We start from the raw sequence: 111973 nt of genomic DNA on the forward strand, positions 1-111973 counted from the left end.
GGTGAGGGTGAGACGGGGCAGTGAGGGGCTCAAGTTCCTCGCCCCCGCCAAGGGCGGGGGAGAGGTGGCTCGGCGAAGCCGAGACGGAGAGGGGAGCGCCGCACGCGACGGGGCACCACCCGCGAGGCGAACCTTTGGAAACCGCCAATCTCCAATTGCCCGTTGAAGCCCGCGCCCGCTTCCGCTAAGAAGCCGTGACTTGCCGGTTCACCCGGTTCGTTTTCCGGCCCGCCGGGAAGCACCCGTAGCTCAGCTGGATAGAGCGCTGCCCTCCGAAGGCAGAGGTCACAGGTTCGAATCCTGTCGGGTGCGCCAAGGAAATCGGGTCCGTTCCGGACACATAGGTTACGGTTTATACCGGAGACTAGCGCACGAGAGGATCTTGTAGCCGGTCTTGCGCCAGATATCGAACTCCCCGCAAAGCATCGCTATCTTCTCTCGGCAAGGGCATGACTTACAGCTTAAAAGCTGCAGGGTTCAAACGCGCGACGCTCCGACTTCAAAACTTTTCCCTCTGACTACATGGATCAGACGTCTGAAGTTAACGTCTTTGTCGTCGGTTTTCCATCGGTTGGCAAACCGGCATACGACCTGAAGGTTCCCTTCCTCATAGTGTCCATCACTATCAATACGGTCGAGCGAAGGTAGTAACTCTGAGTCCCCGTGTTGGCCATCCATCTGCAACGGCAAATCCGTGAGCGCGCATAGCGAGGTGAAACGCGGAAATGGCGCGCAGCCTCCCGGTGACCATGCCCCTCATCAACATACGCAACAACACGCCGACGCAACTCAAGCGGTAGCGGCTTGCAATGAATCACGAACTCAAATCAAGGGAATCCTGAATCCCTTAAATCGCGACACGCTTTAGTCTGCGGAAGCGCAAAGCCACTCCTTGGCATCCGAGGCATCACCACCAAACGTTGAGCCGGTCGTGTTCGAATCGCCACTACGCATTGGATTCAGGGCCGGCGTGCTGCCCTGTGGTTGAATGACACCCTGCTCGACCCCTCAGGCCTCGTCTGGTTGGCATCGAACATGAATATCTGATCCGTTACGGTCGTTTCGCCACGCATCATGAACGACCGCTATGCGCCCAATTTCGGCCGTTGCGGACAGCCTTGCTGCTCGCTGAAAGCGGACATTGCGCTTCTTTTAAAGCCGGGATAGCGCGCAACTGTTTTTTCCATGTGCGGTAGTTTTTAGGGTTGTATCGAAAAAGCCCAATCCTCATCATCCATTTTGTTGCGGACACGGGCTTGGATGTCCTCATCGATGACGGGATCACCAAAGTCGAATACACCACATTGCCGAAGAGCCGTGCGCAAATTCAGAGAACTCGGCAACCTTTGTAGCAGCACACGGTAACATGCCAGCTCTCGCGTGAAGGTTCCGGTAATGCCGACCGAGAGACCCAACAAAATGTCAGGCTGGTCACGGTCTCCTTGATAATAGATCGTAATCCAGGCCATCTTTCCCACGGAGGCCTCACGCTCATACATGATAATCCGGTCGGCCGAATTGACCAGGAGTCCATCATACTTGCGGATTGTCCTGTCGCGCTGGGGAAGCTTGCGCTCGATGTTTTTGCTGAAGATGACTCCATTGTCGTTGTAGATGTGGACCAGTCCGCGCAAAATCCGTCCCGGATATTCGGCCGCGCAGAAATGGTTGTGGTAGAAGCCGGTTATATTGCGAAACCTCTCATTGTTGCTGGGTCCCAGAAACAGGAGGTTCGATATGCGCTTGCGGGTTTCCCAAGGGCTGTCGATTATCGGCCGCTTGACCGCGACCAGCTCGCTGAACTGTTTGGTGTCGAGCAGGATTTCAGATTCTTCCACACCGAAGTAATCGCCGATTCTGCGCAATGTTCGCAAAGACGGGAACGCCGTTCCGTTGAGATATTTCTGGAACTGGTGTCGGTTGATGCCGAGCCTCCGACAGACCTCCGATACCGATTTGGAGTAGCTGCACAGCAGCCTGAGGTTTTCCGGCAGGTCTTCGCTGGCCAATCGTCGTTCTCCATAAATCGTCTAAAGTTGCGCGAGTTTATGCTGTTATACCAGCAAAGAGCGCAAGGATGGCAAAGCGTTCCCCATTGCGATTCATGTGGTGCTTGCCGATGCTGGCTTTGTCGGCAAAGCGCCGGTCGCCAGCAGCGGCCAAAAGACCACTGTCCAAAATATGGGGAAGAAAAATGCAGAAAGTCGGTGCGAGCGAGCTGATCAAGGTCAGGACCTTTCTTCCCATGTCACGCCGTGGTTTTCTCACGGGCGCGGCCGCGGGCGGTGCTGCTTTCGGGTTGGGATTTGGCTCCCGCTCCGCACATGCCGATGCAAATGTCACATTTCTCGGTTGGCAGGGCTATGAGGCTTACCTCGAGGGCGGAGGCTTTCCGTCCAAGAACGGTCTCACACTCCAGAAGTCCTTTGCGTCGTCCGCCGACGAGATGGTGACGAAGCTGCGTCTTGGATCGAGTGCCTATGACCTGCTTACGCCATACTTCATCAATGATCCGTTCTTGCAGAACCAGGGCCTTATCGAAGCGCTGGATCTGACCAAGATACCAAATTTCGCGAAGATCATGGAACCCGTACGCCGCATGGCAGAGCCTAACATGGCTGTCGCGGGGACTTGGTACGCGGCCCCGTTCGTGTGGGGCTCGGCACCGCTGATGTATAATTCAGATGTCGTGACGAGCGCGCCGGCGTCGTGGAAGGACATGATGAAGCCCGAGTTCAAGGGGAAATGCGCAATTCCAGACGACATTTCGGCATGCTGGTCCGTATGGGGACGAGTTGCCAATCCAGGTATAAAGACTGCTTTGCGCATGACCCGCGAACAATTGGCCCGGACGGTCGATCTCCTTGTCGAATTGAAGAAGAATCACCTGCGGACCATCGCATCAAGCTATGGCGACTTGACCGACCTTGCCGCGCGTAAGGAGATCGTCATCTTCCAGGGCTTCGAACCGGTCGCATCATGGGTTGGCAAAGCGGCGCCCATCAAGTGGACCTTCCCTGTCGAGGGAACAGGAAGCTTCATCGAAGGCTACGCGATCGGACGCGGCTCCGCGAATATCGAAGCGGCACATGTCCTGATCAACAACGCGCTTTCGCCGGAAGGGCAGAAGGCCGGCGCCGATGCCAATGGCCTGCCTGTGGTGGTCAGCGAGGCGATCCCCCTCGTCAGCGATTGGAACCGGGCATCCTATCCCTACGACAATCTCGAGGATTTCCTGACCAAGAAGGTAACTTTCGAGGAGATGTACTATCTCGACGACGACGGCACCCATGCCACCTGGGATGAATATCAAGAGGCTTGGGAGCGCATCCTCAAGGCCTGACCGACCGAATGAGGCGCGGGAGGCGCGAGAGGCCATGACGGCGAAGAGAACCTTACGGGCAGTGCTTATCGCGCCGGCGGCAAGCGTATATCTGGCGCTTTTCGTGCTGCCGCTCGGCTATTTCGCCCTGGTCAGCTTCTGGACGTTTCGGCTCTACAGGATCGAACCGGTCTTTACGCTGGCGAATTACAGCAAAGCGTACTCCAGTTATTTGGGCCCGGCCCTCCAAACGGTGATTATTGCTCTCTTCATCGCGGTGCTTACGACGCTCCTCGCATATGCGTATGCATTTCTCATCCGCTTCAAGGCAGGCCGCTTCGGCGACGCGTTGCTGTTCGTGGCGCTCATCACGTTGTTCGGCGGTTACCTCGTCAAGATCTATGCCTGGAAGACGATGCTCGGTGAAAGCGGGGTCGTCAACCAATTGCTGATGTCAACAGGCGTTGTTGACAAACCCTTGTCCTGGCTACTCTACAATCCGTTCTCGGTGGTGATCACGCTCACCCACTATCTTTTGCCCTTTGCCGTGTTGCCTATCTACGGAGCCTTGCGTGGCATCGCCGACATCGACATCGAGGCGGCGCGGGATCTGGGCGCGGGCCCCTTCCGCCGCCTGGTGGACATCATCTTGCCCCGAACGGCTACCGGGTTGTTTGCAGGCTTCGCCACCGCCTTCCTGATTTCGATAGGTGACTATGTAACGCCCAGTCTTGTCGGCGGGCCGCACACATCGATGATCGGAACCTTCGTTGCGAGTCAATTTATCAATAGGCTCAACGCGCCGGCGGGATCGGCGCTGACCTTCCTCACTCTTTTTCTTTGTTTTGTCGTGCTGGCGTTGATTGCGGCAGGCGGGCGTCGAATTCTGGCAACGCGATGAAGACCTCTTTTTCCCCAGGCTGGCTGCTCTTCGGAACGGCATTGGTGATCTTCATGCTTGCGCCGCTTGTGCTTGTGGTGCTGCTCTCCTTCGGCAATAATGCTCATGCTACCTTTCCCTTGGGCGTGCCGACGCTTGGCTGGTACAAAGCGCTGTTTGCCAAGCCCGATTTCTATGTAGCGGCCACAAACAGCCTCGTGATCACCGGCTGGGTTGGCGGACTATCGCTTGTGATCGGCACGGCGGCGGCGTTTTCGATTGCGGAATTCAAGAGCCGAACAGCCGACACCGGACTGGTGCTTCTGATCCTTCCCCTGATGTTGCCGCCCCTGGTGTTGGCATTGGCTCTTGCCACCACATTCTCCGCCCTCGATATCCGGCTCGGCTTCGTGACGGTGATACTCAGTCAGCTCGTTTTCACGCAACCCTTCGTCATCCTTATCATGCATGCACGGATGCGTGCATTCCCGATCCAACTCCTTGAAAGCGCCCGAGATCTTGGCGCGGGCCCTGTTCGCGCCTTCTTCAACATAACACTGCCCATCATCCGTTCGAGCTTGATCGGCGCCGCGCTCATTGCCATGGCGCTTTCGCTCGACGATTTCATCATCACCTATTTCACCATAGGCGGCGGATTGACGCTTCCTACCTTGACCTGGGGGATGTTGAGGACGTCGTTCAATCCGAGCATAAACGCCCTTGCCTCCATCATTCTCATCGTAACCGTCGGCTTCACGGTCGTAGCCCTGCGACTTTCCAAGTACCGCGGCTGAGTGACATCCGCTTCGACCATGCAAGGCTCACCTGGCGGTGGCTCACAGGAGTATCAAATTGAATCAAAGCGCATACACGGACCTAGTGCCTCCCGTTGACCTGTCGGACCGTGCGCAAATAGGCCTGCTGGTCATAGACATGCAGTATCACGATGCCGCGCCGGATCGCGGCCTGTCGCTTGCCATGGAGCGGATCAGCCCCGGCTCGATGCGCTACTATGCGGACCGACTGACGCGCACGACGATCCCCGCCATCAGCCGGATACTCGACTATTTTCGCCGCAACCATATGCAGGTCTTTCATCTGACGCTCGGTTCCGAGCACCGAGATCTCCGCGATTGCCCAAAGCGGTTCCGCGACTGGACCCGCGCAATAGAAGAGAGATCAGGCGTCCATGACCTGTGGTGGTCGGGAAATCCGGACTTCGCCATTCTGGAAGAACTCATGCCGCTTGCTGGCGAGACGGTGGTGAGGAAAACGACGAATGGAGCGTTCAACGGAAGCGGGCTGGACGATATTTTCCGGTATAATGGCATTTCGCGCCTCATCATAACGGGCGTGGTCACCAGTGCTTGCGTTGCGCTCACCGCGCTGGATGCCGCCGACCGGGGCTACGACTGCGTTCTGGTTTCGGATGCGCTCGCCGATCACGACGAAGAGATGCACATGGCGACGCTCAAATCCTTTGCCATGAATTTCGGGCGGGTGGTCGAGCGCCCCGAAGACGTCATCTCGGTGATGGAGAATTCCGCATGGATATGACCCCGCAGGCCTCGGCCGGCGAAAATGGAGCCTCCGCCATCGCAAAGGAACCACCATTGCTGAGCCTGCGTGGCGTGACGAAGCGGTTCGGGGCGATGACGGCGGTAGGGCCGACCGATGTCGATGTCCGGTCCGGAGATTTCTTTGCACTTCTCGGCCCGTCGGGCTGCGGCAAGACGACGTTGCTGCGCATGATAGCCGGTTTCGAACAGCCCACCGAAGGCAGGATCGAGATCGGCGGAACGGACATTACCCATACCGGCCCGGAACGTCGTCCTACAAACATGGTATTTCAGGGATACGGCCTGTTCCCGCATATGACTGTTCTCCAGAATGTCGGCTATGGATTGCGTGTGGCGGGAGTGGCCAAGGCGGAGGCCGACGCCCGCTGCCGGGAGATAATCGGCCTGGTAAGGCTCAGCGGACTTGCGGAGCGCAACGTGACGGCGCTTTCCGGCGGACAGCAGCAGCGTGTCGCCTTGGCGCGAGCGCTCGTCATGCGGCCGAAGATCCTGCTTCTTGACGAGCCGCTGGCGGCGCTCGACCTGAAATTGCGGCAGACGATGCAGGAAGAACTGCGCCGCATTCATCGCGAGATCGGTGGGACCTTCGTCTTCGTCACACATGATCAAACCGAAGCCATGGCGCTGGCCAACCGCATTGCTGTCATGGAATCCGGTATTATCGTCCAGGAGGGTTCGCCGGACGAGATCTACTCCCTGCCTTGCAATCGCTTCGTGGCTACCTTCATAGGCGATGCCAATTTGCTTACAGGCTATCGGACCGGCGGTCGCGTGACGCTCGACGCGGGACCGGCTTTCCCGGACAAGGGAGAGGACGGAGCGGTTGTGGTGATCATACGCCCCGAAAAACTAAGCCTTGCCGGTGACGGAACGAAAAGCGATCTCGTTCTGGAAGGACAGGTCGAAGATGTGATGTTCCTTGGCACCCATGCACGCATTGTGCTGCGGCTGGCCGGCAATGAAACGATGGCTTTGCATACCGCCGATCTGTCCACCCGACAGAAGGCTGTCGAGGGCGCGATGCTGCGGCTCGGATGGTCAATGAGCGACCATGTCGTCGTGGCAGACACCAAATAATCACTGTTCACGCGTAGGAAGCGCGCGAGTGATGGCGTCATCTCGCTACGCGCTTACCACATCGTCGAGAAGGCTTCAGCGCACGTACCACGAACACTGACGATCCACCGATCCTCCGCTGAACGGACTGCCTATTTGCCAGCTTCGATCGCCAGCCATTCGCCTATCACGCACCCATTGGCAAGTAATCAGCTGAACCGTACTTGCACCGCACTCGCCGTCAACGTGGAGAGCTGGTCGGTGTCGTAGCGGTTCCGCAGTTCGGCGAGCGCCTTCGGATCCGGGGAGCCCTTTGCGGCGAGCCTCGCAAGATCTTCGAAATAGTGCTCATGCCCGGGCGGCGAGACGGTCATCAGCACGCGGGCCGGTTTTTCGCCGACATTGGTGATGTTGTGCTGCACGCCGGGCGGAATGAACAGGAAGGTGCCCGGCGTCGCCCGGATCACCTTTCCGCCCACGTACCAGACACATTCGCCGTCAAGCACATAGAAGGTCTCTTCCTGCACGCGATGGACATGCAGGCCGGTGGCGAAGCCGGCCGGTATGGTCCAGTCGAACATGCTCGTGTGTCTGGTATCCCCGCCGGTGACGAGAAACACCATCGGCTGGCCACGCAGCATGACCCCCTTGGTCTCGTCGGGCATCCGGATGACAGGTGCGGCGCTCATTTGATCCTCCATCGGTTCGCTGCTTTTCCCGCAGCCACCGGCACAGGATGCCTCGATCGAGCCGGCCAGTCGTGAAGCCGTTGCGAAATCATTGCGAAAAGATTGCAAACGGTATCTCCTTCGGGAATGGCAACAAGCCTCGCCTTTGGCCCCTTTCGCATCGACGGCGAAGCCGGGATCCTGTTCCACGGCGACCAGCCGACGCCACTCGGCCAACGGGCCGTCGCGCTGCTGGCGCTGCTTGTCGAACGCACGGGCAAGCCGGTTCCCAAGCAGGCGCTGATCGACGCCGCATGGCCGGGGCAAGCGATCGAGGACAGCAATCTGACGGTGCAGATCGCGGCGGCCAGGCGCATGCTGGAGAGCGCGGCCGGCGGCGGAAGCTGGATCGAGACGCTGCCGCGGCACGGCTATCGCTATGTCGGGCCCGAGGTCGCGATCGGTGGTCTGGGCCCCGAGGCGGCAACGCTGACATGGCCCGGCAAGCCTTCGATCGCGGTCCTGCCGTTCTCGAACCTGAGCGGCGATCCCGAACAGGATTATTTCGCCGACGGCATCGTCGACGACATCATCACCGGCCTGGCGCGCATCAACTGGCTGTTCGTCATCGCCCGCAACTCCTCCTTCACCTACAAGGGGCGCGCGGTGGACGTGAAGCAGGTCGGCCGCGAGCTCGGCGTCCACTATGTGCTCGAAGGCAGCGTGCGCAGGGCCGGCGGCAGCGTGCGCGTCACCGGCCAGATGATCGACACCTCGACCGGCGCCCACATATGGGCCGAGCGCTTCGACCGCGCCTCCGCCGATATTTTCGCGCTGCAGGACGAGATCGCGCTGGCGGCCGTCGGCGCGATCGCGCCCAGCCTGCGGCGTGTCGAAATCGAGAGGGTGAGGCGCAAGCGCCCCAACAGTCTCGATGCCTACGACCTCGTGCTGCGCGCCCAGCCGGACGTGGATTCCGGCATGCCCGAACGGGTGGCGCAGGCGCTCGTGCTGCTCGAACGCGCCATCGAACTCGAGCCGACCTATGCGCTTGCCCATGGCAACGCCGCCATGTGCCACCATTGCCTGTTCCTTCGCGCCGGCTTGCAGGAAGCCGATCGCGAGGCTTCGATACGCCACGCCCGCCGGGCCATCCTGCACGGGCAGGACGACGCCTCGGCGCTCACCCTTGCGGGGTTTTCGATCGGCATGGATGGACATGACCGCAAGGCCGCCTTCACCGCCCTGGAAGCCGCGCTTGCCGTCAGCCCGTCATCCGCCCTGACCTACATTCTGGGCAGCGTCATCCTCGGCTGGAGCGGCGAAGCGGAGCAGGCCATCGCGTGGAGCGAGCGCGGGATGCGGCTCAGCCCCTTCGACCCCTGGGCCTTCGCCGCCTTCGACGCGCAGGCGATGAGCCATCTGCTGCGCGGCCGCTATGACGAGGCCTGCCGCGCCGCATACAGGTCGGTGCAGGCCAATCCCGCCCACAGCATCACCTATGTGCAACTGGCCGCCGCTTTGGCGAAACTCGGCCGGCTGGACGAGGCGATGGCGGCGGCCGCGCGGGTGCGTGAGCTGCATCCGACGTTTCGCTACGGTCGGCAGTTCGCGGCCGTGCACTGTGCCCCGGCGCTCGCGCAATGCCTCGGCGAGGCGCTGCAGGCCGCCGGTCTGCCGCAGTAGCGCCGGCGCGTCTTCATGGAGACCGGCCTGGGCGGCAGATGGCGGATGGGCGGTTCTTCGGCGCCCTTACCGCACCACGCCCCTGCAAGCCCAGGCAACATTCGCGAACGACCGCGGCCCATCCGGCCGGCCGGCCTCATAGGCATCGCGGACGGCGGCCTCGGCGCGCGTCCGCTCGGCTGGACCGAGCGTCATCATGTATTTGCCGAGCGGACCTTCGCCGGCCGCTATCGGCGCCCAATAGTCGTCGAAGTCCCGGTAGTCCATGCGGATCATCAGCTCGGTCTCGGTCACATCGGCCAGGTCCTGCTCGACAAAAGTCCGCTTCATTTCGCCCGGCTGCATCATCGGCTGGAAGCAATAGCGGCTGCGCATCTGGCGTCCGCCTTCGCTGAGCGCGGCCACCGTGTCGATCATCATGCGCATGCCGGGCATACCGCCGAGATGATCCCACACGACGGCCGCCACCACGCCGCCCGGCCGCACCACGCGGCGCATCTCGCCCACCGCCTTGCCGGCCTCCGGCACGAAGTGGAGCACGAGCAGCGCCAGCGCGCGGTCGAAACCATCGTCGGCGAACGGCAAGGCGGTGGCGTCGGCTTGCTGGATCTCGATGCGCGGGTCGGTGTTGCGCCGCTTCGCCGCCTCGACGAAGACGGGCGAAAAGTCGATTGCCGCGATCGCCGCGAGGTCGGCGGATTTGGCCAGCTCGAATGTCAGGCTGCCGGTGCCGCAGCCGACGTCGAGGATCTTTTCGCCGCGGGCAAGCCCGGCGAAGTCGATGAATTTGGGCGCGAGCTTGCGGCTCCAGCGGCCCATGAGCTGCTCATATCCGCTGGCGTCATGAACGGTGAAACTTGAGGTCATCTCGCTCTCCCTGCGCTGAAGAGGCGAGGCTAGGGCAATTCCGGGAAAAGCGTGAGGCGGTTTTCCGTCCGCGATCCCGCAACCTGCCTTCGACGAATGGCTAGTGCATGGGCGTGGGCTCCGCGCGGTTTAGCCCTCACTGGCGGGTCAACATCGCCCGGCTCCGCCTTTCGGTGGGTGCCTGAAGGTCACTTCAACCGTACGATTCCCGGCCCGCCGGATCCGCGCCTCGCCAGCCCGTTCGGCATCCTGGCGCAACGGGCTGGCCGAACGCCCGGCTTCAGGGCCGCACGGCGGTCACTTCGATTTCGACCAGGAAGCCGGGACCGGCGAGGCCCGCGACCTGCACCACCGAACGCGTCGGCAGGTTCGGCTGGTCCTTGGTGCCGAAAAACTTCGTGTATCCTTTCATGAAGCCGGCAAAATCCATCTTGCCGCCCTTGGCGGGATCGCCGACCAGGAAGACCTGCATCTTGAAGACGTCGCCCATCTTCAGGCCGAGATCGGCCAGCGTCTTGTCGATCGACTTCAGCACCGAGCCGGTCTGGGCCTCGGTGTCGCCATAGGCGGCGATCGTCGCCTTGTCGGCCTTCTCGTCGATGACCGACGGCACGGCGCCGCTGAGATAGACCGTGGTCTTGCCGGCCGGCACCTCGACGGCGCGCAGGATCGGAAAATCCGAATTCGGAATCTTGTGGCGAACGACGTCGTCGGCCACGGCCGCGCCGGCCGCCAGCATTCCCGCCGCCAGCACGGCGGCCCCAATCCATGATTTCCCGATCGATGGTTTCATGACCCGTTTCCTTCCATTCGAGAGGGCGGCGAGCGCCGGAATGCCCGCCGCGCGGTTTGCGTTGCCGCATGTGCGGGCGACATCCGCCACTCAGCGGACATCCTTCACGTCCTGCGCCGTCACGGCATCCTTGTAGTCGTTGCCGAAATGCGTCCTGACATAGTTGACCACGGCAGCGACCTGGTCGTCGCTCATCATCTGCCCCACCGGCGGCATGCCGTTTTGCCCGTGCAGGACGAGGCTTACCGGATAGCCGCCGGTCTCTAGGTTCTTGTTCTTGGCCAGCGCCGGATAGTGGCCGGCGCCGACCGCGCCTTGCCCCTTGTCCAGGTGGCAGGCGGCGCAGACATTGGCATAGAGCGCCGCGCCGTCCTTTTCGGTGAAAGTATCGCCCTGGCTGAACGTGACGCCGGCCGAATCGGCGAACGCGCCGGGAGCCGTGAACGCCATGGCGGCGGCCATGGCGGCGATGAGACCGCAGGGTCTTTTGAAGGAGCTGCTCATGATGGGATGCCTCGCGGGATATGGGGTGAACGAAGGGATCGGCATGGCCTCATCCCTGCATGACGCGCTGGTGCAGGCGGGTGATGGCGTTGAGCGAGGACAGGATCGCGCCCTCCTGCCAGGCGGGAATGTAGGAGGCATGCTCGCCGGCCAGCACGATGCGGCCGTCGATCTGGCACAGATTGTCGTAGTGCTCCTTGCGCGCCTCCTCGGTCCAGTCGCCCGCGCAGCCAAGCGTGAAGGGCGAGCGGTGCCATGCCCAGGAAACGCCGGTCTCGAACTCCTGTTTGTATTGCGGGTGAAGCTGCGCGCCGTATTCCACCGCCTTCTGCACGCGCTCCTGCGGGGTCATGGCGGTGAATTCGTAGGAGTTCGGTCCGTTCCATGTGTAGCAGCCGAGCAGCACGCCCTTGCCGCCGGCGTTGAAGCCGGTGCTGGGGTAGGAGATCTGCGAAATGGGCAAGTTGGTGTAGCTGACGCCGCCGAAGATCGATTCGTCCTCCTCCCAGAAACGGCGCTTCATCTGCAGGCCGACCTTGACCGAGGACGCATAGGGCACCGCCCCGATCGCCGCCTGCATGGCGCCGCCGACCTGGATTTCGATCTGGCTGAGGATGGTGAGCGGAATGGTGCACACGCACCAGTCGGCGCTGGCTTCCTGGGCGGTTCCGGGGTTTTTCGCGTCCTCATAGGTCACCGTCACGCCCTTGTCGTTCTGGGCGATCTTGGTGACCTTGGCATTGTAGGTGATGAGGTCGCCGACCTGCTTGGCGAAGGCTTCGCCGATCCTGCCCATGCCGCCGACCGGCTGGAACATGGTGGTCTGGAATTCGTAGAGCGAGAAGTTGGCGAGGCTGCCCCACAGGCGCGAATTCAATACGTCGGACGCGCCGATGACCTGACCCGCCACCGGCTCGGCGCCGATGCCGCCGCCCGGCTCCTTCTCGTAGCCGCGGAATTCGGCGGTCGCGAGGCTGGATTTGTAGCTGTAGTCCTTGTCCAGCGCGCCCCAGGACTGCAGCGCCTCGAGCAGCACCTCCTGGTCCTCCTTGGAGACGAGCCCTTCCAGTTGGCCTTTCTTGGCCACCTTGGCCAGCAGCTCCGACGTGTGGCCCTTGAAGTCGGTCTCGATCTCGCGCACCCGCTTGGGCTTGCCGCCGAAGGCCTCCGTCGAGTGCAGCAGGGCGTTGTGGTTGGTCTGCTGGAACGGCTCCAGCGTCACCCCGAGCCTCCGGCAGTAGGCCAACAGCCCGTTGTGATGGTAAGGGATGCGCCAGGGGCCGGGATTGAGGTAGAGCCCCTCGTCGAACTCGCATTTCTGCGTGTAGCCGCCAAGTTCGGTAACGGTGTCGCCGCCGCGTATCGTCCAGTTGCGGCCGCCGGCGCGGGCATTGTATTCGAGGATCTTCACCTTGTAGCCGGCCTGGCGCAGTTCCAGCGCCACCAGCATGCCGGCCAGGCCGGCGCCCAGGACGAGCACCGAAGCGCCCTTCGGGTCGCCTTCGAGCTTGATCGGTCCCTTGTAATCGGACTCTGCCGCCAGCCCCATGCTGGTCATGGCCTGGTACATTGCGGCGCTGCCCGCCGTAATGCCGATCATTTTGAGAAGGTCGCGCCGGCGCATGCCGGCAAGGGATTGTTCGAGCTGCATGTTCGTCTCCTCGATCAGCGGCACGCCGCGATCCGCCGCCTGTTGCCCCCGCAAGCTCGAGGCGAGCCCCGGTGGACGACCCAAGGCTATGCCTGCAACCCAGTCTGTTCAACCAACACGCCGCGCTTGGAACAAATGTCCTCGAACATTGGCGCAATAGGGCTCTCGCGGCGTCGCTGGCCGGCATTTTCCACGCCCTCGCGGCCTCGGGGCCGGCGGCCAGACCACTTGCTGTGCCAATTGAAAGGGCACGCCTGGCTGGCCCGACAGCGGAAAAGTCCGACGGGAAAGTCCGTGGCCTGCCGCCGCTCGCGGCGCCGGTTTTCATCGCCCAAATGCTTGCCTTGTCGGCCGGGCGGTCAGCCTGCCACGGCCCGTACGCTCTCCCTCTCCACCAGCGGACATTCCAGCTTGGTGATGGGATAGCGCCCCCGTCCCACCGTCGCCGGCGCTTCGAGCTGTTCGATCGCCCATTGGCCCATCGCCATATGCGGCAGGATCGAGGTGGTCAGCGGCGGGAACAGATGCCTGGCGATTTCCTCGTCGTCGTAGCCGACCACGGAGATGTCCTGCGGGATGTGCAGGCCGGCTTCCTTCAGCGCTTCGTAGCAGCCGATCGCGGTGCGGTCGTTCTGGCAGAAGATGGCGGTCGGGCGGTCTTTCAGCGCCAGGAGCTTGACGGTCGCGGCATAGCCGGCACTTGCCGACCAGTCGCCCTCGACCACCAGTTCGGGATCGAAGGGGATGTCGGCGGTGGCAAGCGCGCGGCGGTAGCCCTTTAGGCGGTCCTGTGCCGCCTGCATCCAGGGCTCGCCGGTGATGGTGGCGATGCGGCGGTGGCCATGGCTGATCAGGTGCCGGGTGGAGTTCTGGCCGCCGGCGATCTCGGAGGGCACCACGGCGGGGAAGGCGTAATCCGACGTGTAGCAGTTGAGCAGGATCACCGGGATGTCGAGGCTGTAGAGGAAGTCGGGCGCCATGATCTCGCGGGTGAAGATGGTCATGTAGATCAGCGCCGAAATGCCCCGCCTGGTCAGCGCCTCTATGGCGCGCGGCTCCATCACGGCGTCGCCCATGGTCTGCGCCACCAGAAGCACGTTGCCGGCGTTCCACGAGGCCTGGCGCGCGCCCTCGATGGCGACGACGGCTTCCGGGCTGGTGGCGAGCTGGTCGACGGCGAAGCCGATCACCCCGTCCAGCCCGTCGAAGGCGCTGGCCGGCGCCTTCAGCGCCGAAAAGGCCGGCGCACTATAGCCCAGCGCGCGCGCCGCCTCGATCACCCGCTCGCGCGTCTGCCGCGACAGTTTTATGCCAGGCGAATTGTTGAGCACGAAGGAAACAGTCGCCTGCGAGCAGCCGGCGGCGCGCGCAATGTCGGTCATGGTGACCCGGCCCTTGGGCTTCACCGGCGCCTTGCGGCGCCTTGCCGTCGCGATATCGGTGGTCTCGCTCATGCTGTTCGTGTTCCCCAGCCTGTCCGGCCTGCCCGGCGACCATCAAGGCCGCGCCGGTTTATAGAAATATCGGCTAACTTATACCTATTAGCGGACGACGGGTCTACTGGCTAGCCGGCTCCGGGCAGCTCAAATCACAGCATATGAGCCGATTACCCCGTTTGCCCCAAGCCATTGCGTTTCAGGCAAACCCAACGGCGTCGCCGCCGGCGTGGTCGCCATCGAACGCAACTAATACCGTTTACTAATACGAAAATGCGCTGTAACGTCGGTCCGTCGCGTCCGTTTTCCCTGGGGCGCGGTGCATGCGAATGGCCCGATGGCAAGCGGATAGTACCCCCGCGAAGCCTTGTCGCGGACATGTGATATGTCAGACAAATCGGACTATTTACGAACGGGGGATGAGTCTCTAAAGTCCGTCGCCGTGGCTGGAACGACGCCATCTTCAGTGCCGGGAACCCTTGAGGAGGAGGGCGTCCAAGCCGCGAACGGCAAATCAGACAAGTGCAGGATCGGCCGGTCCGACGACCGGCCAAAACGGGAGGTTGAACATGAAATCCTTGATACGCAATGCATCCGTGGCCACCGCGGCGCTGCTGCTTGGCCTGACGGCGAGCACGATCGCGCGCGCCGACGACAAGCCGACGCTGGCCTTCGTCGTCAACGGCGCTTCCGACTTCTGGAAGGCGGCCGAAGCCGGCGTCAAGAAGGCGCAGGGCGAACTGCCCGACTACAATCTCGAGCTGAAATATCCCGAGCAGTCCTCGGTCGCCATCCAGCAGCGGCTGATGGACGATCTGGTCACCGCCGGCGTCAAGGGCATCATGGTTTCGGCCGTCGATCCCAAGACCTCGACCGACGGGCTGAACAAGATCGCCTCGGAAACGGCGCTGTTCACCACCGACAGCGACGCTCCGCAGACCAAGCGCGTCGCCTATATCGGCTCGTCCAATGTCGATGCCGGCAAGCAGGCGGCCGAAATCGCCAAGAAGGCGATGCCGGACGGCGGCAAGTGCCTCGGCTTCGTCGGCCTGCTCGGCGCCGACAATGCCAAGGAGCGCATCCAGGGCATGAAGGATGGCCTGGCCGGCACCAAGATCGAGCTCGTCGACGTGCGCGGCGACGACATCGACCAGGCCCGCGCCAAGAAGAACGTCGAGGACGCGCTCGTCGCCAGCCCCGACGTCACCTGCATGGTCGGCTTCTACTCCTACAACACGCCGCGCATCTATGAAGCGCTGCGCGATGCCGGCAAGCTCGGCTCGATCACCGTCGTCGGCTTCGATGACGATCCGATCACCCTGGGCGGCGTCAAGGAAGGCACCATTGCCGCCACCGTCGTGCAGCAGCCCTTCGAGTGGGCCTATCAGGGCATGAAGCTGATGGCATCCTATCTCAAGGGCGACAAGTCGGGCATCCCGGCCGACGGCCTCATCATCATCCCGACCAAGATCATCGGCAAGGATGACGTCGACGCCTACGCCGCCAATCTGAAGGCGATGGCTGGAAACTAAGACCGAAGGCAGAGCAGCCGGCTCAACGTCGCTTGAGCCGGCTGCTCTCGCATTGACGAACCCTTCGAGGCCAGTCAGTCTGCCAAGAGGTCGGCCCGCCAACGCTGTCAGGCATGATGAATTATTCCGACACATCCATCGCCGCGACCACCCCGTTCCTCAGTCTCGAGAACGTGCGCAAGACCTATCCGGGCGTCGTCGCGCTCGATGGCTTCTCGATGGAGGTCAGGCCGGGCGAGGTCATCGGCCTCGTCGGCGAGAACGGCGCCGGCAAATCCACCTTGATGAAGATCCTCGGCGGGGTGACGCGGCCCGACAGCGGCACCGTCACCGTCGACGGCACCGCCCATGGCGGCCTGAGCGTCGAGGGCAGCCTGGGCTCCGGCATCGCCTTCGTCCATCAGGAACTCAACCTGTTCGAGAATCTCGACGTCGCTGCCAACATCTTCTTCGGCCGCGAACCGCTGCGCGCCGGGCCGCTCAGGCTCGTCGACCGCGCCAGGCTGCGCGCCATGGTGGCGCCGCTCCTGAAGCGCGTCGGCGCCAATTTCTCCGCCGACACGCCTGTCGCCGAACTGTCGCTCGCGCAGCAGCAGATGGTCGAGATCGCCAAGGCGCTGTCGATCAAGGCAAGGCTGGTCATCCTCGACGAACCGACGTCGAGCCTGCCGATCGCCGAGACCGACAAATTGCTCGACGTCATCAGGGCGCTGAAGGCGGACGGCATCAGCGTCATCTTCATTTCGCATCGCCTGCACGAGGTCGAGCGTGTCGCCGACCGCGTCATCGTGCTGCGCGACGGCATGCTGGCCGGCACCTTGCCCAAGCGCGACATCAACCACGACCAGATGGTCAAGCTGATGATCGGCCGCATGCTGAAGGAGCGCGAGAAGGCTTCCGAGGCGGCCCGCGCCCCCGGCGCCGTCGCCCTATCGGCCAAGGCCATCCGCACCCCGACCTATCCTGGCCGCCCGGTAGATCTCGACGTCAGGCGCGGTGAAATCCTCGGCCTTGCCGGCCTTGTCGGTTCCGGCCGCACCGAGCTGGCGCGGGTGTTCTTCGGCATCGAAAGCAGCCTCGGCGGCACGCTCGAGCTCGCCGGCAAGCCGCTCTCCCTGAGCTCGGCGGCCGATGCCGTCGCGCACGGCATCTTCCTGGTGCCGGAGGACCGCAAGCTGACCGGCATCCTGCTCGACCTTTCGATCGCCCAGAACATTTCGCTGCCCAACCTGCCGGCGCATGCCAAGCGCTCCTTGGTGTCGACCAGCGCCGAAACGGCAACCGCCGAGAAGCAGAAAAAAGATCTCGGCATCAAGGCGCCCTCGGTGCAGACGCGCACCGGCACGCTGTCGGGCGGCAACCAGCAGAAGGTCGTGCTGGCCAAATGGCTGGCGATGAACCCCAAGGTGATGATCCTCGATGAGCCGACGCGCGGCATCGACATCGGCGCCAAGGCGGAGATCTACGGGCTGATGCGTGCGCTGGCCGACGCCGGCGTCGCCGTGCTGATGATCTCCAGCGACATGGAGGAGGTGATCGGCGTGTCCGACCGCATCGCCGTCATGCATGAGGGCCAGATCTCGGGCATTCTGGACAAGGACCAGTTCAGCCAGGAAAACGTGCTGCTGCTGGCGGTAGGCAAGCAGCCGAAATAATTCTGCCGCCGCGCCGCGGAAGCGCTCGGGCCGGCATTGGGGAGAAGATGATGAGCAAGAAAGATCTCGGCCTGCTGATCCTGATCCTGGTGGTCGGCGCCATCGTCGCCATCATCAATCCGCGCTTCCTGCTGCCTATCAATCTCGCCAACACCTCGAACCTGATCGGACTGTTCGGCATCCTGTCGATCGGCCAGGCCTTCGTCATCATCACCGGCGGCATCGAATTGTCGGTCGGCTCGCTGGTGGCGCTGCTGGGAACGCTTTTCATCGACTTCATCGCCGTGCGCGGCATGGAATGGCCGCTGGCCTTCGTGCTCATCCTGGTGCTCGGTGCCATCATCGGCCTGGCGCATGGCTGGCTGATCACGCGGCTCAAATTGCAGCCCTTCGTGGTGACCTTGTGCGGCCTTTTGATCTATCGCGGCGTCGCCCGCTTCTACACCGCCGACGGCACCGCCGGCTTCGCCTTCGGCCAGAATTTCCCGGAGCTCGAATTCTTGACCGCCGGCCGCTCCTGGGGCGTGCCGAACTCCTTCTTCGCCCTGATCGTCATCGCCATCGTCATGTGGGTGGTGCTGCACCGCTCGGTGTTCGGCCGCTATCTCTACGCCATCGGCAAGAACGAGGAGGCGGCGAAATATTCCGGCATCCGCACCGGGCGTGTCGTCATGGCCGCCTACGTCATCTGCGGGGTACTGACGGCGCTGTCGGCGATCTATTTCGCCATGTACACGCGATCCATCTCGCCGGCCAGCCACGGCCAGTTCTACGAGCTTTACGCCATTGCCGCGGCCGTGCTCGGCGGCTTCTCGCTGCGCGGCGGCGAGGGCTCGCTGATCGGCGTCATCCTCGGCACCGTGCTGCTGCAGGAGCTGCAGAACCTCGTCAATCTGCTCGGCATCCCGTCCTCGCTCAACTTCGCGGTGATGGGCGGCGTCATCCTCATCGGCGTGCTGATCGACCAGCAGTGGGGCGTGTTCCGCGCGCGGCGGCGCATGGTCGACGCCAGCCGCAAGAGCATCGCCGGGGCAGCGGCGGAATAGTCAGGGGCAAAAAGCCGCCGTCCGCCGTGGCCGTCGAAAGATAACGCCGCTCTATCTCGCCCGCCCCGCAATTCCGCTCGATCTGTTGTCGGCCGTATCTGTGCGGCCCCAAGTGACTTGAGTGCAAAAGGGGGGCGGCATCGCGAAAACGGTCTTGCGAGCTTCCATCCGGATTGGAACGAAACCCTTATCTGGGCGTTGTTCAAAGCTTTTCTATTCGGAGGCATGGTCATGGCTGCGAATCCGCTAAGCACCGCCAAGGTGGGAGGTCATCCCATCCATCCGATGCTCATTCCCTTTCCTGTCGCGTTCCTTGTCGGCGCGTTTCTCACCGATCTGATGTTCTGGGGCACTGCCGACGTCTTTTGGGCACGCGCGTCGATGTGGCTGATTGGAGCAGCCATCGTCATGGCTCTCCTGGCGGCGATTGCCGGCTTTATCGATTTCCTGAGCGAGCCGCGCATCCGCGCTCTGACGGACGCCTGGTATCACATGGTCGGCAATTTGACCGCCGTCGTTCTGGCGCTGATCAATTTCTATCTTCGCTACAGCCAAGGCGCCGAAGCGGCAGTTCGCCCATGGGGAGTGCTGCTTTCATTGATCGTTGTCTGCATCCTGCTGTTTACCGGCTGGAAAGGCTGGGAAATGGTGTACCGTCATCACGTCGCGGTTCTGGACGCGCCGACACAACCTTCGGCAACGCCGTCGGCCAGCACGCGTCGTGCCGATCACGACCGGCACGCGGCATAAAAGGAAGGTGTTTCGATGTTCAGGTCAGGCGAGCGCCACCTGACCATCAACACCTTTAGTCGATCAGCCCCGACATGTCGGAGAACGCCATCGCCTTGCGCAGCACCTCGGCAAAGCGCTCGCCTGCCGCTTCGCGCGAACCGCTATTGTCGATCGAGGTGACGCCGGGTCCGGAGAGCGTCACAGGGGCGCTGCGCGCCAGGCGTGCCAGAACCTCCCCGCGCGACTCGCGGCCACGCATCGCCAGCCGCCCGGCCAGCACATCGGGCGAAGCGGTGATCTCGACGACGGCCAGATTGGCATAGCGCTCCCGCAAGGCAGGAATGATCGCGCGCGATACGTTGGCGACAGCGACATGGCCGTTGGCCACTGCCCAATCGACCTCGGCCGGCAGGCCGTAGCGCAGGCCGTGCGCTTCCCAGGAAACGGCGAAGGCGCCGTCGGCTTCGGCCTCGATGAAGGCGGCATCGGCCAGCGTGTCGTGATCCTCGCTTGCCGTGTCGCTCGGTCTGGTGATGACGCGGCGCACGAACTCCAGCCGCGGCTCGTCGGCGAAAAGCGCCTTGGCATGGCCGATGATCGTATCCTTGCCGGCGCCGCTCGGGCCCACCACGGCAACGAAGACGCCGTCGCGTATCGGAAACGCCTCGGCCGACAGTTCACGCTCGATCAATGCCGAAGCCATCACGCGACCCGCCGCCCCTGCCGCCAGACCGTGCGCACCACCGGAACGTGGTCGTCGAGGCGCACGCGCACCAGGTCGGCCCGGCGGCCCTCTTCGATGACGCCGCGATCGGAAAGACCGACGGCCTCGGCCGGGTTCTTGGACACCATTGCCACCGCCTGCGGCAGGGAAATGCTATCGACGACGTCGCCGAGAAAGAAGGCGGACTGGATCAGGCTGAAGGGGATGTAGTCGGACGACAATATGTCGAGCAGGCCGTCGCTGGCCAGCGTGCGCGCCGAGACGTTGCCCGAATGCGAGGCGCCCCGCATGACATTGGGCGCGCCCATCAGCACGCCGAGCCCTGCATCCTTCGAAGCCCTGGCGGCTTCCTCGGTGGTTGGGAATTCGGCAACGCGCACGCCTTGCTCGATGGCTTCGTCGACATGGCCCGTCGTCGCATCGTCATGGCTCGCAAGCACGATGCCGCGCTCGTGGCAGGCGGCGGCGATGAAGACGCGGTTCGGGGCCGAATTCCGGGCCGATTCGCCCATCCGCTTCTCGCAGAATTTCTGGAAATCGTGATCGGTCAGCTTCAGCTTGCGCTGATAGTAGTAGGCGTAGGTTTCGAGGTTGACGAACTGGCGCTGGCCTGGCGCATGGTCCATCAGCGAGGCGAGCTTCACCCGTTCGTCCGTCTCGAAATTGGCGAAGGCCCTGAGGCAATCCGGCGCCGAGACCTCGCAGCGTAGATGGATGAAATGATCGGCCCGCAATCGATCCATCCGCACGCTGTCCTCGATCGCATCGGCGAGCTTGCGGATGTCGGCGGCGTTGAGATCGGCATCCTCGTCCATGCCGACACGCAAGGCGTCGAGCACGGTGGTGATGCCTGCCGTCGCCACCTGCGCGTCATGGGCGAGCACGGCGGCGATCGGGTTCCAACGCACCTTGGGCCGCGGCGCATAGTGGCCTTCCAGGTGATCGGTGTGCAGCTCGACCAGTCCCGGAATGATGAAGTCGCCAGCCATGTCCTCGCCGGCTCGCACGACGCCGGCGGATATGTCGGCGATCAGACCGTCACGCATCACGAGCGAACCGTCGATGATCTCGTCGGCAAGAACGATGCGGGCGTTGCTCAGAATGGTGTCGGCGGTCATCTTAGGCAGTCCTTGGTTTTTTCTCGCCTTTGCGGCTTGTTGCTTCAGGCGGTTTTTCTGGCCGGACGGCGCCCGAGCGCGTGCTGGGAAAGCACCATGAACGGGGCGCCGGGTTCGGGCTCGATGAACAACGTCAGCGCGTCCACCGGAACCGGCTGGCGCAGCACCTCGGTGAACAGGCCCTCGATTGCCAGGCGAAGACGATGGCTTTCCTGTGGCCCGGCCCTGCCGGACAGCGTCATGTGAAAGCGGAAGCTCTCGAAGACGTAAGGATAGCCCCATTGGCAGAGATTGCGGAATTCGCCCGGCTTCAGCGAGTCCGGGCTGCGCCGCTCGATCTCGGCCTCCGTCAACGGCGCGCGAAAGCGGTCGAAATCGCGCACCACATCATCGGCGAAGCGATTGAGCGGAGGCAATGGCGCCTCCGGCACCAGTGCGAAGAAACCGTCGATCTGGCTGACGACGAGACGCGGGATCATCACAACGGGCGTCGCCTGGGCAAAGGCGTCGAGCGCTGCGCGCAACGAGGCTTCGGTTTCGTTGGCCGCTAACCGGAAAGGGGCTTTCAGCGTTGCGTGAAAACCATAGCGCCGTGCCGATGCGGTGTGGAAGGCGACTTCCGCCGCCGACAAATCGCCCACCGCCTCCACCGGTCGCGTCGCGGCGCCGAACGGGTCACGGCCCAGCCAGTTGGCGGCGATCCGCGCCAATTTTTCGTCCTGTTGGGGGGTGAAGTAGATGGCGTAGCGCATCGAAAATCCTCGTCAGCCCGTTGCCATAGGTGATTTCCATGACGGATTGACGAAGCTTTGAAGGGTTTTCGAAGGCAAATCGACCCCGCCGGTCCTTAGCCGACGATTTTTCTGATCTGGACCAACAGGTTCAGCCGTGAACGCGCAACGGTCAGGCCTTCATCAGCCATTCGTGCTCGGGCGCATTGTGGAATTTCCACGTCCGCTTCGGGCCGGCCATGACGTTGAGGTAGTAGAGGTCGTAGCCATGGCAAGCCGCGCAGGGGTGATAGCCCTTGGGCACCAGCACGACGTCGCCGTCCTCGATCGCCATCGCCTCGTCCAGCGCGCGGGAGCCGTCCTTGTCGGCGTCGGTATAGACCCGCTGGAAAGCAAAGCCCTGCGGCGGGTTGAGGCGGTGGTAATAGGTTTCCTCGAGATAGGATTCGTTAGGGAGATTGTCCTGGTCGTGCTTGTGCGGCGGATAGCTCGACGTATGGCCGCCGGGCGTGATGACCTCGACCACCAGCAGCGAATCGGCCGGCTTGCCCTCGGGCAGGATGTTGGTGACGTAGCGCGTATTGGTGCCCTTGCCGCGCACCTCCTGGCCGAGGTCGTCAGGCCCGATGACGCGAACCGGCAGGCCGCCGCTCAATCCCGGCGCCGAGCAGACCGCCAGTTCCAGTCCGCTATCAGCCGTCACCGACCAGTCCGATCCCTGCGGCACATAGACCGACCATGGTTTGCCTTCGAAGGGCGACATGCGCTGGCCGAGCAGGCCGAGATCCTTGCCGCCGGCCGCGACCGTGCCCTTGCCGGTGACGAACACCAGGCAGACTTCGCGATCGTCCGTTGTTCCCGAAGCCGTTTCGCCCGGTTTCAGCCGATGCAGGTCGAACCCGACATAGGTCCAGCCGGCGCTTTGCGGCGTGACGTGCGCGACACGGCCATGGCCCTTGTCGGCTTTGACCAGCAGCTTCGACATCCGGTTACTCCTTCGGTTCGACTTCGGCGGGCGCCTTGTTCTCGTCGGCCGGCTTGTAGAGATAAAAAAACTGCCAGACGCCATAGCCGGCGAAGCCCAGCGCGATCACGCCCCAGAACGGCGTGCCGCTCGCGAATTCGATGATCGACCAGATGACGCACACCGCGACGACGGCGACACGCCGCCACAATGGCCGGAAGAAGGGGTGCTCGGAATCTTTCATCGCGGCAACCTACAGCAAGCCCGGCCTGGCGAGAACCCGATCAGACATCGGGGAAGCCCTGCGTCTCGACCGTATAGCCGGCCGCCGTCATCACCCGCATCAACTCCTTGTGGCCCACCTGCGCCATCTTGAGCGGCGGGTTCTTCTTCGGGTCCTGTTCGGCCTCGACCACGAACCAGCCTTCATAGCCGTGGTCGGCGAAACGCTGCACGATGGCGCCGAAATCCAGCGAGCCGTCGCCCGGCACGGTGAAGGCGCCAAGCGCCACCGCGTCGAGGAAGGACTGCTTCGTGCGGTCGAGCTTCTCGATCACGCCCATGCGCACATCCTTCACATGCACATGGCTGATGCGCTTGTGGTGATTGTCGATGGCGCGCAGCACATCGCCGCCGGCAAAGGCCAGATGGCCCGCATCGAGCAGCAGCGGAATGCCCGCTCCGGAATGGCGCATGAAGGCGTCGAGCTCCGGCTCGGTCTCGACCACCGCCGCCATGTGATGATGATAGGAAAGCGGCATGCCTTGCTCGGCGCACCATTCGCCGAATTCGGTCAGGCGCCTGGCATAGGCCTTCATCTCGTCGCTCGAGAGTTTCGGCTTGGTGGCGAGCGGCTTCGAGCGGTCGCCCTGGATCGAACGGCCAACCTCGCCATAGACGATGCAAGGCGCGTTGACCGCCTTGAACAGGTCGATCATCGGCTGGATGCGATCCTTGTTCTTGCTCATCTCCTCGTCGACCAGCGTGCCCGAGAACCAGCCGCCGCACAGCGTGACGTCAGCCGCCTTCAGGATCGGCAGCATCACCTTGGGGTCCTTGGGAAAGCGCCGTCCCATCTCCATGCCGGTGAAGCCGGCCGAACGCGACTGGCGTAGGCACTCCTCCAACGACACGTCGTCGCTGAGTTCCGCAAGATCGTCGTTCCACCACGCGATGGGGGACATGCCCAGTTTGGCTTTCAAGTCGTCACTCCGGTTCTTGTTCACCCTCCCCCTTGTGGGGAGGGTCGCTGCGAAGCAGCGGGGTGGGGGTGCGGCGCCAGACCCTACCCGGACCTTCGGTCCGACCTCCCCACAAGGAGAGGTAGGGGGTGGGCAGCGCCGAGATCAATCGCCGACGCTCTGCATCCGCCGCTTCTCGTCATAGACCTTGCGCGCCGCGTTCACTTGGCTGCGCTCGGAGACTTCCGGCACCGCCACGTCCCACCAGTGGCCGCCGGCATCGGTGGAGACCAGCGGATCGGTGTCGATGACCAGCACCGTGGTGCGGTCGTTGCCTTTCGCCTGAGCCAGCGCCGTCTCCAGCCCTGCGATCGACGAGACCTTCTCGGCGATCGCCCCCATGCTCGCGGCGTGCGCGGCAAAGTCGACGTCGGGCAGCACCTCGTGGCGCGCGTCCTTCAGGAGATTGTTGAAGTTGGCGCCGCCGGTCGCCATCTGCAGCCGGTTGATGCAGCCAAAACCCCTGTTGTCGAGCAGCACGATGGTTAGCTTCAGGCCGAGCATCACCGAGGTGGCGATCTCGGAATTGAGCATCAGATAAGAGCCGTCGCCGATCATGACGACGACCTCTTCCCCGGGCTTGGCCATCTTGGTGCCGAGCCCGCCGGCAATCTCGTAACCCATGGTCGAGAAGCCGTATTCGGCATGATACGAGCCGGGCGCGCCGGCCTGCCAAAGCTTGTGCAATTCGCCCGGCAGCCCGCCGGCGGCGTTGAGCAGCGTCACGCCGGAGCCCATGGCGCGTTGCACGGCGCCGATCACCTGCGCGTCGGAAGGGTAGGCGGCATTGGTCGACGCCGTCACCTTGGCGGCTTCGGCCTGCCATTCCTTCTTGCCGGCTGCCGCATTGTCGGTCCAGGCGGATGGCGCCTTCCAACCCTTCAGCGCGGCACCGAGTTCGGCCAAGCCTTCGGCCGCGTCGGCGACCAGCGGCGATGCCCGATGCTTGCCGGCATCGAAAGGCTGCACATTCAAGCCGATGATGGTCTTGCCCGAATTCTTGAACAGCGCCCAGGAGCCGGTGGTGAAATCCTGCAGGCGCGTGCCGATGGCGAGCACGACATCGGCCTCTTCCGCCAGCCGGTTGGCGGCCGACGTGCCGGTGACGCCGATCGCCGCCATGTTGAGCGGATGATCGTCCGGCAGCGAGGATTTGCCGCCCTGCGTTTCGCAGACCGGAATGCCGGCGCCTTCAACGAATTTCGCCAGTTCGTCCGAGGCCCGAGAATAGAGCACGCCGCCGCCGGCGATCACCAGCGGCTTGCTTGCGCTCTTCAGCGCTGCAACCGCAGCCGCCAATTCAGCCCGATCCGGGCGCGGCCGGCGCTGGCACCAGACCCGTTCGGCAAAGAAGCTCTCGGGATAGTCATAGGCCTCGGCCTGCACGTCCTGGCAGAGCGACAAGGTCACCGGCCCGCATTCGGCCGGGTCGGTCAGCACGGCCATGGCGCGGTTGAGCGCCGGGATGATCTGCTCCGGCCGCGTGATGCGGTCGAAATAGCGCGACACCGGACGAAAACAGTCATTGACCGTCGCCGTGCCGTCGGAAAAATCCTCGGCCTGCTGCAGCACCGGGTCGGGAATGCGGTTGGCGAAGACGTCGCCCGGCAGAAACAGGACAGGCAACCTGTTTACATGCGCAAGTGCCGCCGCCGTCACCATGTTGAGCGCGCCGGGTCCGATCGAGGAGGTGGCGGCCATGAAGCGGCGACGGAAATTGGCCTTGCCATAGGCGATCGCCGCATGCGCCATCGCCTGTTCATTGTGGGCGCGGAAGGTCGGCAGTTCGTCGCGCACTTGGTAGAGCGCCTCGCCGATGCCGGCGACATTGCCGTGGCCGAAGACGGCCCAGACGCCGCCGAAGATCGGTACCTTTGCGCCGTCGATCTCGGTCTTCTGTTTGCTCAGGAAACGGGTCAGCGCCTGCGCCATCGTCAGGCGGATTGTCTTGCTCATTGGTTTCCTCCGCAGTCCCAGTGCCCGTGCCTTCTTATGCTGCTTTACGGCCGCGCGCGGCAAGCCATGCCTCGGTCAGCTGCTCGAAGCGCGATGCCATGTCGGCAACCGCTTCGTCGTCCGACATCCTGCCGGAAAGCCATTGTTCGGCGGCGTTGATGAAGATGGTGCGGCCGACCGCGAAACCCTTCACGATAGGCGCCTTGGCCGTCGCTGCGAAGGCGGCCTCCAACTCGTCCTGCGGCGCCTCCAGGCCGAGCAGCACGACGCCGCGGCACCAGGGGTCGTTCTTCAGGATCACGGCCTCGATCTTCGTCCACGCGCCTGCGGATGCCTGCGGTTCGAGCTTCCACCAATCCGGCTTGATGCCGAGCGCATAGAGTTCCTCAAGCGCACGCGGGATGGTCGTGTCGTCGAGCTTGCCGTGCTTGCCGGCGATGATCTCGATGAGAAGCTCCCTGCCCACTTTCCGCGCGGCCTCGAACAGAGCGCGTAATTTCTGCTGCTGTTCCTCCTTCAAGCCCGGCGGATCGTCGGGATGATAGAAGCAAAGGCATTTGATGCAGTGGTCGACCGGCCATTCGGTGAGCTGCGAACCGATGTCCTGCGAGAATTCGAAGCGCAGCGGCCGCGAGCCCGGCAGCTCCACCGGCCGCCCGAGCCAGGCAAAGGAATGCCTGGCGAATTCGAACATCGCCTCGCGGCCATGCCTCTCGTCGAGCAGCATGCCGTAGCCCTCGCGCCCGGCGGCGACCTTGGCCGCCGCTTTCACCGTCAGCACCTTGAAATCCTCTATGCGCGAGGCATCGGCGCCGGTCTTGGCCGCCACGTCCTCGAGCTGCACCCGGTGGTCGCAGGCGAACGCCATCAGCGAGGGAATGTCGTGCCGGCGCGTCGTTGCCCAGTGGATGTGGTTGATCGCCTCGTCCTTGCGCAAGGCCAGATGCCTGCTGCCGTGTTTGAGGAAGAACTGCAATTCCTCGAAGGTCGGATATTCCGGCGCACACAACAGCCGCGACACGGCGAAGGCGCCGCAGGCATTGGCCCAGGTTGCCGCCGTGGCAAGGCTTTCGCCGCCCAGCCAGCCGCGCAGGAAGCCCGACATGAAGGCATCGCCGGCGCCAAGCACGTTGTAGATCTCGATCGGAAAACCCTTGCCGACCACGCCGTCCTCGAGATCGTCGCTGATCGGCCCGTCATAGACGATGCAGCCCATGGCGCCGCGCTTCAAGACGATGGTGGCCGGGGACAGCGAACGGATCGTCTTCAGGGCGCTCAGGCAGTCGTCGGCGCCCGAGGCGATCATGATCTCTTCCTCGGTGCCCACGACGAGGTCGCAATCGGGCAGCACCGTCTTCAACTGCGCCGAGACGCGGTCGGACTTGACGTAGCGCTCAAAACCCTCGGCGTGGCCGGCCAGGCCCCAGAGGTTCGGCCGGTAGTCTATGTCGAACACGACCTTGCCGCCCTTGGCCTTCATGATGCGGATCGCCTTGCGCTGGGCGGCATCGCTGTTGGGCCGGGAAAAATGCGTGCCGGTGACGACGACCGCGCGAGCCGAGGAAATAAACGTCTCGTCGATGTCCTCCTCGGCCAGCGCCATGTCGGCGCAGTCGGAGCGGTAGAAGATCATCGGCGAAACGCCTTCGCTCTCGACCGAAAGCAGCACCAGCGCGGTCAATCGCTCCTTGTCGGTCTTCAGCCCGTCGGTGTTGACGCCTTCGCGCTTCAATTGTTCACGGATGAAGCGGCCCATCTGCTCGTCACCGACCCGCGTCAGCAGCGCCGAACGCAGGCCGAGCCGCGCCGTGCCGACCGAGATGTTGGCCGGGCAGCCGCCCACCGACTTGGCGAAGGAGGTGATGTCCTCCAGCCGCGAGCCGATCTGCTGGCCATAGAGGTCGACGGAAGCCCGCCCGATGGTGATGACGTCGAGCGCAGCGTATTTCGCGTCCACGGCTTCGCTCATTGGAACCTCCCGTCGGGCCTGTTATGTTGGGGTACACGCGCGAGCGGCAGCGTGGCGCCGAAAAATATGAAATAATAATTCCAATCCATAGTCAATATGGAATGAGCATTCCCCGATCTAAAATCGCCTTTTGCCTTCCACTCAGGCCTTGCGCCCTTTGCCGGGGTTGCGCCGCTTCTCGCCGACGCCAACGGTCAGCGCCATGGCCAGCGCCATCGTCGCCGATAGCGAGCGGAAGCCGGCAAAATCCGCCTCGGCAACCTCGAACCAGACGCTGGCGAACTGAGCAAGCGGTGAAAACGAGCTGTCGGTGATGGCAATGATCGGCACGCCCTGTTCCGAAATCGTGCGCGCCTCCTCGATCGTGGCCGGCGCATAGGGCGAGAAGGAAATGGCGACGACGGCATCCGCGGGCGTCGCAAAGCTGACCATCTCGGCGTTGAGACCGGCGGCTGATTCGATCAGCTGGTTGCGGATCTTCAGCTTGCCAAGCGCATAGGCGATGTAGGACGCCACCGGATAGGAGCGCCGCTTGGCCAGCACATAGATGGTCTGTGCCTTGGCCAGCAGGGAAATCGCTTCTTCCAGATGCGCGTCGTCCAGCGTGCGCGAAATGTCGTTGAGCGAGGTGCTGGCGGCGGCGACGAAGCCGTCGAAGATCGCCCGGTGGCCGGCGCCGCCCTCGGCCTTGGCGCGCAGCGCCTGCAGCCGTTCGTCATAGGAGGAGTTGCGCTCGCGCAGCCGTTCGCGAAACACCTGCTGCAGGCTGGTGAAGCCGTCAAAGCCGAGCTGCTGGGCAAAGCGGATCAGCGTCGAGGGCTGCACGCCGGCCGAGGCGGCAATGCTGGCGGCGGTGCCGAAGGCGATATCGTCGGGATTGTCGAGCGCATAAGCGGCGATCTGGGCGATGCGCTTGGGCAGGCTTTCGCGCCGATCGAGGATCGTGGCGCGCAGCGTCTCGAAGTCGCGAGGTACCCGTTCGTCCATCGTCGGCCCGTCCAAGCTCATCGGTGAAGCGTCCTCTCTGCCCCATCATAGCGAGGCTGCGCAAGAACACCATAAAAAATGAGGCAGACATTCCATTCCGAACAAAAATGGACTAATTCATCCACGTAGCATCTATGACGGTGGAGGAACGGAAAATGGTCGGCGTCGGTCTTATCGGCACGGGATTTATGGGCAAGTGCCACGCCATCGCGTGGAGTGCCGTCGGCGCCGTCTTTCCCGACATGACCAAACCGCGGCTTGTCCATCTCGGCGAGGTCAATGAGGATCTCGCCAGGCGCAAGGCCGGCGAGTTCGGTTTCGCCAGGGCGTCCGGCGACTGGCGCGCCGTCGTCAACGACCCCGAAGTGGACGTCGTCTCGCTCACCACGCCCAACCAGTTCCATCCGGAAATGGCGATCGCCATCCTCGAGGCCGGCAAGCATTTGTGGTGCGAAAAGCCGATGGCGCCGAGCTTCGCCGAAGCCGAGGCAATGGCGGCCGCGGCAAAGAAATCCGGCAAAGTCGCGGCGCTCGGTTACAATTACATCCAGAGCCCGGCCATCCGCCATATCGGCGCGCTGCTGGACGAAAAGATCATCGGCGAGGTCAACCATCTGCGCATCGAGATGGACGAGGATTTCATGGCCGATCCCGAGGCGCTGTTCTTCTGGAAGCACGAGGCATCTTCCGGCTATGGCGCGCTTGATGATTTCGCCGTGCATCCGCTGTCGCTGGTGTCGACCCTGTTCGGCCGCGTCGCCAGCGTCATCTGCGACATGGCCAAGCCCTATGCCGACCGCAAGCTGGCCGCCGGCGGCCGCCGCGCGGTCGAGACCTACGACATTGCCTCCGTGCTGATGCATCTGGAGAACGGCATCGCCGGCACGCTTCTGGTCAACCGTTCGGCCTGGGGCCGCAAGGGCCGCATCGCCGTCCAGATCTTCGGCTCCAAGGGCTCGATCCTGTTCGACCAGGAGCGGATGAATGAGTTCCAGCTCTACCTCACATCGGATCGCCCGACCGAACAGGGCTATCGCACCATCCTGGTGGCGCCGCAGCACAAGCCCTACGATCTGTTCGTGCCCGCGCCCGGGCATAGCCTCGGCTTCAACGATCTCAAGATCATCGAATGCCATGAACTGCTGACCCGGCTCGCCGGCAGACCGGCGCGGCTCATCGAATTCGACGAAGGTCTGGAGATCGAGCGCACCGTGCATGCGATGGCGCGATCGTTCGAGGAGAAGCGCTGGGTGGATGTAAGGTAAGGTTCGCTCCGCTGGTCGGTTTAGCCGACGGCCGCTGCGTTGACTTCCCACCCATTGACCCAGATCTGCCGCAACCGATCGCCTTCGCCCTTGAAGCGCAGTCCCGTCGGCTGGCAATCCTCGATGCGGTCGCTGCGGAAATTGCGGATCGCCTGGCGCAGCTCGCACCAGGCGACGATGTTGGCGGTCTCGGCGTAATAGATCAGCGCGATCGGGCGGATGAGGCGCTCGGAAGCGCGGCCAAGCTCGTCGCGATAGGAGAGGTCGAGCTTCTCCTCGTCGCGTATGGCGCGGCGCACCAGCGCCAGGTCGATCGCACCTGCAGAGGGCGCGGCGAATCCCCACGCATGCAGCGCATTGGCGTCGAGCGTCTGGCGCAAAGGCGGCGGTACGGCGCCGGCGATCTTGGCGCCGACGCGCTTGGCTGCCTGCTTGAGCTCGTCGTCGCCCGTGCGCTCCAGCAGCGCCAGTGACAGCACGATCGCCTCCATCTCCTCGATCGAAAACATCAGAGGCGGCAAGTCGAAGCCGGGGCGCAGGATATAGCCGATGCCCCTCCCGCCCTCGATCGGCACGCGCATGGCCTGAAGCGCTGCGATGTCGCGATAGATCGAGCGTATCGTCACCTCCAGCTGCGCGGCTATCATTGCCGCCGTCACCGGCTGCCGCGCCAGCCGCAGGATCTGGATGATCTCGAACAGGCGCGACGCCTTGCGCATTTTTCTCACCCGTTGCCGATCACAACTGACACATCATCGTCAGTTGGTTCGGCCTATAGGATCGTCTATCGGATTGAAAATCAACAGGTTCCGCTGCGGCTGGGCCGAGCGAGGCGACAGGCTACTGACATGAGCTATGCTGAAAATCTCTGGCTGTTCTTTATCCTGCTGTTCGGCATCATCGCCGTTCCGGGCATGGACATGCTGTTCGTGCTGGCCAATGCGCTGACGGGCGGGCGCGACAGGGGCCTTGCCGCGACCGGCGGCATCATGGTCGGCGGCATGGTGCACACGCTGAACGGCGCGATCGGCGTCGGCCTGCTGATGCATTTTTTGCCGATCCTGTTCAAGCCGCTGTTGATTGCAGGCGCCGCCTACATGGCCTTCATCGGCATCACGCTGATGCGCAGCTCCATCACTGTCGGTCGCGACGGGCCCGCCGGCAGCCGCTCGGCATGGAAGGCGTTTCGCCAAGGCCTTGTGACCTGCCTGATCAACCCGAAGGCCTACCTGTTCGTCCTTGCCGTCTATCCGCAGTTCCTGAAAACGGACTACGGCCCGATCTGGATGCAGGCGACGGTGATGGGCCTGCTGACCGTGCTGACGCAGGCCGCGATCTATGGCGGGCTCGCAATATCGGCCGGCCGCAGCCGCAAGTTGCTGATCGCCAATCCGCGGGCGACCATCCTTGCCGGCCGGGCGGCTGGGCTGCTGCTCTTCGCGGTGTCCGTGTTCACCGCATGGGAAGGGCTGAGGGCGGCGTAGTCTTGGGTTGGACCCGACCCGCCGCCCTTCACCTGGGACTCCGGCCGAATCAGGCGGCGCCCTGCTGCGTGGCGAGAAGCTCGTTCAGCTGCTCGAACGTCTCGGACATCGCATCCGCCGCCCCGGCGCCGGCGTCGAGGGCTTCCTTCGAGGGATAGAGCTCGCGCATGACCAGCAGCGTCTTGCCGCCTTTTTCCTCGAAGGTCACCGTGGTGACGGGTCCACCCTCACCCCCTTCGTCATTGGTCCAGACGAGGCGCGAGTGCGGTGTCACTTCGAGATACCTGCCGAAGAACTCGGCAGGGTTCGAGCCGTCATGCCCGAACACCAAACGGTACCCGCCTCCCACACGAACATCCATCTCGCAGGAACGCAGGAACATGCCCATCGACTTCGGCACCCACCACTGCTTGAACAGCTCAGGCTTGGTCCACGCCTCGAACACGATGCGCGCAGGCGCGTCGAAGCTTCGCGTAACGACCAACTCCCGGTCGGACCTCCGTTCCACCGTCGTGCGTTTGGCCTCACTCGCTCTTCCTGCGTCCATCGACTTCCTCCTTGCGTTTCAATTCCTCGACAACCTTGTCCAGCTCGTCGAAGCGTGCGGCCCAGAGCTGCCGGTATCTCTCGATCCATTCCGCCTCATCCTCCAGGCGGCGCAGGCCCAGCTTGCAGGTCCGCACGCGCCCGACCTTCCGCGTCGTGACGAGTCCCGCCTGCTCCAGGACGCCGACATGCTTCTTCATGCCCGTGAGGGTCATGTGGAATTTCTGGGCCAGGTCCGTGATCGAAGCGTCCGCACGGCCGAGCTGCTCCAGAACCCCGCGTCGGGTGGCGTCCGAAAGCGCGGCGAACGAGGCATCCAGGCGGGTCGCGGAATACTGAACCATTTGGTTCAGTATGTAACGCGGGGATCGGTGGCATGCAAGGGAGGTGGAGGGCTGCGGCCCTAGAGCAATTCCAAGAAAAGTGCGTGCGGTTTTCTGTCCGGAATTGCGTCAAAACAAAGAGTTAGAGCGGTTCGCCGTTTCCATGAAACGGTGAACTGCTCTAAGGGCGGCGTGGTCCTGGGCTGAAACCGGAAACGCCGCCCTAATGGTTCAACCGGATCAGGCGGCGCCCTGCCGGCTCTCCATCAAGGCGCGGCGCGCCGACCGGCGCCATTCGACGGCGCCGGCAAGGCCGTGCAGCACCGTCTCCGTGGCCTCCCAGTCGATGCAGCCGTCGGTGATGCTCTGGCCGTAGACCAGCGGCTTGCCGGGCACGACATCCTGCCGGCCGGCGACGAGATTGCTCTCGATCATGACGCCGATGATCCGCGTATCCCCCGCCGCGACCTGTCCTGCCACGTCAGCCGCGACCTTGGGCTGGTTCTCCGGCTTCTTGGCTGAGTTGGCGTGGCTGACATCGATCATCAGGCGGGGGGCGATACCGATGCGGGCGAGTTCGACCGATGCGGCCTCGACGCTTGCCGCATCGTAGTTGGGCTGAATGCCGCCACGCAGGATGACATGGCAATCCTCGTTTCCAGTCGTTGCCGCGATGGCGCTGCGTCCGCCCTTGGTCACCGCCATGAAATGATGCGGCTGCGCGGCCGACTTCACCGCCTCGGCGGCGATCCTGAGATTGCCGTCGGTGCCGTTCTTGAAGCCGACCGGGCAAGAGAGGCCCGAGGCCAGCTCGCGATGGATCTGGCTCTCGGTCGTGCGCGCGCCGATCGCGCCCCAGGCGACGAGGTCGGCAATGTATTGCGGCGTGGTCATATCGAGGAATTCGGTCGCCGCCGGCAGGCCCAGATTGTTGACGGCCGACAGCACATTGCGTGCCATCCGCAGCCCCTTGTCGATGTTGAAGCTGCCGTCGAGGTCGGGGTCGTTGATCAGGCCCTTCCAGCCGACCGTCGTGCGCGGCTTTTCGAAATAGACCCGCATCACGATCTCGAGCCGGTCGGACAATGTCTCGCGCAGCGCCGCCAGACGGCTGGCATAGTCAACGGCCGCGACCGGGTCGTGGATCGAACAGGGGCCGACGATAACAACGAGCCGGTCGTCGGCCCCGGTCAGGATCGAGTGGATGGCGTTGCGCGAGGCGGCAACGGTGCGCGTCGCCGTGAGTGAGCGCGGTATCTCGCCCATCACCTCTTCCGGCGTGCTCAGCAGTCTCAGTTCCTTGACTCGAAGGTCGTCTGTGGTGGTCAACACGGCTTCTGCTCCTGGTTGGGAGACCTGCCGGCTGAAAACAAAAAAGCCGCCAGGTCTGGCGGCTTGTCGGACTGTTTGCTGCAATCTTCAGATCGAGCGCAATCCTCCCGCCGCCAGCGAGCTGCTAAAGTACCAATAGGTGGCGGTCAGGTGGATCATGCGGCTCATATAGTCGAAGCGGCGGCGTTTGTCACGTACCCTGGTAGCAAGCAATTTCAGGTGAGGGCCGAGCCTTTGCGATTTCGTCATTCTAGGGCGAAGCAGGAGCGAAGCTCCGTCGCGGAGACCCTGGGATCCATGCCGCGACCTAGATGGGAGAGTGCTGCGGTGCAGAATCTTGCGCCGTAGCGACGGCCCGGAAGTCGCGGCATGGATCCTCGGGTCTGCGCCGCGTCGCTGCGCTCCTTGCTCCGCCCGTGGATGACCACCTGGTTAACGGTTTCGCTTACGCGGCCGCTACTCCGGCGACGCCCCAGCGATGCTCTGGTCGTAGTCGACCAGCGAGCCGGTCATCACGCCGGACTGCGGGCTGACCATGTAGCTGATCAGCCGGGCAAGCTGGTCCGGCTTCACCAGCTGGCCCATCGGCTGCGCGGCCTCGGCCTTCTCGAGCCAGTCGTCGGGTGCATCGTGCCATTTCTTCTGCACGATGTCCTCGCCCTCGGTGTCCATCCAGCCGGGCAGCACGGCGTTGCAACGGATGCGGTTGAAGCGGTAGGCATTGGCGACATTCTTGGTCAGCGTCATCAGCGCGCCCTTGCTGGTCGAATAGGGCGTCAGGAACGACTGGCCGGTATGCGCCGACATCGACAGCACGTTGACGATCGATCCGGGGGCCTTTTTCTCAAGCAGATGCGCCACAACGCCCTGCATCAGGAAGAAGGGTCCTCGCACATTGGTGTCGAAGATGGTGTCGAACAGCTCCTCGCTAGTCTCCACCAACGAGCCGCGCGCGGATGTGGCGGCGGCGTTGACCAGGGCGTTGATGGTGCCGAAATGCGAAAGCGCGGTGGCGACGGCGCGCTTGCAGTCGGCCACCTTGGAGACATCGGCGCTGATGAAGATCGCGTCGACACCGGACTTCTTAAGGGTGGCGACCGCCTTGTCGCCCTTTTCCTGCGAGCGGCCGATCAGGGCCAGCGCCCGGCAGCCTTCGTCCGCCAATGCCTCGGCGACCGCGAAGCCTATGCCTTGTGCGCCGCCGGTGACGATGGCGCGCGTCTGTGAATTGCGATCGGCTGATGCGCTCATCGCTCTGCTCCTGTGCTTTAAGTCGTTACTTGTCGAGGCGGACGGTCTGGCCTGATGTCGCCGATTTCAGCGCCGCATCCGCCAGCCGAAGTGCAATGAGTCCGTCCGTCCCGCTCGGTGCCGCCTTCTTGCCCGACGTCGCGGCGGCGATGAAGGACGCAATCTCAATGGCATAGGCGTCGAGGTAGCGGGTCATGAAGAAATCGTGCAGCGGCGGGCGGGTATAGCCCTTTTCATTGGCCAGTTCGATTGAGACCGGCCGCTGGTTTTCGGCCGCGACCATGCCTTTCGAGCCATGCACCTCGATGCGCTGGTCGTAGCCATAGGTGGCGCGGCGGGAATTGGAGATGACGGCCTGCTTGCCCGACGCGGTTTCGAGGATGACGCTGACCGAGTCGAAATCGCCGGCCTCGCCGATCTTCCTGTCGACCAGCACCGAGGCATGCGCGCTGACCGCCACCGGCTCTTCGCCGAGCAGGAAGCGCGCCATGTCGAAATCATGGATGGTCATGTCGCGAAAAATGCCGCCGGAGCGCGCGATGTAGTCGATCGGCGGTGCGCCCGGATCGCGCGACGTGATGGTCACCATCTCGACCACGCCGATGGCGCCGTCATCGATTGCCTTGCGCACCGCAGCGAAGTGCGGGTCGAAGCGCCTGTTGAAGCCGACCATCAGCGTCGCCTTGGCCTTCTCGACCACGGCCAGGCACTGCTCGACGCGCTTGACGTCGAGGTCGATCGGTTTCTCGCAGAAGATCGCCTTGCCGGCCTTGGCGAAGCGCTCGATCAGGTCGGCATGGGTGTCGGTCGGCGTGCAGATGACGACCGCGTCGATGTCCCCGGATTTCTCGATGGCATCGATGGTGCGCACCTCGGCGCCGTAGGCCGTGGCGAGTTCGCTCGCCGCCTTCTCGAAAGCGTCGGCAACGGCGACCAGTTTGGCCTGCGGATTGGAGCCGACGGCGCGGGCGTGGACCTTGCCGATGCGGCCGGCACCGAGGAGGGCGAAGCGGAGAGTCATGGAAATTTCCTCTGGGGATGGTTCGAAGCTGGCGGGGCGCCGGTCATGCGCGCAGGTGTTTTTCCGGTCAAGACAAGATCGACAGGGAGGCGATGACCGCCGCCTCCGCGCCCGGCCTAGGCCGCGAGTTCGGCCTCTCCGGTCTTGGCGCCGGTGATGTAGGAAACGATATCGTTTCCGTCGGTGTTCTCCTTGCGCAAATTGGCGACGATGCGGCCGCGCCGGAACACGACGATGCGGTCGCAAAGGTCGAACACCTGGCGCATATTGTGGCTGATCAGGATCAGCGGCTCGCCATTGTCCTTCAGCGTGCGGATGATGTTCTCGACCTGCGCGGTCTCCTGCACGCCGAGTGCTGCCGTCGGCTCGTCCATGATGATCAACTTGGAGGCGAAGGTCGCGGTCCTGGCGATCGCCACGCACTGCCGCTGGCCGCCCGACATGTGGCGGATGGTGTTCGACAGGTTGGGGATTTTCACCGCCGTGCGCACGAGCGCGGCTTCGGTCGCCTTGCGCATCCCCCGGCGGTCGAGGATCGAAAACGGTCCCAGATTGAACAGCACTTTTTCGCGGCCAAGGAACAGGTTCGACGGCACGTCGAGGTCGTCGGCCAGCGCCAGGTTCTGGAACACGGTCTCGATGCCGGCCTCGCGCGCCTCGATAGGGCCCGAAAAATTGACTTGCTTGCCGTCGAACCAGATCTGGCCGCTGGTCGGTTGCTCGACGGCGGTGATCTGGCGCACGAAGGTCGACTTGCCGGCGCCATTGTCGCCCATGATGGCGACGTGTTCGCCCTTGCGCAGCTCGAAATTCGCGCCTTCCAGCGCCTGCACGCCGCCATAGCGCTTGGTCAGGTTTTCGGTCTTCAGGACGATGTCTGACATGGTCAAGCCCTCAATGCCCGCAGGCGTTGGCGCCACTGGTCGAGAACGACGGCGCCGACGATGATCACGCCCTTGACCATCTCCTGGTAGTAGGCGTCGAGGCGCAGGAAGGTGAAGCCGGAGATGATGACGCCGAAGATCAGCGCGCCGATCACCGTGCCGATGATCGAGCCGCGGCCGCCCGACAGCGATACGCCGCCGATGACCGCCATGGCGATGGCGTCGAGTTCGTACATCACGCCCATGCCGGCCTGGGCGGTGAGGTTCTTGGAAGACAGCACCACCGCGGCGAGCGACGCGAGTATGCCGGCGATGACGTAGACCAGGATCTTGTGGTTGGCGATCTTGATGCCGGACATGCGCGCGGCATCCTCGTTGGAGCCGATCGCGTAGCAATGCTTGCCGTATCGTGTGTAGGTCATGATCAGCTGGAACAGCACGGCCAGCGACAGGAAGATGATGACGGGCATCAGGCCCTTGCCGATGGCGGCGAAGCTCTCGGTCGGGAACGAGATGGGCTGCCCCTTGGACCACCATTTGGCGATGCCGCGCGCGGTCACCATCATGCCCAGCGTGGCGATGAAGGGCGGAATGCGCGTGTAGGCGATCAGGGCGCCGTTGACCAGGCCTGCCAGCAGCCCGCAGCCGATGGCGACCAGCAACGGCACGATCACCGGCAGGTCGGTCCAGCCCTGAGCCAGGAACATCGCCTTGGGATTGGGGTTGCCGTTGACCGTCGCCACCTGGGCGAAGCTCATGGCGATCATGGCGGTGGCGCCGACGATCGAGCCCGACGACAGGTCGATGCCGCCCGATATGATAACCTGCGTCACGCCGATGGCGATGATGCCGACGATCGATACTTGCAGGATGATGATCTGTAACCGCGCCTCGTTGAAGAGGCCGCCGACATTGCTGCGGGTGTTGAACAGGAAGCTGTCGCCGAGAAAGACGCGGCCGATCAATTCGAAGATGACGACAAGAATGACGAGCGCCAGGAAGACGTTGAATTCCGCCGGCCATATGCGCTTCTTCGCATCATAGCTGACCCCGCCGACGCCATGAGATGTCTGTGCCACTCGTCTATCCTCCGTCAGCCGCGGTCGCTCCTGGCGCCATGAAAGCGCCGAGAGGAGGAGCGGCGCCCGGTCCTTTGAGCGCCGCCCCGAGGTGAACCGTTCCGCCGCTCAGTTCTTCTTCAGGAACTTGTCGATGTTGGCCGGCGTCACCAGTTGGAAGGGCACGTAGACCTTGTGTTCGACCTTCTCGCCCTTGGACAGTTTCAGTGCCGCGTCGAGCGCGCCGGCGCCCTGGCCAGCCGCGTCCTGGAACACGGTGGCGTCGAGGTCGCCTGCCTGCATGGCGGCGAGCGCGTCCTGCGTGGCGTCGACACCGCCGACGACAACCGTCTTCATGTCGACATTGGCGGCCTTCATTGCCTGGATGGCGCCGATGGCGCTTTCGTCATTGTTGGCGATGACGCCGTCGAACGGCTTGCCGGTCGACAGCCAGTTGGTCATCAGGTTCTGGGCCTCGTCGCGGTTCCAGTTCGACGTCTGCTTGTCGATGATCTTGATGAAGCTGCAATCCGGCGTCGCGATCACCTCCTCGATGTCCTTGGTGCGCTGCACGGCTGCCTGGTTGGAAAGCTCGCCCATGATCACATAGACATTGGCTTCCTTCTTGCCGGCTTCCTTGAACAGGCGGCAGACCTCCTTGGTTTCGAGCGTGCCGGAATCGGCCTCGTTCGAAGCGACGAAGGCCTGATTGTCAGGCAGCGTGTCGACATTGACCGGTTCGCGGTTGACATAGACCAGCGGGATCTTGGCGGCGGCCGCGGCATCCGACATCGCCTGCGTGGCCGAGGTGTCGACCGGATTGACGATGATGGCGTCGACGCCCGATGCGGCGAAGTTCTTGATCTGGTCGAGCTGTTTGGCGACGTCGTTCTGTGCGTCCTCGACCTGCAGCTCCACGCCGCTCATGCCCTTGGCCTGCTCGATCATGCCGTTGCGCAGCACGGTCAGGAAATTGTCGTCGAACTTGGCCATCGACACGCCGATCTTGGCGGCCATGGCGGACGAACTCATCAGCGCCGCGAAAGCGACGCCCAAAATCATTTTCTTCATTGTATCTCTCCTCCACTTTGGGTGTCCGGTCGCACCGATCTATCCGGAATCCCCGATCTCCTCGGGGAATCTCTCCCTGATATCATTTCGTTCCAACGGGGTTCACCACTGGCTGGAACGCCGAACTGCCTGCTCGAACCAGATGTTGTCGGAACGAAAGAACCAAAATGTACAGTCAGTGAAATATTTATTCCATTTCGGATCGGGGCGTCAAGGGAGATTCCGAATCCGGGCGTGCGATTTTCGGCTGCCTCTGATGGATTCTATCATTTCAGGCGGCCGGTTTGCGGCAGACCGGGCTGCCCGAGGGTTTTATCGTTTCATGGAAACGCTCTACCTTCCGTCCTGACGCGACCTGGACGGAAAACCGCTGCGCGCATTCCTGAAATGGCTTCAGATGTTTTCCGGCAAATAGATGTCGAAGGGGAGGAATGTCTGGCCCGGCGCATTGGCCGCACCGGTTTCGATGGCATGCGCCATCCGATCGACGAGCTCGCGACAGAGCGCAGCAAGCGGCGTCGAGATCACCATCGTCAGGATGTTGTCGGCAAGCGCGGCGCGCGATTCGGCGTTGATCTCGTTGCAGACGACCACCGGCATGCTTGCGGGCTTCGCTGTCCGCAGCGCCGAGACGGCGCCTTCCATGCCGCCGCCGGCGACGTAGCAGCCGACAAGATCCGGATATCGCGCCAGAAGATCGATCATCGCATCATGGGTCACCTGGTTGGCCTCCAGATTGACCAGCGTCTCCAGCACGTTGAAGTCCGGCGCATGCTCGCGAAAGAAGGAGCGGAAACCGATCTCACGCAGCTCATGGCCGTGGAAGCGATGGCTGCCGACAAAAAGGGCGACCTTGCCGGGCTTCCTCGCAGCCTTCGAGATCATCCAGGCGGCGGTGCGGCCGACCTTGCGGTTGTCGAGCCCGACATAGCCTTCGCGGATGCCGGCGGCGAAGTCGGACAGCAGGGAGAAGACCGGCTGTCCCCTGGCTTTTAGCGCCTCCACGACCGCCGTCAGCGTCGGATGGTCAGGGCCGACCACGGCGATCGCCCGCGATTTCGCCGCCAGCCTGCGCATCTGGGCAGCGATCTCATCCGGGGCCAGGGAACTGGCGAAATCGATGGTTGCGACGCCACGGAAGCGCTGCGATTGTGCGACCGCGAGTTCGAGTTCCCGCGCGAAATCGCCATAGAAAACGTCATTGCCCCGAAGCAGCAGGAAACCCAGCCGATACTCGGGCAATTCCTGGCGCATACGCTGCTTGATCAGGCCTGCGGCGTGATAGCCGATCTCGGTCGCGGCGTTATAGACGCGGCGCGCCGTTTCCTCGCGCACAGGCAGGCGGCTGTTGAGCACCCGGTCCACCGTGGCGACGCTGACGCCGGAGATGCGCGCCAGATCTGATATGGTCGGCCGTTTCGCCATGTCTGTCCTCATTTGACCGTGCATCTTTCCTACATCTTTATGATAGGAAATGATAGAAACTATCTTTATGATGTTGAGTCTATCATGAGCTAGCGTTATTTTCAGCCTCGAAGTCAGGAAATGTCGGGCATTCGCGTGGCGGATGCCCTTGCCGAGGGAGGCAACCATGCATGCTGCGCCGTCCCGGCGTGACTACAGCCTGATCGGCCGCGACGCCAGGCTGGCCGTCGAGACCGGCCTGTCGGCGGCCGAATGGTATCACACCGACATTCCCCGCAAGCAGATGAAGGAGCTGATGCAGCGCTCCGACGCGCCCGCGCTCCGCGACACGGCGATCTGGATCGCCGCGCTCATCGTCAGCGGCGCCGGCGGTGCCTGGTTCTGGGGCACCTGGTGGTGCGTGCCGTTCTTCTTCGCCTATGGCGTGCTCTACGGCTCGTCCACGGATTCCCGCTGGCACGAATGCGGCCATGGTACGGCCTTCCGCACGCAGTGGATGAATGATTGGGTCTATCAGGTCGCCTGCTTCATGATCATGCGCAACCCGGTGACCTGGCGCTGGAGCCACACGCGCCATCACACCGACACTATCATCGTCGGCCGCGATCCGGAAATCTCGGTCATGCGGCCGCCGGACCTGGTGCGCGCCATCCTCGGCTTTGTCGGCGTGCTCGACGCCTGGCATGCGATGTCAGACATGCTGCGCAACGCCGCCGGCAACATCAGCGCGGCCGAAAAGACCTTTATTCCCGAGCAGGAACAGCCGAAAGCGATCCGCATCGCCCGCATCTGGACCGCGATCTATGCCGCAACCATCGCGCTGGCGCTCTATACCGGCTCGTTCCTGCCCTTGATGCTGGTCGGCCTGCCCAGGCTCTATGGCGCCTGGCACCACGTCATGGTCGGCCTGCTGCAGCATGGCGGTCTTGCCGACAACGTCACCGACCATCGGCTGAACAGCCGCACCGTCTACATGAACCCGATCAGCCGTTTCATCTACTGGAACATGAACTACCACGTCGAGCATCATATGTTCCCGATGGTGCCCTACCATGCGCTGCCGAAGCTGCATGAACTGATCAAGCATGATTTGCCGGCGCCGACGCCGTCGATCCTGGCCGGCTATCGCGAGATGCTGCCTGTCTTCTGGCGCCAGTTGCGCAACGAGGATTATTTCCTCAAGCGCGAGCTGCCGCCAACGGCCAGGCCGTATCGCGAGGATTTGTACAACGACAATGCTGCCTTCAACGCCGCGGCGGAGTGATATCCGCCCGTGAGGCGCGATCGGGAAATTTCGCGGGAGAAATGTATGAGCGACTGGGTCGAGGCCTGTGCAGTGGGAGACATCGACGAAGAAGATGTGATGCGGTTCGATCACGGCGGCCGCAGCTACGCCATCTATCGCAGCCCCGATGACGAGTATTTCGCCACCGACGGCCTGTGCACGCACGAAAAGGTGCATCTCGCCGACGGGCTTGTCATGGACGAGATCATCGAATGTCCCAAGCACAATGGCCGCTTCAACTACAAGACAGGCCAGGCCAAGGGTGCGCCGGCCTGCGTCAACCTCAGGACCTATCCGGTCAAGGTCGACGCCGGCAGCGTCCTCGTCCAGATCGGATGACCGGTATGACGCGCGGAATGGTCATCATCGGCGCCGGGGAATGCGGCGGCCGGGCAGCGCTTACATTGCGTGACCTCGGCTATGAGGGACCAGTGACGCTGGTCGGCGACGAGCCGCATCTGCCCTATGAACGGCCGCCTCTGTCCAAGGACGCCATGGCCGGCGGCGCGCCCGAGATCAAGGCGATCGCCAGCGACGAGATCCTCGCCGAAAAGTCGATCCGGCATATCCATTCCATTCAGGCTGCAGCGATCGATCGCGCCGCGCATACTGTGCGCCTGTCGGACGGTTCGGTCCTGCCCTATGACAAGCTGCTGCTGGCGACGGGCTCGACGCCGCGCAAACTGCCGATGCCCGGCCTTGGCGGGCGCTGCGTCTACCTCAGGACCTTCGCCGATGCGCTGGCTATCCGCGCCCATCTCAAGGCGGGTAACCGCATTGCCGTCATCGGCGGCGGCTTCATCGGCCTCGAGCTCGCCGCGGCGGCCCGCAAGCTCGGTGCTGCGGTCGCCGTCATCGAGGCGCAGCCGCGCATCCTGATGCGCGGCGTACCGGCCGAGATAGCCAAGGTCGTCCATGACACCCACGTCGCCGAAGGCGTCGACATAGCGTGCGGCGAAGGCATTGCCTTGATCGCCGACGACGGCAGGCAGGTGCGCATCGCGCTTGCCGGCGGCCGCGAAATCCTCGCCGATCTCACCATCATCGGCATCGGCGCCGTGCCGGTGACGGCTCTTGCCGCCGAAGCGGGACTGGCCATCGACAACGGCATATCAGTCGACGCCGAACTGCGCAGCAGCGACCCCGACATCTTCGCTGCCGGCGATTGCTGTTCGTTCCCGCTTGCCGTCTATGGCGGCCGTCGCGTGCGGCTGGAGGCCTGGCGCAACGCCCAGGAACAAGGCGCGCTGGCGGCAAAAAACATGCTCGGCGCCGGCGAAGCACATGCGGCGGTGCCGTGGTTCTGGTCGGATCAATACGGCCTGTCCCTGCAGATCGCGGGGCTTTCCGACGAAGGCCGCAGCACGGTGCGCCGCGATCTCGGCGAGCACGCCTTCATCCTCTTTCATCTTGCCGAGGACGGCAGGCTGGTGGCCGCCAGCGGCATCGGGCCGGGCAATGCGGTCGCCCGCGATATCAGGCTGGCGGAGATGCTGATCGGCAAACGGGCGAGGCCGGCGCCGGAAGCGCTCGGTTCGCAGGCGGTGAAATTGAAGTCGCTGCTGGCGGCGTAGGATGCAACGCCAATTGTCAGGGTCTGCGGCGCAGGCGTTGGCAAATTAACGTCAGCGCGCCTGAGCTCCCTAAAACAGCGCCTTCAGCTCCGGTAGTTTGTCATTGACCAGCCAGCCGTAATAATTCTCCGCCGGCAGCTTCACCGGCTCGCCGGCGGCGCTGCGCTTGTCGTTCTCCGCCTTCAGCGCATAGGCGCGTTGCTCGGGATTGCCGACATTGTAGAGCGTGGCGGTCAGGCCCGGATTGCCCGAAATGTCGAAGCCGGCGATGCTCTTATAGGCGTCGATCGATTTCCGGATCGTCGCGGCAACGTAGGGCAGCGTCAGGTCGGGATCCATGATGGTCTTGTAGACCGCATTGGGATCGCCGACGTCGAGCTTGGGCAGGCCGGAAACCTTGTGCACGAGATCGCTCATCTGGAGCGCGGTCAGCGGATTGAGTTGGCCGAGACCAAAGGTCTGGCCGGCATAGTAGGGTTGGAAGAAAGTGGCGCCGAAACGGTCGTTGGGGAAATCCTCGCCGCCGACGGTCTTGCCGCGGAACGAACGGTTCCACACCTGCTCGCGGCATTCCCACAAATCGTAACTGTCGGACATTCCGGCGCATTTCCTGAATTCCGGCCGCTGCACGAAATCCGTGATGTCCTCGCCGTCATAGGCGAAGGACAGCTTGCTGGAGAGATAGGAGATCGCCTTGACGTAGTAGGTCTGCAGCCGGTCGTAGGCGTCGACATTGTAGGTGTGCTCGCCGACGATGGCGCCGACAATGTGCATTGGATCGATGCCGTAGACGCTTGCCGCCTTCTTGATCTTGCCGCGCAGGTCGGCGTCGTTCTGCAGCAGCGCGTAGACCTTGCGGTATTTTGCCTGGAACGTGGTGTTGGTGGCCTGCGTGCGCCGGCTCGAGGCTCCCGGAATGCTGGGCTGCTCGGCATTGCGGTTTCCCGGCGGCACCAGGGTTGCCGCGTCGGCGCCGAACAGCGTTGCCGCCAGCGTCAAGCCGAGAATGACTGGGATGAGTTTTTTCATGCGCCCCGCCGCCTAGAGAATTGCCGCGCAAACTAGGTAAAGCTCCTGGTCGAGTCGAGAGCGGCCCTGCGCTCGGCAGAACGAAAGGTGGCCGAATGATACCATCCGGCCACACATGATCCATTCGCCCGACAGGCGCCGGAACGATCCGGCGCGCGCCTGCTCAAAGAATGAAGCGCGACAGATCGGTGTTCCTCGACAAGTCGCCGACATGTTTCTCCACATAGGCGGCGTCGATGGTCACCGCAGTGCCGTTGCGGTCCGGCGCGTCGTAGGAGATCTCGTCCAGCACGCGCTCCATCACCGTCTGCAAACGCCTTGCGCCGATATTCTCGACGCTGGCGTTGAGGTCGACGGCGATGCCGGCCAGCGAATCGATGGCGTCGTCGGTGAAGGTCAGGTCGACGCCTTCGGTCTTCATCAGCGCGATATACTGCTTGATCAGGCTCGCTTCCGTCTCGGTCAGGATGCGGACGAAGTCCTCCTTCTCCAGGGCGCGCAATTCGACGCGGATCGGCAGGCGGCCCTGCAGCTCTGGCAAGAGGTCGGACGGCTTCGAGACGTGGAACGCACCCGACGCGATGAACAGGATGTGGTCGGTCTTCAGCGGTCCATATTTGGTCGCCACCGTGGTGCCTTCGACCAGCGGCAGCAAGTCGCGCTGCACGCCTTCGCGCGAAGGGCCGCCGGAGATGTCCGACCGGGCCGCGATCTTGTCGATCTCGTCGAGGAAGACGATGCCGTCATTTTCCGCGGCGTCCAGCGCCCGGCGCACCACCTCGTCCTGGTCGAGCAGCTTGTCGGACTCGTCGTTGACCAGCAGGTCGTAGGATTCCTTCACCGTCGTCTTGCGCAATTTGGTCTTCTTGCCGCCCATCGCCTTCGACAGCATGTCGTTGATGTTGAGCACGCCGATATTGGCGCCCGGCATGCCGGGAATCTCGAAACCGGGCATGCCGCCATTGCCGGTGTCGGCCACTTCGATCTCGATCTCCTTGTCGTCGAGTTCGCCCTCGCGCAGCTTCTTGCGGAAGGAATCGCGCGTGGCAGGGCTGGCAGTCTTGCCGACCAGCGCCTCCAGCACGCGTTCCTCGGCGTTGACATGGGCGCGCGCCTTGACGTCCTCACGCATCTTCTCGCGCACCAGGCCGATGGCGACCTCGACGAGGTCGCGCACGATCTGCTCGACATCGCGGCCGACATAGCCGACCTCGGTGAATTTGGTCGCCTCGACCTTAACGAAGGGCGCACCGGCCAGCCGCGCCAGGCGGCGCGAGATTTCGGTCTTGCCGACGCCGGTCGGCCCGATCATGAGGATGTTCTTCGGCATCACCTCTTCGCGCATCTGGCCTTCCAGCTGCTGGCGGCGCCAGCGGTTGCGCAAGGCGATGGCCACGGCACGCTTGGCGTCCTTCTGGCCGATGATGAAGCGGTCGAGTTCCGAAACGATTTCGCGGGGAGAAAATGTGCTCATATCACTAAATTCCACTTTGCCACTGCTTGATGGCCTCGAACGGATGCAGCAGCATGATCACGTTGAGTGTCAGATTGTCCCGGATAAGGTAGCCCGTACCCAGTTCGAAAAGGATGGCGAGGCTGACGACCACCCATATAGGTAGCCTTCGCGCCATCACAAATCCCAGCACCATGGCCAGCGTGTCCGACACCGAATTGATGATGCTGTCGCCGTAATAGTCGAGCGAGATGGTGCCGGCGCGGTAGCGCTCTATGATGAACGGGCTGTTCTCGATCAGCTCCCAGCCGCCTTCTATGAAGACGGCGAAAGCCAGCCGCAAGCCGACCGGCGAACGCGGAAACAGGAACCTGGCCAGCGCATAGAACAGGAAGCCGTGGATGATGTGCGAGAACGTGTACCAGTCCGATATATGCTGGGAATTCTCGGAACTGTTCACCACGCCGTGCCATAGTTTGACATAACCGCAGGTGCAGATCGGCGGATGCCCCATGCCATAGAGGGCTCCGGCCTGGAAAATGACCAGGGCGAGCACGAGCAGAAGCCCCATCCGCCAGCTGTCTTCATAGGCCGAGAGCGTGCTGTCCTCGCCAACTGCGTTCATCCGTTAATTCCCCGCTTCCCCGTTGTCCGCTTGCGTGTCGTGCGCATCGATAGCCATCAGCAAGACGTCGCCATATCTGGATTGCCGGCGACCAATTGCCCGGAATCCCGCCTTTTCATAGGCGCGGATGGCGCGGCCATTGGATGGATCGGGATCGATGATGACGCGCGGCACGCCTTCCTCGAACAACTGCTCGACGAACTGCCGCACGATCGCCGAACCATGGCCGATGCCGACCAGTTCCGGCCGGCCGATCGACAGGTCGATGCCGAGCGTCCCGAACGGCTGGTCGGCATAAGGGTGGTCTTCTTCCAGGTGTGGATCGTAGCTTTGCAGGTAAGCGATCGGCGTGCCGTCGAGTTCCACGATCAGCGGCTCGACGGAAATCGAATCGATATGATCGCGAATCTCGGCGATTTCCGTCTCGGGATCGTCCCACCACTGAGCGACATGCGGTTCGGCGAGCCAGCCGGCGATCATCGGCAGGTCCTTCTGGGTCACCGGCCGAAAATCGTAGCTATGGTCGTGTCTTTCCATGATCTTCTCCGAAGCCGGCCTCCATTTTTCGCTTGCGCGGTCTTTCGGATCGGGATCATGGACGCCGGCCTGTTTCAGGCGGCATCGAGTGTTTCGACGACGAAATTGTTGTTGGTGTAGACGCAGATGTCGGAGGCGATCTGCATCGCCTTGCGCGCGATCTCCTCGGCATCCTTGTCTGTGTCCATCAAGGCGCGGGCCGCAGCCAGCGCATAATTGCCGCCTGAACCGATGGCCATGACGCCATGCTCGGGCTCGAGCACGTCGCCGGTGCCGGTCAGCGCCAGCGAGACCGACTTGTCGGCCACCAGCATCATCGCTTCCAGCCGGCGCAGATAGCGGTCGGTGCGCCAGTCCTTGGCGAGTTCGACGCAGGCGCGCGTCAACTGGTCGGGATATTGTTCGAGCTTGGCCTCGAGCCGCTCCAGAAGCGTGAAGGCGTCCGCCGTTGCGCCGGCGAAACCGGCGATCACGTTGCCATCCTTGCCGATGCGGCGCACCTTCCGGGCATTGCCCTTCATGATGGTCTGGCCAAGGCTGACCTGGCCGTCGCCGGCGATCACCACCTTGTTGCCCTTGCGTACCGTCACGATGGTCGTGGCGTGCATGGTCAGTTCATTGGACATTTGCTGCTCCGATTCGCGCCATCCCTAAAAAGGCGATCGGCGCGGTACGAGTGACTTTGATCGGCCCATATGTATGCATGGGGGCGGTGATTGCAAACGCTCGATACCGACCCGGATGGCAACTGGCAATCGCCGGATCATGCTGCTAGAAGGCTTTCGTTTTCAAGCAGGCGAAACGCCTGAAGCGCTTAAACTCACGGACAAGGACAAGGCCATGTCGCCCCGTTCCGCCGAAATCAGCCGCAAGACCAGGGAAACCGACATTGCCGTGTCGGTCCATGTCGACGGCTCCGGCAAATCGGACATCGTGACCGGCGTCGGCTTCTTCGATCATATGCTCGACCAGCTTTCGCGCCATTCGCTGATCGACATGACCGTTCGGGCCAAGGGCGACCTGCACATAGACGACCACCACACGGTCGAGGACACCGGCATCGCGCTCGGCCAAGCGCTGGCCAAGGCGCTGGGCGAGCGGCGCGGCATCATGCGCTATGCCTCGATCGATCTTGCCATGGACGAGACGCTGACGCGCGCGGCGATCGATGTCTCTGGCCGTCCCTTCCTGGTGTGGAACGTTTCGTTTTCCTCGCCCAAGATCGGCACCTTCGACACCGAGCTGGTGCGCGAATTCTTCCAGGCGCTGGCACAGAACGCTGGCATCACGTTGCATGTCACCAATCACTATGGCGCCAACAACCACCACATCACCGAAACCTGCTTCAAGGCGGTGGCGCGTGCGCTGCGGGCAGCGCTGGAGCGCGACCCGCGCCAGCCGGACGCGGTTCCCTCCACCAAGGGATCGTTGAAGGGATAGGTCATGGCCAGCTATGTCGTGATGGAACCGCCAGGCCTTGGCGAAAAAGCCGATGCGACGGCCCTTGTCCGCGACGGCTTCACCTGGCTCGGCCTGCTGGTGCCGCCGCTGTGGTTCGCCTGGCATCGGCTGTGGATCGAAGCGGCACTCACCTTCATTGTCATGGCGGTGCTTTCGATGCTTGGTGAAAGGCTCGGTCTCGGGTTGGCCGGCTCGCTGCTGTCCCTGCTTGTCTCGCTCTATGTCGGGCTGGAAGGACAGGCGCTGCGCATCGCGGCACTCCGCCGCCGCGGCTGGCGCGAATGGGGGGTGGTCGAAGCCGGTTGGCTCGACGATGCCGATGCGCGCTTTGCCCTGGAGGCCGAGCGACATGCGGATGAAGCCGAGCCTGCGCCACGCATGGTGCCGGACGCCGCCCTGGCGCGCCCGGCGCAGCCGGGCATGGCGCTGGGGCTGACCCACATTCCGGGAAGACGCTGACATGCGCGTTGCGATCATCGATTACGGCTCGGGCAATTTGCGCTCGGCCACCAAGGCCTTCGAGCGCGCGGCGCGCGAGGCGGGCATCGCCGCCGGCATCGACCTGACCGCCGACGCCGAGCGGGTGCGTACGGCCGACCGCATCGTGCTGCCCGGCGTCGGCGCCTATGCCGATTGCGCGGCCGGCCTGCGTGCCGTCCCCGGCATGTGGGAAGCTGTCGAGGAAGTCGCCATCGCCAAGGGGCGTCCATTCCTCGGCATCTGCGTCGGCATGCAGCTGATGTCCCAGCGGGGCCTCGAAAAGACGATCACCGATGGCTTTGGCTGGATATCAGGTGACGTGAAGGAGATCACGCCGGCCGATCCGGCACTGAAGATCCCGCAGATCGGCTGGAACACGATCGAGCTGATGCGCAAGCATCCGCTGTTCTCCGGCGTTCCAACCGGGCCAACCGGCCTGCACGCCTATTTCGTCCATTCCTATCATCTCGATGCGCGCAAGCCCGACGAGGTGCTGGCGATCGCCGACTATGGCGGCCCGGTAACGGCGACCGTCGCCCGCGACAATCTCGTCGGCACGCAGTTCCACCCAGAGAAGAGCCAGGCGCTGGGCCTCGCCCTGATCACCAATTTCCTGCGCTGGAGGCCTTGAGGAGCCATGAGCAAGAAGGGCTATTGGATGGCGATGATCGATGTTCGCGATCCCGATCTGTACAAGCGGTATATCGAGGCGAATGCCGTTGCCTTCGCCAAGTACGGCGCGAAATTCGTCGTGCGGGCGGGACGCCACGAGAGCCCGGAAGGGCCAACCGGCAACCGCCACGTCTTGGTCGAGTTCGAATCCTACGCCAGGGCGGTCGAATGCTATCATTCGCCGGAATATCAGCAGGCCTCTAAATTCCGGCTTGCCGCCTCGACCGGCCATTTTGTCATTGTCGAAGGCGCCTGAGAAAATGATCCTGTTTCCGGCAATCGACCTCAAGGACGGCCAGTGCGTGCGCCTCAGGCACGGCGACATGGCGACCGCGACCATCTACAACGACGACCCGGCCGCCCAGGCAAAGGCATTTGAAGAGCAGGGCTTCGAATGGCTGCATGTCGTCGACCTCAATGGCGCCTTCCAGGGTCAGAGCGTCAACAGCGCCGCGGTCGGCGCCATCCTCAAGGCGACCAAGAACCCGGTGCAGCTCGGCGGCGGCATCCGCACGCTCGAGCAGATCGAGGACTGGCTCGACCGCGGACTGGCCCGTGTCATCCTCGGCACGGTGGCCGTGCGCGATCCGGACCTGGTCAGGCAGGCCTGCAAGGCCTTTCCGGGCAGGGTCGCCGTCGGCATCGACGCCAAGGGCGGCAAGGTGGCGGTCGAGGGCTGGGCCCAGGCGTCGAGCCTTGGCGTCGTCGAACTGGCCAGGAAATTCGAGGGCGCCGGCGTCGCCGCCATCATCTACACCGACATCGACCGCGATGGCGTGCTGACCGGCATCAACTGGGATGCCACGATCAGCCTCGCCGACGCCGTGTCGATCCCCGTCATCGCCTCTGGCGGCCTCGCCTCGGTCGCCGACATCGTGCGCATGACCATGCCCGACGCGCAAAAGCTCGAAGGCGCGATCTCCGGCCGCGCGCTTTACGACGGCCGCATCGATCCGGCCGAAGCATTGGCGATCCTGAAAGGCGCGCCCCCGGTGGAGATGCGATCTTGAAAGTCTCGATCATCCTGGCCTCCTATGACAGCGGCCATTATCATGGCGGCATGGGCCAGGGGCCGGACGCGCTGATTGCGGGCGGATTGGTCGAAGCCCTGACCATGGCCGGCCACGATGTCGCGGTCGAGGACATCGGCAAGGTCGGCGATGCCCAGGAGCGTGAGATCGCCACCGGTTTCGCCGTCTGCAACGCCGTTTCAGGCGAGGTCCGCATCGCCCGCGACAGAGGACGTTTTCCCATCGTGCTGGCCGGAAACTGCCTGACATCAGCCGGCGCCGTCGCCGGCGAGGGCGCAGACGCGATCATCTGGGCCGACCAGCATGGCGACCTCAACACGCCCGAGACATCCACATATGGCTTTCTCGACGGCATGGCGCTGGCCACCGTGCTTGGCCTGTGCTGGCGCCCGATGGCGGCGGCAATTCCTGGCTTCCAGCCGATCGATCCGTCGCGCTGCGTGCTCGTCAACGCTCGCGATCTCGACCCGGACGAGAAACAGCTTCTGGAGGCATTGCCGGTGATCCGCACGGAATGTCCGGGAGCGGCAGCGGCAACCGAAAAACTCAAGGTCGCCGGCGCTAAACGCGTGCACTTGCATCTCGATCTCGACGTGCACGACCCTGAGGCGCTGCAGGCCAACCGCTATGTAGCGCCGGGCGGGCCGAACCCGGAACAATTGCGCGACGCGACCTGCGCTATGGCGCTTGCGGTGCCGATCGTCGGCATCACCGTTTCCGCCTACGATCCGGCTTTCGATGCGCAGGCCGATGTGCCGCCGCTGGTCGGGCAGCTGCTCAACGATCTCATAGCCACGATAGAAGGCCGCTGATGCTGAAAGCCCGCGTCATCCCCTGTCTCGACGTCAAGGGCGGCCGCGTCGTCAAGGGCGTCAACTTCGTCGATCTCGTCGATGCCGGCGACCCGGTCGAGGCCGCCAAGGCCTATGACGCGGCTGGCGCCGACGAGCTTTGCTTCCTCGACATCACCGCGTCATCGGACAATCGCGAGACCATCTTCGATGTCGTCGCCCGCACGGCCGAGCAATGTTTCATGCCGCTCACCGTCGGCGGCGGCGTACGCCAGGTCGCCGATATCAGGAAATTGCTCCTGGCCGGCGCCGACAAGGTGTCGATCAACACGGCGGCGGTCAAGAACCCGGATTTCGTCGCCGAGGCCGCCGACAAGTTTGGCAACCAGTGCATCGTCGTCGCCATCGACGCCAAGAAAGTGTCGGGCGCCGGCGAGGCCGACCGCTGGGAGATCTTCACCCACGGCGGACGGGAAAAAACCGGCATGGATGCGATCGAATTCGCCCGCAAAATGGTCGATCGCGGTGCCGGCGAGATCCTGTTGACCTCGATGGACCGCGACGGCACCAAGGCCGGTTACGACATCGCGCTGACCCGCGCGGTATCGGACGCGGTGCGCGCCCCGGTGATCGCTTCGGGCGGTGTCGGCACGCTCGACCATATGGTCGAAGGCATTCGCGACGGTCATGCAGGTGCCGTGCTGGCGGCCTCCATCTTCCATTTCGGCACCTATACGATCGCCGAGGCCAAGGCCCATATGGCGCAAGCCGGCCTGCCGATGCGGCTGGACTCCTCGGGCGATCGGCCCTAGAGGCTTGCGGCTAAGAAACAGGGCCAAGGCGCGATGACTGAGTTTTCACTCTCCGACCTGGAGACAATCGTCAGCGAACGCGCCCATTCCGGCGATCCGGACTCGTGGACCGCCAAGCTTTACGCGCGCGGCATCGAGAAGGCGGCGCAGAAGCTCGGCGAAGAGGCGGTCGAGACGGTGATTGCCGCCATCAAGAGTGACAAACAGGCGCTCGTTTCGGAAAGTGCCGATCTTATATATCATTGGCTCGTCGTTCTCGGCATTTCGGGTGTGCCGCTGGACGACGTGCTTAGGGAGCTCGAAAGCCGCACCGGGCGTTCGGGCATCGCCGAGAAGGCGTCACGGTCCAAGCGCTGACCGCGAGGAGGGCAGGAATCTCGATGGATCAGCTCGCACCGACCGAGAAATATTCCCCTTTTCGTTTCTTCTCGGCCGAGCAATGGTCGCAATTCCGCGCCGACACGCCGCTGACGCTGAGTGAGGATGAATTCCGCCGCCTGCGGTCGCTGAACGATCCAATCGATCTCGAAGAGGTCAAGCGCATCTATCTGTCGCTGTCGCGGCTTCTGTCGGCACATGTCGAGGCCAGCCAGCTGCTGTTCCGGCAGCGCCAGGCTTTCTTCAACGCCTCGGACGTGGTCAAGACGCCCTTCATCATCGGCATCGCCGGTTCGGTCGCGGTCGGCAAATCGACCACGGCGCGCGTACTGAAGGAGCTGCTCGCGCGCTGGCCGTCCAGCCCCAAGGTCGATCTCATCACCACCGACGGTTTCCTGCTGCCCAACGAGGTACTGCGCCGCGAAAACCTGATGGAGCGCAAGGGCTTTCCCGACAGCTACGACGTCGGCGCGCTGCTGCGCTTCCTCTCGGGCATCAAGTCGGCGCTGCCAGATATCCGCGCGCCGGTCTATTCGCACCTCACCTATGACGTCATCCCCGGCGAGTTCGTCACCATCGACCGGCCCGACATCCTGATCTTCGAGGGCATCAATGTGCTGCAGCCGGGCAAGCTGCCGCAGGACGGCAAGATCGTGCCTTTCCTGTCCGACTTCTTCGACTTCGCCATCTACATCGATGCCGACGAGAAGCTGATCCACGAATGGTACATTTCCCGCTTCATGCGGCTGCGCGAGACCGCTTTCCGCAATCCGGAATCGTTCTTCCATCGCTATTCGCAACTGTCGGAGGATTCGGCACGGGCGATTGCCGAAGGCCTGTGGACCAACATCAACCTGAAGAACCTGCGCGAAAACATCCTGCCGACACGCGCCCGCGCCGACTTGATCCTGCGCAAAGGCGCCGACCACCTGGTCGAGGAAGTGGCGCTGCGCAAGCTTTAGCTGGCGCGATTAACGGCACTTTAGGCTATCCGAGCTAGTTTCCGATGCAATCTTAATGGGATCGCAAGCAGCTATGCCTCTGTCCCAGTTTCGATCATGACCTTTAATCTTTTGCGGAGGCTCGTCCTTTTAGAGGCAATCATATGAGCTTGTCGGGCGCAAGAACGTTCGATGCGATGGTCGCATCCCAGTACCGTATCGGCAGTCTGCGGCAATTCTCGCTCGTTGGACTGGTCGTCGTGATCTCCTTTTTCATGCCTTGGACAGCGGGTGACAACACCGATGTGAGTTGGATAATCATTATCTGCGAGAAGATTTTTTCTGGTCAGAAACTCTATGTCGACATTTTAGAAACCAACCCGCCTTTTTCGGTCGCTCTGTATATCGGACCAGTGTGGTTGTCCCATAGGTTGGGAATTTCGCCGGAATTGGCGATCGAATATTTCATCTATCTTATCTTCGTCGTTTCGATTTTGTTGTCGGCCCTTGTGATCGAGAAAGGCAGGATCTTTGTCGATCTCAGAACCCAGTGGGTCTATCCCATGCTCGCGGTTCTGCTTCTGATCATGCCAGGGAATATTTTCGGACAACGCGAGCATATCGGTATGATGCTGTTCATGCCGATGCTGTTCCTGATGATGTGGCGTTCCAACGATAGTCCAGGCCAGCATATACCATTTGCACTTGCATTCACCGTTGGGCTGGCGGCAAGCGTGTTGCTGCTCGTTAAGCCCCACTGGGCACTTGGCATCGCACTGCCTTATCTTGTCATCGCCTGGCGAAGGCGGTCGCTTCTGGCCTGCCTGACTGTTGAGAATATCGTCATAGGCGCGATCTGCACGGGGTATCTCGCCAGCGTGCGAATATGGTTCCCAGAATTTCTTGATACGTTCTTGCCTTTGCTGATGCGCTACTATGTCAGTCTGCGGGCCAACATAAATATTCTGTTGGCGCTGCCGACCTTTGCGGTGTTCGTCGTTTTTATAGCCTTCCAGATGCGGAAATCTGCTTGGCGAAGTGATGTGGCAATTGCGGTAACAAGTGGCGCAGGCTTCTTTGTCTCAATGGCATATCTTGGCAAATATTGGCCCAATCACCAGTATCCGTATCAGCTTGCGTTGCTGGTCGCGATGCTGTTGGCTGTTGCATCGCGACGGCAAAAAGTGCTCGCGCTTTCAGGAGAAGAAGCGGCCTCGGAGCGCGCCAATGCGAGACTTCATTCTAGCGCCGCCTTTGCTGTGGTTGTCGCTCTCACGGTAACGCACCACCAGTTTTACCAGATGCCGGAAAAGAGCCTGGTCGATGCAATCAAGGCCCGATACTCCTCGCCGTCCATTGTTCAGGTCAGTTCGGATCTTTCCGTCGGGAATCCGCTGGCGAGGATGGTCAATGGCCGTTGGCTTTCAGCCTACGCTCATGATTGGGTTGGCGCCCATGCGCTTTGGGGTTTGATGAAAGGCAACTATCACGGCGAAGACGAACGAATAGCGCGGCACGACCTCGACAACTATACGCTTTATGTCAACTCCTTGATCCGCGACAACAAGCCGGACATCATCCTTGTCGATCGCTTGGACAAGAAGAAATCCGTGTTGTCGTTGGCGGCGAATTATCCTCCAATATGGACTACCTGGATGCGTCAGAACGCTGACTTCCAGGCCTTGATGAGCAATTACGAAGAGATCGCGCTAGGAGACTACATCGAGGTCTATGCGCGGCGCAGCAGTGCTCACTGACCCCTCGTCACCCGCCGCAGCGTCAGATTGATCCTGCCGCCATTTTTCAGCAGCGCCGAGGTCGAGGGGTAGATGCGGTCGACGCCGTGAAAGCAGAGGCGTCCTTCGCCGCCGAGCACGACGACGTCGCCGCTCTTCAGCCGGAACGACCGGGTCGCCCCCTCGCGCGTCGTCTGGCCGACCCTGAACAGGCAGTCGTCGCCCAGCGAGACCGAGACGACGGGTGCTGAGAAATCCTCCTCGTCGCGGTCCTGATGCAGACCCATCTTCGCATCCGGCGCGTAGAAATTGACCAGGCATGCCTGCGGCGGGTGCGGGTAGGCCGAGACCTCTCGCCACAACCGCATCAGCACATCCGGGATCGGCGGCCACGGCGTCCCTGTCACGGGGTGCGTCGGCTGGTAGCGATAGCCGCGTTCCTTGTCGGTGACCCAGCCGAGCGGGCCGCAATTGGTCATGCGCACGCTCATTTCCTTGCCGGTGCGCGGCATGGCCGGCACGAATAGCGGCGCCTGCTGGACGATGCCTCTCACATCCTCCACCAGCGCCTCCTGCACGTCGCGGGACAGATAGGCCGGCATGTGGCGGACGCCCTTGGGCAGAACGAGCATGAGGTCGGTCGCTAGCTCCGTTTCGTCGGTTCGAGCATGCCATCTGAAAATGAAAACGGCGACCCGAAAGCCGCCGTTCCCGAAAAATTCGCGTCTCCTTGATCAGGTGAGGTCTGGAATGCGAAGGACCTGCCCCGGATAGATCTTGTCGGGATGGGTCAGCATCGGCTTGTTGGCCTCGAAGATGACCGTGTTCTTGGCGCCCTTGCCCTTGCCATAGCTTTTCTCGGCGATCTTCCAGAGATTGTCGCCCTTCTGGACGGTGTAGAAGGTCGGTTCCTTGGCCGCGGCCGCCGCCGAACCGGAGGCCGGCGCGACCTGCAACTCGTCCGCCTGCACCTTGGAGACGCCTAGCGTGTTGCCGACGGCGATGACCGCCTTTTCGAAAACCGACTGGTCCTTGACCACGCCCTTCAGCACCGCCGTGTCGCCCTGGACGACGACCTGCACGCCGTCGGTACCGAGCTTGTGCGAATCGAGTTCTTTCTTGAGCGTATCGGCGCTGGGTGCCGCTTCCTCGTCACCGCCTATGCCGAGCTTTTTGCCGACGCTCTTGACGAAATCGAACATACCCATCTCCAGGTCTCCTTGCTGTGGCAATGAGTAAACCTTGCATCTGCAAAGCGAAATTGAAAGCGGGTTCACGCGCGCGATTGGTGTGTTGCTTAATCGTTCTCTACCCGGCCGCGCAGTTTCTTGATGGTGCCGCGTCCGGCCTTGCTCTTCAGCCGCCGTTCGACCGCGCCTTTCGACGGTCTCGTCTTCTTGCGCGGCGGCGGTGGCGGCTCGGCCGCCTTGGCGACCAGCGCCGTCAGCCGCGCCCGTGCATCCGCCCGGTTCTGCTCCTGCGTGCGGAAGCGTCCGGCTTCGATGACGATGACGCCGTCCTTGGTGGCGCGCTGGCCGGCAAGCCTGATCGTGCGTTCGCGCACGCGCTCCGACAGGCCGGGTGCGTTGCGTGCATCGAAGCGCAGCTGCACCGCCGTCGCCACCTTGTTGACGTTCTGCCCGCCGGGGCCGGAGGAGCGGATGAAATCCTCGTGCAGATCACCCGGATGGATCACGGCATCGTCGGCAATGATGATTGTGTCGTCGCTCGTCATGCCGCAGTCATGGCGCGGCGCACGAAAAAAGAAAAGGCCCGATCGGGACCGGGCCTTGCGAGGATGGCTGAGCCTGGCGGGCGATTATTCCGCCGCTTCCCGCATGTGCGGCGCCGCGCCGAGGACGGAGGCGTCGACATGGTTTTCGAACTTCTCGAAATTGACGGCGAACATGCCGACCAGCCTTGCCGCTTGCCGGTCATAAGCGGATTTGTCGGCCCAGGTCGATCGCGGGTCGAGGATGGCGGCGTCGACGCCCGGCACCGCCACCGGCACCTCGAAACCGAAATTGGCGTCGGTACGGAAACCGGTCGTCTTCAGAGAGCCGTCGAGTGCCGCGGCAAGCAGCGCGCGCGTCGCTTTGATCGGCATCCGCCTGCCTGTGCCGTAGGCGCCGCCAGTCCAGCCGGTGTTGACCAGCCAGCAATCGGCACCGTGCTGCGCGATCAGCTCGCGCAGCAGATTGCCATATTCCGAGGGATGGCGCGGCATGAACGGCGCGCCGAAACAGGTCGAGAACGTCGCTTCGGGCTCGGTCACGCCCTTCTCCGTTCCGGCCACCTTGGCCGTGTAGCCGGACAGGAAATGATACATCGCCTGCGCCGGGGTCAGTCGTGCGATCGGCGGCATCACGCCGAAAGCGTCGGCGGTCAGCATGATGATGTTCCGGGGATGGCCGGCGCGCCCCGTCTTGCTGGCATTGGGTATGAAGTCGAGCGGATAGGCGCAGCGCGTGTTCTCGGTGAGCCGGCCGTCGTCGAAATCCGGCACGCCATGGGCGTCGAGAACGACGTTCTCCAGCACCGTGCCGAAGCGCTGCGTGGTGGCGAAGATCTCAGGCTCCGCTTCCGCCGACAGCTTGATGGTCTTGGCATAGCAGCCGCCTTCGAAATTGAAGATGCCGTGCGGCCCCCAGCCGTGCTCGTCGTCGCCGATCAGCGTGCGCGACGGATCGGCCGACAGCGTCGTCTTGCCGGTGCCCGACAGGCCGAAGAAAATCGCGGCGTCGCCGCCAGGGCCCTCATTGGCCGAGCAGTGCATCGGCATCACGCCCTTGGCCGGCAGCAGGTAGTTCAGCATTGTGAACACCGATTTCTTCATCTCGCCGGCATAGGAAGTGCCGCCGATCAGGACGATCTTGCGGGTGAGGTCGACGGCGATCACGGTTTCAGTGCGGGTGCCGTGGCGGGCGGGGTCGGCGCGGAAGGAGGGCAGGTCGATGATCGTCATCTCGGGCACGAAATGGTCGAGCTCCGCGGCTTCCGGACGGATCAGCAGGTTGCGGATGAACAGCGAATGCCAGGCAAACTCGGTGATGACCCTGGTGGGCAGCTTCAGCTCATGGTCTGCGCCGCCGACAAGGTCCTGCACGTAGAGATCCTTGTCCGCGGCGTGCGCCCGGAACTCTTCGAGCAGCGTCTCGAACTGGTCCGGCGAGATCGCCTTGTTGTTGTCCCACCAGATGTCATTCTCGGTGGCGCCGTCGCGGACGACGAACTTGTCCTTGGGCGAACGGCCGGTGTGCTGGCCTGTTTCGGCGACCAGCGCGCCGTGCGCGGTCAGCCGCGCTTCGCCGCGCCTGATCGATTCCTCGTAGAGGGCGGGCGCCCCGAAATTGTAGCGCACCAGGCCAGAGGTTCTGAGACCGATACGATCGATCGCGCAGGCAGGATTGCGTTTGCCGACTTCCGACATGGATGACCCTTCTCCGATTTGCGCATCTTTGCCGGCGCCTTTCCGGCACGCCCACTACGCGAGCTTAGATGGTCAGAACCAGAAAAGCCGAATGATATCAAATCATTAATCGATTTAAATATTTTGAAAGTTGTTTAAATCGTTTATATGTGCAAAAAGTTTCGTGGTTGCCCAAAGGATTGGCGGCGCTGGTTCGTCCAATCCATATCGAGGTGCGATCGTGGCCGCCGGCATGCCGCCCGTGACAGCGGCGAAGGCCTATGCCACATTTTGTACCTAATTTGTCCTGCAAAAGCCCCTTCTCTACCAAAGAAGGGACAGCTCATGAGGGAGCCGCTTGAAATGGCAACAATCGCGCTTGTCGATGACGACCGCAACATTCTGACCTCGGTGTCGATCGCCCTCGAATCGGAAGGCTATCGCGTCGAAACCTACACGGATGGTGCGTCCGCGCTGGAAGGCCTGGCGGCGCGCCCGCCGAATCTCGCCATCCTCGACATCAAGATGCCGCGCATGGACGGCATGGAACTCTTGCGCCGGATGCGCCAGAAATCCGACCTGCCGGTCATCTTCCTGACCTCCAAGGACGACGAGATCGACGAGCTGTTCGGCCTCAAGATGGGCGCCGACGACTTCATCCGCAAACCCTTCTCGCAGCGTTTGCTGGTCGAGCGGGTGCGCGCGGTGTTGCGTCGTGCCAGCGCCCGTGAGGCCGCGGCAAAAGCGCCCAGCCAGCAGGCGCGCTCGCTCGAGCGCGGCCAGCTCGTCATGGACCAGGAACGCCACACCTGCACCTGGAAAGGCGAACCGGTGACGCTCACCGTCACCGAATTCCTGATCCTGCATTCGCTGGCACAGCGCCCCGGCGTCGTAAAAAGTCGTGATGCGCTGATGGATTCGGCTTATGATGAGCAGGTCTATGTTGACGACCGTACCATCGACAGCCACATCAAGCGGCTGCGCAAGAAGTTCAAGGCCGTCGACGACGACTTCGAGATGATCGAAACCCTTTACGGAGTCGGATACCGGTTCCGCGAGGCGTGAATAGGCGGGTAGGCAATAGAGAATAGTCGGTAGTCAGTTTTGAATGGTGCGAGCGGCCACCCGTGCATCGCCGTGATCTCAGCCAACCATTTCTCTATTCGCTACCCGCTACTCACTAATACTAAGCAGGGAACTGCTGTTCGATGGCAGTGGAAGCACAGCGGAGCAGATCGGCGGGCGTTGCAAGGCGGCCGGCGCGCATCATGCCCGCGTTCCTGTCGAAGCTCACCGTGCCCATGCGCCGCTTCCTCGGCCATCACATCTTTTCCAGCCTGACGCGGCGTATCCTCTTCCTCAATCTCGCCGGCCTCGCAGTCCTGGTCACCGGCATTCTCTATCTCAACACCTTCCGCGACGGGCTGATCGACGCCCGCGTCGAAAGCCTGATGACCCAGGGCGAGATCATCGCCGGCGCGATCGCCGCCTCGGCGACGGTCGAGACCGATTCGATCAGCATCGATCCGGAAAAGCTGCTTGAGCTGCAGGCCGGCGAAAGCCTGGGACCGGGCTCCGACCAGCTCGACAATCTGGATTTCCCGATCAATCCCGAGCGCGTCGCCCCGGTGCTGCGCCGGCTGATCTCGCCGACCCGCACCCGCGCCCGCATCTACGACCGCGACGCCAATTTGCTGCTCGATTCGCGCCATCTCTATTCGCGCGGCCAGATCCTTCGGTACGATCTGCCCCCGGTCGACGAGGAAGAGCCCGACCTTGTCGAACGCATCCAGAAGTTCATCTTCGACTTCTTCCGCAACACCGATCTGCCGGTCTATCACGAGCAGCCGGGCGGCAATGGCGCCGCCTTCCCGGAAGTGGTCAAGGCGCTGACCGGCAGCCCGTCGACCATCGTCCGGATCAGCGAACAGGGCGAGCAGATCGTTTCCGTCGCGGTGCCGATCCAGCGCTTCCGCGCCGTTCTCGGCGTGTTGATGCTGTCGACCGAAGGCGGCGACATCGATAAGATCGTCGCCGCCGAACGCAAGGCGATCCTGCGCGTCTTTGGCATCGCGGCGCTCGTCACCGCCATCCTGTCGATGCTTCTGGCCTCCACCATCGCCAATCCGCTGCGCCGGCTGTCGGCGGCGGCCGTGCGGGTGCGGCGCGGCGTCAAGAGCCGCGAGGAAATCCCTGATTTCTCCGACCGGCAGGACGAGATCGGCAATCTGTCGATTGCCGTGCGCGACATGACGAACGCGCTCTATGCGCGCATCGAGGCGATCGAGAGCTTCGCCGCCGATGTTTCCCATGAATTGAAGAACCCGCTGACCTCGCTGCGCAGCGCGGTGGAGACCTTGCCGCTGGCCAAGAACGACAATTCGCGCAGCCGGCTGATGGAGATCATCCAGCACGACGTCAGGCGGCTGGACCGCCTCATCACCGACATTTCGGATGCCTCCCGTCTCGACGCCGAGCTGGCGCGGGATGACGCGGGGACCGTGGACCTGAAGAAGTTCATCACCGACCTCGTCGCCGTCTCGCGTGAAACGACGCGCAACAAGAAGGCGGTCGAGATCGAGCTCAGGGTCGCCAAGCTGCCGCAGGGCGTCAAGGGCTATTTCGTCGTCGGCCACGACCTGCGCATCGGCCAGGTCATCACCAACCTGATCGAGAACGCCCGCTCCTTCGTGCCAGAGGAGCGCGGCCACATCATCCTGTCGCTGGCGCGCACCGGCAAGTTCAACATCCTCACCGTCGATGACAATGGTCCCGGCATCCGCGCCGACAACATCGACCGCATCTTCGAACGCTTCTACACCGACCGGCCCGCCGGCGAGGCGTTCGGCCAGAATTCAGGCCTTGGCCTGTCGATATCCAGGCAGATCGTCGAGGCCCATGGCGGCACGCTGACCGCCGAGAACATCCCCGGCACCAAGCCAGGCGAGATCAAGGGCGCCCGCTTCGTGGTTACGCTGCCGGCCGAAGCATGATCCCGAAAAGTGGGAACCGGTTTTCGGATCAGATCATGCCTCATGCAAAAATGATCCCGGATATCGCGGCCTTACGGCCGTCATCCTCGGGCTTGTCTCGAGGACCCGCCGCACAGCGTGGCTATGGTGCGAACACTATTGGAAGACCTGCAGATCCTCGGGATGACGGCGTTGGATCAGGATTTCCGAAATACACAAGCGGGCACGCTCATGCAGCCTGAAAACATCCACGCAACGGCCATCCTGATCGGCGAGCGCGGCGTTCTCGTCAGCGGCGCATCCGGTTCGGGCAAGACGACGCTGGCGCTGGCGCTCATTGACCATTGCCACCCGCGAGGCTTGTTCTCACGGCTCGTCGGCGACGACCAGCTTTTCGTCATGGCACATGCGGGACGGCTGGTGTGCCGCGCGCCCGCCGCGATCGAGGGCCTGGTCGAGGTGCCCGGGCTTGGTCCGCGATCCGTGCCGTTTGAAGCGGGTGCCGTCATCGATCTGCATGTCAGGCTTTTGCCGGCCGGCGAAGTGGCACGCTTTCAGGAGGATGCCGACGACACCATCGCCGGCTGCCTGGTGCCGCGGATTGACGTTGCGGAACGCAATATTGCCGCTGCCTTGCCCGCCGTGATGGCGCATCTGTCGATCGCGCCTTTTCTATGATGCGACCGGGGTTTTTTGCTGCAATGCGTCAAAATGGCATGGGCCGGCGCAATTTTGGGCTTGTCAACGAGCCGCGCGTCGACAAGATAGCGCTCCCGCCGCCTGGAATGGCTGGCGAGCATAAAATGCGCCTGTGAAGCGGCGATGACGGGAGCCACCAAAGAATGATCGGACTCGTGCTTGTAACGCACGGTCAACTGGCCACCGAGTTCCGACATGCCGTGGAACATGTCGTCGGGCCACAAGACAATTTCGAAACCGTGGCGATCGGGGCTGACGACGATATGGAGCAGCGCCGGCGCGACATCGTCGATGCCGTTGCCCGTGTCGACACCGGGACGGGCGTGATCGTGTTGACCGACATGTTCGGCGGCACGCCTTCGAACCTTGCCATTTCCGTGATGGAGTCCGGCCGCACCGAAGTCATCGCCGGCATGAATTTGCCGATGCTGATCAAGCTATCCTCGATCCGCAAGGGCGACAACATGGCGGCGGCCCTCGACGAGGCGCAGGCGGCGGGGCGCAAATACATCAATGTCGCCAGCCAGCTCCTGAGCAGCAAATGAGCACGATGTCGTCGGAAAAGGACCAGATCGTCCGCGAATTTCCGATCGTCAATCAACGCGGCCTGCACGCGCGCGCCTCGGCCAAGTTCGTGCAGCTCGCCAGCGGCTACAACGCGTCGGTCCACGTCGAGAAGGACGGCGTCAAGGTCGGCGGCACCTCGATCATGGGCCTGATGATGCTGGCGGCAAGTCCGGGCTATTCGATTCGCGTCACCGCCAGCGGTCCCGAAGCGCTTGAGGTCATGAATGCGCTGGAGCAGCTGGTGGCGTCCCGCTTCGGCGAGGAATGCTGATCCCTTACCTCCGCATGAAAGACATGCAGGGATAAAGATTTCTTTATATCCCATTGTCGTCTTGACGCCGATCTGCTAGTCAGGCGGGCAATTCGCGCCCTTCGACGCGCCTGCCGGCGCGGGCGCATCCGCAAACAATTCAATAGCGTAACAATTCGCATCGGAGCACTGCCATGACGGGTAGCAAGGACTATGTGGTCGCCGACATCTCGCTTGCCGGCTGGGGCCGCAAGGAAATCGAGATCGCCGAAACCGAAATGCCGGGCCTGATGGCCTGCCGCGAGGAATTCGGCTCCAAGAAGCCGCTCAAGGGCGCGCGCATCACCGGCTCGCTGCATATGACCATCCAGACCGCGGTGTTGATCGAGACGCTGAAGGCGCTCGGTGCCGATATACGCTGGGCTTCCTGCAACATCTTCTCGACCCAGGACCATGCGGCTGCTGCCATCGCCGAGGCCGGCATCCCGGTCTTCGCCGTCAAGGGCGAGACGCTTGAGCAGTACTGGGACTACACCGACAGGATTTTCCAGTGGGCCGACGGCGGCACCTCCAACATGATCCTCGATGATGGCGGCGACGCCACCATGTACATCCTGATCGGCGCGCGCGCCGAGGCCGGCGAGGACGTGCTGTCCAATCCGCACAGCGAGGAGGAGGAATATTTCTATGCCCAGGTCAAGAAGCGCATGAAGGCTTCGCCCGGCTTCTTCACCAAGCAGAAGGAAGCGATCCGGGGCGTCACCGAAGAGACGACCACCGGCGTCAACAGGCTCTACCAGCTGCAGAAGAAGGGCTTGCTGCCTTTCCCGGCCATCAATGTCAACGACTCCGTCACCAAGTCGAAATTCGACAATAAATATGGCTGCAAGGAATCGCTGGTCGACGGCATCCGCCGCGGCACCGACACCATGATGGCCGGCAAGGTCGCCGTCGTCTGCGGCTATGGCGACGTCGGCAAGGGCTCGTCCGCCTCGCTGAAGGGCGCCGGCGCCCGCGTCAAGGTCACCGAGGTCGATCCGATCTGCGCCCTGCAGGCGGCGATGGACGGCTTCGAGGTCGTCACGCTCGAAGATGCCGCACCCACCGCAGACATCGTCATCACCACCACCGGCAACAAGGATGTCGTCACCCTCGACCACATGCGTTCGATGAAGGACATGGTGATCGTCGGCAACATCGGTCACTTCGACAACGAGATCCAGGTGGCATCGCTGCGCAACCTGAAATGGACCAACGTCAAGCCTCAGGTCGACATGATCACCTTCCCCGATGGCAAGCGCATGATCTTGCTGTCGGAAGGCCGCCTGCTCAACCTCGGCAACGCCACCGGCCATCCGAGCTTCGTCATGTCGGCGTCCTTCACCAACCAGGTGCTGGCGCAGATCGAGCTGTTCACCAAGGGCGAGCAGTACCAGAACCAGGTCTACGTGCTGCCCAAGCATCTCGACGAGAAGGTCGCGCGCCTGCATCTCGACAAGCTCGGCGCTCGCCTGACCGAACTGTCGGGCGAACAGGCAGCCTATATCGGCGTGACCCCGCAGGGTCCGTTCAAGCCGGAACACTACCGCTATTAACCAAAGCTGAATTTACTACCAGATATTGACGCCGGGCGATTGACTTTTCGCCCGGCTTTATTTTTGCGCCGAATGATTCTTCACGCCGATTCCAGCAGGCGCTATTGTTGTGATTCGCGGTCCGGGGACGAGGACCGGCGTACGCATCAGGGCGGTCTTGCATTCAGGCGGCGAAGAGGACCAAGACATGCCGGGGGATAACCCGCTTTGCGCGGGACGGGCCGTTTCCGGCGGCCATGACGATTCGAGGATTACCGGCACCGCCACGCGAGGCGGGCGCCCTTCATGGCGCGCGCGCGCCGGACTTTTCCTTGCCGGCTCCGCACTTGGCTGGCCTTTGGCCGGCACGGTGGCCCACGCCCAGGCTGCTGGTGCGGAGGCCGCAAGCCTATCGGTGAGCACGGTCGAGGTCGTGCAGCTTGCTGTCTTTGTCGGAGTGATGGGAGCGGCATTCCTGTCGGCCATCGTTCTGATCCGGGAGAGAGCGCGCACCTCGGCCGAAAATGTCGAGCTCAGGAGCCGCATCGCGGACATCAACGCGGCGCTGCGCCGTTCGGAGGCGCTGCTCAACTTGCGCGACCAGCGTGTCGTCGTCTGGGCCTCGGAGAACAAGAAACCCGAGCTCATCGGCACGCTGCCGGTCGAAAGCGGCGCGCCCGAGGAGCGGGCCGCCTTCCTTGCCTTCGGCCGCTGGCTGATGCCGCGCTCGGCTGCGGCACTCGAGCATGCCGTCGCGGGGCTGCGCGAAAGAGCCGTGTCCTTCGACCTCGTCATCGAAACGCAGACCGGCGCTCCGCTGGAAGTGCATGGCCGCAAGAGCGCGGCGCATGTGCTGGTGCGGTTCGTTTCCCTTTCCGAGACGCAACGCAGCCAGGCCCGGCTGAAGATCGAAAACCAGCGGCTGGCCGCCGATCATGATACGATGATCGGCCTGCTCGAGGCGCTGAAGATGCCGGCATGGCTGCGCGGCGAGGACGGCCGCCTGAGATGGGTGAACCGGGCCTATGCCGAAGCGGTCGAGGCCGAAAGCGCGGAGATGGCCGTCCGCGACGCCAAGGAATTCCTCGGCGGCCAGGCGCGCGACGCGATCGCTGCCCAGCACAAGTCGCACCCGGTCTTCGAACAGACGCTTTCCACGGTGATCGAAGGCGACCGCCGCGTTTTCGCGGTGACCGATTTCGCCGGCGCCGACGGTTCGGCGGGACTTGCCTGCGACACCAGCGCCATCGAAACCATCCGCAGCGAATATGAGCGCACCGTGCGCAGCCACGCCGACACGCTCGACCAGCTCAACACGGCGGTCGCGATCTTCGACACCGACGAGAAGCTGCGCTTCTTCAACCAGGCTTTCCAGAAGCTCTGGGGCCTCGATGCAGGCTTCCTGCACAGCGCGCCCGATAACGCTTTGCTGCTGGATCGGCTGCGCAGCGAGGGCAAGATCGCCGAGCAGCCGGAGTGGCGTCGCTGGAAGGAAGGCCTGCTCGGCGCCTACCGCGCGGTGGAATCGCAGGAGCATTGGTGGCACCTGCCCGACGGCAAGACCATCCGCGTCGTCGCCAACCCGCAGCCCAAGGGCGGCGTCACCTGGGTGTTCGAGAACCTGACCGAGAAGATGGACCTCGAAAGCCGCTACCGCACCGCGGTGCGGGTCCAGGGCGAAACACTCGACAACCTCGCCGAAGGCGTGGCGGTGTTCGGTCCCGACGGCAGGCTGCGCCTGTCGAACCCGGCATTTGCTACTTTGTGGGGCCTGGACGCCGAAACCGCCCGGCCCAATGTCCATGTTTCCGCAATCCGTGAGCTTTGCGACCTGCAAGCGATCGACAGCCCGTGGGGCGGCTTCGTCGCCGCCATCACCGGCTTCGACGACGAGCGCCGCGACCGCCACGGCCAGACCGAGCTCAACAACGGCACCGTGCTGCGCTACGCCGTGATCCCCCTGCCCAACGGGCAGGTGATGATGACCTTCGTCGACGTTACCGACAGCGTCCGTGTCGAACGCGCGCTCAAGGACAAGAACGAGGCGCTGGAGAAATCCGACCAGCTCAAGAACGAATTCGTCCAGCACGTGTCCTACGAACTGCGCTCGCCGCTGACCAACATCATCGGCTTCACCGAACTGCTGTCGCTGCCGGCCACCGGCCCGCTGACGCAGAAGCAGCGCGAATATGTCGAGCATGTCGGCTCGTCGTCCTCGGTGCTTTTGACCATCGTCAACGACATACTCGACCTGGCCACGGTCGATGCCGGCATCATGCAGCTCGACATTTCCGAGGTCCATGTCGACCGCACGATCGCCGCCGCCGCCGAGCTGGTTGCCGACCGGCTGGAAGAGCATTCAATCAGGCTCGAGGTCGATGCCGCCGCGGCGCCGAAGACCTTCCACGGTGACGAAATCCGCATCCGCCAGATACTCTACAACCTGCTCAGCAACGCCGCCAACTACGCGCCGGAGGCCAGCGCCATCCGGCTCGCCTGCCGTCAGTTGGCGGACGGGGTGGAATTCTCGGTCCATGACGATGGACCCGGCATGCCGCCCGACGTGCTTGACTCGGTGTTCCGCCGCTTCGAGCCGCGCGCCAATGGCGGCCGCCGGCGCGGCGCCGGGCTCGGACTGTCGATCGTCAAGAGCTTCGTCGAGCTGCATGGCGGCAGCGTCCGCATCGAAACCGGCAAGGACAAGGGCACGACCGTCATCTGCACCTTTCCCGACATGCCGGGCATCCGCGCCGCGGCCGAGTAGCGCACTCGATGGCCGCATTGATGCTCGAGCGTTTACTCGCCGACGAAACACAGACAGCGCGGCTGGGTGAGGATCTGGCGCTGGCGTTGCGCGCCGGCGACGTCCTGGCGCTGAAGGGCGATCTCGGCGCGGGCAAATCGACGCTGGCGCGGGCGCTGATCAGGGCCTTGGCCGACGATGCCGGTCTCGACGTGCCGAGTCCTACCTTCACCCTTGTGCAAAGCTACGATACGCGCATCCCGGTCCATCATTTCGACCTCTACCGCCTGTCCTCGGCAGCCGAGCTCGATGAACTGGGCTTCGACGAGGCGTTGGCGCAAGGCGCGGCCCTTGTCGAATGGCCGGAACGGGCCGAGGGTTATTTGCCTGGGACCGCCGTGCTGATCGAACTCGTCCAGCATGGCGATGGCCGATTGGCGAGACTGTCCGGGCAAGGCGCTGCCTACGATCGGGTGGCGCGGTCGCTCGCCATGCGTGATTTCCTCGAAGGCGCTGGATGGGGCGAGGCCAGCCGCCGCCATTTCATCGGCGATGCCTCTGCCCGCTCCTACGAAATTGTCTCGCTTCCAGGCCACGCCGCGAGGGTGCTGATGAACTCGCCGCGGCTGGTGCTGGGCCCGCCGGTGCGCGACGGCAAGCCCTATGGCGTCATCGCCCACACCGCCCAGTCGGTGTCAGCCTTCGCCGCCATCGACCGCGCGCTGCTCGCCGCCGGGGTCAGCGTTCCCGAAATCCATGCGCAGGATCTCGACCAGGGATTCCTGCTGCTCGAACATCTGGGCTCCGAAGGTTTCCTGGACGGGCATGGCAGGCCGGTCGCCGAGCGCTATGAGGCGGCGGCCGAACTGCTCGCCATGATGCATGGCAAGACCTGGCCCCACCGGATGGAGGCCGCACCGGGTGTGTTTCACGATGTGCCGCCCTTCGACCGCGACGCCATGCTGATCGAGGCGGACCTGCTGGTCGATTGGTACGTTCCGATGCTGACGGGCGCGTCGGCAGGCGATGCCTTGCGCGTCGGCTACCACAAGGAGTGGAACGCGGTTCTCGATCGGCTCGCTGACAGCCAATACACGCTGATGCTGCGTGACTTTCATTCGCCGAACATCATCTGGCGCGCTGAGCGCTCCGGCCATGACCGGCTCGGTATCGTCGATATCCAGGACGCGTTGATCGGCCCCGCCGCTTACGACGTCGCCTCTCTGGCCATGGACGCGCGCGTCACCATCCCGCCAGGCATCGAGAAACGCACGCTCGATGCCTATGTCGCCGCCCGCCACGCGGCCGGCCCATTTGACGAGGCGGCATTCCTCGAGGCCTATGCGATCATGGCGGCGCAGCGCAATTCCAAGATCCTCGGCATCTTCGTCCGGCTCGAAAAACGCGACGGCAAGCCCTATTATCTGAAGCACTTGCCGCGTATCCGCGACTATCTGCGCCGGGCGCTGTCTCATCCTGCCTTGGCCGGCCTTCGCGAGTTCTATACCGCTCACGGTCTGCTGGAGGAGCAAACGCCGTGACATCGATACCGGACGCAGCGAGCGTGCCCAAAACTGCGATCGTGCCCAAAACTGCGATAGTGCTTGCCGCAGGGCTCGGCAAGCGCATGCGGCCGATCACCGACACGATCCCCAAGCCGCTGGTCAGGATCGCCGGCAAGACGCTGCTCGACTGGGGCCTCGACAGTCTCGCCGCGGCCGGAATCGGCAAGGCCGTCGTCAACGTGCACTATCTTCCCGAACAGATCGTCGCCCATCTCGGCGCGCGCCATGCTCCGCGGATCGTCATTTCGGACGAGAGCGAGCGGTTGCTCGATTCCGCCGGCGGCATCGTCAAGGCGCTGCCGGAGCTCGGCCAACAGCCCTTCTACATCCTCAACGCCGACACCTTCTGGATCGACCAAGGAACGCCCAATCTCAACCGTCTCGCCCTTGCATGGGACGCCGCGAAAATGGATATTCTGCTGATGCTGGCGGATCTCCATCAGGCGACCGGACACTGCGGCAGCACCGATTTCCTGGTGGCGCCGGACGGCACCCTGCGGCGTTCCAAGGGCGATCCGGCGGGCCTGATCTATGCCGGGGCGGCGATCGCCCATCCGCGCATCTTCAAGGGTGCCCTGCCGGAACCTCATTCACTTAACGCCTACTTCGACAAGGCGATCGCCGCCGGCCGGCTGTCCGGCATGCCGATGTATGGCCATTGGATCACCGTCGGCACGCCTGACGCTATTGCCAGCGCGGAAGCGGCGGTCGCCGACGCGCTAGCCGAGTTGCAATGAGCGGCCCGGGCCGCGTTTTCTCCATTCCGCCCGGTGCGCCGTTTCTGCCGACGCTTGCCGAGGCGCTGCTGGCCGGGCGTCTTGTTCCGGGCTTTCGCTTCGATGGCGACCCGCTCGCTTTGGCCGATGTCATCATCTATGTGCCGACGCGCCGCGCCGCGCGCGCCTTGCGTGGCGTCTTCGTCGACAGCCTGTCGGCCAGGGGCGGCGGCGGTTCGGCGATTCTGCCGGTCATCCGGCCGCTCGGCGAATTCGACGAGGACGAGGCAGCGTTCGAGACGGAAGCGTCGTCGGCCATCGACCTCGCTCCGCCGATCGCGGCAACCGAACGCCTGCTGCTGCTGGCGCCGTTGGTGCGCGCCTGGAAACGCCGGCTGCCGGCGCATGTGGCGGCGCTTTTCGACGAGGAGATCGTCATTCCGGCCTCCGCCGCCGATGCGATCTGGCTGGCGCGCGATCTCGCCCGGCTTATGGATGAGATCGAGACGGAAGGCACGGACTGGACGCGGCTCGCTGACCTGGTGAGCGGCAATCTCGCGGGATGGTGGCAGGTCACGCTCGATTTCCTCGGCATCGTCACCGAAGCCTGGCCGAAATTCCTTGGGGAACGGAACCTCTCCAACCCGGCCGCGCATCGCAGCGCCCTGCTCCGGCTGGAAGCGGCGCGGTTGCGGCGCAATCCGCCCGCCGGGCCGGTTATCGCCGCCGGTTCCACCGGCTCCATCCCCGCCACGGCAGAGCTGCTGGCCGCCATCGCCCGCTTGGGGGGCGGAGCCATCGTGCTGCCAGGCCTCGACCGGACGATGGATGAGCCGTCCTTCCAGGCCATCACGGCGCCGGGCGCACGTCCGGCCGTGCTCGGCCATCCGCAATACGGCCTCGCCAAGCTGATCGGCACCATCGGGGTGCTGCGCGGCGATGTCGAGGAGATAGGCGCGGCCGGACATGAACTCGCGCTTCGCGCCGCCCTCGTGGGCGAAGCGCTGCGGCCGGCCGAGACCACCGAATTGTGGGCCGAGACGCGCAGCGGCTTTTCCGCCTCCGACATCGAGCAGGCGTTCTCCGGCGTGAGCCTGCTGGAAGCGGCCAGCGAACGCGATGAAGCCGTGGCGATCGCCGTCGCGCTCAAGCGCGCCGTCGAGCAGCCCGGCCAAAGGGCGGCTCTCGTTACCGGCGACCGGGCGCTGGCGCGCCGCGTCTCGGTCGAGCTCGCCCGCTTCGGCGTCGTCGCCGACGATTCCGGCGGTGTGCCGCTTTCCAACACGCCCGCCGCCGGCCTGCTTGGGCTGGCGTTGCAGGCGGTGTTCCGCCCCGGTGACCCCGTCGGCCTGCTGTCGTTGCTCAAGCATCCCCTGCTTGCCCTTGGCCTGGACCGGACGAGCGTTCGCCATGCGGCGGAACTGATCGAGCTGGTGGCGCTGCGCGGCGGCACCGGCCGCCCCGACATCGCGTCGCTGCCGGACCTGTTCGAAGCCCGCCTGGTTGACCTCGGCGCCGACAGCAGGCGGCCTTTCTGGTTTGCCCGGCTGACCGTGCGCGCCATCGAAGGCGCGCGGAATTTGCTCGGACGTCTCAACGAAGCGCTGGCGCCGCTTGCCGCCTTTCGCGGCCAGGTCGACGCCGGTCTTGTCGCGCTGGTCGGGGCCAGCGTCGTGGTGTTGGAAAATCTCGGCCGTGCGGCCGATGGCGGGCTTGGCGCACTCTATGCCGGCGATGCCGGAGAGAAACTGGCCGACCTGTTGCGTGGACTGGTCGCGGCGTCCGTGCCGCTGTCGTTTGCCGCCGACGAATGGCCAGATGTCATGGCGGCGCTGATCGCGCCCGAGACGGTCAAGCCGGCGCAGGGCACAGACAGGAACATCGCCATCTGGGGGGCGCTGGAAGCCCGCTTGCAGAATGTCGACACGCTGGTCATCGGCGGCATGAACGAAGGCGTGTGGCCGCGCAAACCCGAAAGCGATCGCTTCATGTCGCGGCTGATGAAGACCGGCATCGACCTGGAGCCGCCCGAACGGCGCATTGGGCTTGCCGCGCATGATTTCCAGATGGCCATGGGGGCGGCGAAGGTGGTGCTGTCGCGCTCCGCACGCGCCGGTGACGCGCCCGCCGTGCCCTCGCGCTGGCTGCAGCGCATTCTCACTTATATCGGCAAGGACCAGGCAGCCAGGCTTGCCGAACGCGGCGACGAACTCATCGCCTGGGCGCGCGCGCTCGATACCGGCCCGCGGCGGGACTTCGCGCCGCGCCCGCAGCCGAAGCCGCCGGTCGCGCTGCGTCCAACCCATTTCTCGGTCACCGAGATCGAGACGCTGCGTCGCGATCCCTACGCCATCTATGCCAGGCGCATCCTCGGCCTGCTGCCGCTCGACCCGGTCATCCGCGACCCGGGTGCGGCCGAGCGCGGCACGCTGTTCCACGCCATCCTGCATCTGTTCTCGGGCAGCGTGGCCGATCCGCGTGCTCCCGATGCGCTGGCCGGCCTGCTCGCCGCCGGCCGGACCTGCTTCGCCGAGGCAGCACTTCCCACCGATGTCGAGGCGGTCTGGTGGCCGCGTTTCGAAAAACTCGCCGCCAGCATCATCGAATGGGAACGCGGCCGCGCTGGGGCCGTGGCCCGGCGCCACGCCGAGGCGCGAGCGGGCAAGACCATGGTCGGCCAATCCGGGATCACCCTGTCGGGCTATGCCGACCGGGTCGATCTTCTCCATGGCGGCATGGCCGACATATTGGACTACAAGACCGGCTCCTCGCCTTCCAAGGCCCAGGCGCACACGCTGCTGTCGCCGCAACTGGCGCTGGAGGGCGCGTTGCTCAGGCGCGGCGCTTTCCAGGAACTCGGCGCGCGCGAGCCCTCGCAATTGGCTTTCGTCAGGCTGAAGCCGAATGGCGAGGTTTTCGAGGAATCGATCCTCGAATACAACCGGCAGCCACGCACCGCCACGGACCTCGCCGAGGAGGCCTGGGCGCGGCTGGAGAAATTGCTCATCCACTATGCCGATCCGGCGGCCGGCTATCTGTCGCGGGCACTGCCGTTCCGCGAAGGCGAGACCGACGGCGACTACGACCATCTCGCCCGCGTGCTCGAATGGTCGGCGGGCGGCGATGCGGACGATGAGGGAGGGGAGGCATGAAGAAAGCCTATCCCATCCCCGGCGAAACCGCCGCTAGGCAGGCCAGCGCCTCGGATCCGAGGAATTCCGCCTGGGTGTCGGCCAATGCCGGGTCCGGCAAGACCCATGTGCTGGCCCAGCGCGTCATCCGGCTCCTGCTTCGCGGCACCGATCCGTCGAAGATACTGTGCCTGACCTATACGCGCGCCGCCGCCGCCAACATGTCGAACCGGGTTTTCTCGACATTGTCGGAATGGATCGCGCTCGGCGATGCCGAATTGGCGGTGAGGGTCGAGGCGCTCGATGGCCGCCGGCCCGACCGCGAAACCATGCGCCGCGCCCGCCGCCTGTTTGCCGAGGCGCTGGAAACGCCCGGCGGCCTGAAGATCCAGACCATTCATGCCTTCTGCGAATCGGTGCTGCACCAGTTCCCGCTGGAAGCCAACATCCCCGCGCATTTCGAGATGCTCGACCCGCAGATGGAGGCATCGTTGTTCGCCGCCGCGCGCCGTGAAATGATTTCGGGCAGCGCGGCGGATCGGCCGGACCTCGCCGAAGCTTTCGCCGCCGTGCTCGAGCGCGGTGGCGAGGCCGGGCTCGACGCTTTGCTGGGTGAGATCGTCCGCAAGCGCGACGAACTGGGCGCCTTCATCGGTGAAATCGATCGAGGCGGCCCGAACTTCCAGACGCTGTTCGACGAATTCCAATTCCGCCCCGGCCAGACCGCGGAAGGCATAGCGGCCGCCATCTGGCCGCTGCCCGGCTTCCTGCCGGATTATTTTGCCGGCTTCGCCCAGGCGGCGGAGGCCGCCGACGCCAGGACGGTGCTCAACAACATCTTGCCTCATGCGCGCCTGGCTTTCGCGAAAACCGACCCCGTGCGCCGCCTGCAGCTGCTTTCGCGGGCTTTCCTGAAGGCCGACGGCGACGTCTACGATCCAGCCAAGGCCTTCAAGAAGGCGCTGCTCGACCGGCTGCCGGACCTGGCGGAGCGCTATCTCTCGGCGACCACCGCAATCGTCGAGACGGTCGACCGGCTCGCCCTGTTCCGGATGCTGGAGGGCACGCGCGCCGCGCTGACGCTGGCCGACTGGCTGATCGCCCGCTACGAACAGTTGAAGCGTGGCCGCGGGTTCCTCGACTTCAACGACCTGATCACCCGCACCGTCAGTCTCCTGGCCAGGCCCGATGCCGGCCCGTGGGTGCAATACAAGCTCGACCAGGGCATCGACCACATCCTGCTCGACGAGGCGCAGGACACCAGCCCCGACCAGTGGGAGGTGGTGAAGCGGCTGGCCGAGGAATTCTTCGCCGGCATCGGCGCCCGCGACACCGCGCATCGGACGATCTTCGCTGTCGGTGACGAAAAACAGTCGATCTATTCCTTCCAGGGAGCGGCGCCGGATTCCTTCGCCGACAGCAGGCTCCTGTTCGCAAGCAAGGTGCGCGACGCCGATGCGCCCTTCGCCGATCTGAAGCTCACCTGGTCGTTCCGCTCGACCGACGATGTTCTGGCCGCTGTCGACCGTGTCTTCGCCGATCCGGTCGTGCGGCGCGGCATCAGCCATGACCCCGACCCGCTGAGCCACAAGGCGATACGCACCGATGCACCGGGCTATGTCGAGGTCTGGCCATCCATCGGCGCCGATGTCGTCGACGAGCCGGACGACTGGACGCAGGCAGTCGACCATGCCCGCGCGCCGGCGGTTCGGGTTGCCGAAAACGTCGCCGCCACCCTTGCCGGCTGGATCGGCAATGGCGAGGTCATCGAAGGCCGCGGCAAGAGGCTGCGCCCTGGCGACGTGCTGGTGCTGGTGCGCAAGCGCGATCGCTTCGTTCATGCACTGACGCGTGCCCTGAAACGTCGTGACATCCCGGTCGCCGGCGCCGACCGGTTGAGCCTGCCCGGCCACATTGCGGTCAAGGACCTGATCGCGCTCGGCCATTTCCTGATCCAGCCGCAGGACGATCTGTCGCTCGCCGCCGTGCTGCGGAGCCCGATCTTCGATCTGTCGGAAGAGATGCTTTTCACACTGGCCGCGCAAAGACCATCCGGCCTGTCGCTGGCCGGGTCCCTGCGCCAGCATGCCAGCCAAAGCGAAGCGCTCGCGGCGGTCGCCGCTCAACTCGACATCTGGGCCAACGAGGCCGTCTTCAAGCCGGTGTTCGAATTCTATGCCGGCCTGCTGGCACGCGGTGGCGTGCGCCGCAAGATGGTTGCGCGGCTCGGGCCGGAAGCCGGGGACATTCTCGACGAATTCCTGAGTTTCTGCCTTGCCGAGGAGCGGACCGGCTTGCCCGGGCTGGAAGCCTTCCTGTCGACGCTGGAGAGCGCCGGCCCAGAAATCAAGCGCGAGATGGACCAGACCCGCGACGAGGTCCGCGTCATGACCGTGCATGCAGCCAAGGGGCTCGAGGCGCCTGTCGTCTTCCTGGTCGATGGCGGTTCGGCTCCGTTCAGCGATCAGCATCTGCCGCGCCTGATGCCGTTCGAGGGTTCCGGGCTGAACTGGAGCGGCAAGGGCTTTCTCTGGCGTTCGACCAGCGACGTCGCCAACGGGATTTCGAAGGCTGCCGCGGCCAGGGCGCGCGATCTCGCCGATGACGAGTACCGGCGGCTGCTCTATGTCGGCATGACCCGGGCCGAGGACAGGCTGATCGTTTGCGGTTATCACGGCAAGCGCGCACCGAACGCCGGCACCTGGCATTCGCTCGTCAGCCGTGCCCTGGTCGGGGCGCCGGAGAGTGCCGAGTATCCGCATCCGGCCGGCGGCGGCGTCTCAGTGCATCGCTTCCAGGTGACCGGATTGCCGCCGTTTGCACCGGTCGCCGAGAGCGAAGCCAGGCAGACGCGGGACTTCGGGCCGCCGCCCGAAATCTTGTTCAAGCCGCTGCCGCCATACGAGGACCTGCCGCGCCCGCTGTCGCCATCCGGAGCCTCCGCCCTGATCGACGAGGGCAAGGAAAGCGTCATCGACACCGGCTCGCCAGTGCTGGATGGCGACGCCGAACCCGGCTTCGCCGTCATGCGAGGCCTGGCGCTGCACAAACTGCTGCAGATGCTGCCCGGCGTGGCGCAAGACGAACGCCAGGGCGCAGCCGAACGTTATCTCGCCCGCGCCGGCGCGCAATGGCCGGCCGGCGAGTGCGAAAAGGCGGTCGCCTCGGTGATGGCGATCCTTGCCGATCCGCGTTTCGCGCCGCTTTTCGGACCCTCTTCGCGCGCCGAAGTGGCGGTCATGGGCAGCCTCGACGTCAAGGGCACGAAACGCTCGATTTCCGGCAAGATCGACAGGTTGGCGGTGACGCCGGACCGCGTATCCATCATCGATTACAAGACCAATCGGCCGGCGCCCGCCTCGCTGGGCGAGGTTCCGCCCGCCTATCTGCTGCAGCTCGCGCTCTATCGCGCCTTGCTGCGGCCGCTCTATCCCGGCCGCGAAGTCACGGCGGCCTTGCTGTTCACGGAGGCGCCGCGGCTGATCGAACTGCCGGCTCGGGCCATGGATGACGCTCTTGCCCGACTCACGCGAGCGTGACACAAGAACTGCTTGAAGAAGGGCGCGGCAACCACCACATTTGGTGCGACGAAAAATTTCGAAAGGATTTCCGCATGGCTACCGTCAAGGTCGACAAGAACAATTTCCAGACCGCTGTGCTCGATGCCAAGGAGCCGGTCGTGGTGGATTTCTGGGCGGAATGGTGCGGTCCCTGCAAGATGATCGCGCCGGCGCTGGAAGACATCGCCAATGAGCTCGGCAGCAAGGTGAAGATCGCCAAGCTCAATATCGACGAGAATCCCGAACTGGCAGCGGAATTCGGCGTGCGCTCGATCCCGACGCTGATGATCTTCAAGGGCGGCGAAAGAGCCGACGTGAAGGTTGGCGCCGCGCCCAAGACCGCGCTGTCGCACTGGATCAACGGTAATCTCGCCTGATCAATCCGAAATTCCTGACATCAAGCCCGAGCCGAATCGCGCCGGGCTTTTTGTTGGCGTCATTGGTCGCCCGCTCTGGCCCTGACGTCCGGGGCCTCCATGTCTTCTGCTGGCAGCAGATGTAGGGAGAGGAAAAATGACCGGATCCGCCAAGGCCACCGTCTTCATCGACAATGAGCGCGTCATCGTCACGGAATACCGCTTTCAGCCGGGCGACAACACCGGCTGGCACCGCCATGGCCACGACTATGTTGTCGTGCCGCTGATGGACGGCAAGGTAAAGCTTCTGACCAAGGACGGCGAATCCTTCGCCGAAATGAAGAAAGGCGCGCCCTATTTCCGCAGGGAAGGCGTCGAGCACGACGTCATCAGCGCCAATGACGGCGAATACGCCTTCATTGAGATCGAGCTGAAATAGCGGCGTTCGCCTCGAATACCGCAGCGGAAACCGGTATATATATCTTCCAACAACGGAGTTTGAGATGGCCGAACCTCAGCTCTCGGTCCGTAGCGCAAAAGCACGCGACCTGGCTCATAGACTTGCTCGTCGCGAAAATCGCTCGATAACAGATGTCGTCGAGCGGGCGCTTGAATCGTACGAGATCCGTGAGGCGGGACGCGAGCCCGCCACCACCTTCTACGCCCGCCTCACGGCCAGTTGTGGCGTCGATATCGATCTGAAGGAAATCATCCGCGACGGCCGCCTGGTTCATGCTGGACCCGAGCTTTGATTTTCGTCGACACCGATGTGATGTCAGAGACACTCAAGAAGGCACCGGACGAAGCCGTTCTCGCCTGGCTTGTCCGCAACGATGCTGAATTGGCCCACGGTGACGATTGCTGAAGTCGCTTTCGGCATTCACAAAATCCGACCTGGTGAGCGTGCGGATCGCCTGGAGCAGGGGCTTTCTCAATGGCGCTGTCGCTTCGCCGACCGGATTTTTGGGCTGACGGAAGAGGCTGCGCTGGCTTACGGGGAGATTATGGGAACCGCCAGCCGCCTGGGCCGTGGAATGTCGGCTCCCGATGGCATGATCGCCGCGATCGTGCGTGTAAGTGGTGGTCGGCTGGCGACGCGCAACCTCAATGATTTTGGCGCGGCCAACCTCGACCTGATCTCACCGTGGGATTTCTAGCGTTGAAACGGATTCACGCGAAGCGTCTTTGATACGTTGTGCCATGACGTTTTCCCAAGCCGAGATCGTTTTCCGGCGGCGGGTAGGATAGATTTCCGATTATCGCCACGTCACGTCGGCGGCGTGCCGTTCTCCGCCAACACCGCGCCAGCCAGATAGAGCGAGCCGCCGATCAGGATTCGCGGCGGCGGGCCGTCCCAGGTGTCGCGCAGCAACATCAGCGCGCTGGCGACGGAACTCACCGGCTCGGCCGTAAGCCCGGCCTCCGTGGCGCGGGCCGCCAGTTCGTCGTTCGGCACGCTGGCGTCGCTCAGGCTCACCGGCACGGTATAGACGTGCCGGGCGAGGCCATTGAAGGCGCGGAAATAGCCGCTCTGGTCCTTGGTGTTGATCATGCCGGAGATGAGAAAAAGCGGCCTGGGGTTCTTCTCTTCCTGTTCGGCCAGCGCTTCGGCGACGACCACGCCGGCGCCCGGATTGTGGCCGCCGTCGAGCCAGATGTCGGCGCCCTTCGGCGCCAGTTCCGTCAGCCTGCCTTGCGACAGCTTCTGCATCCGCCCCGGCCAGGCGACAGTGGTCATCGCCTTCTCGGCGGCACGGTGGCTGATCTCGAAGCCGGCTGCCTTGACGGCGGCGATCGCGGCGGCCGCGTTGGCGAACTGGTGGCGCCCGGGCAGCCGCGGCGGCGGCAGATCCATCAAGCCATCATCGTCCTGATAGACCATGCGGCCGTTCTCCTCGAAGGCGAGGAAATCCTGTCCATAGATCAGGGTCGGGCAGCCGAGCCGCTCGGCGGTTTCGATCAGCACCTGCTGCGCCGCCTCGGTTTCCTGCGCCCCGATGACCACCGGGCAGCCGCGCTTGATGATGCCGGCCTTCTCGGCCGCGATCAGTTCGACGCGGTCGCCGAGATAGGCTTCGTGGTCCATCGACACCGGCATGATCACCGAGACAGCCGGCCTGGCGATGACATTGGTGGCGTCGAAGCGGCCGCCGAGACCGACCTCGACGATGGCGGCATCGGCCGGATGCTCCGAAAACAGGATGAAGGTGACGGCGGTGAGGATCTCGAAAACGGTGATCTTCTCGCCGCCATTGGCCTTGGCGGCGCGGGCGATGGCCTCGGCGAAGATATCGTCCTCGACCAACCTGCCGCCGCCATCGGCCGCCAGCCGGTAGCGCTCGTGCCAGCTGACCAGATGCGGCGAGGTGTGCACGTGCACGAGCCGGCCGGACGCTTCCAGAAGCGCCCGCGAGAAGGCGGCGCAGGAGCCCTTGCCGTTGGTACCGGCGATGTGGATCACCGGCGGCAGCAAGTCCTGAGGATTGCCCAGCCGCTCCAGCAGCCGTGAAATGCGGTCGAGCGAAAGGTCGAAGCCTTTCGGGTGAAGCGCCATCAGCGCTTCGATTTCACGGTCGGCGGCAAGCGTGGTCATGTAGGAGTCCTAAGCGCGCGATGGATCGCGCGCAATCGCGGTTCGCGGCAAAGAGTGTCGCGTCAGGCCTGCGGCCGTGCTTCCGTCGCGACCACCGCCGGCGGCAGGATTTCCGGCTCCAGGGGCTTGTGCTCTTCCGGCATCTTGAGCAGCATCTTCAAGAGCCGCGCGATGGTCCGGCGCATCTCCAGTCGCGACACCACCATGTCGACCATGCCGTGCTCCATCAGATATTCGGAGCGCTGGAAGCCGTCCGGCAGTTTTTCCCGGATGGTCTGCTCGATGACGCGCGGTCCGGCGAAGCCGATCAGTGCGCCGGGCTCGGCTATATGCACGTCGCCCAGCATGGCGTAGGAGGCAGTGACGCCGCCGGTCGTCGGATTGGTCAGCACGACGATGTAGGGAAGGCCGGCTTCCTTCAGCCGGTCGACGCCAACCGTGGTGCGCGGCAATTGCATCAGCGACAGGATGCCTTCCTGCATGCGCGCGCCGCCGGAAGCGGCAAACAGGATCAGCGGCCGCTTGCGCTGCACGGCCACCTCGAAGGCATGAACGATGGCGTCGCCCGCGGCCATGCCGAGCGAACCGCCCATGAAGGCAAAATCCTGCACCGTCACCACCACCGGCAGGCCTTCTACGGTGCCCAGCGCGTTGACGATGGCATCTTCCAGGCCGGTCTTGGCCTTGGCGTCCTTCAACCGGTCAGTGTAGCGCTTCTCGTCGCGGAATTTCAGCGGGTCCAGCATGACCTTGGGATTTTCGAGCTGTTCGTATTTGCCGTCGTCGAGGAAGTATTTCAGCCGCTCCTTGGCCGAGATCTTCATGTGATGGCCCGAAGACGGGATAACGAACTGGTTGGATTCCAGATCCTTGTGGAACACCATCTCCCCGGTCTCGGGATCCTTGATCCACAGGTTCTCGGGCATGTCGGTGCGCCGGCCGAGCATCGAATTGATCTTCGGGCGAACGTAGTTGGTGATCCAGTTCATCGCTTCGGCTCCTGTCCTGACGAAGAGTTAGAGCAATTCCAGGAAAAGTGTGAACCGGTTTTCCGACCGGAATTGCGATAAAGCAAAAAGATAGAGCGGTTCGGCGTTTCCGTGAAACGGCAAACCGATCCAGCGCATGCCGCCCGGGATGGCGACGTGCACAAGACCTGAGGTAGGAAAACTATTCGGCGGCAGCAAGGCGGGCCGACCGCACGCCCTGCGCGAGGCCGCTGACCAGCGTGGCGACGGCCTCGGCCGGGTCGGCGGTCTTTTCGCCCTTCGGCCCCAGCACATTGGCGACCGCATTGACGATCGCGGTACCGACGACGACGCCGTCGGCATTGGCGCCGATGACGCGCGCCTGTTCGGCGGTCTTGACGCCGAAGCCGACGCAGACCGGCAGATCGGTATGGCCCTTGATGCGCTTGACCGCCGCAGCCACCTTGCCGGTGTCGGCCAGCGCGGAACCGGTGATGCCGGTCATCGACACGTAATAGACGAAGCCGGACGTGTTCTGCAGCACCTTGGGCAGGCGCTTGTCGTCGGTGGTCGGCGTCGCCAGCCGGATGAAGTTGATGCCGGCTTTCAGCGCCGGGATGCACAGCTCCTCGTCCATCTCAGGCGGCAGGTCGACGACGATCAGCCCGTCGATGCCGCTGGCCAATGCGTCCTTGAGAAAGCGATCGACGCCGTAGATGTAGATCGGGTTGTAGTAGCCCATCAGAACGATCGGCGTCTCATTGTCGCCGGTGCGGAAGTCAGCCGCCATCTTGAGCGTCTTAACCAGCGTCTGGCCGCCTCTAAGCGCCCGCAAGCCCGCGGCCTGGATCGCCGGGCCATCGGCCATCGGATCGGAGAACGGCATGCCGAGTTCGATGATGTCCGCGCCGGCCGTTGGCAGCGCCTTCATGATCGACAGCGAGGTCTGATAGTCCGGGTCGCCGCCCATGAAATAGGTGACGAGCGCCGGGCGGCCTTCGTTCTTGAGCTTTGCCATGCGGCGATCGATGCGGGTCACCATGATCAGATCTCCATGCCCAGCATCGAAGCCACCGTATGCACGTCCTTGTCGCCGCGGCCGGACAGGTTGACGATGACGATCTGGTCCTTGTCCATGGCGGGCACGATCTTCACCGCATGGGCGATGGCGTGCGCCGATTCGAGCGCCGGGATGATGCCTTCGACGCGTGTGGTCAGCTTGAAGGCCTCCAGCGCCTCGTCGTCGAGGATCGGCACATATTCGACGCGGCCAGAGTCGCGCAGCCAGGAATGCTCCGGGCCGACGCCGGGGTAATCGAGGCCGGCCGAGATCGAATGGCCGTCCATGATCTGGCCGTCGGCATTTTGCAGGAGATAGGTGCGGTTGCCATGCAGCACGCCCGGCGCGCCGGCGTTCATCGAGGCGCAGTGCTCGACGCCGTCGAGGCCACGCCCGCCAGCCTCGATGCCGATGATGCGGACATCCTTGTCGTCGAGGAACGGATGGAACAGGCCGATGGCGTTGGAGCCGCCGCCGACGGCGGCGATGATGGTGTCGGGCAACCGGCCTTCCTGCTCGAGGATCTGAGCGCGCGCCTCCGAACCGATCACCGACTGGAAGTCGCGCACCAGCTCTGGATAGGGGTGCGGGCCGGCGGCGGTGCCGATCAGGTAATGAGTGTCCTCGACATTGGTCACCCAGTCGCGCAGCGCCTCGTTCATGGCGTCCTTCAGCGTGCCATGGCCAGCGGTCACCGGCCGCACTTCGGCGCCGAGCAGCTTCATGCGGAACACGTTGGGGCTCTGGCGGGCAACGTCGGTCGCGCCCATATAGACGACGCAGGGAAACCCAAAACGGGCCGCGACCGTGGCCGATGCCACGCCGTGCTGGCCGGCCCCGGTCTCGGCGATGATGCGCGTCTTGCCCATGCGCTTGGCCAGCAGGATCTGGCCGAGGCAATTGTTGATCTTGTGCGAACCGGTATGGTTCAGGTCCTCGCGCTTGAAATAAACCTTTGCGCCGCCCCCGATGCCCTTCGCCGAGGAAACCTCACGAAGATGCCTGGTCAGTCCTTCGGCGAAATAAAGCTTCGACGGCCGCCCCGCATAATGGGTCGAAAGATCGGTGAGCTCGGCCCTGAAATCCGGATCGTTCTTGACCTCGTTCCAGTGCCGTTCGAGGTCGAGGATCAGCGGCATCAGCGTTTCGGCCACGAAACGACCGCCGAAAATGCCAAACATGCCCTGTTCGTCGGGTCCGGTGCGGAAGGAATTGAGTGTCGCCGGCTTGTTCATCGCCGATCTCCTGGCATCTCGATTTTCTTAAGCATGTCCTGTCGAAAACCGTTTTCCACTTTCGGGACATGCTCGGGTTTGAGCCGGTCAGGCGGCGCGGTCGTCTCGCGCTGCCTTGACGGCCCGGAAAAACTGCTCGATCAGCGCCGGATCCTTGATGCCCGGCGCGCTTTCCACGCCGGAGGAAACATCAATTCCGGGCGGGCTGGCAAGCCGAAGGGCATCGCCGATATTGGCGGCGTTGAGCCCACCGGAAAGCATGTAATCGAGCCCCGCGTCAAGGCCGGTCAGGACGCGCCAGTCGAACGCAACGCCATTGCCGCCCGGCAGCTCGGAGCCCTTCGGCGGCTTGGCGTCGAACAGGAACCGGTCCGCGACCCCGACAAACGGTTTGATGCGCTCGAGATCGGCGGCTTCGCTGAGCGGCAGCGCCTTCATGACCGGCAGGTCATAGCGGGCTTTCAGTTCGGCCACCCGTTCGGGCGTTTCCGAGCCGTGCAGCTGCAGCGTGTCCGGGCGCATGCTGTCGACGATGTCGTCCAGGAAGCTGTCGTTGGCGTCGACGGTAACGGCAACCGCCAAAGCCTTGCCGCGCGCGGCTTCGCGCAACCGCCCGGCTGCAGCCGGTTCGATGTAACGCGGGCTCTTGGCAAAGAAAATGAAGCCGACATGGCTGGCGCCGCCGACCAGCGCCGCGGCCATTGCCTGGTCGGTCTTCAAGCCGCAGATTTTGACGTCGAGTGCCATGGCGCGGGAATTGACATGAAATCGAGGCAGAGTCGAGAAAAAGCATGCTGTTTGCCGGCAGGGCCAAAGGCGCTACCTATCATGGGAAAGCATGCAAGGCGGGAGAACATCATGACTGACAGAACCGTTGCCGAACTCAGGCAGAAGATCGCGCAGGCGCGCGAGGTGATCGCGCATTTGATGGACAAGGCCGCCTTCAACGGCGCCGAGGCGCATCGGGCGCTCGATTATTTCGACACCGACGCCTTCGATCGGAATTTTTTACCGTGGCCGCATCATAGCGAAGAGGGGCTGCGGCCTGAAGAGTTGAACGCCGCGAATGACGATTGAGTTCGTGCGGCCAGTAAGAACGTAAACGCTGGCGCGACAGGAGGTGTGAAGGATCACCACGCAACAGCTTATCCTCAGGCACCGTGCGACGCTTCGCGATCGCGCTACTCGAAAACGATCGCCTGCAGGGCGCCGCCATTGCGCTTCAGCCAGTCCTTGCAGCGGTCGGTGTCGGGACAGAGCTTTTCGCACAATTTCCAGAATTTCGGGCCGTGGTTCATCTCTTTCAGATGCGCTACTTCATGCGCGACGAGGTAGTTGATGACGGGTGGCGGCGCCATCATGATGCGCCAGGAAAAGGACAAATTGCCTTCGGAAGTGCACGAGCCCCAGCGGCTGGACGTGTCCTTGTAGCGGATCGCCTTGGCGCGCTTGCCAAGCGCCTCGGTGTGCCTGGCCACCAGCTTCTCGATCTCCTTCTTGGCCTCGCGCTTCAAAAAATCGGCGATGCGGCGCGGCAGGTGGATGCGCTCGCCATGCACGATCAGCAGCGGGCCGCGTTCGTCGCGCGACACGGTGACGGTGCCGCGCCTTGACGGCTCATGCACGATGCGGTGCGGCACGCCGCGGATTGGTATCTTGATGCCCGGCCGTACCTGCGGCCGTGTCGGCACCTTGGCCAGCCGCTGCTCCAGCCAGTCCTGATGACGATCGAGGAACCGCTCCACCTCGCCGCGGCGCAGGCCCGGCGGCACGGTGATACGCAGGCCCTGGCCGCCGGAATCGATGCGTAGCGTCAGACGCCGCGCCCTGGCGCTCTCGACGATCTTGAGCGGCAGCGTGCGGCCGGCAACGCAATATTCTCGCTCCACGACAGGCGTGGGCTTGGGCTTTGTCAGATTGCGGAAGAATCCGAGGGTCATGGCCGGACGATACGCGATTCGAGAAAAACGAATAGAACAAAAAAGAAACGGCGCCGCTCGCGCGACGCCGTTTTTTTCACGATCGGGCCTGTCGCTCGGCCTCAGTCGTCAAGCAGGTTCGAGCCTTTGCCACGCTTGGTGGGGGACGTGCCGGTGCTCGGGCCGCTCTTGGCCGGAGCGGTCGACTTGTTGCGGTTCGCCATGAAGCGATCGAACTCGTCCTGGTCCTTGGCGCGACGCAATTCGCGGGCGTAGTCGTCGAACTCGGTCAACATGTCGTCGAGCTTGCGGCGTTCCTCGGCCAGGCGTTCAAGCTCCTTTTCGCGCCAGTCGTCAAACGCGACGTTGCCGGTCCGGGCGGAGCCGTGGCCCCAGCGCGCGGCTTTGTCGGAACCGCGGCGGCAGCCGGCGAAGATGCCGTCGGTCGCGCGGTTGACGTCACGCTTGAAGCCCTCGAGCCGGTCGCCCCAGATGATGTAGGCGAGCATGGCAAAGCCGAGCGGCCAGAACACCATGAAGCCGATCACCATCAACGCGATGGTTGCCGGCGTCCAGGCCGGGCGGATCAATGCGGATGTGTTCATTTTCTCCCATTCCTTCGGTTGGAGACAGCCAGGACCGGCTGCGTGGAATCGAAATGGGAAGGCAAAAACGGCGATTCAAGACAATGTCGGCTAAAACCGGACAAGCTGCTGAAATGATTATCGCTTTTTGAGCATATCGAGAAAAAGCACGACCAGCCCGGCAATCAGTCCCCAGAATGCGGCGCCGACGCCGAACAAGGTCAGCCCGGAGGCGGTGACGACAAAAGTGACGGTGGCGGCCATGCGCTCGCTTTCGTCCTTGAGCGCGATCGCCAGCGCGTTGGCCAGCGAGGCCATCAGCGCAAGACCCGCAACCAGCACGATCAGGCTCTGCGGCAGGACGGCGAAGATCGCCACCAGGGAGGCGCCGAAAATCGCGAAGATCAGATAGGCAAGGGCATAGAACGGCCCTGTCTTCCAGCGCTCCGTTGGGTCTGGATGAACGTCGGGCCCGGTGCAGATAGCCGCCGAAATTGCCGCCAGATTGGTGGTCGAGCCGCCGAACGGCGCCGAAAGCAGCGAAAACAGGCCGGTGATGCCGATCAGCGGACCGGGTTCCGGATGGTAGCCGGCGGCGCGCAGCACGGCGAGGCCCGACAGGTTCTGCGAAGCCATGGTGACCAGGTAGAGCGGTACTGCCAGGCCGATTATCGCCTTGGCGGTGAACACAGGCGCGATCAGAGTGAGCGTCGACAGTTCAGGAGTGGGCAAACCGCCGACGCGGCCGGTGAGAAACGCGGCGAGACCGCCGCCGACCAGCACTGCCAGCACCGACAGCGCCGGATTGAACAGGCGGATGACGAAGAAGGCGGCGATCAACGGCAGGATCAGCCAGGGATCGGCGGGAACAGTTTTGACCGCATTGAGCGCGAAGGTGACGACAATGCCGGCCAGCATTCCTGAAGCGACCGAGGGCGGTATCCCCGAGATCAGTTTCGTCAGCGGCCGGAACAGCCCGGTGGCGACCAAAAGAATGCCGGTGACGATGAAGGCGGCGACGGCCTCGCCGATCGAAAAACCGCTCGACGCCGCCATCAGCGCCAGGCCCGGCGTCGACCATGCGGTGATGATGGGCATTTTCGTTCGCCAGGACAGCCACAGGCTTTCGACCGCCATGGCCAGGCAGATCGTGGTCACCCAACTCGCGGTCTGAATTTGCGTGGCCTCGACCGCGTGGGCGGCGGCAATGACGATGGCCAGCGTGCCGCCGAAGCCGACGATGGCCGCGACGAAGGCTGAGATCGGGATGGAAAGGCGCATCGTCACTTGCCCCGCGCGGCCATGTCGCCGACCGCCCGCACCAGCATGTCGAGATCCTGCGGCCGCGACAGCCGGTGGTCGCCGTCCGGGATCAGCGACAGCGTGACATCGTCGGCCGGCAGCAGGCTGACCAGCCTCAGCGCATGGCTCGACGGCACGTCCCGATCGGCCAGGCCCTGCAAGACGTGTACGGGGCAGTGCGTGTCGAGCGGGCCTGTCATGACCAGGTTGTCGCGCCCATCCTCGATCAGCGCGCGCGTGTAGATGTAGGGCTCGGTGGAATAGTCCGACGGCTCCTCGAAGAAGCCTTTTTTGGCAAGGTCGCGCTTCTGCGCTTTGGTCAGCACCGGTTCGACCAGTTCTGCGGTAAAATCCGGCGCCGGTGCTAGAAGCACCAGACCGACGACGCTTGCGTCGCCTGCCTTGCGCAATTCCTGCACCATGCGCAGGGCGATCCAGGCGCCCATCGACGAGCCGACCAGGATCTGGCTGCCGCTGGTGAAATGCCGGAACACGGCCAGGCTTTGCGAAAGCCATTTCGAGATCGTGCCGTCGGCAAAGGCGCCGCCGGATTCGCCGTGTCCGGAATAGTCATGGCGCAGGAAGGCGCGGCCTTCTTTTGCCGCCCAGTCCGAAAGCGCTTCAGCCTTCGTGCCCAGCATGTCCGACTTGTAGCCGCCGAGCCAGACGACGCCAGGCGTCGCGCCCGCAATATGGCGCACCGCGATGCTCGATCCGTCGACATCCAGAAAGACAGGGGCAGTCATGGCTTTTTCCTCACGCCGACTTTCGGCGCAGGGTCTTGTGACACAGCCAGTGGTGTGGCGAAAAGTGCTCGCGATCTTTCTTTGTTTGCCGCAGGCAGCGATCAGGTGATTTTCTGTCAATGCTGTGCTATTGACTCCGCCCGCGCGCTCACCACATTGGCGCGTCCACATATCAACACCTGCAAATCCAGAACGAAACGGCCAAGGAGACCACGACCATTCGCAGACCTTTCAAAGCAGCGGCGCCGACCAAGGATGGGCCGCGCTCCAATCGTGACATCCGGGTTCCCCGGGTCCAGCTTATCGACGCCGAAGGCCAGAACCGTGGCGATGTTTCCATCAACGACGCATTGCTGCTCGCCGAAGAGGCAGGGCTCGATCTCGTCGAGATATCGCCCAACGCGCAGCCGCCCGTCGTAAAAATCCTCGATCTCGGCAAGTTGAAATACGCCAACCAGAAGAAGGCGGCCGAGGCGCGCAAGAACCAGAAGGTCATCGAGATCAAGGAGATCAAGATGCGCCCGAACATCGACAGCCACGACTACGAGACCAAGATGAAGGCGGTGCGCCGCTTCTTCGAGGAAGGCGACAAGGTCAAGCTGACATTGCGCTTCCGTGGCCGCGAGATGGCGCATATGGAGCTCGGCATGCAGCTTCTGAACAAGGTGCGTGAGGAAGTGGCTACCATCGCCAAGGTGGAAGCGGAGCCGAAGCTCGAAGGCCGCCAGATGATGATGGTGCTGGCGCCGCGCTAGATCACGATAAGGTTAGCGCGACCGACGCGCTCCAATTCCGCCTGAATTGTGCTACAGGGCGTCCCGGCGATCGGCGGGACGCCCATTTCTCGGCCATAGCTGCGGTCGCCGGCTAAGCTCTCGACGATCGGATTCCTCCCTTGGACAAAAAACTCAAATACGGGCTGGGTGGCTACCAGCGCACGCGCAGGCTGGTGCTTGCCGTGCTCGTGGTGGTGCTGTTCGCAGCCCTGCTGTTCGGGCAATCGAGCTTTCCGCCTGATACGGCGATGCATGAAACGATCGAGATGTTCGGCGTGCTGCTGATTTTCCTGGGTATCTGCGGCCGCCTTTGGTCGACGCTCTACATAGGTGGGCGCAAATCTTCCGAAGTTGTGACGGGCGGGCCTTATTCGATCACCCGCAACCCGCTCTATGTGTTCTCGACTGTGGCCGCGGCCGGCGTCGGCGCGCAGATCGGCTCGTTCTCCGGCATCATTCTGTTCGCTGTCCTGTGTGCGGGGGCCTTCCATATCGTCATCCTGCGCGAGGAGAAATTCCTTAAGGAAGCGCTCGGCGAGCCCTATCAGGCCTATCTGGCAAGAGTGCCGCGCTTCTTTCCGAAGCTTTCCCTTTACCAGGAAGGCGACACCGGCAGCTTCAAGCCGCGCCTGCTCTTGACAACGCTTCTCGACGGCCTGGTGTTCCTCATCGCGCTGCCGGCCTTCGAACTGATCGACGGCGCCCAGCAGTCGGGTATGTTGCCGGTGTTGTTTACGCTCCCCTGATGAAGGACCGGGCGCCGCATCCGGGCGTTCGGGGAAACGCGCGGCGCGGTGGGTGTTGCACAGTCGCCTGCTTTGACGTATAGGACCGCCGTTCCAAGAAACCGCCCGGCAGGGCATGCCGTGGCGGTTTCATTTGCTTTTCGGGCTTTGGTCGGCCCGAAGCGAACAAGAAGCGCGATGGTGCGCCACAATACGGAGTAGCAAAATGCCCAAGATGAAGACCAAATCGGCCGCCAAGAAGCGGTTCAAGATCACCGGTACGGGTAAAGTCCTGTCGGCTGCGGCCGGCAAGCGTCACGGCATGATCAAGCGTTCCAACAAGTTCATTCGAAATGCCCGCGGCACGATGGTTCTGGCTGAACCGGATGGCAAGAAGGTCATCAAGAATTTTCTGCCGAACGGCCTCTGAGCATTCGGCCGAACACGAATTTGTTTTACGCAATTCCGAACGGAAAACCGCAAGGCACTTTTCCTGGAATTGCTTTTAAGGAGATCATGACATGGCACGCGTAAAAAGAGGCGTCACCTCGCACGCCAAGCACAAGAAGGTCCTGAAAGCCGCGAAAGGCTTCTACGGCCGCCGCAAGAACACCATCCGCATCGCCAAGCAGGCGGTGGAAAAGTCGCTGCAATACGCCTATCGCGACCGCAAGAACCGCAAGCGCTCGTTCCGCGCGCTGTGGATCCAGCGCATCAACGCCGCGACGCACGAGCACGGCCTGACCTATGGCCGTTTCATCGACGGCCTCAACAAGGCTGGCATTGAGATCGATCGCAAGATCCTGTCGGATATGGCCATCCACGAGCCGCAGGCTTTCGCCGCGCTCGTGGCCAAGGCCAAGGTTGCTCTTGAGTACCTCAAGAACACCACCCCGAATGCTTTTGAAAGCGCTGTCGCCTAAGACCAGCGCTTCCCAAGCATTCGAAATTCTGATTTGGGGAACCCGCGCTGGCACGGCTGGCGCGGGTTTTTCTTATGCCTGATGTAACCAAATTGGTGACACGCCCGGTGATGGTGGGTTGCCCGATCGAGAGAGTTTCGCCGTGAACGCCACCGCTGGAAATCTTGAAAGCCTGGAAGCTTCGCTGCTCGCCGACATAGCGTCGGCTGCTGACGAGGCCGCGATAGAAGCCGTGCGCGTGGCAGCCCTTGGCAAGAAGGGGTCGATCTCGGAAATGCTGAAGACGCTCGGCTCGATGAGCGCTGAGGAGCGCCAGGTCAAAGGCCCCGCCATCAACGGCCTCAAGAACCGCGTCACCGATGCGCTCACCGCGCGCAAGGCGGAACTCAGGGATGTTGCCATCACTGCCCGCCTCGCCGCGGAGAAGGTCGACGTGACGCTGCCGGTGCGGCAGTCGCCGGCCGAGCGCGGCCGCATTCATCCGATCAGCCAGGTCATCGACGAGATCGCGGCGATCTTCGGCGATCTCGGCTTCGCCATCGCCGAAGGGCCCGACATCGAGACCGACTATTACAATTTCACCGCGCTGAATTTCCCGGAAGGCCATCCGGCGCGCGAGATGCATGACACCTTCTTCTTCCAGCCGGACGAGAAGGGCGAGCGCAAGCTTCTGCGCACCCACACCTCGCCGGTGCAGATCCGCACCATGGAGAAGCAGAAGCCGCCGATCCGCATCGTCATTCCGGGCAAGACCTACCGGCAGGATTCCGACGCCACCCACTCGCCGATGTTCCATCAGGTCGAAGGGCTGGTGATCGACAAATCGGCCAACGTCGCCAACATGAAGTGGGTGCTGGAAGAGTTCTGCAAGGCCTTCTTCGAGGTGCCGTCGGTCAAGATGCGCTTCCGGCCGTCCTTCTTCCCGTTCACCGAGCCAAGCCTCGAGGTCGATATCCAGTGCGACCGCTCGCGGCCAGGCGAGGTGCGCTTCGGCGAAGGCTCCGACTGGATGGAGATCCTGGGCTGCGGCATGGTGCACCCCAACGTTCTGCGCGCTGGCGGGCTCGATCCCGATGAATATCAGGGCTTTGCCTGGGGCATGGGCATCGACCGCATCGCCATGCTGAAATACGGCATGCCGGATCTGCGCGCCTTCTTCGATGCCGATGTGCGCTGGCTGTCGCATTACGGCTTCCGGCCGCTCGACATGCCGACTTTGTTCGGGGGCCTGAGCGCGTGACGGTCAAGACGATTCCTGCTGCGATACATTACGGAACAGCATCATGAAATTCACCCTCTCCTGGCTCAAGGATCATCTCGAGACCGACGCCTCGCTCGGCGAGATCGTCGAGCGGCTGACCTCGATCGGCCTCGAGGTCGAGCATGTCGACGACAAGGCGAGCCTGAAGCCCTTCGTCATCGCCAGGGTGCTGACGGCGGTGCAGCATCCCGACGCCGACCGGCTGCGGGTGCTGACCGTCGACACCGGCGACGGCAAGCCGCCGGTGCAGGTCGTCTGTGGCGCACCCAATGCGCGGGCGGGCATGATCGGCGCCTTCGCCGCGCCCGGCACTTATGTGCCCGGCATCGATGTGACGCTGACGGTTGGCAAGATCAGGGGCGTCGAAAGCCACGGCATGATGTGTTCCGAGCGCGAGCTGGAACTTTCCGACGAGCACAACGGCATCATCGACCTGCCCGAAGATGCGCCGGTCGGCACCAGCTTCGCCGCTTACGCGCATCTCGACGATCCGGTCATCGAGATCAATCTGACGCCAAACCGGCCTGATGCCACCAGCGTTTACGGCATCGCCCGGGATCTCGCGGCGAGCGGTCTCGGCCGCCTCGTCGGCGGCGCGATCATGCCGCATGTCGGCAATGGAATGTGCCCCGTCAAGGTGACGATCGAAGCGCCGGAACTCTGCCCCGGCTTCGCGCTCAATCTGGTCAGCGGCGTCAAGAACGGCCCGTCCCCGAAATGGCTCCAGCAGCGGCTGATCGCCATTGGGCTGAGGCCCATCAGCGCGCTGGTCGATATCACCAACTACGTCACCTTCGATCGTGGCAGGCCGCTGCATGTCTTCGATGCCGGCAAGGTCGCCGGCAATCTTGTCGTGCGTCGCGCCAGGGATGGCGAAAAGGTACTGGCGCTCGACGGCCGCGAATACACGTTGACGCCGGAGATGTGCGTCATCGCCGATGACAATGGCGTGGAATCGATCGCCGGCATCATGGGCGGCGAGCGTTCCGGCTGCGACGAGAACACGACCGACGTGCTGATCGAATCCGCACTCTGGGACCCGATCACCACGGCCCGCACCGGGCGCGCGCTCGGCATCATCACCGATGCCCGCTATCGTTTCGAGCGCGGGGTCGACCCCGAATTCATGGTGCCGGGCGTTGAGCTTGCGACCCGGCTGGTGCTTGATTTCTGCGGCGGCACGCCGACGGAAATCGAGGTGGCCGGCTATGCCGGCCATCAGCCCAAGATCGTCTCCTTCCCGCTGTCGGAAGTGAAGCGGCTGACCGGCATAGAAGTGCCGACGGCGGAAAGCCTCGATATTCTCACGCGCCTCGGCTTCAAGCCTGAGGGTTCGGGCGATGTCGTCGAAATCGCCGTGCCGTCCTGGCGTCCCGATGTCGACGGCAAGGCCGACCTGGTCGAGGAGGTGATGCGCATCCACGGCGTCGACAACATCGCTTCGCAGCCGCTCGGCGCGCATGACGCGGTCAACGGCAAGATCCTGACGACGCTGCAGATCCGCACCCGCGCGGCCAAGCGGGCGCTGGCCGTGCGCGGCATGATGGAGGCAGTCACCTGGTCGTTCATCCCCGCCAGGCACGCCGAACTATTCGGCGGCGGGCAGGCTTCGCTCAAGCTCGCCAACCCGATCGCCGCCGACATGTCCGACATGCGGCCCTCGCTGCTGCCCGGCCTGATCGCAGCCGCCCAGCGCAATGCCGACAAGGGCATTGGCGACGTGGCGTTGTTCGAGGTCTCCGGCACCTATGAGGGCGACGGCGCCGACCAGCAACGGCGCGTTGCCGCCGGCGTGCGGCGCGGCACCGCCAAGCTCGACGGTTCCGGCCGCAACTGGGCTGGCAATTCCGGTCCGGTCGGCGTGTTCGACGCCAAGGCTGATGCCATCGCCGCACTCGAAGCCTGCGGCGCGCCGGTCGAGCGGCTGCAGATCGAGGCCGGCGGCCCGTCCTGGTACCATCCTGGTCGTTCCGGAACGATCAAGCTCGGACCGAAGACGGTGCTCGGCACGTTCGGTGAATTTCATCCAAAAACGCTGGAAGGGCTCGACGTCTCCGGCCCGCTCTGCGGCTTCGAAGTGTATGTCGATGCCGTGCCCGAGCCCAAGGCAAAGCCGACGAAAACCAAGCCCAGGCTGGATCTCTCCGCCTTCCAGGCGGTGAAGCGCGACTTCGCCTTCGTCGTCGACAAGGCGGTCGAGGCCGGCACGCTGGTACGCGCGGCGCTCGCCGCGGACAAGAAGCTGGTCACCGGCGTCTCGGTCTTTGATGTTTTCGAAGGTGCGGCGCTCGGCGAGGGCAAGAAGTCCATCGCCATCGAAGTGTCGATCCAGCCGGTCGAGAAGACGCTGACCGACGAGGATTTCGAGGCGTTGGCCAGGCGCATCGTCGAGAATGTCGGCAAGCAGACTGGAGGCGTGCTCAGGGCATAGCCTCTTTCCGGGATTGCGGGAGCACGGCGAATCGCCCTCCAAAGGGCGATGGACCATTTGCACTATTCCGGGCTCCCGTTCGAAGCACAACGCGCTGCGTTTCTCGACATCCTGCTGTCGGATGCGCTCGTGCGCCAGGCGCTGGTATGTGCCCGCACGCTCGATCTTCCGGACTGGCTGGTGGTCTCCGGCGTGCTCTATAACTCGGTCTGGAACCATCTGACGGGGAAGCCGTCGGGTTATGGCATCAAGGATGTCGACCTGTTCTATTTCGACGATAGCGACCTGTCCTACGAGGCCGAGGACGCCGTCATCCGCCGGGCGGCGAAGCATTTCCAGGGGCTGCCCGTCGAGGTGCGCAACCAAGCGCGGGTGCATTTGTGGTACCCGCAGAAGTTCGGGCGGCCCTGTCCGCGCTACACGAGTTCGAGCGAGTCGGTCCGGTTTTTTGCGTCGAAGACACATGCGGTCGGGGTGCGATACGACGCGGATTGTCAACTGGAACTGCTGGCGCCGTTCGGTCTCGACGACGTCTTCTCGTTCCGCATCACGCCGAACCGGGCGATGGACAATCAGCGGACGCATGAGGCGAAGGGCCAGCGGGCGCGGGATTACTGGCCGGAGATTACGGTCGTGCCATGGTAGGAAATGTCGGCAGGACAGAGGGGGGTGCCTCGCGCCGACATCCGTGATCTTCTGTATCGCGCATCGCCACCCCACCCCTGTCTTCGCTTCGCTGCGACAGCGAGCCGACCTCCGCACAGGGGGAGGGTGAAAGCTCACCCATTCACCAGCGCCAGCAGCTCCTCTGTGTAGCGCTTGCCCATGACCTTATCAGGCGACAGTGCATCGCCGATGGTCTGTACCTCTGCGGCACTCAGCTCGATATCAGCCGCCGCCGTGTTCTGCTCGAGATGGCGGATCTTTCGGGCGCCCGGGATGGGGACAATGAAATCGTCCTGGTGCAGTACCCAGGCGAGCGCCAGCTGTGCCGAGGTCACTCCCTTTTCGGTCGCCAGTTTTTCCAGCGTGGCCACGACTTTGCCATTGGCTTCCATGGCGTCGGCCTGAAAGCGCGGCAAGGTGCGGCGCCAGTCGTCGTCATCAAGCGTTTCGGGCTTGGCGATCGTGCCGGTCAAGAGGCCACGGCCGAGCGGGCTATAGGGAACGAAACCGATGCCGAGTTCGCGGCAGACGGCGAACACCTCGTCTTCCGGGTCACGGCTCCACAGCGAATATTCGCTCTGGACGGCCGCGATCGGATGCACGGCATGCGCCCGGCGGATGGTGGCGGCACTCGCTTCCGAAAGGCCGAGCGCGCGCACCTTGCCCTCGCGCACCAGCTCGGCCATGGCGCCGACCGTGTCCTCGATCGGCACGTTCGGGTCGACGCGGTGCTGGTAATAGAGATCGATCACGTCGGTGCCCAGCCGCTTCAGTGACGCCTCTGCGACGGCCTTGACGTGTTCGGGGCGGCTGTCGACGCCCGCCATGCGATCGGTGCCGGTGCCTTCCTCCAGGATTTTGAAGCCGAATTTGGTTGCGATCGTCACCTGATTGCGCACCGGCTCCAGCGCCTTGCCGAGCAGGATTTCGTTCTGGTAGGGCCCGTAGACCTCTGCCGTGTCGAAGAAATTGACGCCGATCTCGACGGCTCGGCGCAAGGTGGCGATCGCCTCTGCTTCCGGCTGGCCGCCATAGCCAAAGCTCATGCCCATGCAGCCGAGGCCGACCGGGAAAATTTCCAGTTCAGTACCGAGTTTGCGGGTTCTCATCACGCGTCTTCTTGTTGCGATGCTCAGGAAATAGCGCCTTGCCTTATGTTCGATAATCGGCTCATCTGTGCACGGGGCGTTCTCGAAAATAGATCAATGAACCGGGCACATCTTTCACAGCTTGCGGTGCTGGCAACTGTTGCCCAATGCGGCAGCTTTCGCGGCGCGGCCAGGGAACTGGCGATCGCCCCGTCGGCGGTCAGCCATGCCGTGTCCAGCCTTGAGGCGCGGCTTGGCGTGCGGCTGTTGGCACGCAGCACCCGCAGCGTTGCCCCGACCGAAGAGGGCGCGCGGTTGCTGGAACGATTGCGGCCGGCGCTGTCGGAGATCGACCTGGCACTGGAGGCGGCGGTCGAGGCGCGCGACCGGCCGGCCGGCAATCTGCGGCTGAGCGTGCCGCGCACGGCAGCCCATCTGGTGCTGACCCCGCGGCTCGGCACCTTTGCCGCGGCTTATCCCGATATCGTGCTGGAGATCGTTATCGAGGACCGCTTCACGGACGTGGTGGAAGGCGGTTTCGATGCAGGCGTGCGGCTTGGCGAAAGCCTGCAACGCGACATGATCGCGGTGCGCATCGGGCCCGATATACGCGGCGCCGTGGTCGGCGCGCCCTCCTATTTCGACACCATGCCCAGGCCGCGCCATCCGCGTGACCTGTCCGACCATCGCTGCATCCGCTTCCGCTTCTCCAGCGGCATTCTCTACCGCTGGGAATTCGCCAGGGATGGCGAGGAGATCGAGATCGCTGCGCAAGGACCACTGATCCTCGACGAAGACCATCTAATCGCTCAGGCGGCGGTCGACGGGGCCGGGCTGGCCTTCGTCTTCGAGGATTATGTCCGCGAGCCGCTCCGCGATGGCCGGCTGGTTCGCGTGCTGGAGGATTGGTGTCCGTCCTTCGAGGGTTTCTTCGTCTACTATCCGAGTCGCCGCCAGATGCGGCCTGCGCTCAGGGCCTTCATCGATTTCTTCAGGGTGAGCGGATAGGCTGCCCTCTCCCTTGTGGGAGGGTGGAAGAAAGCCGACGCGGCATTCGTTCGCCTTCCATGCGAGCTTCGATCATAAATACCCCGACCCGCTACGGCTGGGCGGCAATCCTGCTTCATTGGCTGATCGGCCTGGTCTTCATCGGCCAGTTCGCACTCGGTTTCGCGATGGTCCGCATCAGCAGCCAGCGCACGGCTTTCGAGCTCATCCAGCTGCACAAATCGCTGGGCTTCCTGCTGCTCGGCCTGATCATCCTGCGCATCGCCTGGCGGCTCGGCAATGCCGCGCCGGCCTTGCCATCCTCGGTCGGATCCCTGGAGCGCCGGGCGGCGCCGCTCGCTCACCTGGCGCTCTATGCCTTCCAGATCGCTTTGCCTCTGTCCGGCTGGGCGCTGGTTTCGGTCTCGACGCTGGAAATTCCAAGCATGCCGTTCAACCTGTTCGTGATGCCCAACCTGCCGCTCGCGGAATCCAATGCCGCCGAAAGTTTCTGGGCGGCAGCGCACTGGTACCTCGCTTATGCCGGCGCAGCACTTGTGGCGCTGCATGTCACGGCGGCACTGCGCCATCATTTCCGACTGAGGGACAATGTGCTCACACGCATCGTCACGCCTTCCTCAGGCGGGGAATAGAACGGGCTTCGGCCTCGTTTGTGAGCGAGGCGCGAAGAGCGTTGCCTCCGAAGAAGGAAATAATCTCATGTATGCGCGACTCCTCGGATCGGCGGCCCTTGCCGCTTGCCTTGCCGTGCCTGTCTGGGCAGCAGTTGTCCTCGACGATGCCGCCGGCAGTTACACGATCAGCCAGGCTGACTCCTCGATCCGCTTCACCATCGGCAAGGCCGGCGGCGGCGGTTTCGATGGTGCGTTTGCCCACTTCAAGGGCACGATCCGCATCGACAATGACGACGTCAGCCGCTCGAAGGTCAACCTTACCATTTTTCCCGAAAGCGTCGGCACCGGCCAGGGCCGCATCGACGCTTTCCTGCGTTCAGACGCCGTGTTCGATGCGGCCAACAGCCCCGAAATCCAGTTCCGCTCGACCAGCGTGACCCGCACCGGCGATACGACGGCGCTTGTCACCGGCCGGCTGACGGCGCGCGGCAAGACGTTTGCGGAAAAGTTCACCGCCGAGCTCGATGGCCTGAAGTCCGGCACGATCGGGTTCCACGTCACCGGCAAGGTGCTGCGGTCGCGCTACGGAATGGATGTCGGCACGCCGATCTATTCCAACGTCGTCGGTTTCGACATGAGGCTGACGGGGAAGAGGGGTTGAGCCATCGCTCCCCGCTCCGTGGGGCCAGGAACTTGGCCCCCGCATTGGCTTTTGCCCCGATTTCAGGCAAACCTCCTCGCCTGTAATCGAGAGGAGAAGCCTGATGTTCCGATGGGGTGTGTTATCGACGGCCAAGATCGGTCGCGAGCAGCTTTTGCCTGCGATCGTGGAGGCGGAAAATGGCGTGCTGTCCGCAATCGCCAGCCGCGATCAGTCGAAGGCCCGTGGGTTGGCCGATCGCTTCGGCGCGCCGCATGCTTTCGGTTCCTATGAGGAGTTGCTCGCCTCGAACGAGGTCGACGGCGTCTATATCCCGCTGCCGACATCGCAGCATGTCGAATGGACGGCCAAGGCCATTCAGGCGGGAAAACATGTGCTGGTCGAAAAGCCGTTGGCGCTCGACGCCAAGGACATTCCGCCGCTGATCAAGCTGCGCGATGCCAGCAAGGTGTTGGTCTGCGAAGCCTTCATGGTCGTCTACCATCCGCAATGGATCAAGGTGCGCGACCTGATCGCCAGCGGCGTCATCGGCCGCCTGCGCCATGTACAGGGCGCGTTCTCCTATTACAATGTCGATCCCAACAACATGCGCAACCAGCTCGACCTTGGCGGCGGCGCGCTGCCCGACATCGGCGTCTACCCGACCGTGTCGACGCGCTTTTCCACCGGCAAGGAGCCGCTGCGCGTGCAGGCGACGATCGAGCGCGACAAAAAATTCGGCACCGACATCTATTCCTCGATCCGCGCCGATTTCGGCGACTTCGAACTGTCCTTCTATCTCTCGACCCAGATGGCCGCGCGCCAGGTGATGGTGTTCCATGGCGAGAACGGGTTCATCGAGGTGTTCTCGCCGTTCAATGCCGGGCTCTACGATCACCACCGCGTCGAGTTGCACAACCAGAACCACACGGAGGCGCAGGTGTTCCGCTTTCCCGGCACGCAGCAGTACCGGCTCGAGGTCGAGACCTTCGCGCGGGCGGCCCAGGGCGGCAAGGAGCGCGTCTTCACGCTGGAGGAATCCGTGCTCAACCAGAAGGTCATCGACGCCATCTTCCGCGCCGGCGGCAAGGATGGCTGGGAGGCGGTCTGACCATCATTGATATATTCCGGTTCGAGATTCATACGGTAGCCAGCTAACGGGAGGGGAAATTGGCTGACGACGCGGATGTCATCATTGTCGGCGCCGGCCTTGCCGGGCTGGTCGCCGCCGCCGAACTGGCCGAGGCCGGCAAGAAGATCGTCATCGTCGACCAGGAACCGGAGCAGTCGCTGGGCGGCCAGGCCTTCTGGTCGTTCGGCGGTCTGTTCCTCGTCGATTCGCCCGAGCAGCGGCGCATGCGCATCCGCGATTCGCACGAGCTGGCGCTCGAAGACTGGCTGGGCACCGCCGCTTTCGACCGGCCGGAGGATCACTGGCCGCGCAAATGGGCCGAGGCCTACGTCGGCTTCGCCGCCGGCGAGAAGCGCTCCTGGCTGCTGGAGCGCGGGATGAAATTCTTTCCCGTGGTCGGCTGGGCCGAGCGCGGCGGCGGCAATGCCATTGGCCATGGCAATTCCGTGCCCCGCTTTCACATCACCTGGGGCACCGGTCCCGGCGTGCTCGAGCCCTTCGTGCTGCGCGTCCGCGAAGCCGAGAAGAAGGGACTGATCCGCTTCAAGTTCCGCCACCGCGTCAACGAATTGATCCGCACCGGCACGAGGATCGACGGGGTGCGCGGCGACATCCTGCAACCAAGCACCGTCGAGCGCGGCCACAAGAGTTCGCGTGAGATATCAGGTGATTTCGAGGTTCATGCGCAGGCCGTGATCGTCGCCTCCGGCGGCATCGGCGGCAACCACCAGCTGGTCCGGGAAAACTGGCCGAAGCGTCTGGGCGCGGCGCCGAAGTGCATGATCACCGGCGTGCCCGACCATGTCGACGGCCGCATGCTGGCGATCACGGAACAGGCCGGCGGCAGCGTCATCAATCGCGACCGCATGTGGCACTATGTCGAGGGCATCAGGAACTGGGCGCCGATCTGGACCGATCATGCCATCCGCATCCTGCCCGGTCCGTCGTCGCTGTGGCTCGACGCCAGGGGCAAGCGCCTGCCGGTGCCGCTTTACCCCGGTTTCGACACGCTCGGCACGCTCAGCCACATCACGAGCACCGGGTTCGATTATTCCTGGTTCATCCTGACCAAAAAAATCATCCAGAAGGAGTTCGCGCTCTCGGGCTCCGAGCAGAACCCGGACCTGACCGGCAAGAGCTGGCGCCAGGTGCTCGGCCGCGCCACGTCGGGCATTCCGGGCCCGGTCAAGGCGTTCATGGAGAAGGGCGAGGATTTCATCATCGAGGCCGAACTGCCCGATCTGGTGGCGCGCATGAACAAGCTGGCCGGCGGCGAACCGCTGCTCGACGTCGCCCATGTCGAGCGCGAGATCCGCGCCCGCGACCGGCAACTCGACAATCCCTTCTCCAAGGACATGCAGGTCACCGCGCTGCGCGGAGCGCGGGCCTATCTCGGCGACCGGCTGATCCGCACGGCCAGGCCGCACAAGATGCTCGATCCCGCGAACGGCCCGCTGATCGCGGTTCGCCTCAACATCCTGACCCGCAAGACGCTGGGTGGCCTGCAGACCGATCTCGAAAGCCGCGTGCTGGGGAGCGATGGCGAGCCGGTTCAGGGCCTCTATGCGGTCGGCGAAGCCGCCGGTTTCGGCGGCGGCGGCGTGCATGGCTATGCGGCGCTCGAAGGCACGTTCCTGGGCGGCTGTATCTTCTCCGGCCGCAGCGCCGGCCGGGCGGCGGCTCGTTCGGTAGGCTGAGCGCCGAACGGCTTGGCAGTCGCTGGGTTGATCATCTTCTGTCGATTGTCATGCGAGGAGGCCCTCACCAGATCCACTCGCTTTTGCCGAGCGCCGACACCGCCTCGACGATGCGGGTAAAGCTGGCGCGGGCGCGGCCGACCGTGTGCCTCGCCCTGAGATAGCCGTGCACAAGCCCTTTTTCCTCGAACCAAGTGGCTCGCCCGCCGCCCGCCACGATGCGGTCGCGATAGGCCTCGCCGTCCGACGACAGCGGATCGCACTCGGCGGTGATCAGCACGGTCGGCGGCAGGTTGGCGAAATCGGCGTCGGCCAGCGGCTGAAGCGTGATGTCGCCGGTCTGGTCCACGCCGCCGGTACGGATGTGCTTGTAGAATTCGAGGTCGCGCGTGGTCAGCATAGGCGCTTCGGCATGCTTCAGATAGGAGCCACGCGAACGGTCGCCGCCGAGCCCGGGATAGATCAGCACCTGCCCGATCGGTTTCTTCGCATGGCCGCGCGTCGCATGGCTGACTGCGGCGCAGAGATTGCCACCGGCGCTGTCGCCGCAGAGCAGGACGGGATGATCGCGGGTGGCTGCCGCCCACTCGAAGGCGTTCATCGCATCGTCAAACGCAGCCGGATGCAGATGCTCCGGCGCCAGCCGGTAGTCGACCGAGACGACGTCATAGCCGGTGCGGCCGCAAAGCTCGGCGCAAACGTCGTCATGGCTGTCGAGCCCGCCAAGGATGAACCCGCCGCCGTGGTAATAGAGCACCGTTGCCACTGCCTGCGGGGCGCTGCGATAGATGCGGATCGGGATATTGCACGCCTGTGCGGCAATAGCGGTGGTTTCCGCTGTCACCCCCTCGGGATAGCCGGCAAAGAACTCCCGGCACATGCGGGCGTAGATCTCGCGCTGCTCGGCAATCGTGTAGTCGATCGTATCCGGCGGGTAATAGGAATTGGTCCGCTCGATGAAGGCCCGGGTCTCGGCATCAATGAGTTTGCTGTAGTCGGTCATGGCCGCGCCGACTGTGAACGGCGAGCCCAGGCACCCCCCTCTGTCCTGCCGGACATCTCCCCCGCAAGGGGGGAGATTGGCAGTTCAATCGACATCGCCCTTATTGCAGCGTTGACGATTGGCGAAAGCGGAAATGACATCCAATCTCCCCCCTTGCGGGGGAGATGGCCGGCAGGCCAGAGGGGGGTGCCTCGCGCCGTCATCTCTGGCATTGCTTTACTTCCCCTTCCACACCGGTTCCCGCTTCTCCGCAAAAGCCCGGAACCCTTCCATATTGTCCTCGGAACCGTACAGCGCATCGACCGTCGGCAACTGCCGGCGCGTCACCCTGTTCATCGCGTCCTGGAAAGTCAGCGCTTCGGCCACCCGCGCGGTTTCCTTGATCGCGGCGAAGACAAGCGGCGGGCCGCTGGCGAGCAGGCGGGCGATCTCCCAGACGCGGTCCTCCAGCTTCTCCTTCGGCAGCACCTCGTTGACCAGGCCCCAGCGATGCGCCTCGGCAACGTCCATCCAGCGGCCAGTGAGCAAAAGGTCCATGGCGACATGATAGGGAATGCGCTTCGGCAGCTTGATGGTCGCGGCGTCGGCAAGCGTGCCGGCGCGGATCTCGGGCAATGCGAAGGAGGAGTGATCGGAGGCGTAGATGAGATCGCAGGACAGCGCCAGCTCGAAGCCGCCCCCCACTGCCATGCCGTTTACGCAGGCGATGACAGGCTTGTTCAAGTCGCGCAGTTCCTGCAGCCCGGCAAAGCCGCCGACGCCATAGTCGCCGTCGACGGCGTCGCCGCCGGCGGCGGCCTTCAGGTCCCAGCCGGCGCAGAAGAACTTGTCGCCGGCGGTCTTGACGATGGCGACGCGCAAGCCGGGGTCGTCGCGAAACGCCTTGAAGGTCTCGCCCATCAGCCGAGAGGTCTTCAGGTCGATGGCGTTGGCCTTGGGCCGATCGAGCGTGACCTCGAGGATCGAGCCTTCACGGCGGGTCGAAATGACGTCAGGCATTCTTGTTCTCTCCCAGCACCAAAAGCGCATCGGCGATCCAGGCGCCCTTGCCCTCGCTGCAGACGATCAGCGGATTGATGTCGAGTTCCTCGATCTCGCCGGCATTCGTCTGCACGAAGGCAGCAATGCCCGCGATGGCGTCGATGGCAGCTTGGACGTCGGCCTTCGGCCGACCGCGATAGCCTTCGAGCAGCGGGAACAGTTTGAGACCGCGAAGTGCTGCCTCGATGTCGTCGCGGGTCGCCGGCAGCATCAAGGTGACGCTGTCGCGCAGCAATTCGACCAGCACGCCGCCGGTGCCCAGCGTCATGACAGCGCCGAACATCGGATCGCGGGTGAAGCCGACGATCAGCTCGGCGATGCCGTCGCGCACCATGCGCTCGACATAAAGGCCGGTGCCGAGCGGCAAAAGGTGGTGCGCGGCGGTGCTGACGGATTCGGCGTCCCTGAGGTTGAGCCTGACGGCGCCGACCTCGGATTTGTGGGTGACGCCTAGCGCCTTCAGCGCCACGGGGAAGCCGAGCGCCATGGACGAGATCACCGCCTCGACGGCACTGTCGGCGCGCTCGCCCTTGGGCACCGGCAGCCCGGCCTTGATCAGCCGCGCCTTGGCTTGCGCCTCGTCAGGCGTGACATGCTCGCCGCCGGCAGCGCCGGAAGCGGAGGTGTCGACCGGCTGCGCCTGCGGCTCGCGCCAGGCCCAGCCGATGAAGGCGGCCGCCTGGGCGGCATCCATCGCTTCGGAAATGCCGAACAGCGGCACCATGCCCCGCGCCATCAGCTCGGCGGTGTATTCCTCGGGCAGGTTCTCGGGCAGCGACGAGACGATCGCGCCATGCGCCTTGTTGGTCTTGAGCGCCGATTCGAAGGCGCGCAGCGTCGCCCACCAGTCGGTCACCGAGCAGCGGTCCGGGCGCGGGAAGTCGAGCACCAGCATGTTGAGGTCGAAGCCGCCCGACACCATGGCGGTGAAGGTGGCGGTCATCGCCGGCTCGTTGTTCCAGATGAAGGTGTGGTAGTCCAATGGATTGGCGACCGCGACCAGCGGCCCGAGCGTCGACTTGACGTGGGCACGGTGTTCTTCCGTCAGCACCGGGAAGTTGACCCAGCGGCCTTCGGCGCTGTCGGCCATGACCGAAGCCTCGCCGCCCGAACAGCTCATCGATGACAGGCTGTAGCCGGGCAGCGGACCGGTGACATGCAGCAGCTTCAGCGCCTCGATGAAGGCGGGGATGGAATCGACGCGCGCGATGCCGAGCCGTTTCAGGAAGGCCCCGGACGCTGCGTCCGAGCCGGCGAGCGACGCGGTGTGCGAGACGGTCGCTTGCCTGGCCTGTTCGGAGCGGCCGACCTTCATGGCGATGATCGGCTTTTTCAATTCCCTCGCCCGTGCCGCCAGCCGCTCGAAGCCGGCTACCGAATCGAAAGCCTCGATGTGCAGGCCGAGCGAGCTGACGCGCTCGTCCTCGATCAGGCCGAGCGCCATTTCGGAGAGGCCGGTCTGCGCCTGGTTGCCGGCGGTCATCAGGAAGGCGATCGGCAGGCCGCGCTTCTGCATCGTCATGTTGATGGCGATGTTGGACGACTGGGTAATGATGGCCACCCCTTTGCCGCCGTCGGCCAATCTTATGCCGCCATGCTGGTCGGGCCACAAAAGCGCGCCGTCGGCATAGTTGATCAGGCCGTAACAGTTCGGCCCGATGATCGGCATCTCGCCGGCGGCGGCGACGAGTTCGGCCTGCAGGCGCTCGCCATCCGCGTCATAGGCTTCGGTTTCGAGGAAACCGGCGGCAAAGCAGACGGCCCCGCCAGCGCCGCGTTCGGCCAGGGCCTTGATCACGTCAATGGTCAAGTGTCGGTTGACGCCGACAAAGGCGGCGTCCGGTGCGCCGGGCAGGTCGGCGACCGAACGATAGGCCTTGCGGCCGGCGACCTCGTCCTTCCTCGGGTGCACCGGCCAGATCTCGCCGGCAAAGCCCATCTTGATCGACTGCGCCACGACCGCGGCGGCCTGCGCGCCGCCGAACACGGCGATCGATTTAGGGCGCAGGAGACGTTCGAGTTTATGCATGGTCATCTTTTCGTTTGAGCATGATTCCGGCTTTGTGGATCATGCTCTAAGCTCCGAAGGGACGCAGCAGCGCCCGCGAAATAATATGTCGCTGGATTTCCGACGTGCCTTCCCAGATGCGCTCGACGCGCGCATCGCGCCAGATGCGCTCCAGCGGCAGGTCGTCCATCAGCCCCATGCCGCCATGGATCTGGATCGCCTCATCGGCGACGAAGGCGAGCATTTCGGTGGCCTTCAGCTTGGCCATGGCCATGTCCTGGTCGGTGACGGTGCCCTGATCGTACTTCCAGCCGGCTTCGAACACCATCAGGTCCGCGGCCTTGAGTTCGGTTGCCATGTCGGCGAGCTTGAACGACACGCCCTGGAACTTGCCGATCTGCTGGCCGAATTGCTGACGCTGCGCGGCGTACTCGACCGCGTGGCCGAGCGCGCGTTCCGCGCGGCCGAGGCAGGTGGCGCCGACCTGCAGGCGGGTGGCGCCGAGCCAGGAATTGGCGACGTCGAAACCCTTGTGGACTTCACCCAACACCTGGCTTGCCGGAAGCCGGCAATCGTCGAATTCGAGGATGGCGTTGGTGTAGCCGCGATGCGAGACGTTGCGGTAACCGTCGCGCACCGTGAAACCCTTGGTGCCCTTGTCGACGAAGAAGGCGGTGATCTTCTTGCGTTTGCCGCGCGGCGAATCCTCTTCGCCCGAGGCCATGAAGACGATGGCGAAGTCGGCGAGATCGGCGTGGCTGATGAAGTGCTTGGTGCCGTTCAATACCCAGTCGTCGCCGTCCTGCACGGCGGTCGCCTTCATGCCGCGCAGATCGGAGCCGGCGCCCGGCTCGGTCATCGCCAGGCAATCCCATTTCTCGCCGCGGATGCACGGGAACAGATATTTTTCGCGCTGCTCCGGCGTGCCGGCCAAAAGGATGTTGGAGGGGCGCGCGACGCAGGTCCAGTGCAGCGCGTAGTTGGCGCGGCCGAGTTCCTTCTCGTAAAGCAGCCAGGTCACCGTATCGAGCCCCGCGCCGCCGACATCGGCCGGCATGTTGGCGGCATAGAGACCGGCTTCGATCGCCTTGGCCTTCAGCTCCTCGATCAGTTCGCGGCGCAGCACGCCGGTGCGCTCGACCTCGCGCTCATGCGGGTAAAGCTCATTCTCGACGAAGGCGCGCGTCGTCTCGACAATGAGCTTCTGTTCCTCCGACAGACCGAAATCCATGGTCTCAGCCTTTCTTCTTTTTCTTCGGTTTTTCGGCTTTCTTCACCGGCTTCGATGCCTTCGCCTTCTCGGCCGCCTTGGAGGCGGCCGGCTTTTTCGCCGCCAGCTTGGCCAACTGCTTCGTATAGTCCCTGTGCAGGGCGCCGGCTCCCCAGCCCTTGCCCTTGTTCTGCTTCGAGAGCGCATCCATGATGGCGACCAGATTGTCGTCGCGGATCTTTTCCAGTTCGCGGATCGACAGGCCATGCGCCTGGTCGTCCGACTGCGTGGCGATCAGGTCGACCAGCTCGTCGTTGAACTCCGGTACGTCCATCAGCTTGGTCCATGGCCATTTCAGGCAGGGGCCGAACTGCGCCATGAAGTGGCGCATGCCGGCTTCGCCGCCGGCGACGCGATAGACCTGGAACATACCCATCTGCGCCCAGCGCAGGCCAAAGCCATAGCGCATGATGTCGTCCAGTTCCTCGACGGTGCAGATGCCGTCCTTGATCAGCCACAGCGCCTCGCGCCAGGCGGCTTCCAGCAGTCGGTCGCCGACGAAGGCTTCAATCTCCTTGCGGATGACGACAGGCTTCATGCCGATCGAGGCATAGATCTCCTTGGCGACTTCGACCGCCTCGGGGAATGTCTGGTCGCCGCCGACGATCTCGACCAGCGGCAGGAGATAGACCGGGTTGAACGGGTGGCCGACGACCAGCCGCTCCGGGTGTTTTTTCATCGCCACCTGCATGTCGGTCGGCTTGATGCCTGATGTGGACGAGCCGACGATGGCGTTGGCCGGCGCGTGGATATCGATCTCGGACAGGACCTTATGCTTGAGGTCGAGCCGTTCCGGCACGCTCTCCTGGATGAAATCGGCATCGGCCACCGCCTCGGCGATGGTCTTGGCGAAGGTCAGCCTGCCTTCTTTCGGCAGGCCGCCCGGAACCATCTGCTTGTAGGCGCGGCGCGCGCCCTTCATCACTTCTGAGACCTTGCGCGAGGCCTCGGGATCAGGGTCGAAGATCGACACGTCGATGCCATTCAAGAGCAGGCGCGCCACCCAGCCTGCGCCGATGACACCGCCGCCGATGGCGGCCGCCTTGTTGATGATGCTCATGGTCAGGCTCCGGTTCTTGTCTTGGCTGTTTCGGGATCGGTGAGCGGCACGCGCTCGCCGGCGCGGATAATGGCGGGGTCGTAGGCCCTGCGGACAAAGACTTCGAGCACGAATGGCCTGAAGAACTCGATCGGCAGCGTCTCGTAGTCGGGGTCGAAGCTCGACTGGTCCCAGCGCTCGCAGAACTGGTCGCAATCGTCGAAATAGGCATGACCGGCGAAGCGGTCACGCGCATGGCGGTTGCCGCCAAGATGATGGGCATAGTAGAGGCGCTGGAAATCGCCGTGCTTCTCCACCACCCAGGTGCATTGTTCGCGCACGAAAGGCTTCAGGATCGACGCGGCGTATTCGTCGTGGTTGTAGGGTGCGTAGATATCGCCGATGTCGTGCAGCAACGCGCAGGCGATCCAGTCGGTGTCGGCGCCGTCGCGCCAGGCGCGTGTTGCCGCCTGCAGCGAATGGCCGAGCCGGGTGATCTTGTAGCCGGAAAGGCCCTCGTCGAGTTGAACCAGGGCTTCCAGCAACCGATCACCGGTTTTGGCGGCATAGTCGATTTCATGGGCGGTCAGGAATTCGTAGTCGTCCTTGTCGCCATCCTTCATTGCGGTGAATTTGACGGTGGCCATCTGAAGCTCCCCTCTCTATGCCGCGATCGGCGGCCGCTTGGTGAGGTTGAGCTTCCTGCGCACTTCCTCCGGCCCTAGAATCCTGGCGCCGAGATTGGTGACGATGCTGGCGGCGCGTTCGACCAGCTGCGCGTTGGTGGCAAGCACGCCCTTGTCGAGCCAGAGATTGTCTTCCAACCCAACGCGGACATTGCCGCCGGCCAGCACCGCGGCGGCGGCATAGGCCATCTGGTTGCGGCCGATCGAAAAGGCCGACCAGCTCCATGTCGACGGCACGTTGTTGACCATGGCCATGAAAGTGTTGAGGTCGTCTGGCGCCCCCCACGGCACGCCCATGCAGAGCTGCACCAGCGCATCCGGCTTCAGCACTTTCTCCTCGACCAGTTGCTTGGCGAACCAGAGATGACCGGTATCGAAGGCCTCGATCTCCGGCTTGACGCCGAGCGCGGTCATCATGCCGCCCATGGCGCGCAGCATGCCGGGTGTGTTGGTCATGACATAGTCGGCCTCGGCGAAGTTCATGGTGCCGCAGTCCAACGTGCAGATCTCCGGCAGGCACTGGCGCACATGCTCCATGCGGTTGGTGGCGCCGCCCATGTCGGTGCCCTTTTCATTCAGCGGCAGCGGCGCTTCGGGCGAGCCGAACACCATGTCTCCACCCATGCCGGCGGTAAGGTTCAGCACCACGTCGACGTCTGCCTCGCGGATGCGCTCGGTCACCTCGCGGTAGAGATGAACGTCGCGCCTGGGCTTGCCGGTCTCGGGATCGCGCACATGGCAATGCACGATCGCCGCCCCCGCCTTGGCCGCGTCGATGGCCGAATCGGCGATCTCTTTGGGCGAGCGCGGCACATGCGGGCTGCGGTCCTGCGTGCCGCCGGACCCGGTCACGGCACAGGTAATGAAAACCTCACGGTTCATCGCAAGCGGCATGGAACTCTCCTCCCAGTCGAAACAGGCGCCAAGCATCGCCCGGCTTGCCGAAAACTGCTTTGCGTTTTACGAAGCTTCCATGACTAAAGGCGAAAAACTGACGATCTTTCGCGCCGAGCGTCTGCCGCTCAAGGTGACGATGCTGGTGTTTTCCGGCTCGTCCATCATGTGCGTGGCCTCGGCGGTCGACCCGCTGCGCGCCGCCAACCGCATCTCCGGCGAGACATTGTTCGATTTCAAGCTGGTTTCCGTAACCGGCGAGGCGCCGGTCACCACTTGCGGCCTGCCAGTGGCGGTCAGCGGCCGCTTCGACGCGGCCGAACCGACCGACGTTCTTGTCGTCGTCGCCGGTTTCGGCACGCAGAATTATGCGACGTCGGCTCTGCTCTCGGGCCTGCGCCGCGCCGCCCGTTCGGCGCGCGCCTGCGGCGGCGTCGAGGCCGGTACATGGCTGGTCGCGCGGGCCGGCTTGCTCGAAGGCCGCAGCGCCACCACCCACTGGGAAGACATGGAGGATTTCTCGTCGGCCTTTCCGGGCGTCGACGTCCGCCCGGACCGTTACGTCATCGACGGGCCGGTCTTCACCTCCGGTGGCGCCTCGCCCACCTTCGACCTGATGCTGCACCTCGTTCGCACCCGCCTCGGCATGGCCGTGGCGCTCGATGTGGCCAGCGTCTTCATCTACGATCAGGCCCGTGCGGCCACCGACGCTCAGCCCCTGGTCTCGCTTGGCCGGCTAGACGGCTATGATCCGCGCCTGGCGCAAGCCATCCGGCTGATGGAAGCGCATGTGGACCAGCCGTTGACGGTCGCCGCCGTGGCAAAGCGCGCCGGGGTTACGGCACGGACACTGGAGAGCATCTTCCGCAAGTCGATCGGCGAGACGCCCGGCGCCTACTATCTCAGGCTGCGCCTGGGCGCTGCGCGGCGGCTGGTGATCGACACCAGAGTGGCCATGGCCGACATTGCCGGGCGGACCGGATTTTCATCCGCCGCGGCATTTTCGAGGGCGTTTTCAAGAACTTTCGGTGAAGCCCCGGTCAGGCTACGCCGGGGTTGATGTACATGTCGTCCAAAGTGGGAAGCGGTTGATCAGGCAGCTTTCTGCCGGTCGCCGCCACTATCGATCTGCGAGCGCATCTGTCTTGCCAGATGGGTCTCGAAACGGCTGGCAACGGCGCGGTCCCATTCGTTGGAGCGGCGCGCACCATCCTTCGGATGCGGCATTGCCATCAGCCGGTCGATAATCGACCCGGCCTCGCCATTTGAGAGCAGGGCGTCGATTTCACGTTCGTTCTGCATATCGGTTCGCCTCCTTCTTCCTCTCCCGCCACGAGCACCTTCTTATAGGAGATTCGTGACGGCAGTTTGAAGGCAAGAGAGAGGCGATTGAGGGGCGTCAGTGGGCAAAACCTTGTCGTCGATTCCGCACTGGCGCAAAGCCCTTTCACCCGGTCTCGGCGCCACCCTCGTCCGCCCGCTGGCACCTTTTCCGTTCAATGGCGAACAGGGCGGCAGGCAAATAAGCGCGACGCCGGGAACTTCTCCCCGCGAAGCGGCGTGGGTAAGCGGAGCGGCGGCTGAACGAGCCGCCGCCCGCCTTTCATCCCTTACACGTAGCGGTTGACGATGTTTTCGAGCAGTTCCTGACGGCCGGAGCGCGGCTGCGGTTCGATCTTCTTCTTCACCACGCGCTCGGCGATGTCCTCCAGCGTGCGCTTGCCGGCAAGCATCGCCTTGGCCTCGCCGCTGTTCCAGCCTGCGTAGCGCTCGGCGAGTGGAGCCGACAGCGCCTTGTCTTCGACCATCTTGGCGGCTGCCTTCAGGCCGCGCGCGCAGGCATCCATGCCGCCGATATGGCCGATCAGCAGGTCCTGCGGATCGAGCGACTGGCGGCGCAGCTTGGCGTCGAAATTGGTGCCGCCGGTCTTGAAGCCGCCCGCCTGCAGGACCTGGTAATAGGCCAGGGCCATCTCCGGCACATTGTTGGGGAACTGGTCGGTGTCCCAGCCCGACTGGTAGTCGTTGCGGTTCATGTCGATCGAGCCGAAGATGCCGAGCGCATTGGCCAACGCCAGCTCGTGCTCGAAGGAATGGCCGGCGAGGATGGCGTGGCCCTGCTCGATGTTGAGCTTGACCTCCTTCTCCAGGCCGAAGCGCTTGAGGAAGCCATAGACGGTCGCGACATCGTAGTCGTACTGGTGTTTTGTGGGTTCCTGCGGCTTCGGCTCGATCAGGATCGTGCCTTTGAAGCCGATTTTGTGCTTGTAGTCGACGACGAGGTTGAGGAAACGGCCGGCCTGCTCCTGCTCGCGGGCAAGGTCGGTGTTGAGCAGCGTCTCATAGCCCTCGCGTCCGCCCCAAAGCACATAATTCTCGCCCTTCAGCCGCTTGGTGACGTCGATGCAGCTCTTCACCGTCGCCGCCGCATAGGCAAACACATCCGGATCGGGGTTTGTCGCGGCACCCGACATGAAACGGCGGTGCGAGAACAGGTTCGCCGTGCCCCACAAGAGCTTGACGCCAGTCTGCTTCATCTTGGTGGCGAAATAGTCCGCGATCTCGTCGAGGCGCGCGGAACTTTCCGAAAAATCCTTGCCTTCGGGCCGCACGTCGGCATCGTGGAAGCAGAAATAGGGCGCGCCGAGCAGCGAGAACATCTCGAAGGCGACGTCTGCTTTCAGTTTTGCCAGTTCCATCGTGTCGATGCCGCCGGCCTTGGGGAACCACGGCCGATCGAAGGTCTGGCCGCCGAACGGATCGCCGCCCGGCCAGGCGAAGGAATGCCAGTAGGCGACGGCGAAGCGCAGATGGTCTTCCAGCCGCTTGCCGGCCACCAGCTCGTCCGGGTTGTAGAACCGGTAAGCCAGCGGATTGGCCGAATCCGGCCCCTCATATTTGATCTTCTGGATGTCGCCGAAAAAGCCGCTGCTCATGGATTTCCTTCCTCTCCGAAATGGCTCCGCCTGATTACCTCAGGCGTAATTGGTTCCGTTCGTCCGTTGGGTGAAAAGGGTCATGTCAAAGCCAACGAAGGAGACAGATCATGACCGATCTCAACAAGATCGCCGAAAGCTACATCACCGCCTGGAACGAGAGCGACGCCGCGCGCCGTCAGGCGCTGCTCAAGGCGACTTTCACCGAAGACGTCAGCTATCGCGATCCCATCATGCAGGGCGACGGCCATGAAGGCGTCGCGGCGCTGATCGACGGCGTGCAGCGGCGCTTTGCCGGCTTCCGCTTCTCGCTGAAAGGCACACCGGACGGGTTTGCCGACAAAATCCGCTTTTCCTGGAACCTCGGCCCTGAGGGCACACCGTCCGTCATCGAGGCCACCGATATCGGCGTCATCGAGAACGGCCGCCTGAAGAGCATCACCGGCTTCCTCGACAAGGTGCCGGCGCAGTGAGGCTTCACGGCTAAGGTAGGCGCCAGGCGCACCCCTCTGGCCTGCCGGCCATCTCCCCCTCAAGGGGGGAGATTGGCTGATTTTTATACCTTCGCCAACCTCCGGCCTTGCAAGGCTAGCGTAGCCGCCAAAGCTGCCGATCTTCCCCCT

Annotated in this window: 109 protein-coding genes, 1 tRNA gene and 1 pseudogene; 56 read left to right on the forward strand and 55 right to left on the reverse strand. The window is 63.7% G+C overall.

Going from position 1 to position 111973, the window contains the following annotated elements; genetic code table 11:
- Window positions 1-238 precede the first annotated feature (238 nt).
- A tRNA-Arg gene (locus tag FJ942_RS24550) sits at window positions 239-315 on the forward strand.
- An 884-nt stretch (window positions 316-1199) separates the two neighbouring features.
- On the opposite strand, the gene FJ942_RS24560 is transcribed toward FJ942_RS24550, so the two are convergent.
- Window positions 1200-2009 (reverse strand): helix-turn-helix transcriptional regulator, encoded by an 810-nt coding sequence (locus FJ942_RS24560; protein WP_140554589.1) that lies wholly within the window; start codon window positions 2007-2009, stop codon window positions 1200-1202.
- Window positions 2010-2194: 185 nt separating this feature from the next.
- Between FJ942_RS24560 and FJ942_RS24565 the strand changes: the two genes are divergently transcribed.
- From FJ942_RS24565 to FJ942_RS24585, 5 genes are read left to right on the forward strand one after another with little or no spacing between them, the layout of a single operon-like run.
- Window positions 2195-3343, forward strand: coding sequence for an extracellular solute-binding protein (locus FJ942_RS24565; RefSeq protein WP_181170030.1), 1149 nt, complete (start codon window positions 2195-2197; stop codon window positions 3341-3343).
- Between the two features lie 34 nt (window positions 3344-3377).
- Complete coding sequence (locus tag FJ942_RS24570; protein ID WP_181170032.1) at window positions 3378-4223, forward strand: ABC transporter permease; 846 nt, start codon at window positions 3378-3380, stop codon at window positions 4221-4223.
- Complete coding sequence (locus FJ942_RS24575) at window positions 4220-4996, forward strand: ABC transporter permease subunit (RefSeq protein ID WP_140554586.1); 777 nt, start codon at window positions 4220-4222, stop codon at window positions 4994-4996. The genes FJ942_RS24570 and FJ942_RS24575 overlap by 4 nt, the downstream gene beginning before the upstream one ends.
- A gap of 58 nt (window positions 4997-5054) precedes the next feature.
- A complete protein-coding gene (locus tag FJ942_RS24580; RefSeq protein WP_246675807.1) occupies window positions 5055-5759 on the forward strand; it encodes an isochorismatase family cysteine hydrolase in 705 nt (234 codons plus the stop codon).
- Entirely contained in the window at window positions 5750-6859 is a 1110-nt protein-coding gene (locus tag FJ942_RS24585) for an ABC transporter ATP-binding protein (protein WP_140554585.1), read from the forward strand. Before FJ942_RS24580 ends, FJ942_RS24585 begins: the two co-directional genes overlap by 10 nt.
- Before the next feature lie 188 nt (window positions 6860-7047).
- Here FJ942_RS24585 and FJ942_RS24590 read toward each other — a convergent pair whose 3' ends face one another.
- Window positions 7048-7527: a cupin domain-containing protein gene (locus tag FJ942_RS24590; RefSeq protein ID WP_140662367.1), complete on the reverse strand. Its 480-nt coding sequence runs from the start codon at window positions 7525-7527 to the stop codon at window positions 7048-7050.
- Window positions 7528-7653: 126 nt separating this feature from the next.
- Here FJ942_RS24590 and FJ942_RS24595 point away from each other — a divergent pair, with 126 nt between their 5' ends.
- A complete protein-coding gene (locus FJ942_RS24595; RefSeq protein WP_140899243.1) occupies window positions 7654-9192 on the forward strand; it encodes a winged helix-turn-helix domain-containing tetratricopeptide repeat protein in 1539 nt (512 codons plus the stop codon).
- A 66-nt stretch (window positions 9193-9258) separates the two neighbouring features.
- Here the strand turns inward: FJ942_RS24595 and FJ942_RS24600 are convergent, their stop codons facing one another.
- The 5 genes from FJ942_RS24600 to FJ942_RS24620 all read right to left on the reverse strand — a co-directional run bounded on the left by FJ942_RS24600 (window position 9259) and on the right by FJ942_RS24620 (window position 14461).
- Entirely contained in the window at window positions 9259-10059 is an 801-nt protein-coding gene (locus tag FJ942_RS24600) for a class I SAM-dependent methyltransferase (RefSeq protein WP_140899246.1), read from the reverse strand.
- Window positions 10060-10339: 280 nt separating this feature from the next.
- On the reverse strand, window positions 10340-10852 hold the full coding sequence (locus tag FJ942_RS24605) for a RidA family protein (protein WP_140899249.1): 513 nt from the start codon (window positions 10850-10852) through the stop codon (window positions 10340-10342).
- 90 nt (window positions 10853-10942) lie between these two features.
- Window positions 10943-11356 (reverse strand): cytochrome c, encoded by a 414-nt coding sequence (locus FJ942_RS24610; protein WP_140517716.1) that lies wholly within the window; start codon window positions 11354-11356, stop codon window positions 10943-10945.
- Between the two features lie 49 nt (window positions 11357-11405).
- Window positions 11406-13007 (reverse strand): flavin monoamine oxidase family protein, encoded by a 1602-nt coding sequence (locus FJ942_RS24615; RefSeq protein ID WP_246679893.1) that lies wholly within the window; start codon window positions 13005-13007, stop codon window positions 11406-11408.
- A gap of 359 nt (window positions 13008-13366) precedes the next feature.
- The gene (locus FJ942_RS24620) at window positions 13367-14461 is read right to left on the reverse strand and encodes a LacI family DNA-binding transcriptional regulator (RefSeq protein ID WP_181170034.1); all 1095 of its coding nucleotides are present in this window, start codon (window positions 14459-14461) and stop codon (window positions 13367-13369) included.
- A gap of 551 nt (window positions 14462-15012) precedes the next feature.
- Between FJ942_RS24620 and FJ942_RS24625 the strand changes: the two genes are divergently transcribed.
- The 4 genes from FJ942_RS24625 (at window position 15013) to FJ942_RS24640 (ending at window position 19426) form a co-directional block, all read left to right on the forward strand.
- Window positions 15013-15975 (forward strand): sugar-binding protein, encoded by a 963-nt coding sequence (locus FJ942_RS24625; protein WP_140491278.1) that lies wholly within the window; start codon window positions 15013-15015, stop codon window positions 15973-15975.
- A gap of 116 nt (window positions 15976-16091) precedes the next feature.
- Window positions 16092-17630, forward strand: coding sequence for a sugar ABC transporter ATP-binding protein (locus FJ942_RS24630; protein ID WP_140899300.1), 1539 nt, complete (start codon window positions 16092-16094; stop codon window positions 17628-17630).
- A 50-nt stretch (window positions 17631-17680) separates the two neighbouring features.
- A complete protein-coding gene (locus FJ942_RS24635; RefSeq protein ID WP_140517717.1) occupies window positions 17681-18676 on the forward strand; it encodes an ABC transporter permease in 996 nt (331 codons plus the stop codon).
- 231 nt (window positions 18677-18907) lie between these two features.
- Window positions 18908-19426 carry a DUF2231 domain-containing protein gene (locus FJ942_RS24640; RefSeq protein ID WP_140517718.1) on the forward strand — a complete coding sequence of 173 codons (519 nt, stop codon included), beginning with the start codon at window positions 18908-18910 and terminating at the stop codon, window positions 19424-19426.
- Between the two features lie 55 nt (window positions 19427-19481).
- On the opposite strand, the gene phnN is transcribed toward FJ942_RS24640, so the two are convergent.
- The 9 genes from phnN to FJ942_RS24685 form a co-directional block, all read right to left on the reverse strand.
- A complete protein-coding gene (gene phnN, locus FJ942_RS24645) occupies window positions 19482-20114 on the reverse strand; it encodes a phosphonate metabolism protein/1,5-bisphosphokinase (PRPP-forming) PhnN (protein ID WP_181168445.1) in 633 nt (210 codons plus the stop codon).
- Window positions 20111-21250, reverse strand: a complete 1140-nt coding sequence (locus FJ942_RS24650) for an alpha-D-ribose 1-methylphosphonate 5-triphosphate diphosphatase (protein WP_140676501.1) — start codon at window positions 21248-21250, stop codon at window positions 20111-20113. Before FJ942_RS24650 ends, phnN begins: the two co-directional genes overlap by 4 nt.
- Window positions 21251-21294: 44 nt before the next feature.
- A complete protein-coding gene (locus FJ942_RS24655; protein WP_140899251.1) occupies window positions 21295-22002 on the reverse strand; it encodes a DUF1045 domain-containing protein in 708 nt (235 codons plus the stop codon).
- Window positions 22003-22153: 151 nt separating this feature from the next.
- Complete coding sequence (iolB, locus tag FJ942_RS24660) at window positions 22154-22966, reverse strand: 5-deoxy-glucuronate isomerase (protein ID WP_140671616.1); 813 nt, start codon at window positions 22964-22966, stop codon at window positions 22154-22156.
- Between the two features lie 4 nt (window positions 22967-22970).
- Window positions 22971-23189, reverse strand: a complete 219-nt coding sequence (locus FJ942_RS24665; protein WP_140491266.1) for a DUF3329 domain-containing protein — start codon at window positions 23187-23189, stop codon at window positions 22971-22973.
- 40 nt (window positions 23190-23229) lie between these two features.
- Window positions 23230-24147 carry a myo-inosose-2 dehydratase gene (gene iolE / locus FJ942_RS24670; protein ID WP_140671618.1) on the reverse strand — a complete coding sequence of 306 codons (918 nt, stop codon included), beginning with the start codon at window positions 24145-24147 and terminating at the stop codon, window positions 23230-23232.
- A gap of 144 nt (window positions 24148-24291) precedes the next feature.
- The gene (iolD, locus tag FJ942_RS24675) at window positions 24292-26142 is read right to left on the reverse strand and encodes a 3D-(3,5/4)-trihydroxycyclohexane-1,2-dione acylhydrolase (decyclizing) (protein ID WP_140899253.1); all 1851 of its coding nucleotides are present in this window, start codon (window positions 26140-26142) and stop codon (window positions 24292-24294) included.
- A 34-nt stretch (window positions 26143-26176) separates the two neighbouring features.
- Window positions 26177-28111: a 5-dehydro-2-deoxygluconokinase gene (iolC, locus tag FJ942_RS24680; RefSeq protein ID WP_140899255.1), complete on the reverse strand. Its 1935-nt coding sequence runs from the start codon at window positions 28109-28111 to the stop codon at window positions 26177-26179.
- Window positions 28112-28252: 141 nt separating this feature from the next.
- Window positions 28253-29098, reverse strand: coding sequence for a MurR/RpiR family transcriptional regulator (locus tag FJ942_RS24685; protein WP_181165350.1), 846 nt, complete (start codon window positions 29096-29098; stop codon window positions 28253-28255).
- Between the two features lie 155 nt (window positions 29099-29253).
- Between FJ942_RS24685 and FJ942_RS24690 the strand changes: the two genes are divergently transcribed.
- The gene (locus tag FJ942_RS24690; protein WP_140899257.1) at window positions 29254-30363 is read left to right on the forward strand and encodes a Gfo/Idh/MocA family oxidoreductase; all 1110 of its coding nucleotides are present in this window, start codon (window positions 29254-29256) and stop codon (window positions 30361-30363) included.
- A 20-nt stretch (window positions 30364-30383) separates the two neighbouring features.
- Here the strand turns inward: FJ942_RS24690 and FJ942_RS24695 are convergent, their stop codons facing one another.
- On the reverse strand, window positions 30384-31082 hold the full coding sequence (locus tag FJ942_RS24695) for a YafY family protein (protein ID WP_140563551.1): 699 nt from the start codon (window positions 31080-31082) through the stop codon (window positions 30384-30386).
- Between the two features lie 129 nt (window positions 31083-31211).
- Here FJ942_RS24695 and FJ942_RS24700 point away from each other — a divergent pair, with 129 nt between their 5' ends.
- The gene (locus tag FJ942_RS24700; RefSeq protein ID WP_140561739.1) at window positions 31212-31847 is read left to right on the forward strand and encodes a LysE family translocator; all 636 of its coding nucleotides are present in this window, start codon (window positions 31212-31214) and stop codon (window positions 31845-31847) included.
- A gap of 49 nt (window positions 31848-31896) precedes the next feature.
- On the opposite strand, the gene FJ942_RS24705 is transcribed toward FJ942_RS24700, so the two are convergent.
- From FJ942_RS24705 to FJ942_RS24750, 10 genes are all read right to left on the reverse strand, one after another.
- Window positions 31897-32394 (reverse strand): SRPBCC family protein, encoded by a 498-nt coding sequence (locus tag FJ942_RS24705; RefSeq protein ID WP_140899259.1) that lies wholly within the window; start codon window positions 32392-32394, stop codon window positions 31897-31899.
- Complete coding sequence (locus tag FJ942_RS24710) at window positions 32372-32737, reverse strand: metalloregulator ArsR/SmtB family transcription factor (RefSeq protein ID WP_140676516.1); 366 nt, start codon at window positions 32735-32737, stop codon at window positions 32372-32374. Before FJ942_RS24710 ends, FJ942_RS24705 begins: the two co-directional genes overlap by 23 nt.
- 219 nt (window positions 32738-32956) lie before the next feature.
- Window positions 32957-34048 (reverse strand): 3-deoxy-7-phosphoheptulonate synthase, encoded by a 1092-nt coding sequence (locus tag FJ942_RS24715; protein ID WP_140899261.1) that lies wholly within the window; start codon window positions 34046-34048, stop codon window positions 32957-32959.
- Between the two features lie 87 nt (window positions 34049-34135).
- The gene (locus tag FJ942_RS28620) at window positions 34136-34297 is read right to left on the reverse strand and encodes a hypothetical protein (protein ID WP_181167258.1); all 162 of its coding nucleotides are present in this window, start codon (window positions 34295-34297) and stop codon (window positions 34136-34138) included.
- A gap of 207 nt (window positions 34298-34504) precedes the next feature.
- On the reverse strand, window positions 34505-35299 hold the full coding sequence (locus tag FJ942_RS24725) for an SDR family oxidoreductase (protein WP_140658388.1): 795 nt from the start codon (window positions 35297-35299) through the stop codon (window positions 34505-34507).
- Between the two features lie 25 nt (window positions 35300-35324).
- Window positions 35325-36320, reverse strand: a complete 996-nt coding sequence (iolG, locus tag FJ942_RS24730; protein WP_140491239.1) for an inositol 2-dehydrogenase — start codon at window positions 36318-36320, stop codon at window positions 35325-35327.
- Between the two features lie 116 nt (window positions 36321-36436).
- Window positions 36437-37204, reverse strand: a complete 768-nt coding sequence (locus tag FJ942_RS24735) for an ATP-binding cassette domain-containing protein (protein WP_140491237.1) — start codon at window positions 37202-37204, stop codon at window positions 36437-36439.
- A 2-nt stretch (window positions 37205-37206) separates the two neighbouring features.
- Window positions 37207-38283, reverse strand: coding sequence for an ABC transporter permease (locus FJ942_RS24740; protein ID WP_140895805.1), 1077 nt, complete (start codon window positions 38281-38283; stop codon window positions 37207-37209).
- A gap of 108 nt (window positions 38284-38391) precedes the next feature.
- On the reverse strand, window positions 38392-39333 hold the full coding sequence (locus tag FJ942_RS24745; RefSeq protein WP_140491233.1) for a sugar ABC transporter substrate-binding protein: 942 nt from the start codon (window positions 39331-39333) through the stop codon (window positions 38392-38394).
- Between the two features lie 393 nt (window positions 39334-39726).
- Complete coding sequence (locus tag FJ942_RS24750) at window positions 39727-40758, reverse strand: LacI family DNA-binding transcriptional regulator (protein WP_140895807.1); 1032 nt, start codon at window positions 40756-40758, stop codon at window positions 39727-39729.
- A 166-nt stretch (window positions 40759-40924) separates the two neighbouring features.
- Here FJ942_RS24750 and FJ942_RS24755 point away from each other — a divergent pair, with 166 nt between their 5' ends.
- The 3 genes from FJ942_RS24755 to FJ942_RS24765 are packed head-to-tail and all read left to right on the forward strand — an operon-like array spanning window position 40925 to window position 43617.
- Window positions 40925-42022 carry a fatty acid desaturase family protein gene (locus tag FJ942_RS24755; RefSeq protein ID WP_140729482.1) on the forward strand — a complete coding sequence of 366 codons (1098 nt, stop codon included), beginning with the start codon at window positions 40925-40927 and terminating at the stop codon, window positions 42020-42022.
- 45 nt (window positions 42023-42067) lie between these two features.
- On the forward strand, window positions 42068-42382 hold the full coding sequence (locus FJ942_RS24760) for a MocE family 2Fe-2S type ferredoxin (protein WP_140662341.1): 315 nt from the start codon (window positions 42068-42070) through the stop codon (window positions 42380-42382).
- The gene (locus tag FJ942_RS24765; RefSeq protein ID WP_181170036.1) at window positions 42379-43617 is read left to right on the forward strand and encodes an FAD-dependent oxidoreductase; all 1239 of its coding nucleotides are present in this window, start codon (window positions 42379-42381) and stop codon (window positions 43615-43617) included. The genes FJ942_RS24760 and FJ942_RS24765 overlap by 4 nt, the downstream gene beginning before the upstream one ends.
- A gap of 69 nt (window positions 43618-43686) precedes the next feature.
- On the opposite strand, the gene FJ942_RS24770 is transcribed toward FJ942_RS24765, so the two are convergent.
- The 5 genes from FJ942_RS24770 to hslV form a co-directional block, all read right to left on the reverse strand.
- The gene (locus tag FJ942_RS24770; RefSeq protein ID WP_140899266.1) at window positions 43687-44646 is read right to left on the reverse strand and encodes a DUF1402 family protein; all 960 of its coding nucleotides are present in this window, start codon (window positions 44644-44646) and stop codon (window positions 43687-43689) included.
- 163 nt (window positions 44647-44809) lie between these two features.
- A complete protein-coding gene (gene hslU / locus FJ942_RS24775; RefSeq protein ID WP_140517738.1) occupies window positions 44810-46120 on the reverse strand; it encodes an ATP-dependent protease ATPase subunit HslU in 1311 nt (436 codons plus the stop codon).
- Window positions 46121-46124: 4 nt separating this feature from the next.
- Window positions 46125-46724 (reverse strand): DUF2585 domain-containing protein, encoded by a 600-nt coding sequence (locus tag FJ942_RS24780; protein WP_140729485.1) that lies wholly within the window; start codon window positions 46722-46724, stop codon window positions 46125-46127.
- A 3-nt stretch (window positions 46725-46727) separates the two neighbouring features.
- Window positions 46728-47261, reverse strand: a complete 534-nt coding sequence (locus FJ942_RS24785; protein WP_140729486.1) for a GNAT family N-acetyltransferase — start codon at window positions 47259-47261, stop codon at window positions 46728-46730.
- A gap of 74 nt (window positions 47262-47335) precedes the next feature.
- The gene (gene hslV, locus FJ942_RS24790) at window positions 47336-47887 is read right to left on the reverse strand and encodes an ATP-dependent protease subunit HslV (RefSeq protein ID WP_140582985.1); all 552 of its coding nucleotides are present in this window, start codon (window positions 47885-47887) and stop codon (window positions 47336-47338) included.
- 214 nt (window positions 47888-48101) lie between these two features.
- Here hslV and hisB point away from each other — a divergent pair, with 214 nt between their 5' ends.
- From hisB to FJ942_RS24840, 10 genes are all read left to right on the forward strand, one after another.
- Complete coding sequence (hisB, locus tag FJ942_RS24795) at window positions 48102-48701, forward strand: imidazoleglycerol-phosphate dehydratase HisB (RefSeq protein WP_140899268.1); 600 nt, start codon at window positions 48102-48104, stop codon at window positions 48699-48701.
- Window positions 48702-48704: 3 nt separating this feature from the next.
- On the forward strand, window positions 48705-49181 hold the full coding sequence (locus FJ942_RS24800; RefSeq protein WP_140582989.1) for a DUF2628 domain-containing protein: 477 nt from the start codon (window positions 48705-48707) through the stop codon (window positions 49179-49181).
- Between the two features lies 1 nt (window position 49182).
- Window positions 49183-49833: an imidazole glycerol phosphate synthase subunit HisH gene (gene hisH, locus FJ942_RS24805; protein ID WP_140491209.1), complete on the forward strand. Its 651-nt coding sequence runs from the start codon at window positions 49183-49185 to the stop codon at window positions 49831-49833.
- Between the two features lie 6 nt (window positions 49834-49839).
- Window positions 49840-50130, forward strand: coding sequence for a DUF1330 domain-containing protein (locus FJ942_RS24810; protein WP_140524112.1), 291 nt, complete (start codon window positions 49840-49842; stop codon window positions 50128-50130).
- Window positions 50131-50134: 4 nt separating this feature from the next.
- Window positions 50135-50884 (forward strand): 1-(5-phosphoribosyl)-5-[(5-phosphoribosylamino)methylideneamino]imidazole-4-carboxamide isomerase, encoded by a 750-nt coding sequence (gene hisA, locus FJ942_RS24815; protein WP_140554570.1) that lies wholly within the window; start codon window positions 50135-50137, stop codon window positions 50882-50884.
- The gene (locus FJ942_RS24820; protein ID WP_140517745.1) at window positions 50881-51717 is read left to right on the forward strand and encodes an arginase family protein; all 837 of its coding nucleotides are present in this window, start codon (window positions 50881-50883) and stop codon (window positions 51715-51717) included. Before hisA ends, FJ942_RS24820 begins: the two co-directional genes overlap by 4 nt.
- Window positions 51714-52508, forward strand: a complete 795-nt coding sequence (hisF, locus tag FJ942_RS24825; protein ID WP_181168538.1) for an imidazole glycerol phosphate synthase subunit HisF — start codon at window positions 51714-51716, stop codon at window positions 52506-52508. The genes FJ942_RS24820 and hisF overlap by 4 nt, the downstream gene beginning before the upstream one ends.
- A 33-nt stretch (window positions 52509-52541) precedes the next feature.
- Window positions 52542-52865 carry a phosphoribosyl-ATP diphosphatase gene (locus FJ942_RS24830; protein ID WP_140582992.1) on the forward strand — a complete coding sequence of 108 codons (324 nt, stop codon included), beginning with the start codon at window positions 52542-52544 and terminating at the stop codon, window positions 52863-52865.
- A gap of 23 nt (window positions 52866-52888) precedes the next feature.
- Window positions 52889-53848, forward strand: a complete 960-nt coding sequence (gene coaA, locus FJ942_RS24835; RefSeq protein ID WP_140491197.1) for a type I pantothenate kinase — start codon at window positions 52889-52891, stop codon at window positions 53846-53848.
- A 143-nt stretch (window positions 53849-53991) separates the two neighbouring features.
- Window positions 53992-55584 carry a hypothetical protein gene (locus FJ942_RS24840; protein ID WP_140582995.1) on the forward strand — a complete coding sequence of 531 codons (1593 nt, stop codon included), beginning with the start codon at window positions 53992-53994 and terminating at the stop codon, window positions 55582-55584.
- On the opposite strand, the gene FJ942_RS24845 is transcribed toward FJ942_RS24840, so the two are convergent.
- The 4 genes from FJ942_RS24845 to FJ942_RS24860 form a co-directional block, all read right to left on the reverse strand.
- Complete coding sequence (locus tag FJ942_RS24845) at window positions 55578-56195, reverse strand: alpha-ketoglutarate-dependent dioxygenase AlkB (protein ID WP_140524103.1); 618 nt, start codon at window positions 56193-56195, stop codon at window positions 55578-55580. The genes FJ942_RS24840 and FJ942_RS24845 overlap by 7 nt on opposite strands.
- 102 nt (window positions 56196-56297) lie before the next feature.
- Window positions 56298-56771, reverse strand: a complete 474-nt coding sequence (gene lysM / locus FJ942_RS24850) for a peptidoglycan-binding protein LysM (protein WP_140491191.1) — start codon at window positions 56769-56771, stop codon at window positions 56298-56300.
- An 89-nt stretch (window positions 56772-56860) separates the two neighbouring features.
- Entirely contained in the window at window positions 56861-57298 is a 438-nt protein-coding gene (arfB, locus tag FJ942_RS24855; RefSeq protein ID WP_140491189.1) for an alternative ribosome rescue aminoacyl-tRNA hydrolase ArfB, read from the reverse strand.
- A gap of 84 nt (window positions 57299-57382) precedes the next feature.
- A complete protein-coding gene (locus FJ942_RS24860) occupies window positions 57383-58993 on the reverse strand; it encodes a phosphoenolpyruvate carboxykinase (RefSeq protein WP_140879289.1) in 1611 nt (536 codons plus the stop codon).
- A gap of 342 nt (window positions 58994-59335) precedes the next feature.
- On the opposite strand from FJ942_RS24860, the gene FJ942_RS24865 reads away from it, so the two are divergent.
- The 15 genes and pseudogenes from FJ942_RS24865 to FJ942_RS24940 all read left to right on the forward strand — a co-directional run bounded on the left by FJ942_RS24865 (window position 59336) and on the right by FJ942_RS24940 (window position 78262).
- Window positions 59336-60037, forward strand: a complete 702-nt coding sequence (locus tag FJ942_RS24865; protein WP_010912942.1) for a response regulator transcription factor — start codon at window positions 59336-59338, stop codon at window positions 60035-60037.
- Between the two features lie 143 nt (window positions 60038-60180).
- Window positions 60181-61965 carry a sensor histidine kinase gene (locus tag FJ942_RS24870; protein WP_140491185.1) on the forward strand — a complete coding sequence of 595 codons (1785 nt, stop codon included), beginning with the start codon at window positions 60181-60183 and terminating at the stop codon, window positions 61963-61965.
- 210 nt (window positions 61966-62175) lie between these two features.
- The gene (locus FJ942_RS24875; RefSeq protein WP_140524428.1) at window positions 62176-62622 is read left to right on the forward strand and encodes an HPr kinase/phosphorylase; all 447 of its coding nucleotides are present in this window, start codon (window positions 62176-62178) and stop codon (window positions 62620-62622) included.
- Window positions 62623-62786: 164 nt separating this feature from the next.
- The gene (locus FJ942_RS24885) at window positions 62787-63188 is read left to right on the forward strand and encodes a PTS sugar transporter subunit IIA (RefSeq protein WP_027032585.1); all 402 of its coding nucleotides are present in this window, start codon (window positions 62787-62789) and stop codon (window positions 63186-63188) included.
- Window positions 63185-63481: an HPr family phosphocarrier protein gene (locus tag FJ942_RS24890; RefSeq protein ID WP_140491179.1), complete on the forward strand. Its 297-nt coding sequence runs from the start codon at window positions 63185-63187 to the stop codon at window positions 63479-63481. Before FJ942_RS24885 ends, FJ942_RS24890 begins: the two co-directional genes overlap by 4 nt.
- Window positions 63482-63654: 173 nt before the next feature.
- The gene (gene ahcY / locus FJ942_RS24895) at window positions 63655-65055 is read left to right on the forward strand and encodes an adenosylhomocysteinase (RefSeq protein WP_140517752.1); all 1401 of its coding nucleotides are present in this window, start codon (window positions 63655-63657) and stop codon (window positions 65053-65055) included.
- Window positions 65056-65242: 187 nt separating this feature from the next.
- Window positions 65243-67798 carry a PAS domain-containing sensor histidine kinase gene (locus FJ942_RS24900; RefSeq protein ID WP_140899270.1) on the forward strand — a complete coding sequence of 852 codons (2556 nt, stop codon included), beginning with the start codon at window positions 65243-65245 and terminating at the stop codon, window positions 67796-67798.
- 8 nt (window positions 67799-67806) lie between these two features.
- On the forward strand, window positions 67807-69318 hold the full coding sequence (gene tsaE, locus FJ942_RS24905) for a tRNA (adenosine(37)-N6)-threonylcarbamoyltransferase complex ATPase subunit type 1 TsaE (RefSeq protein WP_140628773.1): 1512 nt from the start codon (window positions 67807-67809) through the stop codon (window positions 69316-69318).
- Window positions 69315-70079, forward strand: coding sequence for a nucleotidyltransferase family protein (locus tag FJ942_RS24910; RefSeq protein ID WP_281406762.1), 765 nt, complete (start codon window positions 69315-69317; stop codon window positions 70077-70079). The genes tsaE and FJ942_RS24910 overlap by 4 nt, the downstream gene beginning before the upstream one ends.
- Window positions 70076-73210 carry a double-strand break repair protein AddB gene (addB, locus tag FJ942_RS24915; RefSeq protein ID WP_140899272.1) on the forward strand — a complete coding sequence of 1045 codons (3135 nt, stop codon included), beginning with the start codon at window positions 70076-70078 and terminating at the stop codon, window positions 73208-73210. The genes FJ942_RS24910 and addB overlap by 4 nt, the downstream gene beginning before the upstream one ends.
- On the forward strand, window positions 73207-76728 hold the full coding sequence (addA, locus tag FJ942_RS24920; RefSeq protein WP_140899274.1) for a double-strand break repair helicase AddA: 3522 nt from the start codon (window positions 73207-73209) through the stop codon (window positions 76726-76728). Before addB ends, addA begins: the two co-directional genes overlap by 4 nt.
- 74 nt (window positions 76729-76802) lie before the next feature.
- A complete protein-coding gene (gene trxA, locus FJ942_RS24925) occupies window positions 76803-77126 on the forward strand; it encodes a thioredoxin (RefSeq protein WP_140491167.1) in 324 nt (107 codons plus the stop codon).
- A 136-nt stretch (window positions 77127-77262) separates the two neighbouring features.
- Complete coding sequence (locus FJ942_RS24930) at window positions 77263-77544, forward strand: cupin domain-containing protein (protein ID WP_140491165.1); 282 nt, start codon at window positions 77263-77265, stop codon at window positions 77542-77544.
- Between the two features lie 64 nt (window positions 77545-77608).
- Window positions 77609-77857, forward strand: a complete 249-nt coding sequence (locus tag FJ942_RS24935) for a type II toxin-antitoxin system VapB family antitoxin (protein ID WP_140517757.1) — start codon at window positions 77609-77611, stop codon at window positions 77855-77857.
- A pseudogene (locus tag FJ942_RS24940) lies at window positions 77854-78262 on the forward strand (PIN domain-containing protein). Before FJ942_RS24935 ends, FJ942_RS24940 begins: the two are co-directional and overlap by 4 nt.
- A gap of 110 nt (window positions 78263-78372) precedes the next feature.
- Here FJ942_RS24940 and FJ942_RS24945 read toward each other — a convergent pair.
- The 5 genes from FJ942_RS24945 to FJ942_RS24965 form a co-directional block, all read right to left on the reverse strand.
- Entirely contained in the window at window positions 78373-79698 is a 1326-nt protein-coding gene (locus FJ942_RS24945) for a folylpolyglutamate synthase/dihydrofolate synthase family protein (RefSeq protein ID WP_140899276.1), read from the reverse strand.
- A gap of 62 nt (window positions 79699-79760) precedes the next feature.
- Complete coding sequence (accD, locus tag FJ942_RS24950) at window positions 79761-80687, reverse strand: acetyl-CoA carboxylase, carboxyltransferase subunit beta (protein ID WP_140491161.1); 927 nt, start codon at window positions 80685-80687, stop codon at window positions 79761-79763.
- A 181-nt stretch (window positions 80688-80868) separates the two neighbouring features.
- Window positions 80869-81708: a tryptophan synthase subunit alpha gene (trpA, locus tag FJ942_RS24955; protein WP_140561789.1), complete on the reverse strand. Its 840-nt coding sequence runs from the start codon at window positions 81706-81708 to the stop codon at window positions 80869-80871.
- Window positions 81709-81710: 2 nt separating this feature from the next.
- Window positions 81711-82961, reverse strand: coding sequence for a tryptophan synthase subunit beta (gene trpB, locus FJ942_RS24960; RefSeq protein WP_140899278.1), 1251 nt, complete (start codon window positions 82959-82961; stop codon window positions 81711-81713).
- 87 nt (window positions 82962-83048) lie between these two features.
- Window positions 83049-83708, reverse strand: coding sequence for a phosphoribosylanthranilate isomerase (locus FJ942_RS24965; RefSeq protein WP_140899280.1), 660 nt, complete (start codon window positions 83706-83708; stop codon window positions 83049-83051).
- 111 nt (window positions 83709-83819) lie between these two features.
- Between FJ942_RS24965 and FJ942_RS24970 the strand changes: the two genes are divergently transcribed.
- A complete protein-coding gene (locus tag FJ942_RS24970; protein ID WP_140491152.1) occupies window positions 83820-84038 on the forward strand; it encodes a hypothetical protein in 219 nt (72 codons plus the stop codon).
- A gap of 104 nt (window positions 84039-84142) precedes the next feature.
- Here FJ942_RS24970 and FJ942_RS24975 read toward each other — a convergent pair whose 3' ends face one another.
- The 4 genes from FJ942_RS24975 to FJ942_RS24990 all read right to left on the reverse strand — a co-directional run bounded on the left by FJ942_RS24975 (window position 84143) and on the right by FJ942_RS24990 (window position 87512).
- Window positions 84143-84901, reverse strand: coding sequence for a M48 family metallopeptidase (locus FJ942_RS24975; protein ID WP_140561794.1), 759 nt, complete (start codon window positions 84899-84901; stop codon window positions 84143-84145).
- A 101-nt stretch (window positions 84902-85002) separates the two neighbouring features.
- Complete coding sequence (locus tag FJ942_RS24980; protein ID WP_140879284.1) at window positions 85003-85485, reverse strand: DUF2852 domain-containing protein; 483 nt, start codon at window positions 85483-85485, stop codon at window positions 85003-85005.
- A gap of 117 nt (window positions 85486-85602) precedes the next feature.
- A complete protein-coding gene (locus tag FJ942_RS24985) occupies window positions 85603-86745 on the reverse strand; it encodes a benzoate/H(+) symporter BenE family transporter (protein ID WP_140554552.1) in 1143 nt (380 codons plus the stop codon).
- 2 nt (window positions 86746-86747) lie between these two features.
- On the reverse strand, window positions 86748-87512 hold the full coding sequence (locus FJ942_RS24990) for an alpha/beta hydrolase (RefSeq protein ID WP_140625496.1): 765 nt from the start codon (window positions 87510-87512) through the stop codon (window positions 86748-86750).
- 218 nt (window positions 87513-87730) lie between these two features.
- Here FJ942_RS24990 and infC point away from each other — a divergent pair, with 218 nt between their 5' ends.
- The 7 genes from infC (at window position 87731) to FJ942_RS25025 (ending at window position 94273) form a co-directional block, all read left to right on the forward strand.
- Complete coding sequence (gene infC, locus FJ942_RS24995; protein WP_140491142.1) at window positions 87731-88267, forward strand: translation initiation factor IF-3; 537 nt, start codon at window positions 87731-87733, stop codon at window positions 88265-88267.
- Window positions 88268-88407: 140 nt separating this feature from the next.
- Window positions 88408-89034 (forward strand): isoprenylcysteine carboxylmethyltransferase family protein, encoded by a 627-nt coding sequence (locus tag FJ942_RS25000; RefSeq protein ID WP_140563505.1) that lies wholly within the window; start codon window positions 88408-88410, stop codon window positions 89032-89034.
- Between the two features lie 205 nt (window positions 89035-89239).
- A complete protein-coding gene (rpmI, locus tag FJ942_RS25005; protein WP_006201248.1) occupies window positions 89240-89443 on the forward strand; it encodes a 50S ribosomal protein L35 in 204 nt (67 codons plus the stop codon).
- A 91-nt stretch (window positions 89444-89534) separates the two neighbouring features.
- Window positions 89535-89936, forward strand: a complete 402-nt coding sequence (gene rplT, locus FJ942_RS25010) for a 50S ribosomal protein L20 (protein WP_006201247.1) — start codon at window positions 89535-89537, stop codon at window positions 89934-89936.
- 142 nt (window positions 89937-90078) lie between these two features.
- A complete protein-coding gene (gene pheS, locus FJ942_RS25015; protein WP_140491135.1) occupies window positions 90079-91176 on the forward strand; it encodes a phenylalanine--tRNA ligase subunit alpha in 1098 nt (365 codons plus the stop codon).
- A 43-nt stretch (window positions 91177-91219) separates the two neighbouring features.
- Entirely contained in the window at window positions 91220-93628 is a 2409-nt protein-coding gene (gene pheT, locus FJ942_RS25020) for a phenylalanine--tRNA ligase subunit beta (RefSeq protein WP_140658352.1), read from the forward strand.
- Window positions 93629-93676: 48 nt separating this feature from the next.
- Window positions 93677-94273 (forward strand): nucleotidyltransferase family protein, encoded by a 597-nt coding sequence (locus FJ942_RS25025; protein WP_140899282.1) that lies wholly within the window; start codon window positions 93677-93679, stop codon window positions 94271-94273.
- Window positions 94274-94407: 134 nt separating this feature from the next.
- On the opposite strand, the gene FJ942_RS25030 is transcribed toward FJ942_RS25025, so the two are convergent.
- Window positions 94408-95403: an aldo/keto reductase gene (locus FJ942_RS25030; RefSeq protein ID WP_140899284.1), complete on the reverse strand. Its 996-nt coding sequence runs from the start codon at window positions 95401-95403 to the stop codon at window positions 94408-94410.
- Between the two features lie 96 nt (window positions 95404-95499).
- Between FJ942_RS25030 and FJ942_RS25035 the strand changes: the two genes are divergently transcribed.
- From FJ942_RS25035 to FJ942_RS25055, 5 genes are all read left to right on the forward strand, one after another.
- Complete coding sequence (locus FJ942_RS25035; RefSeq protein WP_140899286.1) at window positions 95500-96390, forward strand: LysR family transcriptional regulator; 891 nt, start codon at window positions 95500-95502, stop codon at window positions 96388-96390.
- A gap of 59 nt (window positions 96391-96449) precedes the next feature.
- Window positions 96450-97022, forward strand: a complete 573-nt coding sequence (locus FJ942_RS25040; protein WP_140899288.1) for a cytochrome b — start codon at window positions 96450-96452, stop codon at window positions 97020-97022.
- A gap of 67 nt (window positions 97023-97089) precedes the next feature.
- Window positions 97090-97665 carry a YceI family protein gene (locus tag FJ942_RS25045; protein ID WP_140491123.1) on the forward strand — a complete coding sequence of 192 codons (576 nt, stop codon included), beginning with the start codon at window positions 97090-97092 and terminating at the stop codon, window positions 97663-97665.
- 103 nt (window positions 97666-97768) lie between these two features.
- Window positions 97769-98755 (forward strand): Gfo/Idh/MocA family oxidoreductase, encoded by a 987-nt coding sequence (locus FJ942_RS25050; protein ID WP_140491121.1) that lies wholly within the window; start codon window positions 97769-97771, stop codon window positions 98753-98755.
- 59 nt (window positions 98756-98814) lie between these two features.
- The gene (locus FJ942_RS25055) at window positions 98815-100473 is read left to right on the forward strand and encodes an FAD-binding dehydrogenase (protein ID WP_140491118.1); all 1659 of its coding nucleotides are present in this window, start codon (window positions 98815-98817) and stop codon (window positions 100471-100473) included.
- A 64-nt stretch (window positions 100474-100537) separates the two neighbouring features.
- On the opposite strand, the gene FJ942_RS25060 is transcribed toward FJ942_RS25055, so the two are convergent.
- The 7 genes from FJ942_RS25060 to FJ942_RS25095 form a co-directional block, all read right to left on the reverse strand.
- Window positions 100538-101476 (reverse strand): alpha/beta hydrolase, encoded by a 939-nt coding sequence (locus tag FJ942_RS25060; protein WP_140491116.1) that lies wholly within the window; start codon window positions 101474-101476, stop codon window positions 100538-100540.
- A 216-nt stretch (window positions 101477-101692) separates the two neighbouring features.
- A complete protein-coding gene (locus tag FJ942_RS25070) occupies window positions 101693-102475 on the reverse strand; it encodes a carnitinyl-CoA dehydratase (protein ID WP_140563495.1) in 783 nt (260 codons plus the stop codon).
- On the reverse strand, window positions 102468-104546 hold the full coding sequence (locus FJ942_RS25075) for an acetate--CoA ligase family protein (RefSeq protein WP_140899290.1): 2079 nt from the start codon (window positions 104544-104546) through the stop codon (window positions 102468-102470). The genes FJ942_RS25070 and FJ942_RS25075 overlap by 8 nt, the downstream gene beginning before the upstream one ends.
- Before the next feature lie 46 nt (window positions 104547-104592).
- Entirely contained in the window at window positions 104593-105756 is a 1164-nt protein-coding gene (locus FJ942_RS25080) for an acyl-CoA dehydrogenase (protein ID WP_140583042.1), read from the reverse strand.
- A 4-nt stretch (window positions 105757-105760) separates the two neighbouring features.
- Entirely contained in the window at window positions 105761-106855 is a 1095-nt protein-coding gene (locus FJ942_RS25085) for a carnitine 3-dehydrogenase (RefSeq protein ID WP_140491107.1), read from the reverse strand.
- A gap of 2 nt (window positions 106856-106857) precedes the next feature.
- The gene (locus tag FJ942_RS25090; protein ID WP_140491104.1) at window positions 106858-107481 is read right to left on the reverse strand and encodes an HD domain-containing protein; all 624 of its coding nucleotides are present in this window, start codon (window positions 107479-107481) and stop codon (window positions 106858-106860) included.
- A gap of 15 nt (window positions 107482-107496) precedes the next feature.
- Window positions 107497-108414: a 3-keto-5-aminohexanoate cleavage protein gene (locus FJ942_RS25095; RefSeq protein ID WP_140561818.1), complete on the reverse strand. Its 918-nt coding sequence runs from the start codon at window positions 108412-108414 to the stop codon at window positions 107497-107499.
- A gap of 79 nt (window positions 108415-108493) precedes the next feature.
- Between FJ942_RS25095 and FJ942_RS25100 the strand changes: the two genes are divergently transcribed.
- Window positions 108494-109474, forward strand: coding sequence for a GlxA family transcriptional regulator (locus FJ942_RS25100; protein ID WP_140554542.1), 981 nt, complete (start codon window positions 108494-108496; stop codon window positions 109472-109474).
- A gap of 32 nt (window positions 109475-109506) precedes the next feature.
- Here FJ942_RS25100 and FJ942_RS25105 read toward each other — a convergent pair whose 3' ends face one another.
- On the reverse strand, window positions 109507-109716 hold the full coding sequence (locus FJ942_RS25105) for a hypothetical protein (protein WP_140517775.1): 210 nt from the start codon (window positions 109714-109716) through the stop codon (window positions 109507-109509).
- A 308-nt stretch (window positions 109717-110024) separates the two neighbouring features.
- Entirely contained in the window at window positions 110025-111350 is a 1326-nt protein-coding gene (gene xylA / locus FJ942_RS25110; RefSeq protein WP_140491093.1) for a xylose isomerase, read from the reverse strand.
- 110 nt (window positions 111351-111460) lie between these two features.
- Between xylA and FJ942_RS25115 the strand changes: the two genes are divergently transcribed.
- A complete protein-coding gene (locus tag FJ942_RS25115; protein WP_140899293.1) occupies window positions 111461-111823 on the forward strand; it encodes a nuclear transport factor 2 family protein in 363 nt (120 codons plus the stop codon).
- Window positions 111824-111973: the final 150 nt, after the last annotated feature.

Origin of the sequence: Mesorhizobium sp. B2-4-2, assembly GCF_006442845.1 — a bacterium.
In the GTDB taxonomy this organism is placed as follows: domain Bacteria; phylum Pseudomonadota; class Alphaproteobacteria; order Rhizobiales; family Rhizobiaceae; genus Mesorhizobium.

What these genes read in the sequence shown, in the direction of transcription:
- FJ942_RS24565 (WP_181170030.1), top strand. Translation starts at nt 2,195, where the DNA reads ATGCAGAAAGTCGGTGCGAGCGAGCTGATCAAGGTCAGGACCTTTCTT.
- FJ942_RS24570 (WP_181170032.1), top strand. Translation starts at nt 3,378, where the DNA reads ATGACGGCGAAGAGAACCTTACGGGCAGTGCTTATCGCGCCGGCGGCA.
- FJ942_RS24575 (WP_140554586.1), top strand. Translation starts at nt 4,220, where the DNA reads ATGAAGACCTCTTTTTCCCCAGGCTGGCTGCTCTTCGGAACGGCATTG.
- FJ942_RS24585 (WP_140554585.1), top strand. Translation starts at nt 5,750, where the DNA reads ATGGATATGACCCCGCAGGCCTCGGCCGGCGAAAATGGAGCCTCCGCC.
- FJ942_RS24590 (WP_140662367.1), bottom strand. Translation starts at nt 7,527, where the DNA reads ATGAGCGCCGCACCTGTCATCCGGATGCCCGACGAGACCAAGGGGGTC.
- FJ942_RS24595 (WP_140899243.1), top strand. Translation starts at nt 7,654, where the DNA reads ATGGCAACAAGCCTCGCCTTTGGCCCCTTTCGCATCGACGGCGAAGCC.
- FJ942_RS24600 (WP_140899246.1), bottom strand. Translation starts at nt 10,059, where the DNA reads ATGACCTCAAGTTTCACCGTTCATGACGCCAGCGGATATGAGCAGCTC.
- FJ942_RS24605 (WP_140899249.1), bottom strand. Translation starts at nt 10,852, where the DNA reads ATGAAACCATCGATCGGGAAATCATGGATTGGGGCCGCCGTGCTGGCG.
- FJ942_RS24610 (WP_140517716.1), bottom strand. Translation starts at nt 11,356, where the DNA reads ATGAGCAGCTCCTTCAAAAGACCCTGCGGTCTCATCGCCGCCATGGCC.
- FJ942_RS24615 (WP_246679893.1), bottom strand. Translation starts at nt 13,007, where the DNA reads ATGCAGCTCGAACAATCCCTTGCCGGCATGCGCCGGCGCGACCTTCTC.
- FJ942_RS24620 (WP_181170034.1), bottom strand. Translation starts at nt 14,461, where the DNA reads ATGAGCGAGACCACCGATATCGCGACGGCAAGGCGCCGCAAGGCGCCG.
- FJ942_RS24625 (WP_140491278.1), top strand. Translation starts at nt 15,013, where the DNA reads ATGAAATCCTTGATACGCAATGCATCCGTGGCCACCGCGGCGCTGCTG.
- FJ942_RS24630 (WP_140899300.1), top strand. Translation starts at nt 16,092, where the DNA reads ATGAATTATTCCGACACATCCATCGCCGCGACCACCCCGTTCCTCAGT.
- FJ942_RS24635 (WP_140517717.1), top strand. Translation starts at nt 17,681, where the DNA reads ATGAGCAAGAAAGATCTCGGCCTGCTGATCCTGATCCTGGTGGTCGGC.
- FJ942_RS24640 (WP_140517718.1), top strand. Translation starts at nt 18,908, where the DNA reads ATGGCTGCGAATCCGCTAAGCACCGCCAAGGTGGGAGGTCATCCCATC.
- FJ942_RS24650 (WP_140676501.1), bottom strand. Translation starts at nt 21,250, where the DNA reads ATGACCGCCGACACCATTCTGAGCAACGCCCGCATCGTTCTTGCCGAC.
- FJ942_RS24655 (WP_140899251.1), bottom strand. Translation starts at nt 22,002, where the DNA reads ATGCGCTACGCCATCTACTTCACCCCCCAACAGGACGAAAAATTGGCG.
- iolB (WP_140671616.1), bottom strand. Translation starts at nt 22,966, where the DNA reads ATGTCGAAGCTGCTGGTCAAAGCCGACAAGGGCCATGGCCGTGTCGCG.
- FJ942_RS24665 (WP_140491266.1), bottom strand. Translation starts at nt 23,189, where the DNA reads ATGAAAGATTCCGAGCACCCCTTCTTCCGGCCATTGTGGCGGCGTGTC.
- iolD (WP_140899253.1), bottom strand. Translation starts at nt 26,142, where the DNA reads ATGAGCAAGACAATCCGCCTGACGATGGCGCAGGCGCTGACCCGTTTC.
- iolC (WP_140899255.1), bottom strand. Translation starts at nt 28,111, where the DNA reads ATGAGCGAAGCCGTGGACGCGAAATACGCTGCGCTCGACGTCATCACC.
- FJ942_RS24685 (WP_181165350.1), bottom strand. Translation starts at nt 29,098, where the DNA reads ATGGACGAACGGGTACCTCGCGACTTCGAGACGCTGCGCGCCACGATC.
- FJ942_RS24690 (WP_140899257.1), top strand. Translation starts at nt 29,254, where the DNA reads ATGGTCGGCGTCGGTCTTATCGGCACGGGATTTATGGGCAAGTGCCAC.
- FJ942_RS24695 (WP_140563551.1), bottom strand. Translation starts at nt 31,082, where the DNA reads ATGCGCAAGGCGTCGCGCCTGTTCGAGATCATCCAGATCCTGCGGCTG.
- FJ942_RS24700 (WP_140561739.1), top strand. Translation starts at nt 31,212, where the DNA reads ATGAGCTATGCTGAAAATCTCTGGCTGTTCTTTATCCTGCTGTTCGGC.
- FJ942_RS24705 (WP_140899259.1), bottom strand. Translation starts at nt 32,394, where the DNA reads ATGGACGCAGGAAGAGCGAGTGAGGCCAAACGCACGACGGTGGAACGG.
- FJ942_RS24710 (WP_140676516.1), bottom strand. Translation starts at nt 32,737, where the DNA reads ATGGTTCAGTATTCCGCGACCCGCCTGGATGCCTCGTTCGCCGCGCTT.
- FJ942_RS28620 (WP_181167258.1), bottom strand. Translation starts at nt 34,297, where the DNA reads ATGACGAAATCGCAAAGGCTCGGCCCTCACCTGAAATTGCTTGCTACC.
- FJ942_RS24725 (WP_140658388.1), bottom strand. Translation starts at nt 35,299, where the DNA reads ATGAGCGCATCAGCCGATCGCAATTCACAGACGCGCGCCATCGTCACC.
- iolG (WP_140491239.1), bottom strand. Translation starts at nt 36,320, where the DNA reads ATGACTCTCCGCTTCGCCCTCCTCGGTGCCGGCCGCATCGGCAAGGTC.
- FJ942_RS24735 (WP_140491237.1), bottom strand. Translation starts at nt 37,204, where the DNA reads ATGTCAGACATCGTCCTGAAGACCGAAAACCTGACCAAGCGCTATGGC.
- FJ942_RS24745 (WP_140491233.1), bottom strand. Translation starts at nt 39,333, where the DNA reads ATGAAGAAAATGATTTTGGGCGTCGCTTTCGCGGCGCTGATGAGTTCG.
- FJ942_RS24750 (WP_140895807.1), bottom strand. Translation starts at nt 40,758, where the DNA reads ATGGCGAAACGGCCGACCATATCAGATCTGGCGCGCATCTCCGGCGTC.
- FJ942_RS24755 (WP_140729482.1), top strand. Translation starts at nt 40,925, where the DNA reads ATGCATGCTGCGCCGTCCCGGCGTGACTACAGCCTGATCGGCCGCGAC.
- FJ942_RS24760 (WP_140662341.1), top strand. Translation starts at nt 42,068, where the DNA reads ATGAGCGACTGGGTCGAGGCCTGTGCAGTGGGAGACATCGACGAAGAA.
- FJ942_RS24765 (WP_181170036.1), top strand. Translation starts at nt 42,379, where the DNA reads ATGACCGGTATGACGCGCGGAATGGTCATCATCGGCGCCGGGGAATGC.
- FJ942_RS24770 (WP_140899266.1), bottom strand. Translation starts at nt 44,646, where the DNA reads ATGAAAAAACTCATCCCAGTCATTCTCGGCTTGACGCTGGCGGCAACG.
- hslU (WP_140517738.1), bottom strand. Translation starts at nt 46,120, where the DNA reads ATGAGCACATTTTCTCCCCGCGAAATCGTTTCGGAACTCGACCGCTTC.
- FJ942_RS24780 (WP_140729485.1), bottom strand. Translation starts at nt 46,724, where the DNA reads ATGAACGCAGTTGGCGAGGACAGCACGCTCTCGGCCTATGAAGACAGC.
- FJ942_RS24785 (WP_140729486.1), bottom strand. Translation starts at nt 47,261, where the DNA reads ATGGAAAGACACGACCATAGCTACGATTTTCGGCCGGTGACCCAGAAG.
- hslV (WP_140582985.1), bottom strand. Translation starts at nt 47,887, where the DNA reads ATGTCCAATGAACTGACCATGCACGCCACGACCATCGTGACGGTACGC.
- hisB (WP_140899268.1), top strand. Translation starts at nt 48,102, where the DNA reads ATGTCGCCCCGTTCCGCCGAAATCAGCCGCAAGACCAGGGAAACCGAC.
- FJ942_RS24800 (WP_140582989.1), top strand. Translation starts at nt 48,705, where the DNA reads ATGGCCAGCTATGTCGTGATGGAACCGCCAGGCCTTGGCGAAAAAGCC.
- hisH (WP_140491209.1), top strand. Translation starts at nt 49,183, where the DNA reads ATGCGCGTTGCGATCATCGATTACGGCTCGGGCAATTTGCGCTCGGCC.
- FJ942_RS24810 (WP_140524112.1), top strand. Translation starts at nt 49,840, where the DNA reads ATGAGCAAGAAGGGCTATTGGATGGCGATGATCGATGTTCGCGATCCC.
- hisA (WP_140554570.1), top strand. Translation starts at nt 50,135, where the DNA reads ATGATCCTGTTTCCGGCAATCGACCTCAAGGACGGCCAGTGCGTGCGC.
- FJ942_RS24830 (WP_140582992.1), top strand. Translation starts at nt 52,542, where the DNA reads ATGACTGAGTTTTCACTCTCCGACCTGGAGACAATCGTCAGCGAACGC.
- coaA (WP_140491197.1), top strand. Translation starts at nt 52,889, where the DNA reads ATGGATCAGCTCGCACCGACCGAGAAATATTCCCCTTTTCGTTTCTTC.
- FJ942_RS24840 (WP_140582995.1), top strand. Translation starts at nt 53,992, where the DNA reads ATGAGCTTGTCGGGCGCAAGAACGTTCGATGCGATGGTCGCATCCCAG.
- FJ942_RS24845 (WP_140524103.1), bottom strand. Translation starts at nt 56,195, where the DNA reads ATGCTCGTTCTGCCCAAGGGCGTCCGCCACATGCCGGCCTATCTGTCC.
- lysM (WP_140491191.1), bottom strand. Translation starts at nt 56,771, where the DNA reads ATGGGTATGTTCGATTTCGTCAAGAGCGTCGGCAAAAAGCTCGGCATA.
- arfB (WP_140491189.1), bottom strand. Translation starts at nt 57,298, where the DNA reads ATGACGAGCGACGACACAATCATCATTGCCGACGATGCCGTGATCCAT.
- FJ942_RS24860 (WP_140879289.1), bottom strand. Translation starts at nt 58,993, where the DNA reads ATGTCGGAAGTCGGCAAACGCAATCCTGCCTGCGCGATCGATCGTATC.
- FJ942_RS24865 (WP_010912942.1), top strand. Translation starts at nt 59,336, where the DNA reads ATGGCAACAATCGCGCTTGTCGATGACGACCGCAACATTCTGACCTCG.
- FJ942_RS24870 (WP_140491185.1), top strand. Translation starts at nt 60,181, where the DNA reads ATGGCAGTGGAAGCACAGCGGAGCAGATCGGCGGGCGTTGCAAGGCGG.
- FJ942_RS24875 (WP_140524428.1), top strand. Translation starts at nt 62,176, where the DNA reads ATGCAGCCTGAAAACATCCACGCAACGGCCATCCTGATCGGCGAGCGC.
- FJ942_RS24885 (WP_027032585.1), top strand. Translation starts at nt 62,787, where the DNA reads ATGATCGGACTCGTGCTTGTAACGCACGGTCAACTGGCCACCGAGTTC.
- FJ942_RS24890 (WP_140491179.1), top strand. Translation starts at nt 63,185, where the DNA reads ATGAGCACGATGTCGTCGGAAAAGGACCAGATCGTCCGCGAATTTCCG.
- ahcY (WP_140517752.1), top strand. Translation starts at nt 63,655, where the DNA reads ATGACGGGTAGCAAGGACTATGTGGTCGCCGACATCTCGCTTGCCGGC.
- FJ942_RS24900 (WP_140899270.1), top strand. Translation starts at nt 65,243, where the DNA reads ATGCCGGGGGATAACCCGCTTTGCGCGGGACGGGCCGTTTCCGGCGGC.
- tsaE (WP_140628773.1), top strand. Translation starts at nt 67,807, where the DNA reads ATGGCCGCATTGATGCTCGAGCGTTTACTCGCCGACGAAACACAGACA.
- addB (WP_140899272.1), top strand. Translation starts at nt 70,076, where the DNA reads ATGAGCGGCCCGGGCCGCGTTTTCTCCATTCCGCCCGGTGCGCCGTTT.
- addA (WP_140899274.1), top strand. Translation starts at nt 73,207, where the DNA reads ATGAAGAAAGCCTATCCCATCCCCGGCGAAACCGCCGCTAGGCAGGCC.
- trxA (WP_140491167.1), top strand. Translation starts at nt 76,803, where the DNA reads ATGGCTACCGTCAAGGTCGACAAGAACAATTTCCAGACCGCTGTGCTC.
- FJ942_RS24930 (WP_140491165.1), top strand. Translation starts at nt 77,263, where the DNA reads ATGACCGGATCCGCCAAGGCCACCGTCTTCATCGACAATGAGCGCGTC.
- FJ942_RS24935 (WP_140517757.1), top strand. Translation starts at nt 77,609, where the DNA reads ATGGCCGAACCTCAGCTCTCGGTCCGTAGCGCAAAAGCACGCGACCTG.
- FJ942_RS24945 (WP_140899276.1), bottom strand. Translation starts at nt 79,698, where the DNA reads ATGACCACGCTTGCCGCCGACCGTGAAATCGAAGCGCTGATGGCGCTT.
- accD (WP_140491161.1), bottom strand. Translation starts at nt 80,687, where the DNA reads ATGAACTGGATCACCAACTACGTTCGCCCGAAGATCAATTCGATGCTC.
- trpA (WP_140561789.1), bottom strand. Translation starts at nt 81,708, where the DNA reads ATGGTGACCCGCATCGATCGCCGCATGGCAAAGCTCAAGAACGAAGGC.
- trpB (WP_140899278.1), bottom strand. Translation starts at nt 82,961, where the DNA reads ATGAACAAGCCGGCGACACTCAATTCCTTCCGCACCGGACCCGACGAA.
- FJ942_RS24965 (WP_140899280.1), bottom strand. Translation starts at nt 83,708, where the DNA reads ATGGCACTCGACGTCAAAATCTGCGGCTTGAAGACCGACCAGGCAATG.
- FJ942_RS24970 (WP_140491152.1), top strand. Translation starts at nt 83,820, where the DNA reads ATGACTGACAGAACCGTTGCCGAACTCAGGCAGAAGATCGCGCAGGCG.
- FJ942_RS24975 (WP_140561794.1), bottom strand. Translation starts at nt 84,901, where the DNA reads ATGACCCTCGGATTCTTCCGCAATCTGACAAAGCCCAAGCCCACGCCT.
- FJ942_RS24980 (WP_140879284.1), bottom strand. Translation starts at nt 85,485, where the DNA reads ATGAACACATCCGCATTGATCCGCCCGGCCTGGACGCCGGCAACCATC.
- FJ942_RS24985 (WP_140554552.1), bottom strand. Translation starts at nt 86,745, where the DNA reads ATGCGCCTTTCCATCCCGATCTCAGCCTTCGTCGCGGCCATCGTCGGC.
- FJ942_RS24990 (WP_140625496.1), bottom strand. Translation starts at nt 87,512, where the DNA reads ATGACTGCCCCTGTCTTTCTGGATGTCGACGGATCGAGCATCGCGGTG.
- rpmI (WP_006201248.1), top strand. Translation starts at nt 89,240, where the DNA reads ATGCCCAAGATGAAGACCAAATCGGCCGCCAAGAAGCGGTTCAAGATC.
- rplT (WP_006201247.1), top strand. Translation starts at nt 89,535, where the DNA reads ATGGCACGCGTAAAAAGAGGCGTCACCTCGCACGCCAAGCACAAGAAG.
- pheT (WP_140658352.1), top strand. Translation starts at nt 91,220, where the DNA reads ATGAAATTCACCCTCTCCTGGCTCAAGGATCATCTCGAGACCGACGCC.
- FJ942_RS25025 (WP_140899282.1), top strand. Translation starts at nt 93,677, where the DNA reads ATGGACCATTTGCACTATTCCGGGCTCCCGTTCGAAGCACAACGCGCT.
- FJ942_RS25030 (WP_140899284.1), bottom strand. Translation starts at nt 95,403, where the DNA reads ATGAGAACCCGCAAACTCGGTACTGAACTGGAAATTTTCCCGGTCGGC.
- FJ942_RS25035 (WP_140899286.1), top strand. Translation starts at nt 95,500, where the DNA reads ATGAACCGGGCACATCTTTCACAGCTTGCGGTGCTGGCAACTGTTGCC.
- FJ942_RS25040 (WP_140899288.1), top strand. Translation starts at nt 96,450, where the DNA reads ATGCGAGCTTCGATCATAAATACCCCGACCCGCTACGGCTGGGCGGCA.
- FJ942_RS25045 (WP_140491123.1), top strand. Translation starts at nt 97,090, where the DNA reads ATGTATGCGCGACTCCTCGGATCGGCGGCCCTTGCCGCTTGCCTTGCC.
- FJ942_RS25050 (WP_140491121.1), top strand. Translation starts at nt 97,769, where the DNA reads ATGTTCCGATGGGGTGTGTTATCGACGGCCAAGATCGGTCGCGAGCAG.
- FJ942_RS25060 (WP_140491116.1), bottom strand. Translation starts at nt 101,476, where the DNA reads ATGACCGACTACAGCAAACTCATTGATGCCGAGACCCGGGCCTTCATC.
- FJ942_RS25070 (WP_140563495.1), bottom strand. Translation starts at nt 102,475, where the DNA reads ATGCCTGACGTCATTTCGACCCGCCGTGAAGGCTCGATCCTCGAGGTC.
- FJ942_RS25075 (WP_140899290.1), bottom strand. Translation starts at nt 104,546, where the DNA reads ATGCATAAACTCGAACGTCTCCTGCGCCCTAAATCGATCGCCGTGTTC.
- FJ942_RS25080 (WP_140583042.1), bottom strand. Translation starts at nt 105,756, where the DNA reads ATGGATTTCGGTCTGTCGGAGGAACAGAAGCTCATTGTCGAGACGACG.
- FJ942_RS25085 (WP_140491107.1), bottom strand. Translation starts at nt 106,855, where the DNA reads ATGAGCATCATCAACAAGGCGGCCGCCATCGGCGGCGGTGTCATCGGC.
- FJ942_RS25090 (WP_140491104.1), bottom strand. Translation starts at nt 107,481, where the DNA reads ATGGCCACCGTCAAATTCACCGCAATGAAGGATGGCGACAAGGACGAC.
- FJ942_RS25095 (WP_140561818.1), bottom strand. Translation starts at nt 108,414, where the DNA reads ATGCCGCTTGCGATGAACCGTGAGGTTTTCATTACCTGTGCCGTGACC.
- FJ942_RS25100 (WP_140554542.1), top strand. Translation starts at nt 108,494, where the DNA reads ATGACTAAAGGCGAAAAACTGACGATCTTTCGCGCCGAGCGTCTGCCG.
- FJ942_RS25105 (WP_140517775.1), bottom strand. Translation starts at nt 109,716, where the DNA reads ATGCAGAACGAACGTGAAATCGACGCCCTGCTCTCAAATGGCGAGGCC.
- xylA (WP_140491093.1), bottom strand. Translation starts at nt 111,350, where the DNA reads ATGAGCAGCGGCTTTTTCGGCGACATCCAGAAGATCAAATATGAGGGG.
- FJ942_RS25115 (WP_140899293.1), top strand. Translation starts at nt 111,461, where the DNA reads ATGACCGATCTCAACAAGATCGCCGAAAGCTACATCACCGCCTGGAAC.